The 111,433-nt window shown below is 66.2% G+C and carries 102 protein-coding genes (2 of these 102 running past the window's edge); 40 read left to right on the forward strand and 62 right to left on the reverse strand.

The window, feature by feature from the left end:
* Together ABDB87_RS14730 and ABDB87_RS14735 are read left to right on the forward strand one after the other, a co-directional pair.
* Positions 1-294, forward strand: the 3' portion of a protein-coding gene (locus ABDB87_RS14730) for a pseudouridine synthase (protein WP_345928384.1). 243 nt of this gene lie to the left of the window's left edge; only the last 294 of its 537 coding nucleotides appear in the window; the start codon falls outside the window, past its left edge; its stop codon occupies positions 292-294.
* Positions 295-351: 57 nt separating this feature from the next.
* Positions 352-786: a DUF192 domain-containing protein gene (locus ABDB87_RS14735; RefSeq protein WP_345928386.1), complete on the forward strand. Its 435-nt coding sequence runs from the start codon at positions 352-354 to the stop codon at positions 784-786.
* A gap of 20 nt (positions 787-806) precedes the next feature.
* Here the strand turns inward: ABDB87_RS14735 and ABDB87_RS14740 are convergent, their stop codons facing one another.
* The 3 genes from ABDB87_RS14740 to ABDB87_RS14750 all read right to left on the reverse strand — a co-directional run bounded on the left by ABDB87_RS14740 (position 807) and on the right by ABDB87_RS14750 (position 3,798).
* Entirely contained in the window at positions 807-2,153 is a 1,347-nt protein-coding gene (locus tag ABDB87_RS14740) for a DEAD/DEAH box helicase (RefSeq protein WP_345928388.1), read from the reverse strand.
* Positions 2,154-2,232: 79 nt separating this feature from the next.
* The gene (gene rlmM, locus ABDB87_RS14745; RefSeq protein ID WP_345928390.1) at positions 2,233-3,345 is read right to left on the reverse strand and encodes a 23S rRNA (cytidine(2498)-2'-O)-methyltransferase RlmM; all 1,113 of its coding nucleotides are present in this window, start codon (positions 3,343-3,345) and stop codon (positions 2,233-2,235) included.
* 57 nt (positions 3,346-3,402) lie between these two features.
* Entirely contained in the window at positions 3,403-3,798 is a 396-nt protein-coding gene (locus ABDB87_RS14750) for a hypothetical protein (RefSeq protein ID WP_345928392.1), read from the reverse strand.
* A 136-nt stretch (positions 3,799-3,934) separates the two neighbouring features.
* Between ABDB87_RS14750 and ABDB87_RS14755 the strand changes: the two genes are divergently transcribed.
* The 4 genes from ABDB87_RS14755 to ABDB87_RS14770 all read left to right on the forward strand — a co-directional run bounded on the left by ABDB87_RS14755 (position 3,935) and on the right by ABDB87_RS14770 (position 9,478).
* Entirely contained in the window at positions 3,935-5,284 is a 1,350-nt protein-coding gene (locus ABDB87_RS14755; protein WP_345928394.1) for an extracellular solute-binding protein, read from the forward strand.
* A 322-nt stretch (positions 5,285-5,606) separates the two neighbouring features.
* Positions 5,607-7,838, forward strand: a complete 2,232-nt coding sequence (locus ABDB87_RS14760; RefSeq protein WP_345928396.1) for a TonB-dependent receptor — start codon at positions 5,607-5,609, stop codon at positions 7,836-7,838.
* A 57-nt stretch (positions 7,839-7,895) separates the two neighbouring features.
* Positions 7,896-9,038, forward strand: coding sequence for a DUF1513 domain-containing protein (locus tag ABDB87_RS14765; protein WP_345928398.1), 1,143 nt, complete (start codon positions 7,896-7,898; stop codon positions 9,036-9,038).
* A gap of 86 nt (positions 9,039-9,124) precedes the next feature.
* On the forward strand, positions 9,125-9,478 hold the full coding sequence (locus ABDB87_RS14770) for an energy transducer TonB (protein WP_345928400.1): 354 nt from the start codon (positions 9,125-9,127) through the stop codon (positions 9,476-9,478).
* An 80-nt stretch (positions 9,479-9,558) separates the two neighbouring features.
* Here ABDB87_RS14770 and ABDB87_RS14775 read toward each other — a convergent pair whose 3' ends face one another.
* The 3 genes from ABDB87_RS14775 to ABDB87_RS14785 are packed head-to-tail and all read right to left on the reverse strand — an operon-like array spanning position 9,559 to position 11,433.
* Entirely contained in the window at positions 9,559-9,984 is a 426-nt protein-coding gene (locus ABDB87_RS14775) for an ExbD/TolR family protein (RefSeq protein WP_345928402.1), read from the reverse strand.
* Positions 9,984-10,715, reverse strand: a complete 732-nt coding sequence (locus ABDB87_RS14780; RefSeq protein ID WP_345928404.1) for a MotA/TolQ/ExbB proton channel family protein — start codon at positions 10,713-10,715, stop codon at positions 9,984-9,986. The genes ABDB87_RS14775 and ABDB87_RS14780 overlap by 1 nt, the downstream gene beginning before the upstream one ends.
* A 34-nt stretch (positions 10,716-10,749) precedes the next feature.
* Positions 10,750-11,433, reverse strand: coding sequence for an energy transducer TonB (locus ABDB87_RS14785; RefSeq protein ID WP_345928406.1), 684 nt, complete (start codon positions 11,431-11,433; stop codon positions 10,750-10,752).
* A 223-nt stretch (positions 11,434-11,656) separates the two neighbouring features.
* On the opposite strand from ABDB87_RS14785, the gene alaS reads away from it, so the two are divergent.
* The 3 genes from alaS to ABDB87_RS14800 are packed head-to-tail and all read left to right on the forward strand — an operon-like array spanning position 11,657 to position 15,363.
* Positions 11,657-14,302, forward strand: coding sequence for an alanine--tRNA ligase (gene alaS / locus ABDB87_RS14790; protein ID WP_345928408.1), 2,646 nt, complete (start codon positions 11,657-11,659; stop codon positions 14,300-14,302).
* Between the two features lie 20 nt (positions 14,303-14,322).
* Positions 14,323-14,622, forward strand: a complete 300-nt coding sequence (locus tag ABDB87_RS14795) for a hypothetical protein (protein WP_345928411.1) — start codon at positions 14,323-14,325, stop codon at positions 14,620-14,622.
* Positions 14,623-14,625: 3 nt separating this feature from the next.
* Positions 14,626-15,363 carry an SDR family NAD(P)-dependent oxidoreductase gene (locus ABDB87_RS14800; protein WP_345928413.1) on the forward strand — a complete coding sequence of 246 codons (738 nt, stop codon included), beginning with the start codon at positions 14,626-14,628 and terminating at the stop codon, positions 15,361-15,363.
* Between the two features lie 14 nt (positions 15,364-15,377).
* Here the strand turns inward: ABDB87_RS14800 and ABDB87_RS14805 are convergent, their stop codons facing one another.
* The 6 genes from ABDB87_RS14805 to ABDB87_RS14830 all read right to left on the reverse strand — a co-directional run bounded on the left by ABDB87_RS14805 (position 15,378) and on the right by ABDB87_RS14830 (position 20,467).
* On the reverse strand, positions 15,378-15,557 hold the full coding sequence (locus ABDB87_RS14805; RefSeq protein WP_345928415.1) for a hypothetical protein: 180 nt from the start codon (positions 15,555-15,557) through the stop codon (positions 15,378-15,380).
* A 40-nt stretch (positions 15,558-15,597) separates the two neighbouring features.
* Complete coding sequence (locus ABDB87_RS14810; RefSeq protein ID WP_345928417.1) at positions 15,598-16,128, reverse strand: hypothetical protein; 531 nt, start codon at positions 16,126-16,128, stop codon at positions 15,598-15,600.
* A gap of 114 nt (positions 16,129-16,242) precedes the next feature.
* Positions 16,243-17,457: an FtsX-like permease family protein gene (locus tag ABDB87_RS14815; RefSeq protein ID WP_345928418.1), complete on the reverse strand. Its 1,215-nt coding sequence runs from the start codon at positions 17,455-17,457 to the stop codon at positions 16,243-16,245.
* A gap of 24 nt (positions 17,458-17,481) precedes the next feature.
* The gene (locus ABDB87_RS14820) at positions 17,482-18,246 is read right to left on the reverse strand and encodes an ABC transporter ATP-binding protein (protein WP_345928420.1); all 765 of its coding nucleotides are present in this window, start codon (positions 18,244-18,246) and stop codon (positions 17,482-17,484) included.
* A gap of 2 nt (positions 18,247-18,248) precedes the next feature.
* Positions 18,249-18,707 (reverse strand): hypothetical protein, encoded by a 459-nt coding sequence (locus ABDB87_RS14825; RefSeq protein ID WP_345928422.1) that lies wholly within the window; start codon positions 18,705-18,707, stop codon positions 18,249-18,251.
* Between the two features lie 2 nt (positions 18,708-18,709).
* The gene (locus ABDB87_RS14830; protein ID WP_345928424.1) at positions 18,710-20,467 is read right to left on the reverse strand and encodes an alkaline phosphatase; all 1,758 of its coding nucleotides are present in this window, start codon (positions 20,465-20,467) and stop codon (positions 18,710-18,712) included.
* Between the two features lie 229 nt (positions 20,468-20,696).
* Between ABDB87_RS14830 and ABDB87_RS14835 the strand changes: the two genes are divergently transcribed.
* Positions 20,697-21,317 carry an OmpW/AlkL family protein gene (locus ABDB87_RS14835; RefSeq protein WP_345928426.1) on the forward strand — a complete coding sequence of 207 codons (621 nt, stop codon included), beginning with the start codon at positions 20,697-20,699 and terminating at the stop codon, positions 21,315-21,317.
* Between the two features lie 77 nt (positions 21,318-21,394).
* On the forward strand, positions 21,395-22,429 hold the full coding sequence (locus ABDB87_RS14840; RefSeq protein WP_345928428.1) for a threonine aldolase family protein: 1,035 nt from the start codon (positions 21,395-21,397) through the stop codon (positions 22,427-22,429).
* Positions 22,430-22,930: 501 nt separating this feature from the next.
* Here the strand turns inward: ABDB87_RS14840 and ABDB87_RS14845 are convergent.
* Complete coding sequence (locus tag ABDB87_RS14845) at positions 22,931-24,310, reverse strand: phosphomannomutase/phosphoglucomutase (protein ID WP_345928430.1); 1,380 nt, start codon at positions 24,308-24,310, stop codon at positions 22,931-22,933.
* Positions 24,311-24,576: 266 nt separating this feature from the next.
* On the opposite strand from ABDB87_RS14845, the gene ABDB87_RS14850 reads away from it, so the two are divergent.
* Together ABDB87_RS14850 and ABDB87_RS14855 are read left to right on the forward strand one after the other, a co-directional pair.
* A complete protein-coding gene (locus tag ABDB87_RS14850) occupies positions 24,577-26,592 on the forward strand; it encodes a putative bifunctional diguanylate cyclase/phosphodiesterase (RefSeq protein ID WP_345928432.1) in 2,016 nt (671 codons plus the stop codon).
* Positions 26,593-26,682: 90 nt separating this feature from the next.
* The gene (locus ABDB87_RS14855; protein WP_345928434.1) at positions 26,683-28,470 is read left to right on the forward strand and encodes an ABC transporter ATP-binding protein/permease; all 1,788 of its coding nucleotides are present in this window, start codon (positions 26,683-26,685) and stop codon (positions 28,468-28,470) included.
* A gap of 9 nt (positions 28,471-28,479) precedes the next feature.
* On the opposite strand, the gene mdoH is transcribed toward ABDB87_RS14855, so the two are convergent.
* The 8 genes from mdoH to ABDB87_RS14895 form a co-directional block, all read right to left on the reverse strand.
* Positions 28,480-30,459: a glucans biosynthesis glucosyltransferase MdoH gene (gene mdoH / locus ABDB87_RS14860; RefSeq protein WP_345928436.1), complete on the reverse strand. Its 1,980-nt coding sequence runs from the start codon at positions 30,457-30,459 to the stop codon at positions 28,480-28,482.
* On the reverse strand, positions 30,429-31,976 hold the full coding sequence (locus ABDB87_RS14865) for an OpgD/OpgG family glucan biosynthesis protein (RefSeq protein WP_345928438.1): 1,548 nt from the start codon (positions 31,974-31,976) through the stop codon (positions 30,429-30,431). The genes mdoH and ABDB87_RS14865 overlap by 31 nt, the downstream gene beginning before the upstream one ends.
* Positions 31,977-32,305: 329 nt before the next feature.
* A complete protein-coding gene (cynS, locus tag ABDB87_RS14870; RefSeq protein ID WP_345928440.1) occupies positions 32,306-32,749 on the reverse strand; it encodes a cyanase in 444 nt (147 codons plus the stop codon).
* Between the two features lie 12 nt (positions 32,750-32,761).
* Positions 32,762-33,619, reverse strand: a complete 858-nt coding sequence (locus ABDB87_RS14875) for an ABC transporter ATP-binding protein (protein WP_345928442.1) — start codon at positions 33,617-33,619, stop codon at positions 32,762-32,764.
* Between the two features lie 4 nt (positions 33,620-33,623).
* Positions 33,624-34,466: a nitrate ABC transporter permease gene (gene ntrB / locus ABDB87_RS14880; RefSeq protein ID WP_345928444.1), complete on the reverse strand. Its 843-nt coding sequence runs from the start codon at positions 34,464-34,466 to the stop codon at positions 33,624-33,626.
* Positions 34,467-34,578: 112 nt separating this feature from the next.
* Positions 34,579-35,928, reverse strand: coding sequence for a CmpA/NrtA family ABC transporter substrate-binding protein (locus tag ABDB87_RS14885; RefSeq protein ID WP_345928446.1), 1,350 nt, complete (start codon positions 35,926-35,928; stop codon positions 34,579-34,581).
* Between the two features lie 18 nt (positions 35,929-35,946).
* Positions 35,947-36,630 (reverse strand): DJ-1/PfpI family protein, encoded by a 684-nt coding sequence (locus ABDB87_RS14890; RefSeq protein WP_345928448.1) that lies wholly within the window; start codon positions 36,628-36,630, stop codon positions 35,947-35,949.
* A 441-nt stretch (positions 36,631-37,071) separates the two neighbouring features.
* Positions 37,072-37,602, reverse strand: a complete 531-nt coding sequence (locus ABDB87_RS14895) for a GNAT family N-acetyltransferase (RefSeq protein ID WP_345928451.1) — start codon at positions 37,600-37,602, stop codon at positions 37,072-37,074.
* Between the two features lie 177 nt (positions 37,603-37,779).
* Here ABDB87_RS14895 and ABDB87_RS14900 point away from each other — a divergent pair, with 177 nt between their 5' ends.
* Positions 37,780-39,462: an ATP-binding cassette domain-containing protein gene (locus ABDB87_RS14900; protein WP_345928453.1), complete on the forward strand. Its 1,683-nt coding sequence runs from the start codon at positions 37,780-37,782 to the stop codon at positions 39,460-39,462.
* A gap of 28 nt (positions 39,463-39,490) precedes the next feature.
* On the opposite strand, the gene ABDB87_RS14905 is transcribed toward ABDB87_RS14900, so the two are convergent.
* From ABDB87_RS14905 to xdhA, 6 genes are all read right to left on the reverse strand, one after another.
* On the reverse strand, positions 39,491-40,108 hold the full coding sequence (locus tag ABDB87_RS14905; RefSeq protein ID WP_345928455.1) for a DJ-1/PfpI family protein: 618 nt from the start codon (positions 40,106-40,108) through the stop codon (positions 39,491-39,493).
* Between the two features lie 29 nt (positions 40,109-40,137).
* On the reverse strand, positions 40,138-40,773 hold the full coding sequence (locus ABDB87_RS14910; protein ID WP_345928457.1) for a response regulator: 636 nt from the start codon (positions 40,771-40,773) through the stop codon (positions 40,138-40,140).
* The gene (locus ABDB87_RS14915) at positions 40,770-41,939 is read right to left on the reverse strand and encodes a PAS domain-containing sensor histidine kinase (RefSeq protein ID WP_345928459.1); all 1,170 of its coding nucleotides are present in this window, start codon (positions 41,937-41,939) and stop codon (positions 40,770-40,772) included. The genes ABDB87_RS14910 and ABDB87_RS14915 overlap by 4 nt, the downstream gene beginning before the upstream one ends.
* 49 nt (positions 41,940-41,988) lie before the next feature.
* Complete coding sequence (gene xdhC, locus ABDB87_RS14920; protein WP_345928461.1) at positions 41,989-42,972, reverse strand: xanthine dehydrogenase accessory protein XdhC; 984 nt, start codon at positions 42,970-42,972, stop codon at positions 41,989-41,991.
* Positions 42,973-43,269: 297 nt separating this feature from the next.
* A complete protein-coding gene (gene xdhB / locus ABDB87_RS14925; RefSeq protein ID WP_345928464.1) occupies positions 43,270-45,558 on the reverse strand; it encodes a xanthine dehydrogenase molybdopterin binding subunit in 2,289 nt (762 codons plus the stop codon).
* Positions 45,555-47,009, reverse strand: a complete 1,455-nt coding sequence (xdhA, locus tag ABDB87_RS14930) for a xanthine dehydrogenase small subunit (protein ID WP_345928466.1) — start codon at positions 47,007-47,009, stop codon at positions 45,555-45,557. The genes xdhB and xdhA overlap by 4 nt, the downstream gene beginning before the upstream one ends.
* A gap of 289 nt (positions 47,010-47,298) precedes the next feature.
* On the opposite strand from xdhA, the gene ABDB87_RS14935 reads away from it, so the two are divergent.
* The 9 genes from ABDB87_RS14935 to ABDB87_RS14975 all read left to right on the forward strand — a co-directional run bounded on the left by ABDB87_RS14935 (position 47,299) and on the right by ABDB87_RS14975 (position 53,655).
* On the forward strand, positions 47,299-48,381 hold the full coding sequence (locus ABDB87_RS14935) for a BMP family ABC transporter substrate-binding protein (protein ID WP_345928467.1): 1,083 nt from the start codon (positions 47,299-47,301) through the stop codon (positions 48,379-48,381).
* Positions 48,382-48,450: 69 nt separating this feature from the next.
* A complete protein-coding gene (locus ABDB87_RS14940) occupies positions 48,451-49,455 on the forward strand; it encodes an adenosine deaminase (RefSeq protein WP_345928469.1) in 1,005 nt (334 codons plus the stop codon).
* A gap of 148 nt (positions 49,456-49,603) precedes the next feature.
* Entirely contained in the window at positions 49,604-49,888 is a 285-nt protein-coding gene (locus ABDB87_RS14945) for a DUF1272 domain-containing protein (RefSeq protein WP_345928471.1), read from the forward strand.
* A gap of 12 nt (positions 49,889-49,900) precedes the next feature.
* Entirely contained in the window at positions 49,901-50,371 is a 471-nt protein-coding gene (locus tag ABDB87_RS14950; protein ID WP_345928473.1) for an OsmC family protein, read from the forward strand.
* A 41-nt stretch (positions 50,372-50,412) separates the two neighbouring features.
* On the forward strand, positions 50,413-50,997 hold the full coding sequence (locus tag ABDB87_RS14955; RefSeq protein ID WP_345928475.1) for a TMEM175 family protein: 585 nt from the start codon (positions 50,413-50,415) through the stop codon (positions 50,995-50,997).
* A gap of 284 nt (positions 50,998-51,281) precedes the next feature.
* Positions 51,282-51,653, forward strand: a complete 372-nt coding sequence (locus ABDB87_RS14960) for a VOC family protein (RefSeq protein WP_345928477.1) — start codon at positions 51,282-51,284, stop codon at positions 51,651-51,653.
* Positions 51,654-51,776: 123 nt separating this feature from the next.
* A complete protein-coding gene (locus ABDB87_RS14965) occupies positions 51,777-52,091 on the forward strand; it encodes a YdhR family protein (protein ID WP_345928479.1) in 315 nt (104 codons plus the stop codon).
* A gap of 10 nt (positions 52,092-52,101) precedes the next feature.
* The gene (locus ABDB87_RS14970; RefSeq protein WP_345928481.1) at positions 52,102-52,596 is read left to right on the forward strand and encodes a GNAT family N-acetyltransferase; all 495 of its coding nucleotides are present in this window, start codon (positions 52,102-52,104) and stop codon (positions 52,594-52,596) included.
* Between the two features lie 474 nt (positions 52,597-53,070).
* Entirely contained in the window at positions 53,071-53,655 is a 585-nt protein-coding gene (locus ABDB87_RS14975) for a cytochrome b (protein WP_345928483.1), read from the forward strand.
* A 15-nt stretch (positions 53,656-53,670) separates the two neighbouring features.
* Here ABDB87_RS14975 and ABDB87_RS14980 read toward each other — a convergent pair whose 3' ends face one another.
* The 3 genes from ABDB87_RS14980 to bamE form a co-directional block, all read right to left on the reverse strand.
* Complete coding sequence (locus tag ABDB87_RS14980; protein WP_345928485.1) at positions 53,671-54,198, reverse strand: hypothetical protein; 528 nt, start codon at positions 54,196-54,198, stop codon at positions 53,671-53,673.
* 353 nt (positions 54,199-54,551) lie between these two features.
* The gene (locus tag ABDB87_RS14985; RefSeq protein ID WP_345928487.1) at positions 54,552-54,740 is read right to left on the reverse strand and encodes a DUF3079 domain-containing protein; all 189 of its coding nucleotides are present in this window, start codon (positions 54,738-54,740) and stop codon (positions 54,552-54,554) included.
* A 157-nt stretch (positions 54,741-54,897) separates the two neighbouring features.
* Positions 54,898-55,179 (reverse strand): outer membrane protein assembly factor BamE domain-containing protein, encoded by a 282-nt coding sequence (bamE, locus tag ABDB87_RS14990; RefSeq protein WP_345928489.1) that lies wholly within the window; start codon positions 55,177-55,179, stop codon positions 54,898-54,900.
* 145 nt (positions 55,180-55,324) lie between these two features.
* Between bamE and ABDB87_RS14995 the strand changes: the two genes are divergently transcribed.
* Complete coding sequence (locus ABDB87_RS14995; RefSeq protein ID WP_345928491.1) at positions 55,325-56,248, forward strand: LysR family transcriptional regulator; 924 nt, start codon at positions 55,325-55,327, stop codon at positions 56,246-56,248.
* 123 nt (positions 56,249-56,371) lie between these two features.
* Here the strand turns inward: ABDB87_RS14995 and ABDB87_RS15000 are convergent, their stop codons facing one another.
* The 9 genes from ABDB87_RS15000 to ABDB87_RS15040 all read right to left on the reverse strand — a co-directional run bounded on the left by ABDB87_RS15000 (position 56,372) and on the right by ABDB87_RS15040 (position 66,023).
* On the reverse strand, positions 56,372-57,196 hold the full coding sequence (locus tag ABDB87_RS15000) for a hypothetical protein (protein WP_345928493.1): 825 nt from the start codon (positions 57,194-57,196) through the stop codon (positions 56,372-56,374).
* Positions 57,197-57,592: 396 nt separating this feature from the next.
* Positions 57,593-58,543 carry a PDR/VanB family oxidoreductase gene (locus ABDB87_RS15005; RefSeq protein WP_345928495.1) on the reverse strand — a complete coding sequence of 317 codons (951 nt, stop codon included), beginning with the start codon at positions 58,541-58,543 and terminating at the stop codon, positions 57,593-57,595.
* On the reverse strand, positions 58,540-59,967 hold the full coding sequence (locus tag ABDB87_RS15010; RefSeq protein ID WP_345928497.1) for an amidohydrolase family protein: 1,428 nt from the start codon (positions 59,965-59,967) through the stop codon (positions 58,540-58,542). The genes ABDB87_RS15005 and ABDB87_RS15010 overlap by 4 nt, the downstream gene beginning before the upstream one ends.
* A gap of 82 nt (positions 59,968-60,049) precedes the next feature.
* Entirely contained in the window at positions 60,050-60,847 is a 798-nt protein-coding gene (locus tag ABDB87_RS15015; RefSeq protein ID WP_345928499.1) for an ABC transporter permease, read from the reverse strand.
* A 10-nt stretch (positions 60,848-60,857) separates the two neighbouring features.
* The gene (locus ABDB87_RS15020) at positions 60,858-61,685 is read right to left on the reverse strand and encodes an ABC transporter ATP-binding protein (protein ID WP_345928500.1); all 828 of its coding nucleotides are present in this window, start codon (positions 61,683-61,685) and stop codon (positions 60,858-60,860) included.
* Positions 61,686-61,747: 62 nt separating this feature from the next.
* Positions 61,748-62,767, reverse strand: a complete 1,020-nt coding sequence (locus ABDB87_RS15025) for an aromatic ring-hydroxylating dioxygenase subunit alpha (protein WP_345928501.1) — start codon at positions 62,765-62,767, stop codon at positions 61,748-61,750.
* 151 nt (positions 62,768-62,918) lie between these two features.
* Positions 62,919-63,947, reverse strand: coding sequence for an aromatic ring-hydroxylating dioxygenase subunit alpha (locus tag ABDB87_RS15030; protein WP_345928503.1), 1,029 nt, complete (start codon positions 63,945-63,947; stop codon positions 62,919-62,921).
* Between the two features lie 92 nt (positions 63,948-64,039).
* On the reverse strand, positions 64,040-65,017 hold the full coding sequence (locus tag ABDB87_RS15035; RefSeq protein WP_345928505.1) for an isopenicillin N synthase family dioxygenase: 978 nt from the start codon (positions 65,015-65,017) through the stop codon (positions 64,040-64,042).
* Positions 65,018-65,036: 19 nt separating this feature from the next.
* The gene (locus ABDB87_RS15040; protein WP_345928507.1) at positions 65,037-66,023 is read right to left on the reverse strand and encodes an ABC transporter substrate-binding protein; all 987 of its coding nucleotides are present in this window, start codon (positions 66,021-66,023) and stop codon (positions 65,037-65,039) included.
* Positions 66,024-66,592: 569 nt separating this feature from the next.
* Between ABDB87_RS15040 and ABDB87_RS15045 the strand changes: the two genes are divergently transcribed.
* From ABDB87_RS15045 to pgm, 6 genes are all read left to right on the forward strand, one after another.
* Positions 66,593-68,104, forward strand: coding sequence for a TPM domain-containing protein (locus ABDB87_RS15045; protein ID WP_345928509.1), 1,512 nt, complete (start codon positions 66,593-66,595; stop codon positions 68,102-68,104).
* A gap of 236 nt (positions 68,105-68,340) precedes the next feature.
* Complete coding sequence (locus ABDB87_RS15050) at positions 68,341-70,482, forward strand: TonB-dependent siderophore receptor (RefSeq protein ID WP_345928511.1); 2,142 nt, start codon at positions 68,341-68,343, stop codon at positions 70,480-70,482.
* Between the two features lies 1 nt (position 70,483).
* Positions 70,484-72,907, forward strand: coding sequence for a PepSY domain-containing protein (locus ABDB87_RS15055; protein WP_345928512.1), 2,424 nt, complete (start codon positions 70,484-70,486; stop codon positions 72,905-72,907).
* A gap of 90 nt (positions 72,908-72,997) precedes the next feature.
* A complete protein-coding gene (locus tag ABDB87_RS15060) occupies positions 72,998-74,083 on the forward strand; it encodes a lactate/malate family dehydrogenase (protein WP_345928514.1) in 1,086 nt (361 codons plus the stop codon).
* Positions 74,073-74,513, forward strand: a complete 441-nt coding sequence (locus ABDB87_RS15065) for a hypothetical protein (RefSeq protein ID WP_345928516.1) — start codon at positions 74,073-74,075, stop codon at positions 74,511-74,513. The genes ABDB87_RS15060 and ABDB87_RS15065 overlap by 11 nt, the downstream gene beginning before the upstream one ends.
* A gap of 109 nt (positions 74,514-74,622) precedes the next feature.
* Positions 74,623-76,257: a phosphoglucomutase (alpha-D-glucose-1,6-bisphosphate-dependent) gene (gene pgm / locus ABDB87_RS15070; RefSeq protein ID WP_345928518.1), complete on the forward strand. Its 1,635-nt coding sequence runs from the start codon at positions 74,623-74,625 to the stop codon at positions 76,255-76,257.
* 61 nt (positions 76,258-76,318) lie between these two features.
* Here pgm and ABDB87_RS15075 read toward each other — a convergent pair whose 3' ends face one another.
* Both ABDB87_RS15075 and ABDB87_RS15080 read right to left on the reverse strand, forming a co-directional pair.
* Positions 76,319-77,935: a methyl-accepting chemotaxis protein gene (locus tag ABDB87_RS15075; protein WP_345928520.1), complete on the reverse strand. Its 1,617-nt coding sequence runs from the start codon at positions 77,933-77,935 to the stop codon at positions 76,319-76,321.
* Between the two features lie 159 nt (positions 77,936-78,094).
* Positions 78,095-78,820, reverse strand: coding sequence for a DUF4124 domain-containing protein (locus tag ABDB87_RS15080; RefSeq protein ID WP_345928522.1), 726 nt, complete (start codon positions 78,818-78,820; stop codon positions 78,095-78,097).
* A 301-nt stretch (positions 78,821-79,121) separates the two neighbouring features.
* Here ABDB87_RS15080 and dctP point away from each other — a divergent pair, with 301 nt between their 5' ends.
* Positions 79,122-80,087 carry a TRAP transporter substrate-binding protein DctP gene (gene dctP / locus ABDB87_RS15085; protein ID WP_345928524.1) on the forward strand — a complete coding sequence of 322 codons (966 nt, stop codon included), beginning with the start codon at positions 79,122-79,124 and terminating at the stop codon, positions 80,085-80,087.
* 357 nt (positions 80,088-80,444) lie between these two features.
* Here the strand turns inward: dctP and ABDB87_RS15090 are convergent, their stop codons facing one another.
* Both ABDB87_RS15090 and ABDB87_RS15095 read right to left on the reverse strand, forming a co-directional pair.
* The gene (locus ABDB87_RS15090) at positions 80,445-80,597 is read right to left on the reverse strand and encodes a hypothetical protein (protein ID WP_345928526.1); all 153 of its coding nucleotides are present in this window, start codon (positions 80,595-80,597) and stop codon (positions 80,445-80,447) included.
* Between the two features lie 150 nt (positions 80,598-80,747).
* A complete protein-coding gene (locus ABDB87_RS15095) occupies positions 80,748-81,377 on the reverse strand; it encodes a glutathione S-transferase (RefSeq protein ID WP_345928528.1) in 630 nt (209 codons plus the stop codon).
* 1,713 nt (positions 81,378-83,090) lie between these two features.
* Between ABDB87_RS15095 and ABDB87_RS15100 the strand changes: the two genes are divergently transcribed.
* Entirely contained in the window at positions 83,091-83,630 is a 540-nt protein-coding gene (locus ABDB87_RS15100) for a glutathione peroxidase (protein WP_345928532.1), read from the forward strand.
* Between the two features lie 19 nt (positions 83,631-83,649).
* On the opposite strand, the gene ABDB87_RS15105 is transcribed toward ABDB87_RS15100, so the two are convergent.
* The 3 genes from ABDB87_RS15105 to ABDB87_RS15115 form a co-directional block, all read right to left on the reverse strand.
* The gene (locus tag ABDB87_RS15105) at positions 83,650-84,609 is read right to left on the reverse strand and encodes a DMT family transporter (RefSeq protein WP_345928535.1); all 960 of its coding nucleotides are present in this window, start codon (positions 84,607-84,609) and stop codon (positions 83,650-83,652) included.
* Between the two features lie 69 nt (positions 84,610-84,678).
* Positions 84,679-85,821, reverse strand: coding sequence for a mechanosensitive ion channel family protein (locus ABDB87_RS15110; protein ID WP_345928537.1), 1,143 nt, complete (start codon positions 85,819-85,821; stop codon positions 84,679-84,681).
* 28 nt (positions 85,822-85,849) lie between these two features.
* Entirely contained in the window at positions 85,850-87,127 is a 1,278-nt protein-coding gene (locus ABDB87_RS15115; RefSeq protein WP_345928541.1) for an amidohydrolase family protein, read from the reverse strand.
* A 193-nt stretch (positions 87,128-87,320) separates the two neighbouring features.
* Between ABDB87_RS15115 and ABDB87_RS15120 the strand changes: the two genes are divergently transcribed.
* Entirely contained in the window at positions 87,321-88,643 is a 1,323-nt protein-coding gene (locus ABDB87_RS15120; RefSeq protein ID WP_345928543.1) for an NAD(P)/FAD-dependent oxidoreductase, read from the forward strand.
* A 24-nt stretch (positions 88,644-88,667) separates the two neighbouring features.
* Here ABDB87_RS15120 and ABDB87_RS15125 read toward each other — a convergent pair whose 3' ends face one another.
* Together ABDB87_RS15125 and ABDB87_RS15130 are read right to left on the reverse strand one after the other, a co-directional pair.
* Positions 88,668-89,318 (reverse strand): esterase/lipase family protein, encoded by a 651-nt coding sequence (locus ABDB87_RS15125; RefSeq protein ID WP_345928545.1) that lies wholly within the window; start codon positions 89,316-89,318, stop codon positions 88,668-88,670.
* 405 nt (positions 89,319-89,723) lie between these two features.
* Positions 89,724-89,897, reverse strand: a complete 174-nt coding sequence (locus ABDB87_RS15130) for a hypothetical protein (RefSeq protein ID WP_345928547.1) — start codon at positions 89,895-89,897, stop codon at positions 89,724-89,726.
* Positions 89,898-90,092: 195 nt separating this feature from the next.
* On the opposite strand from ABDB87_RS15130, the gene ABDB87_RS15135 reads away from it, so the two are divergent.
* Together ABDB87_RS15135 and ABDB87_RS15140 are read left to right on the forward strand one after the other, a co-directional pair.
* Positions 90,093-92,126 (forward strand): PhoX family protein, encoded by a 2,034-nt coding sequence (locus tag ABDB87_RS15135; protein WP_345928549.1) that lies wholly within the window; start codon positions 90,093-90,095, stop codon positions 92,124-92,126.
* 422 nt (positions 92,127-92,548) lie between these two features.
* Positions 92,549-93,943, forward strand: a complete 1,395-nt coding sequence (locus ABDB87_RS15140; protein ID WP_345928551.1) for a diguanylate cyclase — start codon at positions 92,549-92,551, stop codon at positions 93,941-93,943.
* Here ABDB87_RS15140 and ABDB87_RS15145 read toward each other — a convergent pair.
* The 8 genes from ABDB87_RS15145 to ABDB87_RS15180 form a co-directional block, all read right to left on the reverse strand.
* Positions 93,903-94,412: an ureidoglycolate lyase gene (locus tag ABDB87_RS15145; protein WP_345928553.1), complete on the reverse strand. Its 510-nt coding sequence runs from the start codon at positions 94,410-94,412 to the stop codon at positions 93,903-93,905. The genes ABDB87_RS15140 and ABDB87_RS15145 overlap by 41 nt on opposite strands.
* On the reverse strand, positions 94,409-95,413 hold the full coding sequence (gene alc / locus ABDB87_RS15150; protein ID WP_345928555.1) for an allantoicase: 1,005 nt from the start codon (positions 95,411-95,413) through the stop codon (positions 94,409-94,411). Before alc ends, ABDB87_RS15145 begins: the two co-directional genes overlap by 4 nt.
* A gap of 160 nt (positions 95,414-95,573) precedes the next feature.
* Entirely contained in the window at positions 95,574-96,302 is a 729-nt protein-coding gene (locus ABDB87_RS15155; RefSeq protein ID WP_345928557.1) for an amino acid ABC transporter ATP-binding protein, read from the reverse strand.
* Complete coding sequence (locus ABDB87_RS15160) at positions 96,283-96,939, reverse strand: amino acid ABC transporter permease (protein ID WP_345928559.1); 657 nt, start codon at positions 96,937-96,939, stop codon at positions 96,283-96,285. The genes ABDB87_RS15155 and ABDB87_RS15160 overlap by 20 nt, the downstream gene beginning before the upstream one ends.
* Positions 96,936-97,607, reverse strand: a complete 672-nt coding sequence (locus tag ABDB87_RS15165) for an amino acid ABC transporter permease (RefSeq protein WP_345928561.1) — start codon at positions 97,605-97,607, stop codon at positions 96,936-96,938. The genes ABDB87_RS15160 and ABDB87_RS15165 overlap by 4 nt, the downstream gene beginning before the upstream one ends.
* 80 nt (positions 97,608-97,687) lie before the next feature.
* Positions 97,688-98,479, reverse strand: a complete 792-nt coding sequence (locus tag ABDB87_RS15170; RefSeq protein ID WP_345928563.1) for a transporter substrate-binding domain-containing protein — start codon at positions 98,477-98,479, stop codon at positions 97,688-97,690.
* A 52-nt stretch (positions 98,480-98,531) separates the two neighbouring features.
* Positions 98,532-99,209, reverse strand: a complete 678-nt coding sequence (locus ABDB87_RS15175; protein ID WP_345928565.1) for a FadR/GntR family transcriptional regulator — start codon at positions 99,207-99,209, stop codon at positions 98,532-98,534.
* Between the two features lie 245 nt (positions 99,210-99,454).
* Entirely contained in the window at positions 99,455-99,805 is a 351-nt protein-coding gene (locus tag ABDB87_RS15180) for a hypothetical protein (RefSeq protein ID WP_345928567.1), read from the reverse strand.
* Positions 99,806-99,989: 184 nt separating this feature from the next.
* Here ABDB87_RS15180 and ABDB87_RS15185 point away from each other — a divergent pair, with 184 nt between their 5' ends.
* Entirely contained in the window at positions 99,990-101,444 is a 1,455-nt protein-coding gene (locus tag ABDB87_RS15185) for an aminotransferase-like domain-containing protein (RefSeq protein WP_345928569.1), read from the forward strand.
* Between the two features lie 98 nt (positions 101,445-101,542).
* A complete protein-coding gene (locus ABDB87_RS15190; protein WP_345928570.1) occupies positions 101,543-102,982 on the forward strand; it encodes a hypothetical protein in 1,440 nt (479 codons plus the stop codon).
* A 15-nt stretch (positions 102,983-102,997) separates the two neighbouring features.
* On the opposite strand, the gene ABDB87_RS15195 is transcribed toward ABDB87_RS15190, so the two are convergent.
* From ABDB87_RS15195 to uraH, 5 genes are all read right to left on the reverse strand, one after another.
* Entirely contained in the window at positions 102,998-103,963 is a 966-nt protein-coding gene (locus ABDB87_RS15195; RefSeq protein ID WP_345928572.1) for an alpha/beta hydrolase, read from the reverse strand.
* 166 nt (positions 103,964-104,129) lie between these two features.
* On the reverse strand, positions 104,130-104,891 hold the full coding sequence (gene tam / locus ABDB87_RS15200; protein ID WP_345928574.1) for a trans-aconitate 2-methyltransferase: 762 nt from the start codon (positions 104,889-104,891) through the stop codon (positions 104,130-104,132).
* A gap of 59 nt (positions 104,892-104,950) precedes the next feature.
* On the reverse strand, positions 104,951-105,871 hold the full coding sequence (gene puuE, locus ABDB87_RS15205; RefSeq protein ID WP_345928576.1) for an allantoinase PuuE: 921 nt from the start codon (positions 105,869-105,871) through the stop codon (positions 104,951-104,953).
* Position 105,872: 1 nt separating this feature from the next.
* Positions 105,873-107,090 (reverse strand): urate hydroxylase PuuD, encoded by a 1,218-nt coding sequence (locus ABDB87_RS15210; RefSeq protein ID WP_345928578.1) that lies wholly within the window; start codon positions 107,088-107,090, stop codon positions 105,873-105,875.
* Between the two features lie 450 nt (positions 107,091-107,540).
* Positions 107,541-107,885 carry a hydroxyisourate hydrolase gene (gene uraH, locus ABDB87_RS15215; RefSeq protein ID WP_345928580.1) on the reverse strand — a complete coding sequence of 115 codons (345 nt, stop codon included), beginning with the start codon at positions 107,883-107,885 and terminating at the stop codon, positions 107,541-107,543.
* 145 nt (positions 107,886-108,030) lie between these two features.
* Here uraH and uraD point away from each other — a divergent pair, with 145 nt between their 5' ends.
* A complete protein-coding gene (gene uraD, locus ABDB87_RS15220; protein WP_345928581.1) occupies positions 108,031-108,549 on the forward strand; it encodes a 2-oxo-4-hydroxy-4-carboxy-5-ureidoimidazoline decarboxylase in 519 nt (172 codons plus the stop codon).
* A 49-nt stretch (positions 108,550-108,598) separates the two neighbouring features.
* On the opposite strand, the gene ABDB87_RS15225 is transcribed toward uraD, so the two are convergent.
* Positions 108,599-109,597: a LysR substrate-binding domain-containing protein gene (locus tag ABDB87_RS15225; protein ID WP_345928582.1), complete on the reverse strand. Its 999-nt coding sequence runs from the start codon at positions 109,595-109,597 to the stop codon at positions 108,599-108,601.
* A gap of 334 nt (positions 109,598-109,931) precedes the next feature.
* Between ABDB87_RS15225 and ABDB87_RS15230 the strand changes: the two genes are divergently transcribed.
* Positions 109,932-110,963 (forward strand): ABC transporter substrate-binding protein, encoded by a 1,032-nt coding sequence (locus ABDB87_RS15230; RefSeq protein WP_345928585.1) that lies wholly within the window; start codon positions 109,932-109,934, stop codon positions 110,961-110,963.
* A gap of 64 nt (positions 110,964-111,027) precedes the next feature.
* Positions 111,028-111,433 carry the 5' portion of an ABC transporter ATP-binding protein gene (locus ABDB87_RS15235; protein ID WP_345928588.1) on the forward strand. The gene runs 374 nt beyond the window's last position, so 406 of the gene's 780 nt are visible here — the first part of the coding sequence; the start codon lies at positions 111,028-111,030; its stop codon lies beyond the right edge, outside the window.

Consider the following 111,433-nt stretch of genomic DNA (forward strand, 5'->3'; position numbering starts at 1 on the left):
CCCGAGGCGCTGTCGAAACTCCAGGCGCCGCTCGACCTCGGGGATTTCGTGACCCGCCCGTGTCGCGTGCGGGAAGTGGGCGAGCCCGCCTGGCTGTGGCCGAGGAATCCGCCGATCCGCGAGCGCAAGGCGATCCCCACGAGCTGGCTCAGGCTGGAGTTGCGGGAGGGCAAGAACCGGCAGGTGCGACGTATGACCGCCCGGGTCGGGCTGCCGACCTTGCGGCTGCTGCGGATCTCCATCGGTGACTGGCAGCTGGGCGACCTGCAGCCCGGACAATGGCGGCTGGCCTGATCTGAGGCAAAATCCCGACGCTCTGCTTTCAATCAGTTTTCACCTGGGGGATTTGTCATGTTTCGATCTTTTGTCGCGTTTGCGCTCTGCGCAGCGTCTTTTCTGGCCCAGGCGCAGCAGCCGCCCTTGCGGACAGTCGAGCTGCGAGCGGGCATGTTCCGCATCGAAGCCGAGGTCGCGGCCACTGAAGCCGCGCGCGAAACCGGCCTGATGAACCGCAAGACCATGGCCCAGCATCAGGGCATGCTCTTCGTGTTCGAGACTTCGCAGGAATACTGCTTCTGGATGAAGAACACGCCGCTGCCACTCTCCATCGCGTTCATGGACGAGACCGGCAGGATCGTGAATACCGCCGAGATGCAGCCGATGAGCGAAGCCAACCACTGCGCGGCCAAGCCGGTGCGCTACGCGCTGGAAATGAATCAGGGCTGGTTTTCGGCCAAGGGCATCAAGCCCGGCTCAGTGATTGGCGGTGTGGCGGGCGTACGCTGAGCTCGCCCGCCAAGCGGGGCTCAGCGCAGTTTGCCTGAGCCACCCAGCAGGACGGCTACGGCAGGGTTGCGACGTTGCGGCGCCTGCTTCCCCTTGCTGCTCGACGAGGAGTCGCTGTTCGCGGCATAGGGGCGGTTGAAGTCGAAACCGTCCGGGGCGACCGCGGCTTTCGGACGCGAGTGGGTATTGCGGAAGCGGCGCAGGTCTTCGGAAGATGTCTCGGGGCCGTAGCCCGGCACGATCTGCTGCGGGATCTTGAGCTTGATGAGCTTTTCGATCGCAGCCAGTTTCTGGTTTTCTTCCGGCGCCACCAGCGACACCGCAGCGCCCTGCTTGCCTGCGCGGCCGGTGCGCCCGATGCGGTGCACATAGTCTTCCGGCGTCGAAGGCAGTTCGAAGTTGACTACATAGGGCAGATCGTCGATGTCGAGGCCGCGGGCGGCCACGTCAGTGGCCACCAGCACGCGGGTCGTGCCGTTGCGGAATTTTTCCAGTGCCTCGGTACGCTCGAGTTGGCTCTTGTCGCCGTGAATGGCGTCCGCCGAAATGCCTTCCTTGACGAGGTGGCGCGCCAGGCGTGAGCAGCCGAATTTCGTGGCGACGAACACGAGTGTCTGACCGAGCCCGTCCGCTCCGGCGTTGAGCAGGTCAGCCAGCAGGTCGCGCTTCACATGGCTGGAAACCGGATGCACCAGGTGGCTGATGGTTTCCGACACGGTATTGCGGCGGGCCACTTCGATCAGCTGAGGCGCGCGCAGCATGGTGTCGGCGAGCTTCTTGATCTCTTCCGAGAACGTGGCCGAGAACAGCAGGCTCTGGCGCTTGGCGGGCAGCAGCCCGAGGATGCGCCGGATGTCCGGGATGAAGCCCATGTCGAGCATGCGGTCGGCTTCGTCCAGCACCAGGAACTCGACCTGGCCGAGGTTGATCGTTTTCTGCTGCACATGATCCAGCAGGCGGCCCGGGGTGGCGACCACGATCTCGATGCCGCGGCGCAGCTCGGCGATCTGGGCGTTCATGTCGACGCCGCCGTAGATGCAGGTGGAGCGCAGCGGCAGGTGGCGGCTGTAGGTGACGACCGATTCCTGCACCTGCATCGCCAGTTCGCGAGTGGGTGCCAGGATCAGTGCGCGCACCGGATGCTTGGCAGGCGAGGTGCTGGTGCTCGCATAGGGTGCCATGCGATGCAGCAGGGGCAGGGTGAAACTGGCGGTCTTGCCGGTACCGGTCTGCGCGCCTCCCATGACGTCGCCGCCTGCGAGCACGACCGGAATGGCCTGGCGCTGGATCGGGGTGGGTTCGGTATAGCCGGCGTCAGCAACGGCTTGCAGCAGTTCGGGAATCAATCCCAGTTCGGCAAAACTCATGAATGTTCAGCATCGCCGCGCTCAGGGCGGCGGTTTCCCTGTCGATTAAAAATCGCACAAGTATAACCGCCCGACACCTCTAACGCCTTGACATTTTTGGGGTTTCGACTGGCGGAGCCGGGAGCTTGGCAAGATAGGCGGTCACTTCTTCGCGGTCATGGTAGAGGTGCTTGATGCGCAGCACGTAGCTGTCGCCGTGAAGCTTGAAGCGTGCATCGATCACCTGCCGGCAGCGTTTGAGTTCCTCGAAACGCTTTTTCATCGGCAGCTTGAGGTTGAAGATGCAGCGCTTGGCCTTGCCGGACGCGACCCAGTCCGAGACCAGCTGGGCGATCCGGGCGGGCTGCTCGACCATGTCGCAGACGAGCCATTCGACCTGCTTGCGTGGCGAACGCCACGAGAAGCCGTCGGCGCGAACGTGTTCGACCATGCCTGCGGCGACGAGACTGTCGGCCAGCGGGCCGTTATCCACGGCATAGACGTGCATGCCGCGCTCGGAAAACTGATAGCTCCAGCCGCCGGGGGCTGCGCCGAGATCAACGGCGTAGAGGCCGGGCTTGAGACTCTGCGCGCGCTCTTCTTCGGTCATCAGGGCGTCAAAGGCTTCGGCCAGTTTGAGCGTGGAGCGGCTGGGCGCATTGCGTGGCATGCGCAGCCGCGCGATGCCCATGTTCCAGGGGGACGCATCGCCCGGGCGAGAGAGTCCGAGATCGGCCTGGCTGGAGTCCTTGAAGAAGAGGTGGAGCGTCGGCAGATCGGGCTTGTCGCGCAGGATGCGGCGAGAGACGAGCGCGCGCTCGATGTGCGGGATGAAGCGCTTGAGAAAACCGGAGAGGGTCTTCGCCTCGTTGGTGTCGGCGGTTTCGACCTCGACCCGGCCGATCTGGACTTCCAGCGCGGCGATCGCTTCGACCAGTGGGGTGGCGCGATCTTCCTGCGGCATGTCGGCGACACGGTCTACCCACACGCTGCGCTGGCGGGCGAAGACAAACGCCGAGAAGGGCGTGGCTTCGAGCACGAGTTTCCAGTCGAAGAGCTCGTCGCACACGAAATGAACGCTGCCGGCGTTCGGCGCGGTGCGGGCACGGCCCTGCAGGCCCGCATGGCGGGCGATGGCTTCGGCTTCGGCCGCACATTCGGCTTCAAAGCCGGGACGGCAGAGCAGGATCAGGCCCTTGGCGGTAGGTGACATCTTTCGGCTACGGTGGTGTTTTGCAGCCCGGATGGTATCGCACTGAGGAGGGGCGGGTCATTCGTGACCGCTGTTTGCACTCGCCCGGCTCTTGCGCCGGCTGCTGCTGGCGGTTGAGCTGGCGGATTCCTCGCTGCTCTCCGGCGCGCTGGCCGCTGCAGGTTTGCCCGAGATTTCCGGCTTCACGACCTCGATCTTGTTTTCGGCCATGTAGTCGTTCATCTCCTTCCAGCCGGCAAATACGGCGGCTTTCTCGGCAGACGGATTCATGGCGTAGCAGTCTTCCAGTGCGCGTCCGGCATGGCGGCAGGCTCCGCCGATCGCTTTGCCATCGGCTTCACGTGCGGCCGCCTCTCTGGCAGGATCGGGCAGGCCGAGTCGGTCACAGGCGGTCAGGGCGAGCAGCAGCATGCAGGGAAGCCAGCTTGCGGCAAAAGGGCGTCGTGTCTTCATGGAAGGCATTACGTCACCCGGCGGGCGGACTTGAACCGGTTGTCGCCCGGGGTGGCGGGCCGGCGCCCTGCAGGCATTGCATTGCGCGCGAGGCTCCTATAATCGCCGCTCATTCTTGTCCGTACCCGGAGTATCCATGTCTTCCATTCCCCTCAAGTCCGGCCTGCGCCTCCTGGCGCTGCTCACGACGGCCGCACTGACCGTTCCCGCGAATGCTGCTGCGCCGGCGCAGAAAAAAGCAGCACCGGCCGCCGCCGCGCCCGTCGAAGTCGAGATTTCGCATGCGCTGGATCCTGACAAGGGCGTGGAGTTGCAGGCGCTGGCCGAGCGTTTCAACGCGGCCAATCCTGGCATGAAGGTGATCGTGACCGATCGCAGCTGGAGCCTGGGGGCGCAGCCTGTGATGAGCATCGTGGCCGAGAAGGAGGAGGAAAGCTTCCTCAGCGGCGGCAAGCGTTTCAAGCCGGTCTGGGAGGTCATGAAGGACGCGCGCCAGCCGATGGCCACGATCAAGGCTTCTGCTGCTCGCATGATGGTGCCGTCGGTGCTGGATTCCGCAGGGCGCTTGCAGGCGCTGCCGGTGGCGCTCTCGACTCCGGTCATGTTCTACAACCGCAAGGCGCTGGCTGCGGCCGGCGTATCGGCTGACAGCATGCCTGCCAGCTGGAATGGCTGGCAGGATGTGCTGGGCAAGCTCTACGCCGCCGGGCAGGCCTGTCCGATGACGGTGTCGCAGCCGGTCAACACCTTGCTGGAAAACGCCAGCGCCTGGAACAACCAGGCTTTCGTGACGGGTGGCAAGCAGGAGCAGATCGCGGTGAATGGCCTGGTGCAGGTCAAGCACATGGCGAAAATGAACTCCTGGGTGAAGGCGCGTTACCTGCACTATTTCGGTCGTGACAGCGATGCCGAGATGCATTTCACCAAGGGCGAGTGCGCGGTGCTGCTGGCACCGTCCGGCGCGTGGCCCTCGCTGCGCAGCGCTGCAGGATTCGATGTGGGCGTGAGCGCCTATCCCTATCACGACGACGCGTATGGCGCGCCGCAGAACACCTGGGCCGATGGTCCGGCGCTGTGGGTAGCGGCTGGCAAGTCTGCCAACGAATACAAGGTTGCAGCAGCCTTCATCCGCTTCTGGCTGACGCCGGAGAACCAGGTCGAGTGGCAGGTCAAGTCCGGCTTCCTGCCGCTGAGCCCGGCGGGGCTTCTGGTGACCCAGTCGAGCCGCCTGCTGAGCGAGGATCTGGCTGCGCAGCGTCTGGCTGTCGCGCAACTGACCCACAAGGAAGTGACGGCCAACTCCTACGCTACAGCCTTCAGTCACCGGCGCGGGGTGCGCCGTGTTCTGGCTGAAGAGATGGAAGCGATTTTTGCGGACAAGAAGCCGCCCAAGCAGGGCCTGGATGACGCCGTGCAGCGCATCCGTGCTGGCGAGCAGGGGTGTTGCAGCCCGCTCGCCGCCATGCCGGCAGGTCGCCTGAACTAAGTCTGCCTTCCACCTGAAAGCCCGCTTGCCGGTATCCGGCAGGCGGGCTTTTTTCATTTCCAGCCCGGCTTTCCGCATGCGGCCGATTGCTCCTGAGCTGCTTTCGCGTCTGCGCCGAAGCAGCGCTGGCCGACGCCCCTTGCCCGCATTGCTGTGGACCGGAAGCCACGCGCCGTCCGCCTGCGATCGCCTTGTCTGCAGAAGGCCGTTGTCATGAAATGATAAAGAATGTAAAAATGCGAACTGTTCGCATTCGCGATCCTGTTGTTTTGAAAACAAGCGTCGTCTCCCGGACGTTCGCCATTCCCTACGGAGCTTACCCATGTCTGCACGTCATCTGCGTGTATCCCGTCTTGCGCAGGCCACACACCTTGCGCTGATCTCCCTTGCGCTGTCTCAGCCCGCTTTGGCCCAGACTACGCAGACCCCCGCCAACAAGGACGCGAAAACCCTCGGAGAGGTCCGGGTGACCGCAGACCGTCCGGTAGAAACCGAGGCGAAGGAGAGCTATCAGGCGGTGACGTCGACCATCGGCAAGGGCAAGCAGGCCCTGCGCGACATTCCGCAGTCGGTGACCGTCGTGACCGAGAAGCTCATCGACGACCGCAACCTCGACACCTTGAAGGACGTGCTGCACCAGACCGCCGGCGTGACGTTCCTTGCGGCCGAAGGCGGCGAGGAAGACATCCGCCTGCGCGGCTTTTCCATGCAGCAGACCGGTGACATCCTCGTCGACGGCATGCGTGACCCGGCCATCTACGAACGCGACACCTTCAATTACGACCGTCTCGAGGTGCTGCGTGGTTCGGCCTCGATGCTGTTCGGTCGCGGCTCGACCGGGGGCGTGGTGAACCAGGTGAGCAAGCAGGCCTTCCTGCTCGATCAGCATGAGCTGAATCTGACCTACGGCTCGCACAACTATGCGCGTGTTGAAACCGACCTCAACTTCACCACCGGGCAGAGCTCCGCGTTCCGCCTCACCGCGATGAAGAACCAGGCGGACAACAATGGTGCGGGTGCTTCCATCGACAAGGAAGGTGCCGCGGGCAACTTCCGCTGGGGCATCGGCGAGCGGGACGAATTCAGCGCCAGCCTGTTCTATCTGAAGAACCGCAACGGCATCAACTACGGCCTGCCCTGGCTCACGCGCGGCGGTGGCAACTCCGGCAGCAATACGCTGATCGACAAGGATCCGAAGACCTATTACGGCCTCGACAGTGACCAGGCCAACAGCGACGTGGTCAGCAGCACCTTCAGCCATCTTCACCGCTTCATGGACGGCGGCGAACTGAAGACCGCGGTGCGCGCCGCGAAGGTGGCGCGTGACCAGCGCGCCAGCACGGTGCGCTTCGTCACGGCCACGACCGAGGACACGATCAACGACAACACGGCGCTGAGCCGCGGGACGCAGATCAAGATCCAGGATCTCGACAACCAGGTCGTGCAGAGCGACTACACGAACAAGTTCAACTGGTTCGGGCTGCGCCACGACGTGACGACCGGTGTGGATTTCAACAACGAAACGCGCAGGGTTTTCGCTGCCGTGTCGCCCGCGACCCTGACCAAGTCCAATACCACGGTCGGTGACACCGACGGGACGGCGGCGATCAATGAGGATCTGCGCAGCATCCGCAAATCCAACGAGTTTGACGCGACGTCGGCCGGCGCCTACTTCCAGGATCTGGCCCAGATCGCCGAGCACTGGAAGCTGCTGGGAGGCTTGCGGTTCGACTATTTCAACGGTAACTACCGCACCTTCAGCACCGCTGACACCTCGCTGGGGGCCCAGACCTCGCAACGCGGCCGCAGCGACAAGCTCTGGAGCAAGCGATTCGGCGTGCTCTACCAGCCGACGAACATGGCTTCCTTCCACTTCTCCTACGGCACCTCGTTCAACACTTCGGGCGATACCTACCAGTACGACCTGCAGACGGCCAACACCGATCCCGAGAAGAGCCGCAACATCGAACTGGGTTCCAAGCTGGATCTGGCCAGCGGCAATGCAACGCTGCGTCTGGCCCTCTTCCACAGCACGAAGTACAACGAGCGCAACACCGACACCGAGACCGTCGCCCAGGATCCGACGACCTACATGCTCTCGGCCGAGCGTTACGCCAAGGGCTTCGAGACCGACATCACCGGCCGCATCACGCCGAACTGGGAAAGCTACTTCTCCTACACCTGGATTCCGGTGGCGAAGATCGCCAAGGGCGCACGTCAGTCCAATGCAACCGAGCCCGAAGGCCAGCGTCCCGGCCTGATTCCGAAGCATCAGGCGACCTGGTGGAACACCTACAAGATCGGTCAGAGCTGGCGCGTGGGTCTGGGCCTGAATGGCCGGACCAAGATGTCGCCGCAGCTCGTGACCGCCTACAAGGTGGATGGCTATGTGACGGCAGACGCGATGGCCGAGTACGAAGTCACGCGTGACCTGACCTTCAAGTTCAACATCACGAACCTCACCAACAAGCTGTATGCCGACAGCCTCTACCGCGGCCACTACGTGCCCGGCAAGGGACGCGTGCTGCAGCTGACCGGGTCCTACCGTTTCTGATTCAACCCTGTCGGGCCGGCCGCAAGCCGGCCCTTTTTCCGTTTCATGGAGTTCAAGATGGATCGTCGCAGTTTCCTGCAAACCCTCGGCTTGCTCGGCGCATCAGCGCTGCTGCCGCGCCCCGCGCTGGCGGCTGCCGCCCCGGCCACTACCGTGATTGCTGCCGCCTGGTATGCCAGCGGCGAGCTGCCTCCGCCATTCTCGAAAGGCGTGGGGCATTACGTCGGCGTGCTGCAGATTGACTGGGCCGCGAGCGACATCCGTCTCCTCGGTGCGGTCAAGGTTCCGCATCGGCCGCACGGCATCGTAGCCACGCCTGATGGCTCGGGCTTCCATGCAGTGGCATTCCGTCATGGCGGCTGGATGCTGCACGCAGACCGCGAAGGCAAGGTGATCCGTCGGATCGACACGGCCGTGCCGGACGGCAAGCGGACTTTCGATGGCCATCTCGAACTCTCGCCCGATGGAAAATGGCTCTTCACCACCGAGACCGATGTCGGCACCGGGCAGGGCTGGGTCAGCGTCCGGCGCGCAGCGACACTCGAGCGCGTGGCCGAATTTCCGACCCGCGGCATTGATCCGCACCAGCTTCTGCTCGATGACGAAGGCATGGTGGTGGTGGCCAACGGTGGCATTCGCTGGACGCTGGACAACCAGAAGCTCGACCTCGACCGCATGGAATCCTCGCTGGTCCGCATCAATGCCGAAAACGGCGAGCTGCTCGGCCAATGGACACTGCGCGACAAGCAGCTCTCGATGCGCCACATCGCCTGGAACACCACGCCCGCTGGCAAGCGTGTGTTGGGCATCGCGATGCAGGGCCAGCATGAAGGCGCGGACGAGCGACGCAACTCGCCTGTACTCGCGCTCTGGGATGGCAAGTCGCTGGATATCCCCAGCCGCTCGCCGCTCGGTCTGGGCTACCTTGGCGACATCCAGCCGGGCCCTGGTGGCGGTTTCCTGATGAGCGCCGAGATTCACGACCGCGCGGTGTTCTGGCATCCGGGTGACGCGGCAAAGCTCTTCCTGATCGCCGAAATGTCCCGCGCGGCAGCGATTGCGCCCTCGGGCGAGAACAACAGTCTGTTCATCGGTGGCGAGAAAGGCATCGCGCGCTGGGAGCTCAACCAGCAGGCACAGCTGCTGCCCTGGCCTCTGCCCATTGCGCCGGATCACCACTGGGCCGTGCTGCAGGGCTGATTTTTTCCTTCCGTTTTCCTCGTTGCCCGCTTCATCGCGGGCCACACTTTTCACAGGCCGCAAGGCCTGTTTTTTCAGGAGTTTTCATGCGCCTTCATGCTGCCGCGTCCTGTCTTGTTCTGCTCGCTGCCTGTGCCACCCAGCCGGCGCAGGAGTGGCCAGCCGATGTTGTCAGCTTTGACCGGATGACGCTGGCAGGCCCGGTGGGGCTCACGATCAGCCGGAAGCTCGGCCAGGATCTGCCGCGTGGCGTGGTCGGTCTGAAGCTCTGGGTGGATGAGCAGGGCAGGGTTCGCAAGGTCGTTCAGCTCGAATCGAGCGGTCATGAAAACCTCGATGCCGCGGCCGCCCAGAGCGCACTGGGTCTGCGTTTCAAGCCCTGGCTCCGGGACGGGCAGCCGGCTCCGGTCACCGTGCTGATGCCCTACCGGATGATCTGAACGCGGGCATGAAAAAGCCGCCGGGCTTGCGCCGGGCGGCCGATGGAAGAGAGGGCAGCGCTGCAAGTCCTGCGGGGCCTTTATTCCGGCTGGCTCACGAAGGCGATCTTGGTGAGCTTGGCCCGGGCCGCTGCCGCCATGACCTTCGCGATGGCTTCATAAGGCGTGGTCTTGTCCGCGCGCAGCTGGATCTCCGGTGCGGCGGCAGGGTCGGTCACAGCCGCACCGGCGCCCTCGAAGCGGCTTGCCACGTCGGCTTCTTCGAGCTTCTCTCCGTTCCAGAAGACGGCAGAGTCCGGCGTGATCGCGATTTCGATGCGCTCGGGCTTGACCTTGTTTTCGTCGCTGGTCGTGCGCGGCAGGTCCACCTTCACCGCATTCGTGAGCAGCGGCGCGGTGAGGATGAAGATCACCAGCAGCACCAGCATCACGTCGATCAGCGGCACCATGTTGATCTCGGCCATGGGGGCCGAGCTGCCCTGCTTGTTGAATCCGCCGAACGCCATCACGCAGCTTCCTGCTGACCCAGCGACACCACGCGGCCGCTCTGGCTGTTGTTGTGGGTGCCGGTGGTGAGGTAGGCGAAGAGGTCGTGCGCGAAAGCGTCCAGCGCAGCCAGGGTCAGGCGGTTGTGGCGATTGAAGCTGTTGTAGGCGACCACCGCAGGCAGGGCCACGGCCAGCCCCAGGCCGGTCATGATCAGGGCCTCGCCCACCGGGCCGGCGACCTTGTCCAGCGTGCCGGCACCGCTCATGCCGATCGACACCAGTGCGCCATACACGCCCCACACCGTGCCGAGCAGACCCACGAAAGGCGCGGTCGAGCCGACCGTGGCCAGTACGGTGAGGCCGTTTTCGAGACGCGCGGTTTCCTCGTCGATGACTTTGCGCATGCCACGGGTCAGAAACTCGCCCAGGCCACCTGCCTCACCCAGCTTGCCGCCGCCGGTACGCTGATGGTGCTCGCGGGCGAAGAGCGCGTGGCTGGTCAGGTGCGAAAAGGGCTCGGTTGCGCCATGGGTGCTGATTTCGTTGCGAACCTCTTCCAGCGAGCTGGCATTCCAGAACAGCTCGACGAACTTGTGCGAGCTGCGGCGCAGGCGCAGGTTGCTGATGGTCTTGGTGATGATGAAGAACCATGATGCCAGCGACATCAGGATCAGGATCACGAAGAGCGTCTTGCCCAGGCCGTCAGCCTGGGAAATGAAGTGGGCGAAGCCGAGTGTCTGGGTCTGCATGGTCTTTACTCTGTGGAACGAAGGGGGATTCTGATCAGCGGTTCAGGCTGAATGTCACCGGCACGATGACCCAGGCAGCCACTGCCTGCTGGCCCTTGCGAGCGGGCGTGAAGCGCCAGCTGCTGGCCACGGTTTCCTGGGCGGCGCGGTCCAGCCGCGGGAAGCCCGAGGTTTTCTCGATCAGGACCTGCAGCGGCTTGCCTTCGGCGCTGACCTCGATGCGCAGGCGCACCGTGCCTTCCTCGCCCAGCGAACGCGAGGCGCGGGGGTAGGCGGGATTCGGATTGCGCAGGTAGTCCGCATCATGGCGGGGCTCCTGATAGGCCTCCTGGGCGGGCTGCGCCGCGCTGGGCGCCGGGGCGGCGGGTGGCATGTCCTTTGGTGCCGGCGGTGCGGTCATGACAGGCGCATCGGGCGCGGCCGGTGCGTCGGCCTGGATGACCGGAGCCGGTGCGGGTTTGGGCTGAACCTGGCGGGGCTGAACGACCTGCTGCTTGACCGGCAGCGGCTTGGGCGGCTCGGGCTGCGGCGGCGCGATCGTTTCCAGCTTGGGCTGCTCGGTCAGGAAGCGGACCTGGAAGGTCGGCGGGAGCATCTGTTGCAGCACCGGCTGGGCGAGCATCAGCAGGCCGGCACCCGCCAGAACGTGCAGACCGATGACGATGACCATGCCGAGGGTCTGGTCGGACCGGGACTGAGCGAAAGACGGGGCTTGCATGATGGCTGCCTTGGAAAAGACCTGCGGTCGTGCGGGGATAGGTGCTTTCATCATACTGCAAATGCGAACTGTTCGCGTTAAAATTTTTAACAAATCGCCCCATCGCAGCGGCCTGGTGGCATGGAAGCGGCGGCTGCAGCGGGTTTGCCGTGTTCGCGCTCGTCAAGGCATCCGGGTTAGAATTCCGCCTCCTGTTTCCCGCATATTCCGGTACGGCACGCCCATGAAAGCCGCAGACATCCGCTCGACCTTCCTCAACTATTTCGCCTCCAAGGGGCATCAGATCGTGGCGTCCAGCCCGGTGGTGCCCGGCGACGATCCGACCCTGCTGTTTACCAACGCCGGGATGAACCAGTTCAAGGACGTTTTCCTCGGTTTCGACAAGCGTCCCTACACGCGCGCCACCACGGCGCAGAAGTGCATCCGCGCCGGCGGCAAGCACAACGATCTGGAAAACGTCGGCTACACCGCGCGTCACCACACCTTCTTTGAAATGCTGGGCAACTTCAGCTTCGGCGACTATTTCAAGCAGGACGCGATCCGCTACGCCTGGGAGCTGCTGACCGAGGTGTTCAAGCTTCCGGCCGACAAGCTGTGGGCCACCGTGTATGCCGAGGATGACGAGGCCTACGAGATCTGGACCCGTGAAATCGGGCTGCCCGCCGAGCGCGTGGTGCGCATCGGCGACAACAAGGGCGCGCGCTACGCTTCCGACAACTTCTGGATGATGGGCGACACCGGCCCCTGCGGCCCCTGCTCGGAAATCTTCTACGACTTCGGACCGGGCGTGGCGGGCGGCCCCCCCGGAAGCCCGGATGAAGACGGCGACCGTTTCACCGAGGTGTGGAACAACGTGTTCATGCAGTTCAACCGCCGCGTGGACGAGAACGGCAACTACGTGATGGACCTGCTGCCGCGCCCCAGCGTGGATACCGGCATGGGCCTGGAGCGTCTGGCGCGCGTGTTGCAGGGCGTGGAGACGAACTACGACATCGACCTGTTCGTGAACCTGATGGCTGCCGCCAAGCGCGAAGTCGAGCTGGCGGGCGGTGTCGAAGTCGATGCGAAGTCTCCTTCGCTGAAGGCCATTGCCGACCACATCCGTGCCTGTGCCTTCACCGTGGCCGATGGCGTGGTGCCCTCGAACGAAGGTCGCGGCTATGTGCTGCGCCGCATCGCCCGTCGTGCGATCCGTCACGGCTACAAGCTGGGTGCGCGCGCGCCCTTCTTCTACAAGCTGGTCGAGGCGCTGACCGCGGAAATGGGCTCGGCCTATCCCGAGCTGGTCGCCAAGCAGCGTCGCGTGACCGAAGTACTCAAGCAGGAAGAAGAGCGCTTTTTCCTCACGATTGCCAATGGCATGGAGATCCTCGAGTCGGCGCTGGCTGCGCTCGGCGAAGGCAAGGTGCTGGATGGCGACATCGCCTTCAAGCTCCACGATACCTATGGCTTCCCGCTGGACCTGACCGCCGATGTGCTGCGCGAGCGCAATCTCTCGGTGGATGAGGCCGGCTTCAACGCCGCCATGGCGCGCCAGCGCGAGCAGGCCCGCGCGGCCGGCAAGTTCAAGATGGCCCAGGGTCTGGAATACAAGGGCGAGCCCACGCACTTCCACGGTTATGAAAAGCTGATGGTGGAAGACGCGAAGGTCACCGCGATCTACATCGACGGCAGCCCGGCCGAAGTGGCGCGCGCCGGCGATGATGCCGTCATCGTGCTCGACAACACGCCGTTCTACGCCGAGTCCGGCGGTCAGTGCGGTGATGCCGGTTTCCTGCAGAACGGCACCGCCCGCTTTGCGGTGGACGACACGCTCAAGATCCAGGCCGACGTATTCGGTCATCATGGCCGCGTCATGGAAGGCGAGATCCGCGCGGGAGACACCATCGATGCCCGCGTCAATGGCAACACGCGTGCGGCCACGACCCGCAATCACTCCGCCACTCACCTGATGCACAAGGCCTTGCGCGAAGTGCTGGGCAACCATGTGCAGCAGAAGGGCTCGCAGGTCGACGCCGGCAAGACCCGCTTCGACTTTGCGCACAACGCACCCTTGACCGACGCCGAGATCCTCCGGGTCGAGCAGATCGTCAATCGCGAGATCATGCTCAATGCGGCCTCGCAGGCGCGGGTGATGAGCATCGAGGACGCCCAGAAGACCGGCGCCATGATGCTGTTCGGCGAGAAGTACGGCGACTCGGTGAGAGTGCTCGACATCGGCAGTTCGCGTGAGCTCTGCGGCGGTACGCATGTGCTGCGCACCGGTGACATCGGCTTCTTCAAGATCGTCATGGAAGGTGGCGTGGCAGCGGGTGTGCGCCGCATCGAGGCCATCACCGGCGAGAACGCCATGAGCTATGTGCTCGAGCGCGATGCGCTGCTGGGCGAAGTCGCCGGCGCACTCAAGGCTCAGGCCGCGGAAGTGCCTGCCAAGCTCGCGCAGACGCTGGACCATGTGAAGGCGCTGGAGAAGGAAATTGCCGCGCTCAAGGGCAAGCTCGCCAGCAATCAGGGCGACGCGCTGATCGGGCAGGCGCTCGACGTGAATGGCGTCAGCGTGCTGGCCGCCACGCTCGAAGGGGCCGATGTACCGGCGTTGCGCGAAGCGGTAGACAAGCTGCGCGACAAGCTCGGAACGGCCGCCGTGGTGCTGGCCGCCGTGAATGAGGGCAAGGTCGCGCTGATTGCCGGTGTGACCGCCAACCTGACCGCGAAGGTCAAGGCTGGCGAACTGGTGAACTTCGTGGCTCAGCAGGTCGGTGGCAAGGGCGGTGGCCGTCCTGACATGGCCCAGGCTGGCGGTACCGATGCCACGGCCCTGCCGGCGGCGCTCGCCGGCGTGCGGGACTGGGTGGCCGGCAAGCTGTGAGGCGCGGGCTCTGGCTGGCGATGGCGTTCGCTTCCTGCGCGGTGTCCGCGCAGGAAGGCGGTGCCGTGCCGGCCGCCAGCGCTTCGGCACCCATCGAAGCAACCACTGCCGCGGGCGACCGGGTGCTGCTGCATCCGGATGGCCGCTGGGCCTTTGTCGACGCGAAGAAGGCGGAGGCCGCGCGCCGCGTTGCCGAGCAGTTCCCCGAGAACCGCACGCGCCCGGTCGAAGCCCAGGGCGGTCTGTTCGGAATCGGCCGCACGCTCATGCCCGGTGACAAGGATTACAACCGTGGCAGCCTGAACCCCAAGCTGCGCTGAACCATGCATCTGGTGATCCTCACCGGCGGCTCGCGCGGAATCGGTCTGGCGCTCGTGCGTCAGTTCGAGGCCTCGGGTCACCGGCTCATCGAGTTTTCCCGCAGCGCCCCGCATCCGTTTTCCCGTCGTGTTGACCTTGCCGACCCGCTGGCGGCCCGCGAGGCCATCCATGCCGGACTGGCTGATCTTGATGACAAGAGCATCGAGTCGCTGACCGTTATCGGCAATGCCGGCGTGCTCGAGCCGATCGGCCCGGCCGCGTTCAAGGATCCGGCCGCTGTGCTGGCCAACCTGAATGCCGGCTTCGTTTCCGGCATCGTTTTCTATGCCGAAGTCGTGGCCCGCTTCCAGCATCTTGCGGTGCCCAAGCGGCTGGCGAACATTTCCTCAGGCGCCGCCGACAAGGGCTACGCGGGCTGGTCGCTGTATTGCGCCGCCAAGGCGGGGCTGGAGAACTACATCCGCGCGCTCGCGCTCGAGCAGGCGGCCATGCCGCATCCCTTCCTGCCGCTCAACATCCTGCCCGGCGTGGTGGACACCGGCATGCAGGCGCTGATCCGTGGCAGCGGCGAGGAGGATTTTCCCGCGCGCGAACGCTTCGCGACGCTGCATCGCGACGGCCTGCTGGCGAGCCCCGACGAGGTCGCCCGGCGCATCCGTATCCTGCTCGCGCGGTCCGACCTGCAGCCCGGCTCGCGCCTGGATGTGCGCGACCTCTCTGCCGACGAGGCGGAGGGCTGAGCCAGGCCCGGGTTTCAGCGTCTGCGGCGGGCCACGCCCGCCTTGCGCAGCGCGATGGCGACCGCCTGTTTCACCGCCTTGCTGCGACTGGCCGGATGGCTCGTGCCGATGTGCCCGCCCGCTTCCCATTCGTGAACGAGGCGTTTGATGTTGGCGCTGATGGTCTGACGGCTGCGGCCGGATCGGAGTGGCATGGCGTGCTTCCGGGCAAGAGGCTTGCGTTGATCTGGTGCGCTACAGCGAGCGCAGGACCCGGCCGCCGCTCGAATCGAGGGCAGCCAGCGCCGCCCGTTTCTGCAGCGCGTTGGCCGGACGGGCGATGACCGCCCACTGACCGCTTTCAAGCGCCTGATGCAGCCTGGCGAGCACATAGCCGTGATCCGGGCGCAAACTGATCAAACCGGCGAGCATCAGGCCCGCCATGGCGGCGAAAGCCGACAGGGTCGCGAGCACCGTGCCGGGTGTGCCGCCGGCGCCGAACCAGTCCATGCGCACCATCACCCCGCCGCCCAGCAGGCCGATGGCAAAGCCCGCCAGGCCCAGCCAGCCGTGACTGCGCAGCACGGTATGCCAGATGCCGCGCCGCTCGGGCTCCGCCTTGTTGATGACAAATGGATCTCCGGGGTGGATCACCGAGAGCTGCCAGTCCGCGAGCGAGACCTGGCTTGCAAGCAGCTGCGCGGCACGGGTCGCTGCCATGCAGTCGGGATACAGGGCGGCAATCAACGTGGCGGACGCTTCGCCGCTGAGGGCATGAGAGCTCATGATGCGCTCCTTGGCAGACAGGATGTGCGGGCAGCGCCCACGCTTCATGCTGGCTGCGCCGCCGCGCGCGATCTGTAGGTCCGTGCTGCCCCGGCGTGTAGGTCTTGTCCGGGCTCAGGCGCGCAGGCCGTCGGCGATCGGGCGGCGCAGGCAGAGCCAGCCCGGCAGCGTGGCAATGGCCAGACCCGCAATGGCGAGCGCTGCCGCGAGCCGCAGCTCTTCGGTGCCCAGTGTGACCGGCATCGCGAAACCCATGCGTGGCGCGAGCCAGGCGGAGAGCAGCCAGGATGCGCCGTAACCCAGCACCAGGCCGGCCGCCGCGCCCCCTGCGATCAGCAGGCCGGCTTCGAGCCAGATCACGCAGAACACATAGCGACTGCCTGCACCGATCGCGCGCAGTACCGCAAACTGCCGGGCACGCGCGAGAAAGCCCACCAGCAGGGCCATCAGCACGGCCACCACCACCAGCACCTGGCTCGCGACCGCCAGCACCGACATCACGTCGCGCACATTGCCCAGCGTGCTGTAGAGCTCGTTGAGCACTTCGGCGGGAAAGAGGGCCATGGATTCGTTCGTGCGTAGCGCGCCGCGCAGACCGTAGGCTGCGGCGACCGAGTCGGGCTTGACCGCGATGGCGGGCATGCCGGGCAGCCGGGTGGCGTCCCAGGGCGGGCCGATATGCGTGTCGCCCGCGGCATGACCGGCGGGCAGTTCATGCACGGCCCAGACATCCTCCACCGGCACGAGGATGGCGCTGTCCCACACGTTGTGGCGCTCGGGCAGGCGGCCGACCACGGTGTAGGTGAGGGCGTGTTCGTGATGCTCATCCTCGTCGTCGATCCGGTGCATGCCGTGCTCGGGATGAATCTGCGCGCCCAGCGCCAGCGGCACCCGGGCACCGATCACGGCTTCGCCACGCCGGGCGAACAGTCGGCCCTGCGCAGGCGGGAGCTGTCCGCCGCGGCTGGCAAAGCCGGCGATCGTGCCGACCACCGGATAGCCCTGCCAGCTATCGCCAAAGGCGATCGGCGCGGCATAGCGGACCCCGCGCGCGGTGCTGGCCCGGGCGAGCACCTCGCCACTGACGAGCGGGATCGACTGCAGCTTCAGATACACGCTGGTCAGCACCAGTTGCGTCGGGCTGCCGGGCGCGCCGACCAGCAGATCGAAGTCGTCCGCGGCCCGTGCGCTGCCCTGACGGAGTGCGCGCTCCTGGGCGATCACCGCAACGCCGATGGCGACCGCGAGGGCAATGAGTGCGAGCGTGACGCAGACCAGCAGACGGTTGCGGCGGTAATCGGCGAGCACGACAGGGAAGGGATTGAACATGCGGAGACGGGTGAAGAGGGCGGCTCAGCGTGCCTGTGGCGCGTCGGGGCGGCTGGCTTCGAGCGTGCCGGTGTGGAGTTCGAGCACCTGGTCCATGCGGGCCAGCAGGTGCTCCTCATGGGAGACGACGATCAGCGTCGCGCCCTGCTCGCGCGCCAGGTCGCAGAGCAGCTGACCGATGCGTTCGCGGTTGTCGGGATCGAGGCTGGCGGTCGGCTCATCCGCAAGCAGCACGGGGGGCGAGAAGAGCAGGGCGCGGGCGACCGCCACGCGCTGCCGCTCGCCGCGAGAGAGCAGGCCGGCGCGGCGAGTGGGTGTCCGGATGCCGACGCGATCGAGCAGTGCTGCGGCATGCTGGCGCTGCGGCGTGCTGGCCTGCCAGGCGCTGAAGCTGGCGGGCAGCAGGACGTTGTCCAGCGCCGACAGGCCGTCGATGAGATGGAAGTCCTGGAAGACCAGCCCGAGGGCGCGCTGCCGCCAGCGGGTCAGCTGCGCCGGAGTCAGCGCGCACAGGTCGACCTCGCCCCAGCAGATGCTGCCTGCGCTGGCCGGGGCGATGCCGCCCAGGCAATGCAGCAGAGTGGTCTTTCCGGCGCCCGAGGCTCCGCGGATGCCCAGGCGCATGCCTGCGGCGAGCTGCAGGTGCTCGATCCGGAACAGATCCGTCGTCTGGCCCGCAAAGCGGAAAGCCAGCCCGCGGGCGAGCAGCATGCCGGCGGCGGATCCGGCCGGCGCGATGGCCGCTGCTGGCGGCGCGCTGAAGACGGCTTGCGTGAGGCTGTTGCTCATGCTCAGTTGATCTTGTGAAACACCGCATCGCGGATGCGGAGCTGGCTGACGAAGCCGGTGACCGGATCGGTGAAGCTGCCTACTTCGAGCACGCCCTCCACTTCCAGACGCTCCGAGAAGTTGGCCGGGATCACGGTCTTGCTGGCATAGATCACCACGATGTCGACCGGCCACTCGGCGTCCGAGGAACAGAACGGGCAGATCGCCACCGGCTCGCGGGTGAGCACGAAGAACTTGCTTTCGGGCTTGAGCGGGGGCGCCATGTAGCCACGCAGGCGCACGGTCTGCCCCTTGAGCGCCAGCGTGCGATCAGCGAACTTCAGGCCCAGCACGGTGTTGGATTTGTACAGGCCGTCGAAACCGAGCAGCTCGCTGGCAAGGGCCAGCGGGCTGGCGAGCAGCGCGGCGAGGGAAAGAAAAAACCGGCGACGCGAGCCGCCGGTTCCTGATGCTGCCGGCATGCTTACTTGCCGGCCTTGCCCAGCGCGAGCGCATCGGCGATCACGCGGAAGAGGTCGGTGTTTTCCATCTGGCCACGCACCTTGTCGGAGCCCGGACCGGTGGCAGTCAGGATTACGTCATCGCCGGTATGCACGCCCTGGTTCGCGCCACGCGGGCCACTGTTGGGCAGATTGCCCTGGCGGAACACCGCGCCCGGAAGATCCTTGTATTTCTCGTTGGCGACCATGATGCCATCGGCATTCTTGATGGCCGGCACGTTCTCGCCGTCCAGGTAGGGGCGGAAGGTTTCGTAATAATCCGGCGTGTTGGCGAAGACCAGACGCAGGCGGCGCGAGACATCGACCTTGTCCGGATAGCCGTCGGCGTCCGGTGCGGGGTAGTTCGGGAAGCCGGCGTCTTCATAGGTGCCGATCCTGTTGCGCATGTCGGGGCCGGGGGCTTCGTCATTGACCGTGCCGACGACGCTGACGCCGTGGGTGTGGTCTGCCGTCACGAGGATCAGCGTGTCGTTGCCGTTGGCCTTCGACCAGTCCTTGGCTGCTTTTACCGCGTTGTCGAGCATGATCGTGTCATAGATGGCGCGCTCGGCGTCCATCGAGTGGGAGTACTTGTCGATGCGGGCAGACTCGACCATCAGCACGAAGCCCTTCTTGTTGCGCGACAGGATCTTGATCGCGGACTTCATCTGCTCCACCACATCGGGCTGATCCGGGAACTTGCTGACCGAGCCCTTCTTGAGGAACTTCAGGTCCAGCGCGCCATCGACGTTGCCGGTGTTGTAGAGGCCAAGCAGCTTCGTGGTTTTCGCGCTGTCGGCGGCCGCGTTCATCTCGGCTTTCGTGGTCGCGAAGGCATAGCCGGCGGACTTGAACTTCTCGATGTAGTCGACTTCGTCAGTGCGCTTGGAGCCCGGCGTCGTCTTCGGCAGGAAGTTGGGCGAACCGCCACCCATCATCACGTCGATCTTCGAGTCGTAGAACATCTGCACGATGTCGTTGTAATCGGAGCGGCGGCGGGTGTGCGCCACCATGGCGGCGGGCGTGGCGTCCTCGATTTCCGAGTTGGTGACCGCACCCACGGCGAGGCCGGCGCGCCTGGCCGCTTCCGCCAGGGTTTCGACCTTCGGATGTTCGAGCGAGCCCTTGGCGCGCGAGCAGTACACGCCCAGCGCGTTCACGCAGGTCTTGTGGCCGGTGGTGTAGGCGCTGGCGGCGTTGGCCGAGTCGGTGATGATCGAGTCAGTGCCTTGGGTGGTCAGCAGCGCCATGGCCGGCATGTCGTCCATGGCCAGCTTGCCGTTGATCTTGCCGTCGCTGATGCCCTTGCTGAGGATGCGGGCCGCGGTGCGGTGGCCGATCGAGAAACCGTCACCGATGAAAAGGATCACGTTCTTCGCGCGGGCTTTTGCCGGCGTGGCATAGACATTCCAGCTCACCTGCCGGGTGTTCGTGCCGTCCGACACTTCGACCATGTAGCGACCGGGGCGGGCGAGGGAGACATCCTTCACCATCAGGCTGGATTCACCCTTGCCGGTTTCGTCCGGAACCAGGGTGGCCTGCTTGCCGAGCACTTTCGTGTAGTCCTGGCCGTTGAGCGTGAGCTTCAGCTTCGAGGCGTCCACCAGGCCGGGGAACTCGACCTTCAGGTCGAAGCGCGAGCCGGCGAGGATTTCGGCACGGTTGAGCGGGTAGATGGTCTGGGCAGCGGCAGGCAGGGCGATGGCCGCGCAGAGCGCAGTCGCGAGCGACGTGAGGCGCATGGAAAGTGTCCTTGGGTAGTAGAAAGGCAACGCCCGGGAGGGTAGGCGCCGCAGGTTTCATTTCCATGACAGACATGTTTCAGGTCACACGGGCCGCACCGCCCGGGTGCAGAAAGCTGCTTCCCGCGTCACTAGGTGAAATCCCATGTTGCCGACAATGTTTTGTTGATTAACATCAAGCGGATTAGCCATTTCATATGTGTGGGTTTCAACAACGGAGGGGCAACTCATGTACACCAAGAAGACGTTCTCGTTTGCACTCGCCCTGGCCGCCCTGCTTTCCAGCGGCGCCATCCATGCCCAGGAAAGCCCGTTCATGGTGCGGGCGCGGGCGGTTTACGTGGATTTCGAGAATGACCAGCGCAGCGGTCTGCCGCTGGGCGGCGCCACGGCGGTCGAGGCGAAGAGCCGCTGGATTCCGGAAGTGGACTTCAGCTACTTCTTCACCAAGAACATCGCGACCGAGCTGGTGCTGACCTACCCGCAACGCGTCGACATCAAGGTTGGTGGCAGCAAGCAGGGCTCGATCAAGGCGCTGCCGCCCTCGCTGATGCTGCAGTATCACGTGACCGAGCTGGGCGCCTTCAAGCCCTATGCCGGTGTGGGCCTGAACTACACGATCTTCTCGAAGCGCAACAACATTCTCGATGGTGCGGCCTCGGTCGAGAAATCCAGCTTCGGCCCAGCCTATCAGCTGGGCTTCGATTACGCGCTCACAAAGAACTGGTCGCTCAACTTCGACGTGAAGTACATCCGCATGGAGACGGATGTGAAGGTCGGTGGCAACAAGGTGGGCAGCGTCGGGCTCAACCCCACCACCTGGGGGATCGGCGTCGGCTATCGCTTCTGAACACGAGGCAGTATGCTGAACGGGGCGCCGGGAGGTGCCCCGTTTTTTTGTGCCGTTCCGTTTCAGTGAGTCTTCCGATGAGCCAGCATTTCGCCAGTGACAACTACGCGGGCATCTGCCCAGAAGCCCTTTCCGCCCTGCTTGAAGCCAATGCCGGTCACGCCCCGGCCTATGGGGACGACGACTGGACGCGCCGGGTGGCAGACCGGATGCGCAGCGTTTTCGAGACGGACTGCGATGTGTACTTCGTGTTCAACGGCACGGCCGCCAATTCGCTCGCGCTGGCCTCGATGTGTCAGAGCTATCACAGCGTGATCTGTCACGAGCTCGCCCATGTGGCGACCGATGAATGCGGCGCGCCGGAATTCTTCTCGAACGGCGCGAAGCTGCTGCCGACATCCAGCGAAGCCTCCCGCCTGAAGCCGGAGGACGTGACGCGACTCGTCGAAAAGCGCAATGACATCCACTACCCCAAGCCCAAGGTCGTCACGCTCACCCAGGCCACCGAACTGGGCACGCTGTACCGGCCCGAAGCCATCGCGGCAGTGAGCCAGCGCGCGCGTCATCACGGTCTCAAGGTGCACATGGACGGGGCGCGCTTTGCCAATGCGGTGGCCGCGCTCGGGGTCGCCCCGGCAGACATCACCTGGCGTGCCGGCGTTGACGTCCTCTGCTTCGGCGGGACCAAGATGGGCCTGCCGGTGGGGGAGGCTGTCGTGTTCTTCGACCGCGAACTCTCGGAAGACTTCGCCTGGCGCTGCAAGCAGGCCGGTCAGCTCGCCTCCAAGATGCGCTATCTCGCCGCGCCCTGGCTCGGCATGCTGCAGGACGACGTCTGGCTGCGTCATGCCGCTCATGCCAACGCCATGGCACAGCGACTCTCGCGCGGACTGGTTGCGCTGGGCCTCAGACTCATTGCTCCGACCGAAGCCAATGGCGTGTTCGTTGACATGCCGCTGGCGCTTGAAGAGGCGCTGCGCGGCCGTGGCTGGCGCTTCTACAACTTCATCGGCGGTGCCGCACGCCTGATGTGCGCCTGGGACATGCAGCCCGAAACCGTCGACCGCTTCCTTGTCGATGTGAAGGAGCTGGCGGCCAGCATGGGGATCTGACGGGGCGCTGTCGGCCGACAGGGGATTGGTGGCCGAAGCCGCTTCGGGCGGCCCGTTCATGCTTCGATACCTCAGCACGAGCGGAATTACAGTTCGAGCTAGATCGGCAGAGCAAAGCCCTGTGTCTTCCGGCTGCGCGGCTCCACTCCTCCACCGGATCCAGGTTGTCGCTATACCTGCATTGAAACCGTTCGCCCTGAGGTATCGAAGGGGGGCGGTTTCGGGGCCGAATGCGCTCCGGGCGGTCCGTTCATGCTTCGATACCTCAGCACGAACGGGATTACTGCTTGAGTCAGATCGGCAGGGCAAAGCCCTTGGTCTTCCGGCTGCGCGGCACCACTCCTCTGCCGGATCCGGATTGTCGTCCTGCCTGCATTGAAACCGTTCGCCCTGAGGTATCGAAGGATGGCAGTTTCAGGGGCGAACGCGTTTCGGGCGGCCTGTTCATGCCTCGATACATCAGCACAAACGGACTGCCGCTTCGCTATCCGCCCCAGTTACTCAGAATGGCAGCTCGATTCCCGGCCAGGCGGTGCTGATCAGGCTGCGGAATTCAGCCTGGATCCGTTCGAGGGCTTCGGCGTCGTCCGCCTCGAAGCGCAGCACCACGACCGGGGTGGTGTTGGAGGAGCGGGCCAGTCCGAAGCCGTCGGCAAACTCCACGCGCAGGCCGTCGATGGTGATGCGCTCGACTTCGCCGCTGAAGCTGAGCTGGCTCAGTCGCTCAACGAGCTGCACCGGTTCGCCTTCCTTCATCTTGATGTTGAGTTCCGGCGTGCTGGTGGCGTTCGGCAGTGCCTTCAGCACGGCGTTGGCGTCCGGACTCTTCGAGAGGATCTCGAGCAGGCGCACGCCGGTGTAGAGGCCGTCGTCGAAGCCATACCAGCGTTCCTTGAAGAACATGTGGCCGCTCATCTCGCCGGCGAGCGGGGCGCCGGTTTCCTTGAGCTTGGCCTTCACCAGCGCGTGGCCGGTGTTCCACATCACCGGCTCGCCACCGTGCTTGCGGATCCAGGGGGCGAGGTTGCGGGTGCATTTCACGTCATAGATGATCTGGCCGCCGGGCACCCGGCTCAGCACGTCGGCCGCGAAGAGCATCAGCTGGCGGTCCGGATAGATGATCTCGCCATCCTTGGTGACCACGCCCAGGCGGTCGCCGTCGCCGTCAAACGCCAGACCGATCTCGGCATCGCCTGCCTTCAGCGCGGCGATCACGTCTTCCAGGTTTTCGGGCTTGGAGGGGTCCGGGTGGTGGTTGGGGAAGTTGCCGTCCACGTCCGAGAACAGCTCGGTGAGCTCGCAGCCCAAGCGCTTGTAGAGCTCGGGCGCGGTGTTGCCGGCCACGCCGTTGCCGGAGTCGAGCACGATCTTCATCGGGCGGGCGAGCTTTACGTCACTCAGGATGCGCTTGATGTAGGCCGGGCGGACGTCGGTACGGGTGACCGTGCCCGGGGCCACGGCGACTGCCAGCTTGCCCTCGACGATGTTGCGGCGGAGCGACTGGATCATGTCGCCGTAGAGCGTCTGGCCGCCGAGCACCATCTTCAGGCCGTTGTAGTCGGGCGGGTTGTGGCTGCCGGTGATCGACACGCAGGAATGGGTGCCGAGGTGGTAGGCGGCGAAATAGGTGATCGGTGTGGCCACGCAGCCGATGTCGATCACATCGATGCCGGTGGCGATGATGCCGGCCGCCAGGGCTTCGGCGAACACCGGGCCGGAGAGACGACCGTCGCGGCCGATCACGATGGCCTTCTGGCCACGTGCGAGGGCTTCGGTGCCCAGTGCCTGTCCGATGGCGCGAACGGTGTCCACGGTGAGGGATTTGTCCACGATGCCGCGGATGTCGTAGGCCTTGAAGATCTCGGGTGCAGGAGTGTGCATGGGCGGTGCTTTCCGATGTCAGGTGAAAGGTGCGATCACTCGATTATAAGGGTTGCCCCCGGCACCGGCGGCAAGACCTTCCATCGTGCAGGGGCGGAGCGTGCCCTGGATCACGCCGCCGGGCTCGAATCCCGGCACCCGTGCCGCGAATGTGTCGGTCCGGCACCGCAATGCCCGGCCAGAGGGGCGCTTCAGGGCAGACAGGGATTGCAGGAATCGGCGTGAGGGGGGATCCTGCCTCCCGGAGCAATGATGGATCGTGATGCATGAAAACAGGGCTGGAAGGGGCGCCGATCACCTACACCGTGCAGAAGGAGCTGCTGCGGCAGGCCTATCGGCATCAGCCGGGCAGTATCATGGTGGCGATCGCGGCGGCAACCGGTGTGAGCCTGCTGGCCCACCATGCCGGGCTCCCCAGCATCTGGATCTGGTTTGCCTTCATGGCCATCATGAGCCTCATCCGCATGTTCGCCCACCTGCGCTTCGTGCGCCTGGGGCTGATGCGCTGCGAGGATCCGGTTCCCGATGCCTGGCGGATCTGGATTGCCGTCACCCAGGTGGCCAGTGGCGTGCTGTGGGGGCTGCTGGCGGTGGTCTGGAGCACGCAGATGCATGGCGAGGTGCGCTATGCCACCCTGATCGTGCTCTCCGCCCTGGCCGGTGGCGCGACCGGTGTGCTCGCACCCTTGCGTACGCCGGCGCGCCTTTTCATCGGTCTCGTGCTGCTGCCGCCAGCGGTCATCTTCTTCCTGCAACCGCCCACCGACCCGGTGCTGGGTTTCCTGGCCGTGGTCTTTTTCTGCGTGATGATCTTTGCCCATCACAACAATCATCTGGCGATGCGCGAAGCCTTGCTGCTGAGGGCGGAGAACAGCGGCCTCATCGACCGTCTGGTGCGCCGCACGCGGGAGTCCGAGGCGCTCAACCACAATCTCGAGGAAATCGTGCTGGCACGCACCAGTGCGCTCGAGCAGATGTCCCAGACCGATACCCTGACCGGGCTGCCCAACCGGCGCTGGCTGCTGCGCGAGCTGGAGGCCCGGCGCGGCGGCGAGGAGCCGCTGGTGGTGATGCTGCTGGATCTGGTCCGATTCAAGCAGATCAACAACCGGCTGGGTCATGAAGCCGGGGACATCGTGCTGAGCGCGGTGGCCGAGCGCATCCGCGTGGTGCTGGCGCCGGGGCAGGCGGTGGCCCGCTGGGGCGGGGATGAATTCGTGCTGCTGACCTTCGGTGCCGACATGGGCGCGAAGCAGCTGCTGCAGAGCATCCGCAAATCGCTGGCGGTGCCGATCGAGGTCTGTGGCGAGCTTCAGCAGATCGACATTCGCGCCGGCGTGGCGGTCGAGGGGCTGCACGGGGATTCCGGCAGCGAGCTGCTCGGTGCGGCCGATCTGGCGCTGACCGAACTCAAGCGCCTGGGCCGCGGCTACTTCCTGTTCTACCGCAAGGAGCTCGCCTCCCGGCAGCGTCGTCGCATGGATCTCGCTTTCGACGTGCTGAGCGCGGGAGACAACAATGAGTTGCGGCTGGCCTATCAGCCCGTCGTTTCGGTCAAGGATGGGCGGGTCGAATCGCTCGAAGCGCTGCTGCGCTGGAGCCACCCGCGCTTTGGCAATGTGCCGCCGGAAGAGTTCATCCCGCTGGTGGAAGAGTCCGCCGCGATCAACACCCTGGGCGCCTGGGTGCTGAACCGGGCCTGCTCGGATGCCATGCGCTGGCAGGCCGGGGAGGGACGTCTGCCTGGTGTGGCGGTGAATGTGTCGGTGATCCAGCTGCGCGACCCGCTCTTCGTGCAAAGGGTGGCCGACATCCTCAGCCAGACCGGTCTGCCGCCCTCGCGCCTCGATCTCGAAGTGACCGAAACCGTATTCGAGCCCGATAACGCCGAGCGCATCTCGCTGAGCCTGGCCGCATTGAGCGCGATGGGGATCCACATTCACGTCGATGACTTCGGCACTGGCTATTCCTCGCTTTCACGGCTGCATGCGCTGCCGATCGACGCCATCAAGATCGACCGCAGCTTTGTGGCCGGGCTCGATACCGGCGCCACCGCGATCATTGAGGGCGCGATCCTGATCGCCCGCCGTTTCGGCCTCACCACCATCGCCGAAGGCGTCGAGACCCTCAGCCAGGCGGCCGCCCTGCACCGGCTGGGCGTGGATCGCCTGCAGGGCTATTTCATCTGCCATCCCCAGGCTGCCGCGCGCCTCATGCCGGTGGCGCCGGACTGGCTGGAGCTGCCCGGAAGCTTGCTGGTCGGCGCGCCGCAGGAGAACTGAGTCGCGGGGCTTGCGCCGGCTGCGGCCAATCATGGCAACATCCGCCTTCGTGGTGCGCCGGGCGCACCGGGACGCTGAAGAGGGAAACGGATGGACTGGAACAATCAGTTGCTCGAGAGCCTCCTCTGGCTCGGCAAGGCCTTTGCAATCAGTCTGGTGACGATGACGGCGATCATCGTCTGGCTCAGTCGCGCGACCGAGTGGGGGCGGCAGGTCCGGCGCCTCGCCTGGCCCACGCTGGACCCGCGCCGCAACTGGCGACCGCTCGCTTCCATCGTGCTCATCGTGCTGCTCACCCTGCTCGCGGTGCGCATGAACGTGCTGTTCTCGTTCTGGTACAACGGCACCTACACGGCCATGCAGACGCTGGATGCCTCCGCGTTCTGGGCGATGATGGGCGTCTTCGGCGTCCTCGCTACCCTGCATGTCGCGCGTGCGCTGGTGAATGCCTATGTGCGCCAGGCTTTCCTGATCCGCTGGCGCCAGGCACTGACCGAGCACTTCATGCAGCGCTGGCTCGATCACCAGACCTACTTCCGCAGCCAGTACCTCGCGCAGCAGATCGACAACCCGGACCAGCGCATCCAGCAGGACATCGACCAGTTCGTGCAGAGCACGCTGACCCTCTCGATGGGCACGCTCAACGCGGTGGTCTCGCTGATCACCTTCACCCTGATGCTGTGGACGCTCTCCGGCGTGCTGCCGGTGTTCGGCATCGAGATTCCGCGCGCGATGGTCTTCCTCGCCTATGTGTATGTGGCCATCGCCACCGTGTTCGCGGTCTGGATCGGTCGCCCGCTGATCCGGCTCAACTTCCTCAACGAACGCTACAACGCCGACTTCCGCTACGCGCTGATCCGCCTGCGCGAGTATGGCGAGAACATCGCCTTCTACCGTGGCGAGAAGGTGGAGCAGGCCACGCTCATCGGCCGCTTTGCCAGTGTCATACAGAACATGTGGGCGATGCTGTTCCGCTCGCTCAAGCTGCAGGGCTTCAACCTCGGCGTGAGTCAGCTCGCGGTGGTGTTTCCGATGATCATCCAGGCGCCGCGACTGTTTGCGAAGGAGATCCAGCTGGGTGACCTGATGCAGACCATGGAAGCCTTCGGCCAGGTGCAGGACGCTTTGTCTTTCTTCCGCAGCTCCTACGATGAATTCGCAACCTACCGCGCGGTGCTGGTGCGGCTGTCGGGCTTCACCGATGCCATCGAGCAGACGGCCGCCTTGCCCGAGATCCGCAGCAGCAGCGACGGTGCGCGTCTTGCGGTGGCGGGCCTCACCATCCGTTCGCCGCAGCAGGCCCTGCTGCTCGAAGGGCTCGATTTCTCGCTGCCCGGCGGCGAATCACTGCTGATCCGTGGCCCGTCCGGCGTCGGCAAGACGACGCTGCTGCGCACCCTGGCCGGCCTGTGGCCGTTTGCCGAAGGTGAAGTGATCCGGCCGCAGGGCAGCGAGGCCCTGTTCCTCTCGCAGCGCCCCTATCTGCCGCTGGGCAGCCTGCGCGAAGCGCTCTGCTATCCGCTGCCGGCCATGCAGGGCGAGGCGGTGGCGGATGCGCTGCGCCGCTGCCAGCTCGCGCATCTGGCGGACCGGCTGGACGAGGTGGCCGACTGGTCGCGTATCCTGTCGCTGGGTGAGCAGCAGCGCCTGGCCATCGGCCGGGCCTTGTTGACGCGCCCGGCGGTGATCTTCCTGGATGAATCCAGCTCGGCCATGGACGAGGGGCTCGAGCATGCGATGTATTCCCTGCTGCGCGAGGCGCTGCCGCAGACCACGCTGGTCAGCGTGGGCCACCGCAGCAGCCTGCGCGCATTCCATCAGCATGCCCTGAGCCTGGAAGGCGCGGGGCGCTGGCAGCTGGAGCGGCTCAGCGCCTGAGCGCGGCGCTCAGCGGGCTTCCGCCGCCATCCCGCGCGGCAGGCGGAGGCCGCGTTGCGGCACCGTGCGGTGGCTCAGCCACTGGCGGGCCGCACGCAGCACGGCGGGTGAAGCCGACTCCTCGGGCACCAGCAGCAGTTGCGCCGCCCGCATCCGCTTGCCCAGCTGCAGATGGCCGCTCATGACCGCGAAGGGAATCGAGCACAGCAGCGGGCCATACACCGGTGCCAGCCAGAGCGCCGCGGCCGGATGACTCAGCTCGGCGCACATGCACCAGAGCGCCGCGAGCACGCTGTAATCCATGAAGCCGTGGGCGGACTCGCGCCAGCTCAGCGCGCTCGCTTCGCGCGGTGGCGATTTCCACTCGCGCTTGAGGCCGGTGAGCGCAGAAAACACGAAGGTGGTGTGGGCGAACATGCGGATCGGCGCCTGCATGACCGAGAGCAGGGTCTCGATCAGCGCGCTCGCCACGAGCCGGGGCAGGCCACCGAAAGCCGCCTGCTGGCCACGCAAGCCGATCGCCAGCACGCCCAGCACGCGGGGCAACAGCAGCATCGCCGCGGTGATGAGCCACAGCCAGTGCAGGCTGCTGGTGCTGGCGGCGTTCTCCGGTGCCACATTGCTCCAGGCCACCGTGCCGGCCAGCAGATAGCACAGCCACAGTGGTGCCGAGGCGTAGGCCATCGCGCCGGTGGCGAGCATCGCGCGATGCGCGGCAGTGAGGCCGGGTTCGGCAATCAGGCGCAGGTTCAGGATGTTGCCCAGACACCAGCGCTGGTCCCGCTGCAGCTCGGCCAGCAGGTTGTGCGGCGTCTGCTCGAAGCTGCCCTCCAGATCGGGCACGACCCAGCATGAGTAGCCGGCGCGGCGCATCAGGGCCGCTTCCACGAAGTCGTGCGACAGGATCTCGCCCGACAGCGGCCCGCTGCCGGGCAGGCGGGCCAGCCCGCAGTGGCGCATGAAGGGCTCGGTGCGGATGATCGCGTTGTGCCCCCAGTAGTGCGAATCGCCCAGCTGCCAGTACTGCATGCCAGCGGTAAACAGGCTGCCGGTGACGCGGGCGGAGAACTGCTGGGCGCGCGCATGCAGCGTGCTCTGGCCGCAGGGGCGCGGTACGGTCTGGATGATGCCGGCGCGCGGATGAGCTTCCATCAGCCGGACCAGGCCGGTCAGGCAATCTCCGCTCATGATGCTGTCGGCATCGAGCACGATCATGTAGCGATAGAGGCGACCCCAGCGGCGGCAGAAGTCCGCCACATTGCCGGCCTTCTTCTTGCCAGGGCGCTTGCGCACCCGGTAGAACACGCGCGGCCCGCCATTCGCAGCAAGGTTTGCGCGCAGCTCCAGCCAGGCGCGGCGCTCTTCTGCCTGCGCGAGCGGGTCGCGCGTATCCGAGAGGATGAAGAAATCGAACTGGTTGCCCTTGCCGGTCGCCGAGAGCGACTCGGCGGTCGCGCGCAGGCCGGCGATCACCGTCTGCACATGTTCATTGCATATCGGCATCACCACGGCCGAGCGTGTGTCGGTCGCCAGCGCGGTGTGCGCCACGCTGCGGGCCGAGAGCACATGAGCGTCGCCCCGCAGCATCACGCGGAAGCCGGCCAGCGCCGACCAGAAGCCGGCCGAGATCCAGCTCACCAGCGGCACGAAGAGCACGAACTGCAGCGCCGAGAAGAAGGGCATGCCGGACCAGTCGAGCATCCAGAGCATGGCCAGACCGGTGACCAGCGTGGTGGCGAACATCAGCCTCAGCAGCAGCGTGCGGCGCTCGGTGGCGGCGATCTGCCAGGGCTCCGGCATGCTGTCGGCATCCGGCTCGCGGAGGAAGTCGCGCAGGCGAAGCCGCCCGGCGCGCCAGGCCTGCCACACGGGCGTCACGCCCTGCCAGGGCGAGGCCGGCATGCTGCCGCGGGTGAGAGGAGGCGTATCGCCGGGGTCGGCGAGTGCCGCGGTCTGTTTCAGTGTTGCGGGGGAAGGATGGCGTTCCATGTTTCGGTGACCGTGTCCTGTTGATGTTGCAGATAGGCGCGAATTTCAACTGCTTCCTTGTCCAGGCGTGCCAGCCGCAAGGCCAGCCGCCATCCCCCGCTGACCTCGTTGCGGAACACGTTCTGTTCTTCGATGCGTGCATTGGCAGAGGTCTCGATCCGGGCGCCGACATCGGCCCCCTCCTTCAGTGACTTCAACGCCGGGCCGGCAAAATCGATGACAAGGTTCTCCTCGCTGGCGCCCAGCGGCGTGAATCCGGCACCGCTGCGCGACTGCAGCGTGTAGCCATGCGGGGGCAGCGCCTGCTGCGCGCCCTGCATCGAGAGCCGCCAGGCAAGCTCAAGTGGCTGCCCCGGCAGGGGCGGGCGCTCGGCGACCCAGTAAGCGACGACGTTGTCATGCGTTTCATCGGGTGCCGGCAGGAGCACCAGCTCGACACGGCCCTTGCCCCAGTCGCCCACCGGCTCGATCCAGGCACTCGGGCGTCTGTCATATCTCGCCTCGAGATCCTCGTAGCTGCGGAAGTCGCGGTCGCGCTGCATGAGGCCGAAACCACGCGGATTCTCAAGGCTGAAAGAGGTCGTCAGTACGCCTTCGGGCCGCACCAGCGGGCGCCAGATCCATTCACCGCTCGCGCTCTGGATCGAGAGCCCGTCGGAGTCATGCACCTCGGGCCGGAATCCGCCCGGCAGCGGCTGGTTCTCGCCGGAGAGAAACATGCTCGTCAGCGGCGCGATGCCCAGCGTGGCCACCGGCTTGCGCAGGAAAAGCCGGGTACGCACATCGACCACTGTCGTGCTGCCGGGCCGTATGACGAAGCGGTAAGCGCCGCTGACACTGGGCGAGTCGAGCAGCGCAAAGAGCGTGACCGACGTGGCGCCCGCCTCGGGGCGCTGCAGCCAGAAATCGGTGAAACGCGGAAACTCCTCGCCCTGGCCGCCCACCGTGTCGATCGCCAGCCCGCGCGCCGAGAGCCCGTAGAGCTGGCCCGCACCGAGAGCGCGGAAATAGCTCGCGCCCTGGAAGACGACCAGCTCGTCCTTGTATTGCGGGGCGTTGAGCGGGTAGTGCAGGCGGAAGCCGGCGTAGCCGATGTCACCCCACTTGCGGGTGTCGAAGCGGTTCTTGCCGTAATCGAAGTCCGCGGTCGAGAAGGGCAGCTCGCGGACCTGGCCATCCACCACTTCATGAATCCGCACCGGCTGCAGGAAGTACTTGCCGAGGTGGAAGAACATCGCCTCGAAAGGCAGGCCCTCCTTGCGCCAGAGCGCCTGATCCGGCCGGAAGCGGATATCCCGCATCTGGTCGTAGCTCATCGTGCGCAGGGCCTCCGGCAAGGGGGGCGGCTCGTCGCGCCAGGGCTTCGCCGCCAGGGCCTCGGCCTGTGCCGCGACGCGCTCGAAGAGCGGGTCGGTCCCGGCCTGCGCGGGCAGGCTGAGGGCCAGCGCGGCGAAGCCGGTGGCCAGCAGGCAGGCAGACAGCAGACGGTGGCGAAGCAGGCGTTTCGAACATGTCATGGGCATTTTCCTTGTGCGGGGCCACTGCGGGCCGCTTTCTCCGAGAGAGATAAAGCAGCAAGGATGCCAGTTGTATGAGATTTCGTGCGCAGGCCTTGTGCCGCCGGCGACCCGAGGCATTCCGGCGGCGCGGGCGAGCGCTTGCGGAGGGCGTGGGCTGTCGCCGGAAGGCGACGCATGCCGGCGCGAATCCGGCTGTCTGAGCTGCCCGGGCACCTCGCCCGCGAGGCGGCCGGAAGCCCCGTCAGCCGGGCCCGTCAAGGCGCGCGACACGCTGTCGCAGGCGGACTGCATCTGCCCGGCAGCGTGTCGCCGTTAAGCGACGCGGTTCAGTACATCTTGTAGGGCAGGAACTTGCCGCTCATGGTGATGCTGACGCGGTCGCCCATCGGATTGGCCTCGCGCTTGAGATCCATTTTGAAGTCAATGGCACTCATGATGCCGTCTCCGAATTCTTCATGGATGAGCTCCTTGAAGGTCGTGCCATATACGCTCACCAGTTCGTAGAAACGGTAGATCAGCGGATCGGTCGGCACGGCGGTGGGCAGGCTGCCCTTGTAAGGCACTACCTGCAGCAGCGCGACGGCTTCCGGCGGCAATTCGAAAAGCGCGCCCACCCTGGCGGCCTGCTCGGCGGTGAGCGTCATCTGGCCCAGCAGCGCGGCGGTGGTCCATTCCTTGGACTGCCCGACCTCGGCAGCGATGTCGCTCCATTTGAGCTGTCTGGCGATCTTCTTCTCGACGATCATTTCGGTCACGTCATGGCGTTTCATGCGGGGACTCCTTCAGTCTGTGGCAAGGGGTTCAGGGAGGATTGCGCCCGGCCGTACCCGGGGCGGATGACGCGGATCGTGATCCGGTGTGTCGCGGGCGAAGTCCTTCGCGCGATTGACCAGAAAATCGACCAGGTGATTGCGGATGCGGTAGTACTGCGGGTCGTGGTGGATGCCGGCACGCGTGCGCTCTCGCGGCAGCGTGATCTCGACCATCTCGGCGATCTTCGCGCAGGGGCCGTTGCTCATCAGCAGGATGCGGTCAGAGAGCAGGATGGCTTCATCCACATCATGGGTGATCATGAAAACAGTCTGCTGCGTGGCCTGCACGATCTTCAGCAACTCGTCCTGGATGGTGCCGCGGGTCAGTGCGTCGAGCGCACCGAAGGGTTCGTCGAGCAGCAGCATCTTGGGCTCCACCGCAAAGGCCCGCGCAATGCCCACCCGCTGTTTCATGCCGCCGGAGAGTTCCGCCGGCTTCTTGTGCAGGGCCTGACCGAGCCCCACCATCTCCAGATACCTGGTGCTGCGCGCCTCCACCTCGGCACGCGACCATTCCGGGTGACGCGAACGCACGCCGAAGGCCACATTGCCCAGCGCACTCATCCAGGGCAGCAGGGCATGACTCTGGAATACCACGCCACGATCCAGCGCCGGGCCACGCACCTCGCGGCCATCCATGAACACATGGCCGCTGCTGGCCTCATCCAGCCCGGCCAGCACGTTCAGGATGGTGGTCTTGCCGCAGCCCGAGTGGCCCAGGATGCAGACAAACTCGCCGCGCTCGATGCCGAAATGGATGTTCTCGAACACCGGCGGGCCTTCGGGCGCATAGCGCCGGGCGAGGGATTCGATTCTCAAGAATGACATCGGCTTACTCCCGGTAGCTCACCAGCCGTGCCAGCCGGGCCAGCGCCGCATCGAGCAGCATGCCGACCAGGCCGATCACGAGGATGGCGGTGAAGATGTTGGTGATCGAGAGGTTGTTCCACTCGTTCCACACGAAGTAGCCGATGCCGGTGCCGCCCACCAGCATCTCCGCCGCCACGATCACCAGCCAGGCGATGCCGATGGAGATCCGCATGCCGGTCATGATGGTGGGGGCGGCGGCCGGCAGGATCACGCAGAAGGCGGTGCGCAGCCGGCTCACTTCCAGCGTGCGCGCCACGTTGAGCCAGTCCCGCCGCACGCTTGCCACGCCAAAGGCGGTATTGATCAGCATCGGCCAGATCGAGCAGATGAAGATCACGAAGATTGCCGAGATGCCCGAATCCTTGATTGTGTAGAGCGCAAGCGGCATCCAGGCCAGCGGCGAGACCGGCTTCAGGATCTGGATGTAGGGGTCCAGCGCGCGATGAATCAGTGGCGACATGCCGATCACGAAGCCCAGCGGGATCGCGACCAGTGCTGCGAGCAGATAGCCGCCCAGCACGCGCGCAATCGAATGGCCGATCTGGATGCCAATGCCTTTGTCATTGGTGCCGCGATCGTAGAAGGGGTCACGCAGGTGTTCCCAGAGTTTCGCGCCGACTTCGGCCGGGCCGGGAAAAGCGCTTTTCGCACCGGTGGCGGCAGCGCCGCCCACCAGTGCCGCATACTCCGGATCAACGATTACTGCGGCCTCCTTCTGCCGCGTGGCGAGATGCCAGGCGGAGAGCGCAAGCAGCAGGATCAGCAGGGAGAGGAAGGGCGCATGCCAGGGTTTATGTTTGGTCATGGTGCGTAGCGTTGTGTAGCCCGGATGCAGCGAAGCGGAATCCGGGGGCGGTGCATGACAGGGGCCCCGGATGCCGGCCGCAGGCCTTCATCCGGGCTACGGGTTTGCGGTGTCAGCTCCGCTTGATGGAAAAACTCTTCAGGTAGGCCTCCGGCTGCGCCGGGTTGAATTCCTTGCCCATCACCGAGAATTTCTTCGTGCCGCTGGCGGGCGGCGTGAAGCCGGCCTCCTTCATCAGGCGCGTGGCATCGGTGGCGAGATAGACCTCGCGGGCAATCTTCGCGTAGTCGATGTCACCCTTGACCTGCCCCCAGCGCTTCATCTGGGTCAGGATCCAGATCGCGAACGAGTCATAGGGGAAGGGGTCGAAGTCGATGCGGTCCGGATCCTTGCGCACGCCACCCAGGCCATCGGCAAAGGTGCCGGTGAGCACCTGCTCGATCACGGTGACCGGCTGGTTCAGATAGTTCGCCGGCGCAATGGCGGCGGCGATTTCCTTGCGGTGTTCGTCCTTGCTGGCATAGGCCGTGGCTTCGATGATGGCTTTCAGCAGTGCCTGATAGGTGTTGGGCATGCTGGTCACGAATTCCTTGCTGGCCGTGAATGCACAGCACGGATGCTGGTTCCAGATTTCCTTGGTCAGAATGTGGATGAAGCCGACGCCGTCATACACCGCGCGCTGGTTCATCGGGTCGGGGGCCAGGAAACCGTCGATGTTGTCGGCGCGCAGGTTGGCCACCATTTCCGGCGGCGGCACGGCGCGGATCTGCACATCGGTATCCGGGTCGAGGCCATGCTCGGCGAGGTAGTAGCGCAAGAGGTAGTTGTGCATCGAGTAGTCGAAAGGCACGGCCAGCCGGAAGCCCTTCCACTGCTTCGGATCGCGTTTGTCCTTGTGCTTCATGGCCAGCGTGATGGCCTGGCCGTTGATGTTCTCGATGGCAGGCACGGTCCAGGGCACCGGGCTTGCGCCCACGCCCATCGAGATCGCCAGCGGCATCGGCGTGAGCATGTGGGCGGCGTCGTATTCCTTGTTCAGCGCCTTGTCACGGATCACGGCCCAGCCGGCGGTTTTCACTACCTCCACATCCAGCCCCTGTTTCGCATAGAAGCCCATGGGAGCCGCCATGATGATGGGCGTGGCGCAGGTGATGGGAATGAAACCCACCTTGAGTTTCTGCTTTTCCAGCTTGCCGTTGCCCTGTGCGAAAGCTTCCTTTGCTGCACCCAGCGGGAAGAAGGTCGAGATCGCGGCGAGCGCCGTGCCGGCGCCTACCGCGCGCAGGAAATGGCGCCGCTCGCGGTCGTCCGGAAAAATCGCGCGCATCACGGCGGACTCGACAGCACGATGCTGCGCCGCTTCCAGCGCGCTGTCGTGCTCGACCTGGCTGCCATGGCGACCACAGCTGCAGCCGCGATGCAGCGGCTGCTCCGGGTCGAAGGGATTGCGGAAAATCGGCATGACGATGTCCTTTCTCGATCAGGCGGGTTCGGCGCTGGCGGCCGGGGGAGTGGCGAATTCGATGTCGTCGCGGTAGAGGTGGCGGGCGCGGTGGTATTCCATGATCCGGGCCACTTCGCTGATGAAGCCCTCGTCATACCCGGCGCGGGCGAGCAGATGGAAACCCAGCTCCATGCCGGAGCTGATCCCGCCGGCGGTCACGATGCGGCCGGCATCCACCACCCGTGCGCGACTCACCCGGCAGGCCGGCGCGATCTCGGCGAGGCGGTCGATCGGGGTCTTGCCCAGATGCGAGGCTTCGAGCCGGTCCGGCTCCTTGCGATTGGTGGCCGGCAAGCCGTCAAGCAGTCCCATGCGGGCGTAGATCCAAGAGCCGGTGCACACGCTGGTCAGCAGGCAGCTCTCGGGCAGTTCGCGGATGTACTGGTGCAGGCGCAGATTGCGCATTTCCTGGCGTGTGCCGAAGCCACCGGGAATCAGGAAGGCGTCCAGCGCGGGCTGATCGTTGAAGCCGTAGTTCGGCAGCAGCGTGAAGCCGGCCTGCGTCTGCACCGGCCGCAGCGTTTCGCCGATCAGCGAAACATCGATCTCCGGATCAAGCCGCCGCGCCACCGACAGCACACCCGCCGGCGCCGCGTAATCCAGGATCTCGGCATCCTTGAATACGTAAATCCCAAGCCGGAACCCCGGAATATGTGTCATCTGTCACCCCCTGTCTGGAGGCTCCAGATTAGGGAGCTCGCGCCACGGCCGGTATCACCGGAATCGTGATCGGGGTGTAGTGAGAGCACTACAGGCGCAGAGACGGAAACCTGCGCGAGCGAGCCGCCCTGCAAGGAGTGAATTGAACGCAGTGGGCCGCGCGACTTCGCTCAGCTTGTTCGACGCGCTTCGCTTCGCTTCGCTCAATCTTAAGTACGGCCATGGATGCGGCATTTCGTAGGGCGCTCTGAGCAAGGCGAAGCGCGCCGCAGCAGCGTGCGGCAAGGCTGGGCTTGCTATCGCTGACTCATAACTCATGCTCGGCACTCTCATGCCCTTCCGCAGGGCGCTCTGAGCACGGCGAAGCGTGCCGCAGCAGCGTGCGGGAAGGCCTCGCCATGCGGAGCGTACGGTGGCGACGAGAACCGGAGGCGGCGCGGTCTAGCGGATGAGCTCGACCCAGTAACGCTGGACGACCACGCCGCGCTGGGCGCTGACGACTTCATCTTCCAGCACGCCGCCGTTGCGCAGGATGACCCGGGCCGAGGCGCGGTTGTTGCGGTCGCAGGTGACCAGCGCACGCGTAATGCCAAGCTGCGCTGTCGCCGCAAGCGAGTGCTGCAGCAGGGCGGTGCCGTAGCCCTTGCCGCGCGCAGAAGGCCGCACGCCATAGCCGATGTGCCCGCCTTCGCGCAGCAGCGATGCGGTGAGCCGGTGCCGGATGTTGGAGACGGCCAGCACTTCGCCCGACTCATCCACCAGCCAGAAACTCGAGTGCGGCACGAAGCCCTCCGGCAGGCCGAGGCCTTGCGCGTTGTCGTCGAGGCGGGCCAGAAATGCCGGGAAATCCGAGTGATCGAAACCCAGCACGAAGGGCACGAGCTGCCCGCCCGAGTCCTTGAACTCGGCCACCAGTGCCCTGTAGGAATCCGCCAGTGCGGCCTGGGGAGAGACGAGTGTCAGTGTGCTCATGGAAATCGAAGTCGGCCGGGTTCGAGTTGGTTGCGAGCCTCGCGCATGCGGTCAATCATGCGTCGGGGCTTCAATGATCCTGGCAAACGCCCACCACGACAAGCCGGCACTGGCTATCATTTCATGACATGAGAATTGAAGGCTCGACACGGGCAACTTCATGATGAGGGATACGGCGTGAGACGGGATCTGGAAGTCGTGATGTTCGCGCGGAGCCTGGTCGCACGCGTGCGGGCCCGCTACCCCGGTTTTCTGGCGCACTTCGCACTGGCTTCACTGGTGTTTGCGGTAGCCTCGGCTGCGTCGGTGAGCACGCCTTATCTCTTGCGCCAGGCGATCAATGGCCTGTCGGAGGCTTCCGGGCCCGCCGCTGACGTGCTGGCGGCGGTGCTTGCCTACGGTGTGTGCTGGACGTTTGCGTCCATGCTGCAAAACCTGAAAGGCATCTGCTCTGCCTATGTGCTGGCCCATTCCGATGCGGCACTCGCGGCGGCCTGCTATGAGTCGGTGCTCAATGAGCGCCATGTTGTCCAACGGGAGATCAAGCCGGGTGAGCTTGCACAGGACATCCATCGCGCCACGCTGGCCTTCTCTGCGGTGCTCATTGCTGTGTGCTGGACGATCCTGCCCCTGATATTCGAGCTCCTCTTCACGGTTGCGCTGCTGCAGCTTTCGGTGGGAACTGCGGTGTCAGTTCTCTTTGCGATCGGCTTCGTGCTGCTCTCGCTGGTTTCGGTATGCGTTGCCGGCAGAACGCAGGGACTCCATGGTGCGATGTTCGAAGCCGACAACAGGGTTCAGGCCTTTGTCATCGAGCGGCTCTCTGCCCTGCTGGAGATCAGGGCGGCCCAGGCGGAGCAGAAGGATGTGAAGCAGCTGGAAGCACTGCTGGGCAGGAAGGCGAGAACGGTGTGGCAGGGCAACCGGACAATGGGCCTCTATCTTGGCGGGCAGGCACTGGCGATCGGCTTGTTCCTGATTCTCTGCACGCTGGTGGTGTTCAGCCTGAAAACGCGCGGACTGCTCTCCATCGGGGATATCGCGATGGTTGCAGGCTATGTTGGCGGCATCTCTTCCCAACTGCATCTGTTTGCCGGCGCGGTCATTGAGGTCAAGCGCAATCATCTGGCCCTGCAGCGCGTCTCTTCGCTGTTGGCGGTGGTTGAGCCCGCCCGCCGCCCCACTGAGGGCGGCTTGCCTGGGCACACGTTGGGCGATCCGGTGTTCGAGCTGGATCAGGTTCGATGCCAGGCGCATGCAGATGGCATGTTGCTGCCGCGCGTGACAGTACGCATCGCGCGCCAGGCCATGACGGTCATCACCGGGCCGTCTGGTGTTGGCAAGACAACGCTGCTGCTCTCGATGCTGGGCTTTCTGCCGCTGGCTGAAGGGCGTATCCGCTACGCCGGTGTGGATCTGGAAAGCCTGGCGGAAGGGCGGGTGCTGGAGCAGGTGGCCTTTGTGCCCCAGGAGCCGGTGATGTTCTCCGGCGCGCTCAGGGATTACCTGTTCTACGGTGCCAGCAGCGGTGCATCCGATGCCGAGGCCTGTGCCATGCTGCGCGAGCTTGATCTGTTAGACGCTTTGGGCGAGGCGCGCGAAGCCGCCGTGCTCGACGCTCTGCTGGGCGCCGGAGGCCGGCAATTGAGCGGTGGCGAGGTCAAGCGTCTGGCGATTGCCCGTGCGGTGCTGAGCGGCAAGCCGGTGCTGATGCTGGACGAGCCCAGTGCAGGGCTGGATGCCGCCCGCGCTGCGATCATGCTGGAATGCATCCGCTCTCGTGGTCTGACCCTTATTGTGGTCAGCCATGATGATGTAATCATCCGCGCGGCCGACACCGTGATCCGCTTGATGCCATAAGATCAGGCATCCGGGAGGGAAACGCCGCTCAGCCGAGGCGTGCCGGCTCGCCGAGATAAGGCTGGACATTGTGCTGCATCCGGGCGAGGTAGTCCTCTTTCTCGCCGACCGGGGCCACATAGTGCAGGGCGCTGCAGGCGGCGTCCCAGCCTTCGAGGCGGGCGATCAGCCAGCAGGCGAGGTATTGCGAGGCGAGGCAGCCGCCGGCGGTAGCGATGTTGTCGCGGGCGAAGAAGGGCTGGTTGAGCGTGCGGATGCCGGCTTCCTCGACCCAGGGGCGGGTCGTCAGATCGGTGCAGGCCGGAATGCGCTCGAGCAGGCCCAGCTTCGCAAGCACCAGGGTGCCGGAGCACTGCGCGCCGAGCAGCTGGCGGTGCGGGTCCAGGCGCAGGCGTGCCATCAGGGCGGGGTCGGCGACCACGTCGCGTGTCTGCATGCCGCTGCCGATGATGACGGCATCGGCCGCCGCGGCCTCTTCGAGTGAGGCCTGCGCTTCGAGCACGACGCCATTCATGCTGCGCACCGTCTGCGTCGGGCAGGCCAGCGACACGCGCCAGTCGGGCCGCTTGATGCGCTTGAGGATGCCCAGCGCGATCAGGGAGTCGAGTTCGTTGAAGCCCTCGAAGGTGAGGATGGCAATGTGCATGGCGGCTTCCGGTGCGCGGCGGCGCGGGTTCAGGTGTTCAGCAGTTGATGGCGTGCGGCGTAGTGCGCGATTTCGAGGCTGTTGCGCAGCCCCAGTTTTTCACAGATGCGGGCGCGATAGGTGCTGATGGTGTTGGCCGAGAGCGAGAGCTGGCTGGCGATGTCGCCCACCGTTTGCCCGCTGGCGAGCAGTTGCAGCACCTGGTATTCGCGGTTGGAGAGCGATTCATGCGGTGCGCGGCTGTGGTCACGCCGGATGTCCTGCGTCATCAGCTCGGCGATTTCGGGCGTGACATAGGTGCCACCGCTGGCGGCACGGCTGATGGCGTCCAGCAGGGTGGCGGGCGTGCAGCCCTTGTTGAGGTAGCCGGCCGCGCCCGAGCGGATCGCGCGCAGCGCGAACTGGGATTCGGGGTAGACCGAGAGCATCAGCACCGCCAGGCGCGGGAATTCATTGCGCAGGCTGCCCAGCAGATCGAGGCCGTCGCGCTCGCCCAGGGCGATGTCGAGCAGGGCGACGTCCACCGGCTCGCTGCGCAGGCAGCGCAGGGCGGCGGGGCCGTCGGCCGCTTCATGGATCGTGCCGATGCGAGCGTCCTCGGCGAGGATCTGGCGCAGACCGCGGCGGATGATCATGTGGTCGTCGACCAGCAGGATGCGGATCATGCGAGCGCGCCCGGCAAGGTGACGCACAGCGTGGTGCCGGCGCCGGGCAGGCTTTCGATCGCGAAGCGACCGCCGAGGGCGCGGGCCCGCTCATGCATGCCGAGCAGGCCGAAGCTCACTGGATGCGCCGGCACCTGCATGCCGCAGCCATCGTCCTGCAGCGTGATGGCCAGATCCCGTCCGGTGGCTCGCACGGTGAGCGTGACGAGCTGTGCGCGCGCATGCCGGCTCACATTGGTGAGTGCTTCCTGCACGATGCGGTAGAGCGCGATTTCGGTGTCGCGGCCCAAGCGGGCGTGCTCGATGCCGGGCGGGCAGTCGAACACGCAGCGTGCTCCGTTGCGGCGCTGGAAATCCTTCAGCAGCGCTTCGACTGCTGCCCACAGGCCGAGGTGGTCCAGCACCCCCGGACGCAGGTCATTGAGGATGCGGCGCACCGCATTCATGGCGGTGCCGGCTACCGCCAGCATCTCGTCGATGTGCTCGCGCTGGCCGGGGTCGGGCAGATGCGCACCGAGCCAGTTCATGCCCAGCTGCAGGGCGGTGAGGGAGGAGCCCAGCTCGTCGTGGATGTCGCGTGCGATGCTGCGGCGCTCTTCCTCGCGAATGCGATCGGCATGGGCCGAGAGGCGCTGCAGGGCGACGTTGGAGTGCCGCAGCGCTTCACTGGCGGCTTCGAGTTCGGCGGTTCGGGTGGCAACCCGCAGTTCGAGTTCGTCATGGGCGGCCTGCAGCGCGGCCTCAGTGCGCTTGCGTGCGGAGATGTCTCGAAAGGTGACGACGGCGCCGACCACGCTGTCTCCCTGGCCGTCATCGCGGATCGGGTAGGACGCGTACTCGGCGGCGAAGGCGCTGCCGTCGCGCCGCCACAGCACTTCGTTGTCCACCCGCACGCCACGGCCTTCGCGGAAGGCCTGGAAGATGCGGCAATCCTGCACCGGCATCAGCGCACCGTTGCCGTGCGAGTGATGCATCAGATAGTGCATGTTGCGGCCCAGCACCTCGTCGGGCGAATAGCCCAGCAGCGCTGCACCCGCCTGGTTGATGAAGATGCAGCGGCCGCGCAGGTCGATGCCGTAGATGCCTTCGCCGGCCGACTCGAGCAGCATTTCGAGCTGGTGGCGCCAGGCGTGATGGTGAGACAGCTGATGCAGGTTGGCGAACATGGCGTGCGGAAGTCCTTCCCGTCTGCCAGCACGTTTCGTGCCGTGTGCCTCAGCCGCTGTGGCGGGGGCAGGTGGCCGTGTCGCGCAGGGCGGCAAGGGCCCGCTCGCGCTGCTGCAGGATCTGCGCCGCCACCGCGATGGCAATCGCCTGCGGGGCCTTGTCGCGGATGCCTTCAATGCCGATGGGCGTCTGCATCCGCGCGATCTGCCCGGGCGTGAAGCCGCGCCGGGCGAGTTCCTGGCGGAAGCGGGTGCGCTTCGATTGCGAGCCGATCAGGCCGAACCAGTGGAAGTCGCCGCGGGTGAGGATGGCTTCGCTCAGCGCGAGGTCCAGCGCATGATCGTGCGTGAGCACCACATGACTGCTGCCCGCGGGAGCGCCCATCACCGCTTCGAGCGGATCGGATTCGCCCACGCATTCGACACCGGCCGGCGCATCGGCCAGCAGCTCGGCGCGCGCATCGCACCAGCGCAGCCGGATGGCCAGCGGCGCGAGGATCTGTACCAGTGCGCGACCGACATGCCCGGCGCCATGCACGCTGAGGCAGAAGGTCGGCGGCCGCACGGGTTGCAGCATCTGCCAATCGTGTTCGCTGCCGGCAGCGGGCAGTTGCAGGCGCCCGGGCTGTTCCTCGCCAGACCATTCACAGCACCGCGCGGTTCCGGACAGTCTGCGGGTCGACGGAATGCCATCGGCATTGCTGGCGGCGCGTTGCTGCCAGACGGTGAGATCCTCCGGAAGCAGGGTTTCAAAGGCCAGCCAGACGACTCCGCCGCAGCATTGGCCGAGGCTCGCGGCGAGCGGGAAGTGGCGCAGTGCCGGGGTGAGATGGGCGGTAAGCAGGCGCGCGCGGGCTTCGGCAATCGCCTCCCATTCCAGATGGCCACCGCCGATGGTGTCCTCAACGAAGTCCGGCCCCACCAGCATCGACGCGCCGGCTTCGCGCGGAGCCGAGCCGCGCACGCCGGCCACGGTGACCAGCACCAGCGGCCCCTGCGCGAGGCGCAGCGGAATGGCGGCGAGCCAGTTCATCGCGCCGCTCCGGGGCGGGGCGCGTCAGCTGCTTCAAAGCGCTTCATCGATTCGCATCCCTTCATTCAGTCTGTCCCTGCTACGGCGGTTGAATCCGCCGGCCTGCTTCTGTTGTAGGGCGCTCTGAGCAACGCGAAGCGCGCCGTATCCTGGGCGTGTGGCTGGAGCATTTGCTGCGCGCCTTGCTCAGGGTTTCTACAGAGTGCTTCGCTTCGCTCAGGGCTGCTACGGCGCGCTTCGCTTCGCTCAGGGCTGCTACGGCGCGCTTCGCTTCGCTCAGGGCGCCCTACGGATTTCTCAGAGACCTCCGATCGCCTTCAGCACCGCTTCCGGCGTGGCCGGCGCCTGCAGCGGGGCCGGCGCGCCGAGGGCGGCGGAGCAGGCGTCGCGCAGCGCGAGGAAGACTGCCACGCCATGCACCAGCGGTGGCTCGCCGACGGCCTTGCTGCGGTGGATGCTGTCCTCCGGATTGTCACCCTGCCAGAGCTTCACGTTCATCACCGGCGGGCAATCCGAGGCTGCCGGAATCTTGTAGGTGGAAGGTGCGTGCGTGGTGAGGCGGCCATCCTTGTGGAAGACCAGTTCCTCGCGGGTGAGCCAGCCCATGCCCTGGATGAAGCCGCCCTCCACCTGGCCGATGTCCAGCGCGGGGTTCAGCGAGCGGCCGGCGTCATGCAGGATGTCGGCGCGCAGCACGCGGTATTCGCCGGTCAGCGTGTCGATGGCGACTTCGGCGCAGCAGGCGCCATACGCAAAGTAGAAGAAGGGCCGTCCCTGCAGCGTGCCAGCGTCATAGTGGATTTTCGGCGTGGCGTAGAAGCCGGAATCCCACAGCTGGATGCGTGCCTTGTAGGCCGCCGGCACGATGTCGGCGAAGGCCTCGCGAAAGTCGCCGGCGCTGAGCTGGCCGTCGGCAAAGCTCACCGGCGCGTCGTCTGCCAGACCATGCCGGCTGCGGAAGAAGGCGGCGAGTCGTGTGCAGACCTTGCGGGCGGCGTCCTGCGCGGCCTTGCCGTTGAGGTCGGCGCCGCTGGAGGCTGCGGTGGCCGAGGTGTTGGGGACGCGGCTGGTGTCGGTGGCGAGCAGGCGAACCTTGTCCAGCGGCAGGCCGAACTCGTGCGCCACGATCTGCGCGATCTTGGTGTAGAGGCCCTGACCCATCTCGGTGCCGCCATGGGTCACCAGCACCGTGCCATCGGCATACAGATTGACCTGCGCGCCGGCCTGGTTGAAGAAGGTGGCTGTGAAGGAGATGCCGAACTTCACCGGCGTGAGCGCGAGGCCGCGCTTGATCACCGGGCTCTGCGCATTGAAGGCGGCGATGGCTTCGCGGCGGGCGGCGTAGTCGCAGTCTGCCGCGAGCGCGTCGACCAGTTGCGGCGCGATGTTGTCTTCCACCGGCATGCCGTAGTGGGTGGTGGTGCGTGCCGCTTCACCGGGCAGGCCGTAGAAGTTGGCGCGGCGCACATCCAGCGGATCACGGCCGAGCTGGCGGGCGATGTCGTCGATCACATACTCGATTGCGAAGATGCCCTGCGGGCCACCGAAGCCGCGGAAGGCGGTGTTCGACACGGTGTTGGTGCGGCAACGCAGGCTCCGGATGCTGATGGCATCGAGGAAGTAGGCGTTGTCGAGGTGAAAGATCGCGCGGTCATTGACCGGGCCGGACAGATCCGCCGAGAAGCCGCAGCGCGAAGCCATGCTGATCGCCAGGCCGCAGAGGCGGCCCTCGTCGTCGAAGCCGGCGTCCCACTCGAAGGCGAAATCGTGCCGCTTGCCGGTGATCATCATGTCGTCATCGCGATCGAGCCGCATCTTCACCGCGCGGCCGGTCTTCCACGCGCCGAGTGCGGCCGCGCAGGCGACCTGGGCCGATTGCGATTCCTTGCCGCCGAAGCCCCCGCCCATGCGGCGGCATTCCACGCTGACCTGATGCGAGGCCCAGCCCAGGGTGTGCGCCACCGCATGCTGCATTTCGGTGGGGTGCTGGGTGGAGCAGTGCACATGCAGGCTGCGGTCTTCGCGCGGCACGGCCAGCGAGACCTGGCTTTCGAGATAGAAGTGCTCCTGCCCGCCCAGCTCCGCCCGGCCCTGCAGGCGGTGCGGCGCGGCGGCGAGTGCGGCGGCGGCGTCTCCGCGCGACACGCTGACCGGCGGCAGCACCCATGAGCTGGCGGCCACCGCGGCGGGGATGTCGAGAATGGCGGGCAGCGCTTCGTATTCGATCTTCGCGCGGCGGGCGGCGCGGCGGGCGGCGTCATGACTCGTCGCGATGACCAGGAACACCGGCTGACCGCGGAAATGCACCAGGCCGCTGGCGAGGATCGGGTCGTCGTGCAGCGGCGAGGGGCCGCAATCATTGAGGCCGGGAATGTCTTCGGCGGTGAGGACTTCGACCACGCCGGGCGAGGCAGCGACCTCGGTGAGATCGATCGAGAGGATGCGGCCGTGGGTGCAGGTCGAGAGACCGAAGGCGGCATGCAGGCAGCCGCTCGGCTCGATCATGTCATCGACATAGGTGGCGCGGCCGCTCACATGAAGCGGCGCGCTTTCATGGCGGTGGGATTTGCCGACGGTCGCACTCATGCCGTCACCTCCTCGAGGCGCAGCAGGCCGGGCTGGCTGAGTTCCAGCCAGAGCCGGCGCAGCAGGTTGCGCGCGATCTGGCGACGATAGGCGGCCGAGGCGCGCATGTCGTCGATGGGCTGGAAGTCTTCATCCAGCGCGGCCATGGCGGCTTCCACCGTGCGCAGATCGAAGCTGTGGCCGAGCAGGGCGGCTTCGGCCCGATGCGCGCGCGCCGGCGTGGCGGCCATGCCGCCGAAGGCAATGCGCACCCGGCGCACGCTGCCGGCTTCGAGCTCCAGCGAAAACGCGGCGCAGACGGCCGAGATGTCCTGGTCGACGCGCTTGCTGACTTTCCAGGTGCGGAAGCGGCGCGCCGGCGTGGCGCGCGGCACGCGAAGCGCACGGACGAATTCGCCGGCCTCGAGGGCGTTTTTCTGATAGCCGAGATAGAAATCCTCGAGTGCCAGGTCGCGCACGCGCTCGCCTTTCTGCAGGACGATGCGGGTGCCCAGCGCGATGAGCCCCGGCATCGAGTCGCCGATCGGCGAGCCGTTGGCCACGTTGCCGCCCAGGGTGCCGGCGTTGCGCACCGGGGTGGAGGCGAAGGCGCGGGCGAGCTCGCGCCACTGCGGCTCGTCCTGTTCGAGGCGGGCAAAGGCGTCATTGAGATTCACCGCCGCACCGATCACGAGCCCGTCCGCGTCCACTTCGGTGCGGGCAAGTTCGCTCACCGCGCCGATGTAGAGGATGTCGCCCAGCTCGCGCAGCTGCTTGGTGACCCACAGGCCGATGTCGGTGCCGCCGGCAAGGATGCGTGCCTGCGGGAATTGCTCGCGCAGACGGGCGAATTCGGCGAGGCTGCGCGGCGCGAAGAAGCGGCCGCCGGGCGCGCTGTAATCCAGCGAGGGAGACGCGGCGAGTTCCTGCAGCGCGGCGCGCACCGGCGCGCGGTCGATGCGCTGCAGCGGGTAGTCACGACAACGTTTGGCTGCGTCGAGAATGGGGCGATAGCCAGTACAGCGACACAGATTGCCCGAGAGCACCTGCTGCGCCTCGGTGGCGGTGGGCACGCGATCACGCTCTTCATAGTCGGCCCACAGGCTCATCGCGAAGCCGGGGGTGCAGAAGCCGCACTGCGAGCCATGCAGCTCGACCAGGGCCTGCTGCACCGGATGCAGCACTTCGCCGCGGGCGAGGTCTTCCACCGTGAACAGGGCCTTGCCGTCCAGCGTGGGCAGCAGGGCGATGCAGCTGTTGATGGCGGCCAGGCGCAGCCCGCCGCTGCCGGCTTCGTCCAGCGTGGCGACCACGACGGTGCAGGCGCCGCAGTCACCTTCGCCGCAGCCTTCCTTGGTGCCGGTTGCGCCGCGCGTCTCGCGCAGCCATTGCAGCACCGTGCGGGTGGCGGGTTCGCCGGTCAGGCTCACCAGCTGTCCCTGGTACCAGAAGCGGATGTCTGTTCTTGTCATGAAACTCTCCAGGCGGGGACTCAAAGCTAGCACGCCACATGCCCGTGCCCATCCCTGCCGGCTGATGATGTTCATCGTATGCAAGAACTGGACAAGCTGCCGGAAAGCTGCACAAGGCCCGATCGCCCCCGGCATGCCCGATAACGGTGCCGGACTGCGCTTATATGACTCATAAGGAGCGGCCGATGGGCACCGCAGGGCTTCGGGGCTAGAGTCCTGACCAGCTGCACTCCTGCCCCGATCCTCACGGGGCGGCCCTCACGCATCCCATCTCTCCAGGAGAATCGCAATGACAGGTATGTCCCGGATCTTCCGCTCACTCGGCATGGCCGCCGTTCTGGCCGCCTGCTTCGGTGCCACCCAGGCCGCCGAGCCGCTGAAGGCCGCTTTCGTCTATATCGGCCCGACCGGTGACCATGGCTGGACCTACTCCCATGACGAAGCCCGCAAGGCCGTTGAAGCCGAATCCAAGGGCGGCGTGAAGACGACCTTCGTCGAGAACGTGCCGGAAACCGCCGACGCCGAGCGCGTGATCCGCGACCTCGCCACCAAGGGCAACAAGGTGATCTTCGCGACGTCCTTCGGCTACATGAACTCGATGGAGAAGGTCGCCCGCCAGTTCCCGAAGACCGTGTTCATGCACGCGACCGGCTACAAGACCGCCAAGAACCTGGGCGTGTACGACGTGCGCACCTATGAAGGGGCCTACATGCTGGGCGTGGTGGCCGGCAAGATGAGCAAGACCGGCAAGCTGGGCGTGGTCGGCTCGATCGCGATTCCGGAGGTGATCCGCAACATCGACGCCTTCACCATCGGCGCCCGCAGCGTGAATCCCAAGGCCACCACCAGCGTGATCTGGGTGAATGGCTGGTTCGATCCGGGCAAGGAGCGCGAGGCCGCGCTGGCCCTGATCTCGCAAGGGGCGGATGTGCTGATGCAGAACACCGACTCGCCCGCCGTGGTGCAGACCGCCCAGGAAAAAGGCGTGTTCGCTTTCGGCTGGGATTCCGACATGTCCAAGTTCGGCGCCAAGGCCCAGCTGGCCGCGTCCGTGCTGAACTGGAAGGTGATCTACAACGAGGAAATCGCCAAGGTTCAGAAAGGCACCTGGAAGAGCGGCGACATCTGGTATGGCGTGAAGGAAGGCGCGATCAACATCGACGCATTCGGCGCCTCGCTGCCGGCTGATGTGAAGAAGCTCGCCGAAGAGCGTCGTGACGCGATCAAGGCCGGCACCCTGCACCCCTTCACCGGCCCGATCAAGGACAACACCGGCAAGGAAATCGTGGCTGCCGGCAAGACCATGAGTGATGCCGACCTGAAGAAGATGAGCGTGTACGTCGAAGGCGTGGAAGGCACCGTGCCGAAATAAGCGGCGGCCCCGGCTCATGTGGTAAAAGATTCGGGGCGCCAGGCGCCCCGAATTCATCTGGAGAACACCATGACCCCCCTGCAAAGAGCCCTCTCCGCACCGAAGGCCGAGCTCCACATCCACATCGAAGGCAGCCTCGAGCCCGAGCTGGCCTTCGCGCTGGCCGCCCGCAACGGCATCCAGCTGCCTTACGACAGCGTCGACGCGCTGCGTGCTGCCTACGATTTCTCCGATCTCCAGAGCTTCCTCGACCTCTACTACGCCTGCGCTGACGTGCTGCGCAGCGAGGCCGACTTCGCCGACCTGATGTACGCCTACCTGCTGCGGGCGCGTGAAGACAATGTCATTCACGCAGAGATCTTCTTCGATCCGCAGACCCATACCGCCCGCGGCATCGCCTTCGAGACCGTGCTGCGCGGGCTGGAAGCCGGCGCCGAACGGGCGCGGGCCGAATGGGGCATGAGCACGAGGCTGATCCTGTGCTTCCTGCGCCACCTCTCCGAAGCCGAGGCCGAGGCCACGCTGGAGGAAGCACTCCCCTTCATCGACCGCATCCACGGTTTCGGGCTCGACTCCTCCGAAAAAGGCCATCCGCCCTCGAAGTTCGAGCGCGTGTTCGCGCGCTGTCGTGCGCTGGGCAAGCCGGTGGTGGCCCATGCCGGCGAGGAAGGCCCGCCCGCCTATGTGTATGAAGCGCTCGATCTGCTCAAGGTCGATCGCATCGACCATGGCGTGCGTGCGTCCGAAGATCCGGCACTGATGGCGCGGCTCGCGCGCGAGCAGGTGCCGCTGACCGTGTGCCCGCTCTCCAATGTGCGCCTGTGCGTGTTCCCGGAAATGCGCCAGCACACCCTGCCGGCGCTGCTCGGCCAAGGCCTGGCGGCGATGATCAACAGCGATGATCCGGCCTACTTCGGTGGTTACCTCGGCAACAACATCCGCGCGCTGCAGACGGCCTTCGATTTCGATGACGCGACCTGGAAGACCCTGTTTGCCAACAGCCTGAAGGCGAGCTTCGTGGACGACGCGACGCGCACGGCTTGGCTCGCGCAGCTCGACGCGCATTACGCCTGAGCGCGCGGTGCGCCGCGCCGCGTTCCCCCCGCCGGCAAGGACATGTGCCTCCGTCCGGCGCGGCGGGCGGTGCCGGCAGCGGCGGCCGGCTATGCTGCAGGAAGCCAGACCGCTTTCCCGCCGGCCGTTCCGCCGGTGCCGCATCTTCATGAAAGGCCTTGCCATGCTCGAACTCCGGCCCTCCTGTGAATGCTGTGATGCCGATCTGCCGGGCGACTCGCCCGATGCACGCATCTGCTCCTTCGAGTGCACCTTCTGCGCGCGCTGTGCCGAAACCCGGCTCCAGAGCGTGTGCCCGAACTGCGGGGGCGAGCTCTTGCCGCGCCCGCGCCGTCCTGCCGCAAAGCTTGCCGCAAATCCGGCGTCCACAGAACGCATCTACCGGCCAGCGGGCTGTGCCGGGCAGGCGGCAGACGCCTGGCCGGTGAGCTGAGGAGCGACCTTCATGCATGAGTACTGCGCCGAAATCAGCTGGGCCCGCGGCGAGGCCGACTTTCTCGACAACGGCTACAGCCGCCGTCACCGCATCCGTTTCGATGGCGGCGTCGAGATCGACGGATCGTCTTCGCCTTCCATCGTGCCCCTGCCGCTCTCGGCCGAGGATGCAGTCGATCCGGAGGAAGCCTTCGTGGCCTCGCTGGCGAGCTGCCACATGCTCTGGTTCCTCTCGATCGCCGCGGCGCGCGGCTTCCGGGTGGAGGACTACCGTGACGCGGCGGTCGGGCTGCTGGGGCGCAATGCGCGCGGCAGGCTCGCGATGACCGAAGTGACGCTGAGACCCCGGGTGCGTTTCTCGGGCGAACGTCTGCCTGACCGCGAGGCCGTGCTGAGCATGCATCACGCCGCGCATGAAGAATGCTTCATTGCCAGCTCGGTGCTGACCGAGGTGCGCTGCGAACCGGTCTTCGCGGACTGAGTGTGCCGCATCCGGCAGACGGGAACAGGGGGGAGGCAGGCATGGGCAAGACCCGGCTGGAGGCGTTTTTCGACGGTGTGGCCGCCATCATCATCACCATCATGGTGCTCGAGATGAAGGTGCCGCACGGTGTGGCCTTCAGCGCGCTGCAGCCGCTGCTGCCGGTGCTGCTGAGCTATCTGCTGAGCTTCATCTACGTCGGCATCTACTGGAACAACCATCACCACATGCTGCATACCTGCAAGGAGGTGAATGGCGTCATCCTGTGGGCGAACCTGCATCTGCTCTTCTGGCTCTCGCTGATCCCCTTCACCACCGGCTGGATGGGCGAGAACCAGTTCGCGGCCGCACCGGCTGCGGCCTATGGTTTCGTGCTGCTGATGGCCGCACTGGCCTACGCCATCCTCCAGCGCAGCATCATTGCATCGCAGGGTGAGGACTCCGTTCTCAAGCGCGCGGTGGGGGCGGACTGGAAAGGCCGCGCCTCGCCGCTGCTCTATCTCACCGGCATCGTGCTGTCCTTCTATTCGCAGTGGCTGGCGATGGCCGTGTATATCCTCGTGGCCCTGATGTGGCTGCTGCCTGACCGCCGCATCGAGCGGATGTTCGAGCGCCGGAAAGGCTGAGTGCTCCGGAGCGCCGAACCTGTGCAGGATGCCGCTTCCGCCGGAATGCTTTTGGCATGCATGGACGGATCCGTCCGGCAGACTTTGCCCGCGGTCGGCAGCGACAGGGCGGGATGTCGGGCAGCGTCGTCGCGCACGGGTATGCTTCCTGCCGGGCGGCGAGGCGCCGGGTTTTACAGGCAGGACGTTTCCGACAGGTCACGACGTTCGTCAGTGGCCGGACGCGTGCCGCGTTCAGCGACGCGTCGCGGGTGAATGACGACATCAGGGGGAGGGCAGGACGCATGTTCGATCATGTCGTGTTCGGCGTCAGCGACTACGCCGCGGCGCGGGACTTCTTCATCGCGGCGCTAGCGCCGCTCGGGGTGGCGGTCGTCTCGGAGGGCGCGCTGGGCGTGGAATTGTGCCGGCCGGGCGCGGTGTCTTCGCTGTGCCTGCGCAAGGGCGGTGAGCGCACGCCGCCGCTGCATCTGGCCTTCACCGCCGCGAGCCGCGCCGAGGTCGATGCCTTCCATCGCGCCGCGCTGGCTGCAGGCGGCACCAATCACGGCGCGCCGGGGCTGCGACCGCAATACCATGCGCACTACTATGCGGCCTTCGTCATCGGGCCGGACGGTCACAACATCGAGGCGGTCTGCCATACGCCCGGTGCCTGAGTGCCGCGCAGGAAGGCATGCGGGCCGCGAGGGCCTGTGTCAGCATGAGCGCTTGCCGGACGCGTTCCGTACACCGACCCGGATACCTGTCCGGATTTCCATCCGCCCGCGGGAGCCCAGATCATGATCACGACCATCACCCGTTTTGCCCTGCCTCACCGTTTCACGCATGAAGAAGCGAAGCAGGCCTTTCTCGCCTCGGCGCCGAAGTTCCGCGAAACGCCCGGACTGCTGCGCAAGTTCTACCTGCTCTCCGAAGACGGGCTCTACGGCGGCGGCGTGTATCTGTGGCAGACCCGCGACGCCGCGGAGCGTGTCTTCACCCCGGCCTGGCATGCCTTCATCCGCGAGAAGTACGGCTCCGAGGCCACGGTGAGCTGGTTCGATACGCCGGTGGTGCTGGACAACCTGGTGGGTGAAACGCTGAGCTATGAATGAGGGCGTGCCGATGATCCGCATCGCATCCTTTGAGCCTCGGCATGCCGCGGCGGTGGTCGCGCTGATCCTGCCCATCCAGCAGCAGGAATTCGGCCTGCCGATCACGCTGCAGGATCAGCCGGACCTGCTCTCGATCCCGGACTTCTACCAGCGCGGCAGCGGTGGTTTCTGGGTCGCGCTGGAGGCGGAGCAGGTGGTGGGCAGCATCGCGCTGATCGACATCGGTGCGCGGCGGGGCGTGATCCGCAAGATGTTCGTGGCGGCGTCTCACCGGGGGCGTGCGCGCGGCGTGGCGCAAGGGCTGCTCGGGGCACTGCTCGGGCATGCGCGCGAGGCCGGGCTTGCCGAGCTGATGCTGGGCACCACCGAGCGCTATCTGGCGGCTCACCGTTTCTATGAGCGCAACGGCTTCGAGCGGATCGATGAGGCCGCCTTGCCGGCCGACTTTCCGCGCATGCAGGTCGATTCGCGCTTCTACCGGCTGACGCTGACGGGCCGGCGCTGAGCTCATGTCCATTCATGAAGAATGGTTATTGGCCACAGGGCATGCCTGCCGGCATGACGAATGCTTGTTCTCGGGCAGTGCTGTTTTGTCTGCATGTGCATGACCGGCCTGCCGGCCGTCCGTGTTCCCTTCCGGAGAAGGGTCGGGCCGGCGTGAGCTGAATCGGGCTGCCTTCCTCGCGGAGCGTGGCCTGCACCGGACGACACGCCACCGGCGCCCTCCCCAGCCGTTGTACCAATCAGGTGTGTTCTGCGCCTGAAGGGATGTGCGCCGCCCATCCCGTGTTTCCCTTCGACTCGTTCCGGGTGTCGCTCATCGAGGCTTTGCGCCGGCGAGCATGCCCGTTCCGGGGTCATTCCCGTGCTGAAACGCACCAGTCCCGTGCGGCCCGGGCCGCACGGGCCCGGACTGTCTGCATGGGGGCGCCGCCGGCGTCGATGGAGACCGTCCGTGCCTTGCGCATGGAGTGGAAACATGAAGTCAAATCGTCATCATCCGGTGATCCGGGTTCTGCACTGGGCCGTCGCGCTCATGGTCATTGCCGCGCTGGCAATGAGTACCTTCGTCATGGCGAAGATTCCGGATCAGGATCCGGAAAAGCTCGCGGCCTCGCTGCGCCACATGAGTGTCGGTCTGCTGATCTGCCTCGGCACCCTGGCGCGTCTCGTCTGGCGCCGCCGCACCCGGCGTCTGCCGGCACTGTCTTCCGGCATGGTCTGGGCCGACCGGCTCGCCGCTGTAGTGCACCGCTCGCTGGATGTGCTGGTGCTGAGCATGGTGGTGAGCGGGGGGCTGATGGCCGCCCTGAGCGGCCTGCCGCGCATTGCACTGGAAGGCGGCGCCTTTCCCGCAGCACTGGGCAGCATGACGGCTCACACCGTGCATGTCGTCGTGGCTGCCGTGCTGGCCGCCGTCCTGATGCTGCACATCGGCGGCGCCCTGTTTCACCAGTTCATCCTGCGTGACGGCCTGCTCTCGCGCATGCTTTTCGATCCGCGGGTCGTGCTGAGGCGTCTGGTGGCCTTCGCCTCGCCCGGCGTGCAGGAGCGTGACGCCTGATTGAGCCGCCGCCGCTCAGAAGCTCACCCGCAACTGGGCGGCCAGCGTGGCCGGCGTTTTCGATTCGCTCGGAATGAACATCATCGCCAGCTCGGCATGCGGCACCGCCACGATCAGCTCGGGCAGCGCCATCAGATGGATGCCGTGTGTGACATTGGCATGCAGGTGCAGTCCGCCGCGGTAGCCCGAAATGCCGCCGAGGATGGTGCCGATGCGCAGCTGCAGCGAGTCGCCGCCGGCCATGCGCCACTGGTATTCCCGGCCCGCATAGGTCGAGTAGCGGCGGTAGCTGTTGTAGTAGGCACCGGCGGTCCAGCCCTCGGGGCTGCGCAGGCCAAGCCCCTCGTTGCGCTCGTTCAGATGCGCCTGCCTGTCGAGGTGGTGCGAGCGGAAGCCGCTGGCGACTGTCCAGCCTTCATGCACGCGGCGTGCGGCGAGCCTGTCCGAAAGACCGGAGAAGAAGCCTTCGTCGGCGTGGGCGCTGGAGGTGATCGAAAGGCCGGCGAGGGCCAGCGTGGCAAACAGCAGAGCGGTGCGGATCATGACGGATTTTTTCCCTGAGGATGCCGGCAGGCATCGTGACCACCCCACGGCTGCGGGTCATGACAGGAGGCGTAGCCGGAGGCCCGTCATGACGTCCGGCAGGAGGAGGGTGGAGCTTCCGCCGGCGCTTCATTCCGTCCGGCGATTCATGCCGTCGGAATGTGCAGGGGAAGTCTGGCTTTCAGGCAGGTTTGCCGAATCCGGGGAATGGTGTCGAAACGCAACGCAGCCGCCGCAATAGCATGAGGCGGCGCCGGGTAATGCCCGTGGCATGTGCCGGGCCGGGCGGTGAGGTGTTTCGGAGGTGGGCTGTGTCAGTCTGTGTCGAGGCCTTGTCAGGGCGCGGTGGCCGCTCACTGCGGCGGGTTCTCCGGGCGGGCGCCCAGTTCCCATTCAAACCAGTCTTCGCCAAAAAGCTCGACCGGGTGCGGCGTGCGCTCCGAGCCGTTGCCGCAGCTCATGGCCTTGGCGGAGCAGTAGTTCTGGCAGCCCCAGCAGATGCGTTCCGGATGGGCGGGGTGCAGCGGAATCTTCTTGGCCATGGTGTGTTCTCCGGGTCTTCGATCAAGCCATTGTCATCGGGGGGCGGTGCGCGCCTGCGTGCAATGCATGTTCCTGTGGCCGGCAGCCCCTTCCGCGTTCTTGCCGGGAAGGGGCTGCGGCGTCTCGGGTCATGGTTCTGTCAGGCGACATGCAGACTCAATCGTTGCGGAGGATGCTGCGGCTCACCAGCTTGCCGCTGGCATCGTTGATATCCACATAGGCCTTGGCTTGCGAGTCGTTCTTCAGGTCATAGACCAGCGAGTGCGTGCCGTTGGCCCAGCGCGGGGAGGCGCTCGGCTTGCCCAGCAGGGCGATGACCTGTTGCTCGCTCATGCCTGCGCTGGCGGCGTTGAGCTGTTCGCTGGAGACGGCAGCCTGGGCGCCGGAGGCGAGCAGGGCGGCTGCGGAAATGGCGGCGATGTGTGCGAAGTTTTTCATGATGCTTTCCTTGTTCATTCAGGGGGAGGTCCCGTCAGTCACTGTCTTTGCTGCCTTGTTGCCGTGTCTGATCGGGATGAGTTCATGGTACGGAGCCTGATAGAATCGATCCAACGGATGTTTTGTATGTCTAATCATTCATGTCATGAATTTAAGGTCGGTCGATCTCAACCTGCTGACGGTGCTGGAAGCCCTGCTCGACGAAGCGCATGTCACCCGCGCGGCAGAGCGACTGGGCATGTCGCAGCCCGCGGTGTCGAACGCGCTGGAGCGCTGTCGCAGGCTCTTTGATGACCCCCTGCTGGTCCGCGGGCCCGGCCGCATGCGGCTGACGGCGCGCGCCGAGCAGTTGCGGGGGCCTTTGCGCAAGGTGCTGGCCGAGGTGGCCGGGATGGTCTCGCTGAGCCCGCCCGCCTTGGCCGAGCTGCAGCAGACGGTGCGTATCGTGATGCCGGATTTTCCGGCCAACCTGATCGTCAGCGATCTCTATCAGGCCCTGCAGCGGACGGCGCCCGGCCTGCGCCTGGTGATCTATCCCTGGACCGGCACGCAGGATGCGCTCGATACGCTGGCACGCGGGCAGGTGGAAGTCGTGGTGGCGGTCGTGCCGGCGCTGGGCGCCTCGCTGCGCAAGCAGGCCTTGCGGGAGACGCGTCATGCGGTGGTGATGCGCCGCGACCATCCTGCGGCCCGGCATTTCGATCTGGAAAGCTTTCTCGCCCATCCGCATGTGCAGGTGTCCGGAAACGGTGATTCGGACGGCGCGGTCGATCAGGCACTGGCGAGGCAGGGGCGCAGTCGGCGCGTCGGCGTCGTCGTGCCGACCTTCCAGATGGTGCCTTCGCTGGTCGCGAAGTCAGACCTGATTGCGGTGCTGCCGGAGCGCTGCGTGCCGGAGGGCGACCCGGACCTCGTCGTCTTCGAGCCGCCCCTGCCGGTGGAGACCGACCCGATCTCGCTGGTCTGGCACAGTCGTCACGACAAGGATGCAGGCGTGCAGCATGTCATCGGGATACTGGGCGACGCCATCATTCTGCGGCCGACCCCGAAGTTCGTGCCCCGGTGGTGATCGAGGCACCGGCACGGCAGCAAGCGGCAGGTGCCCGATGCTTTCGCTGCGCGTCCGTGTGTGGTGGACAAAAAAAGGCCGCGCAGCGCGCGGCCCAATCCATCGTTGCCTTGCAGAAGACGATTACAGATGCCACTCGGCTTTCAGCATCGGGGTATGGGTGTTGGAGCCATCCGCGCCGAACTTGTTCTTGACGTATTCGTAGCCCACGCCAGCCAGGAAGGTGTCGCCCTTGCCGGTGGCCAGCTTGCCCACGTCCACCATCAGGAAAGCGTTGATCCAGGTTTCGGCCTTGGTTTCGGCGCCGAAGCCATCCTTGCCCTTGGAGCCGGTGTAGGTGCCCCAGCCGTTGAACTTGAGCGGCACGGGGCCGGCATCGAAGCCGACACCCCAGGAGCCGCCGACACGCCAGGTCAGGTCGAAATCAACCGCCTTGCCGACGATGCCGTTGTGGTTCTTTTCCTTGTAGCTCTGGAAGTCCAGATCCGCCCAGCCCCAGGAGCCGCCGAACTTGACGGTCGGGCCGAGGATCAGCTTCTGCACGCGGGAAGCGAAGGCGTCGTCCTTGGAGTTCAGGTCGACACGGGTGGTCCAGGCGAAATCGCTGATCGGGCCCAGCGCGATCTTGTTGCCGGTGAGCTTGCTGTAGTGCAGCTGGTTGGCGAAGATGCCATACAGTTCCTGAGCGCCGCCGCCGCCATTGTTGGCCGGGTCGTTCTTGTCGGACTTGAGCATGTCGACGGTGAAGAAGTTGCTGCCGTACTTGAAGCCGCTGACATGGGTGAAGGTCAGGATGTTCTTCTTCACGTCCTTGTCATTGCCCGGCTCATGGAAGCCCGTGCCATAGCGATAGCTGACGGAGTTGTCGCTCCAGTCGGCCGCCGAAGCGCTGGCGGCGGAAAAGGCAAGCATGACGGCACAGGTCATGAGGGACAGCGGGGCTTTCATCAAGGGTTCTCCTGGTCGATTGAAGAGTCTGCCTGCAAGCAGCGCCCGGGAATGGCGCGGCAGGCGATGGGTTCATCCTAGGGGATGCGCGCAGCCTTGCGACGCATGGGGGTCATACGGAAATCCGCATGAGCGAGCAGGGTGCGAAGCCCTGTTCGCACTGCCCCAAAGCGGTGTCCGGGCCGGATTTTCATCACCTTGATTTGAAAGGACAAAACCGGCTCGGGATGCTGTATGACTACAGCATGGATCCTGAAAGGGGCAGGCGGGGCGCGATTGTATACGGATTCAGACAGCCTGCTTATATTCGCAATACGCTGAGGCCTGTGCTGGCGCGCTTGACCGGCGGGCCCGGACGCGCTGGACGCGCAGCCGGGCCGGAGGGCGTCACAGGGCTCAGCGATCGATCACCAGCAGACCGGTGCGGCAGCGCGACACGCAGGGCAGGATGCTGTCGCCCGCAGCGCGTTCGGCCGCCGAGAGGTACTGATCCAGATGCTCCGGCTCGCCGGCCAGCACCCGGCTCTGGCAGGCGCCGCAGACGCCGACTTCGCAGGAGGTGGGGATCTCCACGCCGTGAGCGCGCGCCACGCTCAGGATGCTGCTGCCAGCGGGCAGGGCAGCTTCCACGCCGCTGCGCGCGAAGCGCACCCGCGCCCCCTCGGCGGCGGCCGGCGTGATGGTGGCGGCGGGAGCGGCGCCGAAACGCTCGGAGCGGATGCGGCTGGCGGGAACGCCCCGGGCGGCCAACGCGGCCGCCGCGGCGTCCATGAAACCGGCCGGGCCGCAGAGGTAGAAGCAGGCATGCGGATCGGCGGTGTGCGGCGCGATGAGTGCATCGAGCCTGGTGCGGGTGGCGGCGGCATCGAGCCCGGCATGCACGACCGCACCCTCGCACAGGCGTGACTGGAAGCAGGCGTGCGCATCGCTGCGCACGAAGGCATGCAGGCTGACTTCAGCGCCGCGTGCGCGCAGTGCATTGCGCATCGCGTAGAGCGGCGTGATGCCGATGCCGCCGGCCAGGAGCAGATGCGTGCGGGCCTCCGGATCGATGCCGAACAGATTGGCCGGCTCCGAGATGCGCAGGCAGTCGCCCACCTGCAGCCGGTGCATCGAGGCCGATCCGCCGCGCGAAGTCGATTCGCGCTTGACCGCGATGCGGTAGCAGTCGGCTTCCTCAGGATGATTGCAGAGCGAATAGGCGCGCAGCAGCCCCGGGGCCGCGGCGACCATCACATGCGCGCCGGCTTGCCAGGGCGGCAGGCTGCCTTCGAGTGGCGCAAGCTCGAAGCTGCGCACGTCTTCCGCCTCGATGCGGATGCCGCGAACGAACACATCGATCATCATGCCGCCTCCGCCCGGGCGATCATGCCCTTGACTGCCGTGCGGGCGCGGACGGCGAGCTCGGCCATGTCCAGGCCTGCGATCGCACCCTCACGCACCACCTCACGGCCAGAGACATAGAGCCGTTTCAGATGCGCGGCACCACCGCAGGCTACCGGGGAAATGGCAATGTCATGCATGCCGAAGTAGCGCGGTGAGCGGTCCAGTGCGTAGATCGCGATGTCGGCCGCCATGCCCGGTACCAGTGCCCCGGTGGCCGGCAGGCCCAGCACCGCCGCGCCGCCGCTGCTGCCCCAGCGGATCACGTCTTCAACCGTGGCTTCGTCGGCCCCCGCCTCACCGGCGCCGCCGAGATGGCAGGGCACGGCGGCATGGCCGGCGCGGGCGCGCTGCATCAGCCAGGCGGCGTGGGTTTCGGAAATCATGTCGGCGGCTTCGTTGGAGGCAGCGCCATCCACGCCGATCGACACCGGTACGCCGGCCGCTTCGAGTGCGCGGACCGGCGCAATGCCGCTGCCCAGCCGGCCATTGCTCTGCGGGCAGTGGGCGATGCCGGTACGGGTGGCGCCGAGCAGGGCGATCTCGTCCGGGTCGAGCTTCACAAGATGCGCGAACCACACATCCTCGCCGAGCCAGTCGACCGATTCGCAGAAGCGCACCGGCGTCATCCCGTGCTGGGCCTGCACGCTGTCCTGATAGCCGACGGTTTCCGAGAGGTGGGAATGCAGGCGCAGGCCGCGCGCGCGGGCGAAGGCGGCGGTCTCGCGCAACTCCTCCGGGCGCATCGAATAGGGCGGCGTGGTGGGCGCGACCACCACGCGGCGCATGCTGTCCGGCGCGGGGTCGTGAAAGCGTTGTGCGGTGGCCTCCACGCTGGCCAGAAAACCCTCCAGCGACTCGGGTCGCAGCGCCTGCAGCAACTCGGCTTCGAGCTGGCGGGTGATGGTAGCGCCACCGCGGCACAGCACGAAGCGCAGGCCCAGGGCATCCGCTTCCTCGAAGAGCACCGCCGAGCTGTCGAAATCCTGGCCGGGCCAGTAGAGGTAGTTGTGGTCCGCGACGGTTGCGCAGCCCGACAGCGCCAGTTCGATCAGGCCGATGCGCGCAGCCAGGCGGAAGCTGGCCTCATCGAAAGCTGCGCGGAAGCGATAGGGCGTGGCGGCCAGCCAGGGCGTGAGCGTGGCATTGATGCCCAGCGGTTCGCCCTTGAGCAAGGCCTGAAAGAGATGGTGATGGGTGTTCACCCAGGCGGGGTAGATGACGCAGTCGCTGGCGTCGACCAGCGTTTCGCCGGGCAATGGATCGAGCCGGCCGATGGCGGCAATGCGACTGTCATGAATGCGCAGGTCGGGCCCGGCATGGCGTGCGGCGGCACCGGCGAGGCCGGTCATGATCGCGGCCGCATTGCGGATGAGAAGGGAAGGCATGAGGGGTTCCTGAAGGGATTTCCGGTGGCGCGCGCGGGCGGCAGGGCCGCGCCGGCGCGCCGTGTCGATCAGTGCGTGCGGCTCAGTTGCCCATCTGGCTTTCATGCCAGTGACCGAGCCCGAAGCGGCTCAGCCAGGCCATGGCGAGGAAGAGGGCGACGCCGGTGGCGGCGATCAGCAGGAGTGCCGCGAACATCAGCGGAATGTCGAGCTGAAAGCCCGCCTGCAGGATCTGATAGGCCAGACCGGCGCCGCTGCCGCCGGTGCCGGCGACGAATTCCGCCACCACTGCGCCGATCAGGGCGAGCCCGCTGGAGATGCGCAGCCCGCCGAAGAAGTAGGGCAGCGCGCTCGGGATGCGCAGGCGCAGCAGGGTCTGCCAGCGGGTGGCCCGGTTGATGCGGAAGAGATTGGCCAGGCCCGGATTCACGCTGCGCAGGCCCAGCACCGTGTTCGAAACGATGGGAAACAGCGCAACCAGCGTGGCGCAGATCACAAGCGCCGGCGTCTGCAGTTTTACCCAGATGATGATCAGCGGCGCGATGGCCACGATCGGGGTCACCTGCAGCAGGATCGCATAGGGAAACAGGCTCGCCTCGACGATGCGGCTCTGCACCAGCAGGAAGGCGATGCAGACGCCCAGCAGGGTGGCGAAGAGGAAGGCCAGCAGCGTGATCTTGAGCGTGACCAGCAGCGCGCCCGAGAGTGAGGGCCAGTTGCCGATGAGCGTGCGCACGATCTCGGACGGGGCCGGGATCAGGAAGCTCGGAATCTTCCAGTGCACGCAGGCGAACTGCCAGAAGCCGAGCAGAAAGATGCCGAGCAGGACGGGCGAGACGATGCGGATGGCATCGGGATGATGGAGCAGGGGCGTTTTCATGTCGGGCTCCTCAGTGTTCGCCGCCGTTGGCGAGCGTCAGCAGTTCCGAGAGTTGCTGGCAGTAGCCGATGAATTGCGGCGAGACGCGGAAAGACTCATCCCGCTCGCGCGGGCCGTGAATGTCGACCTCGGCGAGGATGCGGCCAGGGCGCGCACCCATCACCACCACCTTGCTGGAGAGGAAGACTGCCTCGTAGATGCTGTGGGTGACGAAGACCACCGTGAGGTCGTGCCCGGCCCAGAGCCGGCGCAGGTCCGCATCGAGCCTGTTGCGGGTGAACTCGTCCAGCGCGCCGAAGGGCTCGTCCATCAGCAGCAGGTTGGGATCGGTGGCCAGTGCGCGCGCAATCGAGGCGCGCATCTGCATGCCGCCGGAGAGCTCGCGCGGCCAGGACTTGTGGAATTTTCCGAGCCCCACCAGATCGAGCGCACGCGCTACGCGCGGCTCGCTGTCGCGCCGCGGCACATGGCGCAGGTCCAGCGGCAGCCGGGCATTGGTGGCCACATCGGCCCAGGGCATCAGGGTCGCCTCCTGGAACACCATGGCCATGCTGCGGCCGGGTTTGTCCTCGGGAATGCTGGCTTCATTCCACCAGCGCACCTGGCCGGCGGAAGGTGTTTCCAGCCCGGCAAACATCCGCAGCAGCGTGCTCTTGCCGCAGCCGGAGGGGCCCAGCAGCGAGACGAACTCGCCACGCTGGATGCGCAGGCGCACGTCATCCAGCGCATGGGTACCGTTGGGATAGGTCTTGTCGATGCGCCCCGCGAAGAGCACGGTGTCGGCGTCCGGCGTGATCGGTGCCGTGTCTTTCTCGACTTCGCTGTATTGCATGAGCATGTCAGCCTCTCTGTGTTCGGGTCTGCCCGGCGGCGGGGCCTGCCGGGCGATGCGTGCGGGTCTCAGCTGCGGAAGACTTCGGCTTCGCCGTGGTCGGTGAGCAGCTTCATCAGCTGCTGGCGGATCATCAGGCCGGGCTTGTCGCTCGCCATGTGGAACTCCGCCCGGCGACGCACATCGATGCAGGCATCCGGATCGCAGGCTTCGAGGATGTCGCGGTCTTCCACGGTGATGGCCGCGTCCCAGTCGATCAGCTCCTGCGTGGAGCAGGCTTCCTCGCTGTCATTGCGATAGAGCCACTGCACCAGCACCATGTTTTCGTCATCGATCGGCGTGGCGCAGTTGTAGATGATGTGATCGACGCCGCTGGCCGGATAGGTGCAGCCGAAGCGCCGTGCAAAGGGCAGGTAGTAGCGATTGACCAGATGGCGGTGGGTGATCGGCTCGGTGGTGCCGGTGACGCGGTGGCTGGCCTCCGGATTGCGGATCGGCACCAGGGTTTCGGCCTCGAAGCCGTAGTCGGTTTCGCGGAACTCGTAAGGGGCCGGCTGCGGCTGATCCTGGAGGCCGAAGTTCGCCTTGTGCACGAAGGAGAAGTGCGAATTGTCGAAGGAGTTCTCCATCATCCGCACCGGGCTGGTCTTCCATGTCTGGTGGAACTGGAAGATGCGGCGGTAGCCCGGCGCGCCGTCTTCCGGGAAATGGGGAATGTCGCGCAGCGGCGCTTCGAGCGCGACCCACACATAGCCGTATTTTTCCTGACAGTGAAAGGGGGTGATCTTCGCGCCGGGCGGAATCGCGCCCTCCGGATTCTGCGGAATCTTCACGCAGGCGCCGCTGCAGTCGTATTGCCAGCCGTGATAGCCGCAGACGATGTTGCCGTTCTCGACGAAGCCTTTTGAGAGCTGCGCGGTGCGGTGGCAGCAGCGGTCCTGCGCGGCGGCGGGGCGGCCGTCGGCCTGCTTCCAGAGGACGATTTTTTCACCCAGCAGGGTGAAGGCCTGCGGGCCCTTGTCCAGCTCGGTGAGCGGAAGCGTGGCGTACCAGAAGCGGCGCAGGACGGGTTGTCGGGTCACGAGCATGCTGAAACTCCTTGTTGCCTGGGCGCCCGTTCTCTGTCGGGGCGCACCGGCCGGCGTGCCAGGGTGGTCGCCTTCGCCGGTTGCCGCGCGGCGGAGCGCGCGGCGTGTAGGGATGAAGTCAGGCCGGTCCGTGCCGGCATGACAAATGGATTCATTGCGCGGCCTGCGGGCGATGCACTTCACGCTCGCCATGGGTTTCGAGCAGTTCGAGCAGGCGGCGGCGCATGATGAGGCCGGGCTGATCCGCCGCCATGTTCTGCTCGGCCCGCCGGGTGAGGTCCACCGGCGCGTCGGCGTCCACCGTTTCGAGGATCTCCTGGTCCTCGTCGATCACGCGCAGATCCCATTCATTGAGCTCGGCGGCCGGGCAGTCTTCCTCGCGGTCATTGCGGTAGAGCCACTGCAGGATCTGGATGTTGTCGTCATCGATCGGGGTGGCGCAGGTCACGATCAGGTGTTCGAGGCCGTTCGGATACACCAGGCCCAGGCGCCGGTTGAAGGGCAGGTGCCACTGGTTGCGGAAGTGGCGCCGGGTGGTGGGCTCGGTCGTGCCGGTGATGCGGTGGGACGCCGGCGGGTTGTTGATCGTGAGCCGCGTTTCGGCTTCGAAACCGTAGTCGGTTTCACGGATCTCGAAGAACTCCGGCTTCTGCTGCGAGAACTGGCCGAAGGTGCCGCGATGCACGAAGGCAAAGTGCGCGGCATCGAAGGAATTCTCCATCAGTCGCAGGGCGCCGGTTTTCCAGGCCACGTCGAACTGCTGAATGCAGCGGAAGCGCGGGTCGTCATGCTCGGGAATGTCGAACACCGGCTTGAGCGGGTCTTCCAGCGCCACCCACACATAGCCGTGCTTCTCCTGACAGTGGTAGGCCTTGATGCCGGCGCCCTGCGGGATGTGACCATCGGTGCTCTGCGGAATCTTGACGCAGGCGCCACGGCAGTCGTAGTGCCAGCCGTGATAGCCGCACACGATGTGGTCGCCTTCGACCCAGCCCTTCGAGAGCTTCGCGGTGCGGTGGCAGCAGCGGTCCTGCGCGGCGGCGGGGGTGCCATCGGATGTCTGCCACAGCACGATCTTCTCACCGAGCAGGGTGAAAGGCTGCGGGCCGTCTGCCAGTCTTGCCATCGGCATGATGGCGTACCAGAAGCGGCGCAGCACGGCTTGTTGCGTGACCAGCATGGTGAAACCCTCCATGACCCGTCCGCGGGGGCGGACGGGGCTGCAGCCGGCGCGCCGGGTTTGGTCGCCTTCGCTGCGGAGTCGGAGCGCGCTCAGGCGAGCGCGGCCTCCCGTGTCTTGCGGAACATCAGCTCGAAATGCTCGCCCGCCGTCCGCGGCGCAAAGCGGGGCGGTCCGTCCGGTGTGCGGAAGGCGGGCAGGCATTCGATGCGGCTGTAATAGTTGAGATCCTGAAAGAAGGGCACCGAGTAGCGATGACGCTCGGGTGAGCGGTTGCGCACCCGGTGCGCGTTCGAGTGATAGGCGCCATTGGTCCAGACCGGCATCATGTCGCCCAGATTCACCACGAAGGCGCCCGGCAGCGGCTCGGCGAGCAGCCATTCGCCATGGGCCGTCTGCACTTCGAGCCCGCCGGTTTCATCCTGCAGCAGCAGGGTGAAGCAGCCCCAGTCGGTATGCGCGCCGCAGCCGATCTGGTTGGCGATCACGCGCCCCGGCTGCGGCGGGTAATGCAGCAGGCGCAGCGTGGCCATCGGCTCGTGGAAGAGCGGCGCAAAGTGGTCCTCGGCCGCATCTGCCGCAATCGCGAAGATCGACATCAGCGTTTCGGACAAGGCATGCACCTGTGCCCGGTAGCGCTCGCAGGCCGCGCGAAAGCCCGGCAGCAGGGCTTCCTCCGGCCAGCGATTCGGACCATGGTTGGGCAATGCCGCCATGACATAGGGATGCGAGGCGGCGAGCTCGGTGCCGCAGAGCCAGGACTCCTTCAGGTCGGGCGGAGAGTCCGGGTCCAGTGCCTGCGCCGCCAGCGGCTCGTAGCCACGACCGGAGGCGTTGATCGCAAGGCTGCGCTTGACCTCGTCGGGCAGCGCAAAGAAGCGCTGAGCCTCGTGCAGGATGCCCCGCATGTCGGCGGTGTCGATGCCGTGGCCGACCAGATAGAAGAAGCCGATCTCGCGGCAGATGCGATCGAACTCGCGCGCCACGCCTTGCCGGTTCGTGCCATCGAGCCAGGGCGCGATGTCCAGCACGGGCTGCAGGCTGCGGACAGGGGGCTGATACTGGACCATGGAGTGCTCCGCCGCGCTGTCAGGGCATGACCTTGAGGTCTTTGACGAACTTCGTCGTATAGGCCTTCTTCCACTCGGTTTCAGGCTTCAGCAAGCCGGCGGCAACCATGAACTTGTAGGTCTGCTCCCAGCGCGCATCGGTGATCACGCCTGCTCCCATCGTGGCCGCGTCACCGCCGTCGAAGACATGCAGTTCCTTCATGCGCTTGACGCCGAAAGCGATCTGCTCGTCTTCCATCTTCGGGTTGTCTTTCTTGATCAGCGCGTTGCCCGGGGCGGGGTCGGCGAGATAGCTCTTCCAGCCTTCGATCGAGGCCTTCACGAAGCGCGCGACCACATCCGGCTTCTCGCTGATCATCTTCTGCGTGGTGACGATGGTGGTGCCATAGGGCGGGTAGCCGTCATCGGCAAACAGGAAGAAGTTCACCTTCTTGCCGTTCTTCATCGCCTGGAAGGGCTCGGAGGAGGGGTAGGCCTGCTGGGCGACCTTGTCGTCAGCGAAGAAGGGCTGCAGGTTGAAGGTGTAGGGTTTGATCTGGCTGTCGGCGATGCCGTACTTCGATTTCAGCCAGGGCAGCCAGGTGGTGTGCGCGGTGGTGGCGGCGAGAATGCTGCGGTCCTTCAGCGCGGCGAGGCTCTTCACATCCTCATGCGTCATCATGCCCTGCAGGTCTTTCTGGAAGGAGGCCGCCACGGTCGTGACCGGCAGGCCCTTCTCGACCGAGTTCAGCACCTGGAAGTCATAGCCCATGATGAAGTCGGCCTGGCCCGCGGTGAGCAGCTGCATGCCATTGATCTGCGGACCGCCCATCTTCACCGTGACATCCAGACCGTATTTCTTGTAGAGACCGGTGGCGAGCGCCTGATAGAAGCCGCCGTGCTCGGCCTGGGCATACCAGGACGTCAGGAAGGTGATCTTGTCGTCGGCCTGGGCAAGACCGGCACACAGCGAGAGGAGCGTTGCACCGAGGAGGCGGCCGGCGCGGGCCTTGAAGCTGGCTTGCATGTGTTATCTCCGTTGAGGCTGGGTTCCGTTGTGAAGCGGCGTGGAACACGGGGAGACGACAAGCCGGAGCCGTGGCGAGATGGTGATGCTGCTGTCATCAGGTCGGGCGATGTACATGAACGCTCTCCGTCGTGTCCCGGGTGGTGCACGATCGTCAGTACTGACGAGCAGGGAGGGTTCTCCCTGCCGGAGCAATGACCCACGAAGTGCCGGGGGCGGCGACTTCGCTGACAGCTTCTACTCCACTGCTCATTTAGCAACGGCTGTGCCAGCACCGGAACCGGATTTTCGTGTTTGATCGAAATCAAGCCGTGCTCAGGATTCCGTGTTCCGCATCATGCGGATGGCATTGGGTGCCCGGAGGGCAGGGCATGCGCCAACACGAAGCAGGACGCATCCGGACGCAAGCCGTGCTGGTGCAAAACCATTTTCAATGTGTGGTTGATGGTCGCTCCGGCGGATCGGTCGCTGCGCAGGGCACGGGCGGCAGCCTGCCGGGGACGAGGCGGCGCAGGCGCGCACGGGGCGCGGCGCATAATGCCGGCCTGTCATTCGCCGGTCCCCCGCTCATGCTGTCCGTCTGCCGCAGTGTTCTGTGTTGCGTGTTGCTCATGTTCTGCCTGCCGGCTTTCACGGCGACGAGCGTCGAGAGCCTGGCAGATCCGCGCGCAAACGGCGGCAGCCGCGTCGCCAATCCCGACAGCTTGCTGTCGCCCGCGACCGTGGCGCAGATCGATGCCGAACTCGCGGAGATCGAGCGTGCGACTGGCGTCCAGGTCGCGGTGGTGGCCCTCGGTTCGGTGGCCGGTGACGATGTGTTCGGCTTTGCGCAGAGCGTATTCGAGCGCTGGGGGATCGGCCGCAAGGGGCATGACGATGGCGCACTGATCCTGCTGGCACTGGCGCAGCGCACGGTGCGCATCCATACCGGTTACGGCCTGGAAGGCGTGCTGCCCGATGTGGTGTGCCAGCGCATCACCCGCGAACTCATGCTGCCGGCGCTGCGTGAAGGGCGCTACGACGACGGCATGCTGGCCGGGGTGCAGGCGCTCAGGCGCCTGCTGTTGTCTGGCGTGGAGGCCGGACAGTCTGTCGCGGCGGGCGCGCGTCCCGCCTTGCGGGTCGTGGAACTCATGCCGCGGACCGAACCGGAGGCCTGGCTCACCTTGCGCTGGTTCCTGGCTGCGGGTCTGGTGATCGCCGGCATCATCTGGCAACTGCGCTACCGGCCCGGCGAGCCTGCAGGTGGTCCGGGGCTGATGCGCCTCCAGGATTTGCCGAAACCGCTGCATGCCGCGGTGTTTACCGGCTTGCCGCTGCTGATGATCGTGGCGCTGGACCGCTTGCATCCGCCGGGCCTGCCCTGGCTGGCGCTGTCGGGTGTCTATCTCTTCTACCTGGGCGCGGCGCTGTTGCGGGCCCGCGCCTTGCGCCAGCGCCTCGATGCGATGTTCGAGCGCAGCGAGCATGCGAACATCGCCCGGGTGCTCAACGATGAACGCGGCTTCTGGGGGCTCATGGCCGCGATCTTTCCGCTGCCGCTGGGGCAGAACCGTTTTGCGCCCGAGGTACTGGCCCGTGGCTACCGCTTTGCGCCGCGTGCCTGCCCGCACTGCGCGCAGCCGGGCATGAAGCGTTTGAGCGAGGCCGAAGAAGACGCCTTCCTCAGCCGCATCGAGCAGATCGAGGAAAGTCTGGGGGCTGTCGAATATGACGTCTGGCTTTGCGGGACCTGCGGCGGACACAGCGGCGTGGCCTTTGCCCAGCCCGATGCCTTCCATTCCCGCTGCCCCGACTGCCAGGGCATGACCCGTGAGCTGGTCAATGACGAAGTCCGCTATGCGGCGACCGCCACCTCGGGCGGCTCCGGCGTGCGCCACTATCGCTGCAGGGCCTGCAACAAGCGCACCAGGGAAACCTACAGTCTGGCGCGTCTCGCATCGGACAGCACCTCTTCGTCTTTCTCGTCCTCTTCGTCTTCTTCGTCCTTCTCTTCGGACAGCGCCTCGTCGTCCTCCTCCTCGGACAGTGGCTGGGGTGGCGGCAGCTCGGGCGGTGGCGGGAGCAGCAGCAGCTGGTAGCGGGCGGGCAAGGGGCCGACCAGCCCGGGGGCTTGCTCTGCACCGGTGACGCGGGCGCGGCTCGCTGCAGACCGGGCTTGGGGAAAGGCACACGGCAGGAGGCGGCCGACTAAGCCTAAAGTCATAAGTCAGAAAACTTGACTTATTGTTGGATGAGTATCATTCTCATTGGCAAAAATGCAGCGTCAGCCGCTGCCCGCACCCCCGCCTTCATCCCGAGCAGAAGTCTCCCCATCATGAATCCTTTGTCTGTCTTGCCCGTGCGCCGGAAGCTGCACGCGGCCGTCCTGCTTGCGCTCCTTCCCCTTGCGGCCCGTGCGGCCGGCTCGGAGGCTCCTGCGGCCAGCGCATCCGCGCCGGTCAGCGAACTGGGCGTGATCACCGTCACCGGCCAGAGCGCGCGCGGACTGCGCGCCGATACCGTGGCTGCCGGCAGCTTCCGTGGCTCGGACGTGATGGATGTGCCCTCCACCGTGAACGTGGTGACCCGCGAGGCGCTGGACCAGCAGGCCGCAGGTGGCCTGTACGACGCGGTGCGCAACACTGCGGGTGTCACGCGGCAGCAGAACGGCGGCGAGACCTGGGACCAGCTGGTGATCCGCGGCATCGCGGTGGAAAACCGTACAAATTACCGCCTCAACGGCGCACTGCCGATCATGAACTTCGGTCAGGCGATGCTGGAAGACAAGGAACGTGTCGAGGTGCTCAAGGGCGCCTCCGCGCTCTATTACGGTTTCGCAGCACCCGCAGGCATCGTGAATTACGTGACCAAGCGGCCGACCGCGAAGCCGCTCACCAGCGTGTCGATGAGCCTCGATCAGTACGGCACGGCGATCCTTGCTACCGACATGAGCCGCCGCTATGGCGAGCAGGATCAGTACGGCCTGCGCCTGAATGCCGGCGGCGGCGCGCTGGGCAGCTATCTCGATGGCGTGGACTCGGGCAATCGCCGCTTCGCTTCGGCGGCCTTCGACTGGAAGGTGTCGAACCGGCTGCGCCTCAGCACCGATCTGGAGTATGACCACCGCAAGACCACCGAGCAGGTCGGCGTGACGCTGCCGACCGCGGTCAACGGCGTGATCACGCTGCCGCATCCGGTCGACCCCACGAAGAGTGTCGGCCCCACGGATTCGAAGTTCGAGACCGATGCGGTCAATGCCCTCGTGCGCGCCGACTATGCGGTGGATGACAACTGGACGCTGACTTTCGAGGGCGGCCATGCGCAGACCTCGCGCGACCGCAACCTGGCGACCTTCCGCTTCACCAGCGCGGCGACCATCGCGACCGGTGCCGGGCGCATCCAGGGCACCAGCCAGCACTCGCTGGTGAAGTCCGACCTGGTCAAGGGCGAGCTCTTCGGTACGGTCGAGGCGCTCGGCCGTCGCCACGAGCTGACTTTCGGCCTCTCGCAGACCGACAAGTCGCAGGACGCGATCTACAACACCGCCTACACGGTGGCCGCGCAGAATCTCTACACGCCGACCACGATCAGCTCGGTGGTCTGGGGCGCGACGCCTGCCAGCCCGACGACTGCCGAGCTCAACACCACCGACACCGGCTTTTACGCGATGGACCGCCTGATGCTGTCCGAACGCTGGCAGCTCATCGGTGGCCTGCGGCATTCGATGTACCGCAGCGACCAGGCCGACAATCATTATGACGTCAGCAAGACCACGCCGATGCTGGCTGCGGTCTATCGCCCGGTTCAGGCGCTGTCGGTCTACGCCTCCTACGCGCGTGGTCTGGAGGAGGGCGATACCGCGCCGACCGGTTCGCTCAACGCCGGCGAGCGCATGGCGCCGGGCGTGAGCAAGCAGGTCGAGCTGGGCACGCGCTGGCAGGTGATCGGCGATACGCTGCTCTCCGCTGCGCTCTTCCAGATCGACCGGCCTGGCGCCTACACCGGCACCGATGGCTACTATGTGGCCGATGGCGAGCAGCGCTATCGCGGGCTGGAGCTTTCCACCCAGGGCAAGATCACGCGCGATCTCGGCTGGCTCACTTCTGCGCAGTGGCTGGACCCCCGCTTTCGCAAGAGCGCCGCGGCCTATGTCGGCAAGCTGCCCGAAAACGCCGCGCGCCGCACCGCCAGTGCCTTCCTGACGCTGGATGTGGCCTGGGTGCCGGGACTCACGCTCAATGGCGGCAGCTATTACACCGGGCGTCGTCCGGTAGACGACCTGAACCAGGCCTGGCTGCCCTCGGTCACGCTCTACGCGGCCGGTGCGCGTTATGTCACCCGCATTGCGTCGAAGGCGGTGAGCTGGCAGCTCAATATCGAGAACCTGACCGACAAGCAGTATTGGGCCGGTGCCGGCACCCGTCTCGCAGCGGGTGCGCCGCGCACGATCAAGCTCGGCATGAAGATCGATCTCTGAAATGGGCAGGCCGGCTGGCGGCGGGGCCGCACTCCTGCGCTGGAGCTTGTTCCAGCTGCACTGGCTGATCGGCATCACAGCCGGCAGCCTGCTGATGCTGATCGGGCTCTCCGGCGGGATGATGTCCTTCGAGGACGAGATCCTCGACGCGCTCAACCCCGCAGTGCGCAGCGTGCCGGTTCAGGCGTCAGCGATGCTCACGCCACCGCAACTCCTTGCCGCGCTGGGCCCGCTGCCGGGCGGCGAACGCATCGCGACGGCGATCTTCTCGGCCGAGCCGGGCCGCAGCGTGCAGTTGCTGCTGCAGGCGCCGCCCGGTGCCAGCAAACTGCTGCCGCTTTATGCGGACCCCTATACCGGGCGACTGCTGGGTGAGGCACGTGGCCAGGCCTTCTTCGAGTGGGTGGAGCGGCTGCATCGCTTCCTGCTGCTGCCGCGTGAGCCGGGGCGGGTGGTGGCCGGCCTCCTCTCGACCTGCTTGCTGCTGCTCATCGCCTCGGGGATCTATCTGCGCTGGCCGCGTCGCGCGGGAGACTGGCGGAGCTGGCTCGGCTTCAATCCGCGCCTCAAGGGACGCCCCTTCCTGTGGAGCCTGCATGCGGTGCTCGCGACCTGGGCGCTGCCTGCCTGGCTGCTGCTGACCGGCACCGGCATCTACTGGTCATTCGATGCAGTGCGCAGCACGGTCGATGGCTGGGCCGGCGTCGAGCGGGCGCCGCGCATGAAGAAGGACAAGCCGCCGCGCACCGAAGCGTCGGACGCTTTACCGGATATGTCTATGGCATGGCAGCGCTTTGTCGACATCGCGCCGGCATGGCGTGAGCTGCGCGTTCGCCCGCCCGAGACGGCCGGCGCGGGGCTGGAAATCCTCTGGCTCTTGCCGGATGCCGCGCATGAGCGGCAGCGCAACCGCATGCTGATCGCGCTGGACGGCAAGCTCAAGAAAGACGAACGCTTTGCCGCCCAGAGCAGCGGAAAGCGAGCGCTGGCCGCGATCTATCCGCTGCACATGGGCCGCTATTCCGGCTGGCCGGTGCGTGTCTTCATGATGCTGGCGGCATTGGCCCTGCCGGTGCTGGGCGTGACAGGCTGGCTGCTCTATCTCTCGCGCCGGCGCAGTGCGCGTGAAGCGGCGCGCCAGCGCGCGCTGCTGAATCCGGCGGTCGGGCCGGACGCGGCAGAGTCCATCCTGGTGGCCTGGGCGAGCCAGACCGGTCGTGCCGAGTCGCTCGCACTGCGCACGGCGGCCGCCCTGCAGGCCGCAGGCCGCGCGGTGGTGCTGCGACCGCTGGCCGGGCTGCAGCCGGCCGAGCTGGCGGGCTATCCGCAAGCCTTGTTCGTGGTCAGCACCTTCGGCGAGGGCGAGGCGCCGGATGCCGCCCGCGGTTTTGCGCGAGCACTGGGTGTGGCAGAACTGGAACTCGACCGTCTGCGCTTTGCGGTGCTGGCCCTGGGCAACCGGCAGTACCGCCAGTTCTGCGGCTTCGGCCACAGCCTGCAGAGCACCCTGCAGCGTTTCGGTGCCCAGGCCTGGCAGCCGCTCACGCCGGCCTGTGATACGGAGCCCGCTGCCGTCGAGCACTGGTTCTCCGGGCTCGGTCGCTTCGGCGTGCGCGCGGAATCACTTGCGAGCGGAGTCTCTGCCGACACCGCACCGGCGTGGGCCCGCTGGCGTCTGGTGCAGCGCACCCTGCTCAATCCGGGCAGCAGCGGCTCACCCTTGTTCGAGCTGAGCCTGGTGCCCGCGCAGGGCTCGCTGCCGCGCTGGACGCCCGGCGCGCTGGTGGAGGTGCTGCCCTGCCCATCCTCCTGCATCGGGGCGCCGGACCTGCCTGCCGCCCGCAGCTATTCGATTGCCTCGATTCCCGAGGATGGCCGCCTGCAACTGATCGTGCGCCGTCACCAGCATGCGGCAGGCATTGGTCTGGCCTCCGGCTTCCTGACCCTGGCCTGCCCGCTCGACGGCGAGGTCGCGCTGCGGCTCAAGCCGAATCCGGGCTTCAGTCCGTGCGACGACGAGCGCCCCTGCCTCTTCATCGGCAATGGCTCCGGTCTCGCCGGCCTGCGCGGCCTGCTGCGGGAGCGTGTGCGGCGCGGTCTCGGCCGCAACTGGCTGGTCTTCGGCGAGCGTCATCGCGCCAGCGATTCGCTCTGTGAAGCCGAGTTCGGTGCCTGGACGCAGGCCGGGCTGCTTGAAATCGATCGCGTGTTCTCGCGCGAGCCGGGCGGCGCGCATGTGCAGGATTTCCTGCGCGGCGAATCCGCACGCCTGATGTGCTGGCTGGATGCCGGCGCAGTCATCCATGTCTGTGGCAGCCTGCAGGGCATGGCCGGCGGTGTGGAGGCGCTGCTCGAATCCCTGCTGGGCCGCGAGGGACTGGAGGCGCTGAGTGCCCAGGGGCGTTACCGCCGCGACGTGTATTGAGGCGCGCGGCGGTCTGGCCGCTGCACGCCGGATTGACCCTGCAGCAGGGCGGGTCGATACTCGGAGCCCTTCTCGCTCAGGGTTTCATTCATGGATATTTCGGTCATCGGTGCCAGCGGAGGCTGCGGGCGCGAGGTGGTGACGCGGCTGGTGGCGGACGGCGTGCTCGGCCGCCGCGAACTGCTGCAACTGGTGGGGGGCAATCCTGCTTCCAGCCGCCCCTGTTACCTGCACGGCCTGCGTGCCGATCTGCAGGACGCCTGCGCGGAAAACATCCCCGAGCTGGATGTGACCGACAACCCGGACGACATCATCGGCGACGTGGTGGTGATGGCGGCCGGCGCCACCTTTCCCACCGATGCGCGCCAGGTCGGCTCGCTGAAGAGCCGTGACGATCTGGCGCGGGCCAACGTTGCCCTCTTCGAGCAGTTCGCGGCGGCCGTGGCGCGCAACCGGCGGGGGCACCCGCCGCTGGTGATCGTGCTCTCCAACCCGGTCGAGCTGGGCGTGGAGATCTTCTCGCGTCACCTTGGCCGCGAGAATGTCATCGGCATGGGCGCGTTTTCCGATTCGCAGCGCTTCCGCTGGGAGATCGCGAGCCAGCTGGGGCTCTCGCGCCAGCGCGTGCATGCCTCGATGGCGGGCGAACATGGCCTGGGCATGGTGCCGCTGTGGTCGACCGTGCGCATTCACGGCCTGCGTGGCGAGGAGCTCGCCGCAACCGTTGCCCGCCTGCGCGGCGGCCTCGCGCTGGCCGGTTTCCACAGCCGGCTGCGCAGCGAGCATGCCGCGCTGATTGCCGGCATGATGGCCGACCCGGTGAATGGGCCGGTTCGCGCGCTGGATCACATCGCCACGCTGCCGCCCGATCTGCGCGTGGCCCTGAAGCCTTTTGCCGTGCATTACTCGCAGGCCAAGACCATCTCGGCCACCGCCAACGCCACGGTCGATCTGGTCAAGGCGCTGTGCGAGGGCCGGGCGGTGGAGGTCTGCGTGCAGTATCGCCATGAAGGCGAATCGGGGCTCGTCGGGCCGGTCGGCAATCGCGTGATTCTGGAGGGCAATGTGCGCCGCGTGGTGCCGGCTGACGACCTCACGGATGAAGAACTCGCGCTGCTGCGTGCCTGCGGCGAGCAATGCCAGCGCAAGATCGGGGAGTGGATCCATGGCGCCTGAATTCAGCCTGCATGTGTTGGTCATCGGTCTGCGTGACCGGCCGGGTGCGGTACACAGCGTGGCCGAGGTGTTTTCGGGGCGCGGTCTGCAGATGGAAGCGTTTTTCGGCACCGCGGGCAGCCAGTCGCCGGACGACAGCGCGCAGGCGCTGATCCTGTTCCGCGCGGCGGCCGAGCGTGCCGATTTCGTCGCCCGCGTGCTGCGCCGTCTGCCGGCGGTGCTGAGCGTAGAACTGCTGGCGCCGGACGACGCGAGTCTGGTGCATTCGGTGCTCGTTGCCACGCCGGTTTCCGCGGGCGAGGGCGTGTCGCTCGCCACCCTTTCGCCCGGCGTGGCCCTGGCCGCCGGCACGCCGGCGGCGATGCAGGCCTGGCTTGCCGGCACGGCGCCGCGCAGGCTGGGCGCCCTGCGGCTGGAGCGGGCGGGCTGAACCGTCGTCTTCCGGCGGGTGTGGCGTGTGCCACGGCAGGCGGGCAGCCCCGGCGAGCGTGACGGGGCACACTGGGTATCATGGCGTTTTGACTTTGCGGAGCAGCGCCATGACCCATCCTCTTGCCGGCCTGCCGGTACCTGCCGACCTGCTGATGGACGTGCCCGCGCTGCTGGCGGCCTATCGCGACACGCCCGACCCCGCGGTGCCCACGCAGCGCGTCGCCTTCGGCACCAGCGGCCACCGCGGCAGCGCCTTCGCGCGCAGCTTCAACGAAGCGCACATCCTCGCCATCACCCAGGCGGTGTGCGAATACCGTGCGGCGCAGGGCATCACCGGCCCGCTCTTCATGGGCATGGACAGCCACGCGCTCTCTGCCCCGGCGCAGGCCAGCGCGCTCGAGGTGCTGGCCGCCAATGGCGTGGAAACGCGCATCCAGGCACAGGGCGGCTACACGCCGACGCCGGTGATCTCGCACGCGATCCTGTGCCACAACCGCGGCGGCGTGGCGGCGCAGGCCGATGGCCTGATCATCACGCCTTCGCACAATCCGCCGCAGGACGGTGGCATCAAGTACAACCCGCCGCATGGCGGCCCGGCCGACACCGATGCCACCGGCTGGATCGAGCGCCGTGCCAATGCGCTGCTCGAAGCTGGCAATGCCGGCGTGAAGCGCCTGCCGCCTGAAGAGGCGCTGCGCTCGGCCTGCGTCAGCGCGCATGATTTTGCCGCAGCCTATATTGCCGATCTGGGTGCCGTGATCGACATGGACGCGATCCGCGCGGCCGGTCTGCGCATCGGCGTCGACCCGCTTGGTGGCGCCGCGGTGGCCTACTGGTCGCGCATCGCGGCGCAATACGGCCTGAACATCGAGGTGGTGAATCCCGCGGTCGATCCGGCTTTCGGTTTCATGACCCTGGACCATGACGGCAAGATCCGCATGGACTGCTCCAGCCCCTATGCGATGGCCGGTCTGGTCAAGCTCAAGGATCGCTTCGACATTGCCTGGGGCAATGATGCGGACGTCGACCGTCACGGCATCGTCACGCCTTCGGCGGGGCTGCTCAATCCGAACCACTACCTCGCAGTGGCGATCCGCTACCTGCTCGGCCATCGCCCGGCCTGGGCGCGTGCGGCCGTCGGCAAGACGCTGGTGTCGTCCGCGATGATCGACCGCGTGGTAGCGGATCTCGGCCGCCGGCTCTACGAGGTGCCGGTGGGCTTCAAATGGTTCTCGCCCGGCCTGCTCGACGGCAGCCTGTGCTTCGGCGGAGAGGAGAGCGCCGGTGCGTCCTTCCTGCGCCGCGATGGCAGCGTGTGGAGCACCGACAAGGACGGCATCATCCTCGGCCTGCTTGCCGCCGAAATCACCGCCGTGACCGGCAAGGATCCGGGGCAGCACTATGCCGAGCTGACGGCACAGTACGGCGCGCCGTGCTACCGGCGCATCGACGCACCGGCCACGCCTGCACAGAAAGCCGCGTTCAAGACGCTCACTGCCGAGCGGGTGAGCGCCACCACGCTCGCCGGCGATCCGATCACCGCGACGCTCACCCGTGCGCCGGGCAATGACGCCGGCATTGGCGGGCTGAAGGTCACCAGCACCCGGGGCTGGTTCGCCGCCCGCCCCTCCGGCACCGAAGACATCTGCAAGCTCTACGCCGAGAGCTTCGTCAGCGAGGCGCACCTCGAAACGCTGATCGCCGACGCGCAACGCATCCTGGACGCGGCACTGGGCAGCTGAGGCCCCGCGGGCGAGTTAAGGGGCCGCCTGCTCGCGCCCGGTGCGGCCAGCCGGAGGCCGCTCAGAGTTCGAAACGGGACACCGATTTGCGCAGGGCGCTGGCGAGTTCGTCCAGCGCGCGCACGTTTTCATGGGCGGCATCGACCGAGGCGACGGACTCGTCGACCATCGCTGCAATCTTTTCCACGTTCCGCGCCACCAGACTGCCGGCCTGGCTCTGCTCGGTCGTGGCGTCCGCGATCTGGCTGATCTTTTCCAGCGAGCTGCCGGTGGCGCGGTTGATCTCGCGCAGCGCGCTCACCGCGCGGTTGGCGTTGTCCAGTCCGGCAGAGACGCGGGGCGTGATGGCCTGCATGCCCGCCACGGCGGAGCCGGTGTCGGCCTGGATGGCGGCGATGGTCTGCGTGATCTGGGTGGTGGCCTGGCTGGTCCGCTCGGCCAGCTTGCGCACTTCATCGGCTACCACCGCAAAGCCGCGGCCCTGCTCGCCGGCGCGTGCCGCTTCGATGGCTGCGTTGAGTGCGAGCAGGTTGGTCTGGTCCGCAATTTCGCGGATGACATTGGCCACGCTGCCGATTTCCTGCGAGCGGCTGTTCAGGCCTTCGATGCGCGTCTGTGCCGTCTTCACGTCATTGAAGATCTCGTTCATCGAGCTGCTGACGTCGGTCACCAGCTGCTCACCCTCGTTCGAGAGGGCCTGCGTCTGCGAGGAGTTCGCGGCGGTGTCGCGCACACTGCCGGCGATGTGATCGATGCTGACCGAGAGTTCCTCGATGGCGGCCGCGGTGGAGGAGGTGGCGGACGAGGAGCTCTCGGCCGACTGGCGGATCTGCCCCATCTGATGGCTCAGGCTGACCGTGGCGCCGTGCAGCTGGATCGCGCCCTGCTGGATCTGTTCGATCATCTGGCGCAGATCGTTCTGCATGCGGGCGACCGTTGCGAGCAGGCTGTTGTCGCCCGCTTTCGCCTCCAGACGCTGGTTGAGCCGGCCGTTGGCGACCGACTGCGCGATGGCTGCGGCATGGTCCGGCTCGCCGCCGATGCAGCGATGGATGCTGCGCGACATCGTGACGGCCAGTGCCACCACCACCAGGATCACCAGCAGGCCCACCATCAGCAGCCGGGTGGCCAGCGCCTGGTAGCGGGCGTTGATGTCGTCCAGGAAGATGCCGTAGCCGACGACCCAGTTCCAGCCCTTGATGAGCGTGACGCCGTTGATCTTCGGCACCGGCTTGTCGGCGCCACCGGGGCGGACGGCCATGTCATCGAAGAGCGCGTAGTCGGTCGTCTGCAGGGTGTCGAGATAGTTCTGGAAATTGGTTTTGCCATTGGCCAGCCGGGCCCCGAAGTCGACCTTGCCGATGACTTCCTTTTTCGGATGGACGAGCCCCAGCGCATCGGTCGTGCGTGCCCAGATGTAGGTCGAGGGGCCATTGCGCATCGCCGAGAGGATGGCCACACCCTGGGCCTGCGCCGCTTCACGGCTGAGCTTGCCGTTCTGCTCCTGGGTCTTGAGTTCCTCGAGCTGGCTGGACGCCAGCTTCAGGACGTTCAGGATTTCCGCGCGGCGGTCTTCCATCATGTTGCTGCGTTGGGCACTCAGCGCGAAGAGCGCGAGGATGACGAGGCCGAGTACCGCTGATGCAACGATCAGGGCCAGACGATGAGAGAGTTTCATGATGGGCGCATTCCGGGAAGATGGCCTGCTATCGGCAGGCTCGCCTCCGTTCTTGAGCCGGTTTTCTACGCGGAATTGATGGCGAGCAGGGCCTGCCCGCTTGTTTCCGGTCTCAGCCTTTCATCAGCGGACCGCTGCAGACGTGGTCCGCCGCATGCCTCAGTTGCAGTGCATCTGCATGCCCTGGAGCTGGCAGCTCGCGCCTGAGGGGGAGACATAGGTCTGGCCCCGCCCCTGGCTGTAGCGGTTGCCGGCGGTGTCCCAGCAACCCGCCGTGTCACAGGACTGGATCGTGAAAACGCCCGCCGTGCGGGCGATGTGGGCGGGACGTACCGGCTCGGGGCGGGGCTCCGCCTGACCGCAGGCCACGAACATGGCTGAGCGCTTGGCCGCGATGGCATCCGGATCCTTGCGGATCGAACCGGACTCGATTTCATACGACCGGCGGGCCTGGGTGCATTCCCGCGAGCTGCCCTGGTCGGCAGCCGCATTGGGCAGGTCAGCGTTCTGGCCACAGGCCACGGTCATGGAGGTGCGGGCGGCGCTGATGGCCTGCGCGTCCTTGCGCGAGGAACCCGCCTCGATTTCGTAGGCGCGGAGGGCATCCGTGCATTCTTTCGAGCGGGACTTGTTGCCCGCCGCGGCTTGGGCGCTGCCGGCGGGGTCCTGCGTGACGCCGGCCGCCCCGGCGCTCTCGGTGACGGCGCGGCTGCCGCTGCTGTCCATCACGTTGGGCTGCACGCGGACTTCGCCGCCGGTGCTGTTCATATCGCAGGGCGTACCCGAAAACTCGATCTTGCCGCTGGCCGCGTTGCGGCATTTGTAGACCTGCGCTTGGGCCCCTGTGCACAGGATGCTCAGTGCGCTGAATGCAAGTGTGGACATCAGGTGGCGTCTGAATGCCGGCATGTGTGCTCCCTCAAGTCTGGTGTTTGCGTTGTATGGGTGCGGTGTCTGGCCTGCCTCCACCGCTATCCGGACGTCATGCTACGCCTGCGCGGGGCACTCGTCTCGCCTGCAGGGGCTGCTGCGTGCGGGCGCCTCACCTGCTGCGTGGGCGGCCTCAGGGGAAACCCGTTTTTAACCTTTGTTTTCATTGTCCTTCCCCGCATGCACTAGATTCCAGCGGCCAGTCTGCCGGCGCGGTGCCGGCGGCGTGAATGAAAGGTGTTCGATGAATCGCGTGATGCGTTTACTGTTGTCGCTGGCCCTGCTTGCCGGCTCCGGACTGGCGGCTGCCGCCATCAACCTGGTGTCCTCCGATCAGCAGTCGGCAGATCATCCGCTTGTGCGCGCCGTCGAATACATGGGGCAGCAGCTTGCACAGCGCAGCAAGGGCGAGCTCCAGCTGAGCGTGAAGGCCAACGGGGCGCTCGGCAGCGAGCAGGAAGTGCTCAAGGCACTCATGGAGGGGCGCCATGCGATGGCGCGGGTGAACCTGGGCATTCTGGGCGATCGCAGCCCGGCCGCCACGCTGGCGAGCCTGCCCTATCTTTTCCGTTCGCCGGACCACATGTGGAAGGTGCTTGATGGCGAATTCGGCCAGCGCCTGGATCGCGAGATGGAGCAGCTGGGCCTGGTTCGCCTGAGCTATCTCGACAGTGCTCCGCGCAACTTCTACTGCCTCAAGCCGATCCGCGCCCAGGCCGATTTCAAGGGTCGCAAGATCCGCGTGCTGCAGTCGCAGGTCTTCGAGGACATGATCGGCAACCTGGGAGCAAGCCCGGTGCCGATGCCCTTCAACAAGGTCGCGGAGGCGATGCGCAGTGGCGAGGTCGACTGTGCCGAAGGCAATGTGGTGAACTTCGTGGCGGCGGAGCATTACAAGGTGGCGCCCTGGCTGATCCAGGATGAGCATCTGCTGATTCCGGAAGTGCTGCTGATCTCGAAGAAAGTCTGGCTCACGCTGAATGACGCCCAGAAAGAGGCCTTGCGCCAGAGTTCGGCGGACGCCCGCAGCTTCCTCGCGAAGCAATGGGCCGAGCAGGAAAGCAGCGCGCTCGCGGTGGCCCGCAAGGCCGGCGTGACGATCATCACCCGCAACCAGATTTCGATGGGAGGCATCGAGGCGCAGGCGATGAAGACCTATAACAAGTACCTCAAGGCCGGCGCGGATCTCGAAACCGTGATGCGGATCATGACAACCAAATAGATCCGGCTGTCGCGGACGACGGGCGAAGCCGGCCGTCCGCCCGTGCGCTCAGTCGATGCGCACGATGCTTTTGTCATGCGGCGCGGAAGGCAGACGGGGCTTCAGTGATACGAGTGTTTCCGGGGCAGGAGTCGGGTTGAGTCATTGGCTCCGGGACGTGCCATGATTGCCTTCAGGAGCAGACGGGATAACTCGGCCGTGGCGGGGTTATAGCTGTGCGCTGGTCAGCTTTGGTTGCATGGTGTGCATCCTCCAGCTTGCCGGCCCATGTCATCCGTAGCGCGACCCAGGTAGCAAACCAGACCACGATCAACGGGCCACCAATCATCAGGAACCAAACCGCGACGATTCCCATGGTCAAGCTCCGAAAATGCCGCGGCTGGCAAGGGAGAGGGCGTCCAGCATTTCCTCGGGACTGAAGCTGTAAAGCAGGCACAGTTGTGCGAATGTGACCCCGACGGATTGAAGGTCACGTGCTGTGCGATATTGCAGGTTGTTGAGTAGCTTCACGGTCTTGCTCCCTTGCATGGATGGTTGAATGATCCACGCGAAAGGCGCTGCCGGCATCGGGGCTACGATAGCAAAGTGTTACGACAGGCCAGGCTGCAAACGGGCAGCGTCCCCGGCGTGCATGCCCCGGGGGCTTACCTGTTTGTCGGCTTACAGCGGGTGTACGATGCCGTCTCCATGCGGCGCAGCCCGGAATGCCGGCAGGGCTTCGGCGGCGGCCGAGAAGGCGGCGAGGCGTGGGTAGTCTTCCGCCCGCACCTGTGCCGGCAATTCGGTCGCGGCAAAGTGCCAGGCGACGGCCAGGCTGATGCCGGCCTGATCGATGTCCCCGTTCGGCAGCGCAGGCAGGGAGTGCCCGATCTGTGCTTCGAGTGCAGCCAGTGCCGCCTGCAGCTGGCCGCTGACGCGATCCAGCCAGGGCGTGTGCTGCTTCTCAGTCGGGCGCAGATTGCGTTCGTAAATGATCTGTACGCTCTTCTCGCACACCGCGAGTGCCAATCCGATCGCCTGAAGTGCGGCCTGTGTGCCGGCCAGGGTCGCGGGCATCAGGCTGCGTCCGGCACAGGCCTCCGCGTACTGGATGATCAGCGTCGAATCCATCAGCACCGCACCGTCATCACAGACCAGGCTGGGCGCCTTCACCACCGGATTGATGGCCTGGAATTGCGGGAACTGGCGGAAGACCGAGATCGACTGGTGTTCGAAGCGGAGCCCGAGCCGCAGCATGCTGATCGCGCTGCGGCGGACGTAGGGGGAGTCGAGCATGCCGATGAGCTGCATGGAATACCTCGCGGGATGTCCGGTTGCCTGGGCGCGAGCGAGATGCTCGCGCGGGAAGCATGATCATAGCGCCAGTGCCGGATCTGTGAAGCAAGGCATGCAGCCAGTGTGCCGCGTGCCCCTGGCTAAGATGCATGCTCATCGCGTAGGGCGCCATGAGCGAAGCGAATCGCGCCGAAGAGCTGGTTCAGGGCTTGCGGTTGTTGATGTCTTCAAAGCCTGCGGCGCAGTTCGCTGCGCTCAGTGCACCCTACAAAGGCGCATTGGCTTCCGCGCCGGGATCGGACCGATCTGGCGGAGGGCGTCATGAGCGAAGCGAATCGCGTTGAAGAGTGGCCTGCTTTCGGCAAAGCCTGCACCTGCCTCTGGGCTCGCGGTTATTGATGTCTTCAAGGTCTGGGTTGCGCGTTGTAGTGCGTTGAGGAAATGCGTCGGTAGTGTTTCGGTTCAAGGCTTGACTGGTCAGATGAGCCATCATCCTAAGATTTTGTTGGGCAAGTGCTTCGAAAGCTGAAATGCCCTCCATGCATTTCGGCTTGCATGAAGGGGGCTGCGCGGGTGCGGCCTGATCAAATCGTCAGAGCGATTTAAAGAGGGAGCACTGCTACGTTTGCTTTGGACAACCCATCGCTTATCGTGGGTCGAAATTCATATCTACATTGCGGATGTAGTAAGAAATGACATCAGCCGACCTGTGACTGAGGTTTTCTTCGCTGCAGTTTGTGTTCATCTCGGAATATGCTGCACTAACCGCATCTGTGCTTGCCTTATCCCGGACCATCTTCCATGTCGAGGAAACGTAGTTATACCGACAGGCGCTGGCGGCAGCGGCTACTTGAGCAGACCAATCGGAGGGGTTGTTTTGCGCAAACTCCAATGTAGTTTTCAGACTTTCAACAGAGTTGGTCAGTTGCTCTAGAACTTTGAAGTTTTCTCCAGTATGTGTAGCGCGATAATCATTGATGGTGCTTACAAGATGGGGGGCCGCGGATATTGCCGCGGAATAGTCGTTTGTTGCCTGGGGCGAGTCGGTCCCGGGCTTCGCTTGGGCATCTTGGTTAGTGTTGGGCTGTGATGCCTGGCCCTGCGGTTCCGATCCCGGATTCGACTGCTCCGTAGATGGTTGTGTAGCTTCCGCGGATGTGGCTGCTGAGTCTGGGGCAGAGGCTGTCTCGGTTGGGATTGATTGTTCCGCCGCTGGCGTGTTCAGTACTGGACTTGTTGTGTTGCTCGAGCCACCGCCGCCACCCCCGCATGCCGAAAGCATGAGGGAAAGCAGAAGGGCGGGCAGGGCGACTGAAGCGACTTTCACGATGGACCTCTCAATTTGGCCGGAAGCCTGGATGGCCCGGCGCGCAATGTTCGTGTCGTGAATGGTGGCGACAGGGCGCGGGGGCGGTAAGGTCCACACTGTTGCAGTCCGTGTCCTTGCCGCGGGCCGTTGAGAGCCTTGCGCAAGCGGGCGCCCGGGTGACCCCTGCTGCGCGGTCGATGTCGGGAAATGCGGTGGGGCGAACATTGCTCCGCGCGTCACAGACTGAAACCTTTTGCGGCGGGCCTGTTGTGCTTTTACGTGCGATGTGCCGGCGGGCGAGCTTCCGGCGGGTCGCCGGATCGTGCAAGGTGTGACGATGCGCCGCATGGGGGGCTGTTCTATCATCTGCGTGCCGCCCGCAGCAGGCGGTACGCCCCAACCATAAAAGGAGTCTCCCCATGCCTTCACTGCTTTATGAACTGCCCCTGCAACGCATCAACGGCGAGCGCGGCACGCTGTATCCCTTCCAGAACCAGGTGCTGCTGATCGTGAACGTGGCGTCGAAATGCGGGCTCACGCCGCAGTACGAAGGGCTCGAGAAGCTCTACCGGAGCTATCGCGATCGCGGTTTCAGCATTCTCGGTTTTCCGGCCAATGATTTCGGTGCGCAGGAGCCGGGCACGGAGGAAGAGATCCAGGCCTTCTGCAGTACGACTTATGACGTCAGCTTTCCGATGTTCAGCAAGATCGTGGTCACCGGTGAAGAGCGTCATCCGCTCTACAGCTGGCTGATTCATGCCCAGCCGGTGACCGAGGGGCGCAATGTGATGGAGGAGCGCTTGCGCAGCTTCAAGCGCGAGCCGACGCCGGCGCCGGAGGTGGTGTGGAACTTCGAGAAATTCCTGATCGGCCGTGGTGGTCAGGTGCTGCGCCGCTTTGCACCGAGCACCGCGCCGGATGCGCCGGAGCTGGTCGCCGCGATCGAAGCCGCGCTCTGAGGCCGCCCGCGTCGCCGTCTCAGTGTGCGGATTCCACCGGCTCGGCGCGCACCCGCGTGCCGAGCAGCACGCCGGCGAGCAGCAGGCCGATGCCCAGTGCGGTCAGCGGCGCAGGCCACTGGCCGCGCAGCATGAAGGCATAGGCGAGGGCGGAGATCGTTTCGAACACGATCAGCTGGCCGGCCAGGCTGGTTGGCAGACGCTGGCTGGCGGCGTTCCAGCACAGGGTGCCGAGCCAGGAGGCGAAGAAACCCACCGCCAGCATCAGGCCGATGTATCCGGCAGGTTCCGGGCCCAGCGGCAGGGGAAGCGAGGTGATGCCAATGGCATTGGTTGCGGCGAAGACCGCAAAGCCGCACAGCGCCAGCGGCAGGGTGGCGAGCCCCTGGGCGGTGGACCAGGCGCGCGGATTGCGGTCCGGGTGGGCGCGCATCCAGTTCGAGTTGCGGATCGGATACCAGGTCCAGCACAGCATCGCGCCCACCGCGAGCAGCGCACCGATGGCATAGCGGATGCCGTCTCCGCCCGCGTCCGCGGCGAGGCGGCCAAGCTCCACCTGATTCACGCAGGCAATGCCGGCGGCGATCAGCAGCAGCGAGGGGGCGAGCGCTGACCAGCGCAGGCGGCCGTCGCGCTGGTGATTGAAGAGATTGGCGCAGATCGGGATCATCACCGGCAGCGTGCCGATGATCATCGTCGGCAGCGGTGCGCCGGCGCGCTGGATCGCACTGGCGAGCAGCAGGTAGTAAATCAGGTTGCCCACCGCGGCGAGCTTCAGCGCCTCGAGCCAGTCGGCACGGCTGAGGCGGGCGAGCTCGGCGCGGTCGAACCAGCCCAGCGGCAGCGCGATCAGGCCGAAGGCGAGATAGCGGCCGAGCGAGAGCATCAGCGCGGGATAGTCGGGCAGCAGCAGTGGGCTGACGAAAACGAGGCCCCACATGAGTCCGGCTGCCAGCGCAAATCCCAGTCCTGCCCACATCCTGCCTGCTCCCCGCGAAAAGCCGCGAGTGTGCGCGCTTTGCGGTGTTTCGTGTTGCGCGGGACGGGCTCAGGCGAACATCGTTGGCGACTCGGGCGGCGCCGGCTCCGTACGCGGCGGCAGGTCACGGCCCGGCGGCGTGTCCGGCCGCAGCACTTCGGCGCGCAGACGCGGCAGGCATTCGGGATACTCGCGCTGGATGAAGCGGATCACGCCGGCGCGCACATGGCAGCGCAGATCCCAGCAGTTGGGCGAATTGCGGGCGGTGACCAGCGCGCGCAACTGCATGCCGTCCGCGGTGCTGTCGGTGACCTGCAGCAGGGCCAGATCGCCATCCCACCAGTGCGGCACTTCCTCGCACAGGCGCCGGATCTCGGCCTGCACCGGCTCCAGCGGCAGGCGGTAATCCACCCACCAGAACACGCTGCCGATGATGTCCGCGCTGCGCCGGGTCCAGTTCTGGAAGGGGTGCGAGATGAACCATTCGAGCGGCACGACCAGGCGGCGCCGATCCCACAGGCGCATCACCACATAGGTGCCGGTGATTTCCTCGACCCAGCCCCATTCGTTCTCGACGATCAGCACATCGTCGATGCGGATCGGCTGGGTCAGCGCGATCTGGATGCCGGCGATCAGGTTGCCCAGCACCGGGCGTGCGGCCATGCCGATGGCAAGCCCGGCCACGCCGGCCGAGGCGAGCAGGCTGGCTCCCACGGTGCGCACCGAGGGAAAGGTCATCAGGATCGCGGCCATGCCCAGCACGAAGATCACCACGCACACGGTGCGGACGAGTACATGCGTCTGGGTGTGGATGGCGCGCGCGCTGAGGTTGTCCGTCACATTCACCGGATGCCGGGCGATGATCGCATCCCCCACGCCGCGCACTGCGGCGATCATCAGCCAGATCAGGGCCGCGATCAGTGCGATCGAGAGCGCATGCCGCATCGGTTCGATGCCATGCAGGGCATCCGGCGCGGCGCGGACCACCACCTGCACCAGCAGCAGCGGCAGCACCAGGCCGGCCGCGCGATCGATGCTGCCCAGCACGGTGTGCAGCATCGGCAGCGGTCGCGAGAGACGCATCACCACGACGCGACCGAAGCGGCGCACCAGCGCGCCGGCCAGCCACGCCACGGCGATCGCCAGCGCGAGCCACAGATAGGCGTGTTCGACGGTGTCGAGCAGGGTCGTCAGACTGCTGTAGATCGGCATGGCCTTCTCCTTGTGCCGGGGGCGGGCCTCAGCGGCGCAGCCTGAAATCCGTCTCCGCCGGGCGGCCCGGCAAGGTCAGGCGGGCGGTGGCGGCGGGCGTGCTGGCAATGATCTTGCCTGCGCGCAGCACCGCGAGCCGTGTCGCGCGCAGGCGGATGGCCTCTGCCGGGCTGCCGGCCTGCAGCAGCACCAGATCGGCCCGGCAGCCGGGCTCGATGCCATAGCCTTCGAGCCCGAGGATGCGCGCCGGCGTGCGGGTGATGGCCTCGAAGCATTGCTGCATGCCGGCCTGCGAGGTCATCTGCGCGACATGCAGGCCCATGTGCGCGACTTCCAGCATGTCGCCGCTGCCCAGCGCGTACCACGGGTCCATGACACAGTCATGGCCGAAGGCGACCGGGATGTCCGCCGCAAGCAGCTCGGGCACACGCGTCATGCCGCGTCGCTTCGGGTAGCTGTCGTGGCGGCCCTGCAGGGTGATGTTGATCAGCGGATTGGCAATGGCGGCCACGCCGGCTTCGCGCATCAGCGGCAGCAGCTTGGACACGTAGTAGTTGTCCATCGAATGCATGGAGGTGAGATGCGAGCCCGCCACGCGACCCTGCAGCCCGAGGCGCTGGGTGTGATACGCCAGCGTTTCGATGTGGCGCGAGAGCGGGTCGTCGGATTCGTCGCAGTGCATGTCGACTCTCAGGCCGCGCTCGGCGGCGAGTTCGCACAGGATGCGTACCGATTCGGCACCGTCGGCCATCGTGCGCTCGAAGTGCGGGATGCCGCCGACCACGTCGACGCCCATGTCGAGCGCGCGTTTGAGATTCTCCAGCGCGCCCGGGCTGCGCAGGACGCCATCCTGCGGAAAGGCCACGAGCTGCAGGTCGAGCCAGGGCTTCACGATGTCGCGCACTTCGATCAGTGCTTCGGTGGCGAGCAGGCGCGGGTCGCACACATCCACATGCGAGCGGATCGCCAGCAGTCCGCGCGCTACCGCCTGATCGCAATAGCTCAGGGCGCGCTCGACGAGGGCTTCGCGGGTGAGGGCGGGTTTGAGCTCGCCCCACAGCGCGATGCCTTCGAGCAGGGTGCCGGACTGATTCACCCGCGGCAGGCCGTAGGAGAGGGTCGAGTCCATGTGGAAATGCGCGTCGACGAAGGGCGGGCTCACCAGTTGCCCCGCCGCGTCGATCGTACTGACCGAGCTCGCGGCGAGTGCCGGCTGCACGGCGACGATGCGGCCCTCGTCGATGCCGATATCGACGCCGCAGCGTCCGTCGGGAAGGTTGGCATTACGGATGATCAGCTCAAGCATGAAGGCCTCCTGGCGGCGTCGGTGTGCGGTCTGATGATCGCACGATGCGCCGGCCTGAAACAGTCTCCGGCAGGCCGGAAGTTGTGCACTGCGGGTTTGCGCCGCGGCCGTTTCGCGTTAGGGTCGTGGTCATGTCGGCGCGCAGGGACGAAAAGCGCGCAATCACTGGATTTCCCCTTCTGGAGTCATAAGAATGACTGATAAGAAAAAACCCGTTGTCATAATCGTGGGCGCCGGTTTTGGCGGTCTCTCTGCTGCGCGTGCGCTGGCAGGCGCCGAGGTCGAGGTGGTCATCGTCGACCAGCGCAATCACCACATCTTCCAGCCGCTGCTGTATCAGGTGGCGACTGCCGGCCTCTCGCCGGCCGAGATTGCCGGGCCGATCCGCAGCATCGTGTCGGACCAGAAAAACGTGACCGTGGTGCTCGGCCGCGTGACCGGTGTTGATACGGTCGCGCGCACGGTGCGGGTCGACAACAGCGTGCGCGCGGCCAAGCTGCGCTACGACTGGCTGATCCTCGCCACCGGTGCGCGCCATGCCTATTTCGGCAACGATCACTGGGAAGCGAATGCACCCGGCCTCAAGACCATCGAGGACGCCACCGCGATCCGTCGCCGTCTGCTGTGGGCCTTCGAGCGCGCCGAGATGACCGATGACCCGGCCGAGCGCGAAGCCAATCTGACCATGGTGGTGGTGGGCGGCGGGCCGACCGGTGTGGAGCTGGCCGGCTCGATCGCCGAACTGGCGAAAGCAGCGCTGGCGAAGGACTTCCGCCGCATCGATCCGCGCAAGGCGCGGGTGCTGCTGGTCGAGGCCGGGCCGCGCCTCTTGCCGAGCTTTCCCGAGGGGCTGTCTGCTGCCGCAAAGGCGTCGCTGGAGCAGCTGGGCGTCACCGTGCGCGTCAATGCCCGTGTCATGGATTGCGGGGCCGATGCGGTGGTCGTCGGCGAGGAGCGCATTCCGGCTGCCACCATCCTGTGGGCGGCAGGGGTGCAGGCTTCGCCGGCCGCGGGCTGGCTGGGTGTTGAAGCAGACCGCGCCGGCCGGGTGAAGGTGGGGCCGGATTTCTCGGTGCCGGGCTGCGAGGGTGTCTTTGCGGTGGGCGACACCGCGGCGATCATCGATGCCGCCGGCGTGGTGGTGCCGGGCGTGGCACCGGCCGCGAAGCAGGCCGGCCGCTATGTGGGCGACCAGATCGTGCGCAAGCTCGCGGGCTATGCGCCCTTGCCGGCTTTCCGCTATCGCAACTACGGCAATCTCGCGACCATCGGCCGGCATGCCGCGGTGGCCGACTTCGGCCGCATCCGCCTCACCGGCGGGCTGGCCTGGTGGCTGTGGGGCATTGCGCACATCTTCTTCCTGATCGATTTCCGCAACCGGATCGTGGTGAGTCTGAACTGGCTGTGGTCCTACATGACCTTCGGCCGTGGCGCGCGCCTGATTACCGGCATGTCGCCCGCGCGGCCGGTGGCGGTGAGGCAGGAAGAAAGCCGCCCGGTCGATCGGGCGGCCTGATCCGGCAGGGCGGGTCTGGCTGGCTCAGGCCAGCGCCGGCAGGCGGGCGACGCTGCCGTCGGCCAGTGCGCTGATGCAGGTGAGCGGGGTGCGCAGCGGTCGGCGCAGCATGGCCAGCAGCTTGCGGACATCTTCCCGGCCGGTGCGGGCGGCCCAGCGCAGCAGCCAGCGCACGCCGAACGCGTCGCGCTGGTAATGGTCGGGGCTGCCGATCGCCACCACATGGCGCACGGCTTCCGGCATCAGCCGGGCGATTTCGCGGGCATACACGCTGCCGAGTGACCAACCCACCAGCGTGACCGGCACGCCGGTTTCGCGCGCGGTGCGTGCGACGTCATGCGAGAGGCCGGCGATGAAATCCTCGATGCTGCCTTCCGGCCCCAGATTCATGCCGCGTCCCCAGTCGCGCGCGTCGTAGCCCATGCGGCGGCAGAGGCGCATCACCGGGCGCATGGCGAGGCTGTCGCGCGCCAGACCCGGATAGACGATCAGGGGCGAGGCTTCGCTGGCGGCGCCGGAGAAGGGCACGCCGTCGCGGTTGAGGATGCGGCGCAGCGGCTCCAGCAGCGCGTCCCAGTGCATCGGCGTGCGTTCCGGGGTGTTCTGGCTCAGGGCCGCGCGAACGGCCGGAGCGTCCGGCGTCAGCAATTCGATGATCTGACCTGCTTCCTTCATGCTCGAATCCTTTCTTCTTCTTCCCGGAAGCCCTGGCCAAACGATGCGGAGGGGCGGGACCACGGTGGGGACGGACTTCGTGGTGGATGGTGCCCGGCGTCGTTGTGCTGCGCTTCCCTTCATTCTGTTGGAGCGTTTCATCGCGGACCTGCCTTGCGACAGGTCGGGGCGATTCATGCTGCGCCCGGTGCGACGGGCTCCGGTATGGGGGAAATCCCCGGTCGCGGTTCAGGCGGTGCGGCCGGTGGCACGAGGCCGGGGTCGCCAATGACATCGTTGTCTTTTTCCGGTGCCGGCTGATCCGGCTGCGGAACGGGGTCGGTGATCGGGGCGCCCGGCAGGATGCCGGCGCGATCATGGGGGTGCTGTATTGCCATCGTATGACGCTCCTTTCCTGCAAAGGTTTCATTCACCCACCGGTTTTGCATCCGGCACGGCCGGATCGCGGTGGGCATCGGTCAGGGATTTCTCGGCCGGCACCACCGGTTTGACGGGGTCGCTGTCTGCCGGGGCGGGCGCCGGCGCTTCATCCGGCTCGGGTTTGTGCCCCGGGATGGCGGGCGAGTGTCGGGTGTTCATGGCGGCCTCCTTGCGGCGGGATTCCCATGCCGCAAGGCTAGGGCCGCGCGCGGGGCGGCACGATCAGCGCGGGCCGGGCCTCCTTGCAGGAGCTGTCTGACACGCGCCATCACAGTGCTGTCATCAAGCCTCGCCATACTTCCGGCCGCACCCGGAATCTAACGCAACCGGGACCCACAAGAGAGAGTGACAAGAATGACCCAGGATACTGATCTCGCCCGCCGCCGCGCGCTGCGGATGTTCGCCGGCATGCCCCTGTTCCCGCTGGCAGGCGCCACGCTCCTGAGCGCCTGCGGAGGCGGCGGCAGCACCAGCGAAGCAGCGGTTTCGTCGAGCTCGGCGGCCTCCAGTGCCGCCTCGTCGAGCGCGGCTTCCTCGGCAGCCAGTTCGGCGGCCTCCAGCGCCAGCTCGGCGTCGAGCAGTGCGGCAAGCCTGACTTCGGTCAGCTTCGAAGGCATGGCCGCCCCCACGCTGGCGGTGCCGGCCGAAATGGCCACCACCACCGTCAAGTCGACCGCGGTGGCGACCTACAGCAATGGCGTGACCCAGCGCTACGCCCTGAGCTATCGCCCCTTCTTCATCACCGGTGACATGGTGCCCGACGGCAAGGGCGGCACGATCCTGAGCGGCGGCTACTACGACATCAACAACCAGCCGATCATCGACAAGTCGGTCGCCGGCAGCGAGCGCCAGTTCTATTCCGACAGCCCCGATGGCTCCTCCCTGCTGACCCTGGCGAAGCCGACCGTGAGCGGCGTGAAGGGCAATACCGTGTTCGCGGTGGTGCAGTTCGAATACACGACGCGCGACCTCGCCGGCACCTCGGCCTACGGCACGCTGCCCTCGCCGATCGCGGTGCTGACCCTGGATCAGGACCCGGCCACCGGCAACCTGAGCCTGGTGAAGTATCACAATGTGGATACCTCCGGCGCGCATGGCCTCTGGATCACCTGCGGCGCGAGCCTCTCGCCCTGGGGCACGCACCTCTCGAGCGAGGAATACGAGCCGGATGCGCAATTCATCGCCAGCAACACGATGTTCCAGGCCTACAGCAAGAACCTCTATGGCGACGCCAGCAAGGCCAATCCCTATCACTACGGCCACCTGCCCGAAGTCACGGTGAATCCGGACGGCACCGGCTCCATCAAGAAGCACTATTGCCTGGGCCGCATCTCGCACGAGCTGATCCAGGTGATGCCGGACAACCGCACCGTGCTGATGGGTGACGACTACACCAACGGCGGTCTCTTCATGTTCGTGGCCGACAAGGAGAAGGATCTCTCCGCCGGCACGCTGTATGTGGCGAAGGTCGGCAGCGGCTTCGTGGCCGATGTGACGGCTGCGGGGGCTGCGCTGAGCTGGATCAGGCTCGGCCATGCGACCAGCGCCGAGATCGAGGCGCTGGCGGGCAGCCTCGCACCGGCCGACATCCTGACCGCGGTGAAGACCGATCCGGCCGACACCACCTACACCAAGATGTATCTGGACGGCAGCGCGCAGTGGGTCAAGCTCAAGACCGGCATGGAGAAGGCTGCCGCCTTCCTCGAAACCCACCGTTATGCCAACCTCATGGGCGCAACGATGTCCTTCACCAAGATGGAAGGCACCACCGTCAACATCAAGGACAAGATCGCCTACTCGGCCCTGCAGAACATCCAGTCCGCGATGATCAAGGGCAATGCGGCCAACAACGCCAGCGGCGGCATCGCGCTCGACAAGGCGATCAGCGCCGGCGGCGTGCTGGCGCATACGCTGGCGGGCGGTCAGTCCGACACCACTGGCACCGCGATCAACAGCGAGTGGGTGCCCTCGCAGACCCGCTTCCTGCTGCTGGGCGAAGACATCACGGCGGACGCGCTGGGCAACACCGCCAACCCCGACAAGATCGGCAACCCGGACAACCTCAAGTTCTCCGAGAAGCTGCGCACCCTCTTCATCGGCGAGGACAGCAGCCAGCATGTGAACAACTTCCTGTGGGCCTACAACGTCGACACGAAGAAGCTCTCGCGCCTGATGTCCGTGCCCGCCGGTGGCGAATCGACCGGCCTGCATGCGGTCGACAGCATCAACGGCTGGACCTACATCATGAGCAACTTCCAGCACGCCGGTGACTGGGGCTCGATCCACAACACGGTGAAGAGCACGCTGGACCCGCTGGTGCGCGCGAACTACAAGGATCGCTACGGTGCTGCCGTCGGCTACCTCACCGGCGTGCCGCTGGCTTCCTGAATGATGCGGCTGGCATGACGGAACGGGGTCTTCGGACCCCGTTTTTCATTGGGCGGCACAGCCGTGGCGTCCGTCCGGCCTGGCGGACGTGCGTGGCTTCTGCGGCACGCTTCGCTGCGCTCAGGGTGGCCAGCATCGAGCCTTTGCGTTTCTCAGGGCGCCGCAAACAGAGCGAACCGCGCCGTAATGCCGAATCGGCGGGCAATTCCGGTCATATATCGATCGGGAGATGTTGCTTATCGAGAAAACTTCATGCAATGCGCATGAATTCTTGACGCCGGACAGCTAGGGTATTTGCAGCCCGCTGCCAAACTGCCGCCCTCCGGATGCGTGCCGCTTTGCCAGCACGCGCCGGGCCGGCTTCCTGCCGGGCGGACCCGCGCCGGGACGCTTCAACCCTCCTGCCCTGACAAAGGCCTGCCATGTTTTCCAGCGAGAATCTTTCCGCCATCCTCGCCGCCCTGCCTGACCTGGTCTTCGTGCTGACCCGCAGCGGGCTGTATGCCGAAGTTTTCGGCGGGATGGATCTTCGTTACTACCACGACGCCCGGGGCCTCGTCGGCCGCCAGATTGCCGAAGTGGTGCCACCTGAAAAGGCCGGCTGGTTCCTCGCCCAGGTGGCCCGCGCCCTGGACGAGGGCGGCATGCACATCGTGGAATACAGCCTGTCGACCGCGGATGTCCGCGGGCTGGAGGCGCAGGGGCCTGCCGAGCCGCTCTGGTTCGAGGGCCGCATCCAGCGCCTGGGCTTCCAGGTGCAGGGCGAGGACGCCGTGCTGTGGGTGGCGAGCAATGTCACCGAGCGGCATGCGCTCGAGGCGCGCCTGCGGGCGCAGAGCGAGACCGATGCCCTCACCGGCCTGTGGAACCGGCGCTGTTTCGAGAAGCGGGTGCGGCAGGAAATGCATCGTGCATTGCGCTATGCCCATCCGGTGTCCCTGCTCATTTTCGACATCGACCATTTCAAGGTCGTCAATGACACCTGCGGCCATCAGGCCGGCGACGAAGTGCTGGTCGAAGTCGCCCGCCTGGTGGAAGGCTGCATCCGCGAGTCCGATTCGCTGACCCGCTGGGGCGGCGAGGAATTCACCGTGCTGATGGCCGATACCGCACTGGAAACCGCCGGACTCGCCGCCGAAAAGCTGCGCAGCGCGGTCGCGGCGCATCGCTTCAGCCATGGCCTGCGGATCACCGTCAGCATCGGCGTGGCGGAGTGGGCGGGTGAGGATGAAAGCCTGCACGGGCTCGTGTCGCGGGCCGACGAGGCGCTCTATACCGCCAAGCACACCGGCCGCAATCGCAGCGTGCTGGCCCGCGCCGATGCCGCGCCAGGCCTGCCGCTGATGACCGATGGCCTGCCGCTGAGCCTGCACTGGCGTGCGCACTATGAATCGGGCCATGCCCAGATCGACGCCGAGCACCGCACCCTGTTCGACATGGCTGCGGCCCTGATGCGGGCGGTGGCCGAGGCCGGTGCCGAGGCCGGTGCCGGGCTGGTCAGCCGCATGGACGATCTGCTGGCCCACATCGGCGCCCATTTTTCAGCCGAGGAACGGATCCTGGCCGAGCAGGGCTGGGCGGGGCTGGATGCGCATCGCGCCGAGCACCGCGACCTGCTCGCACGTGCCGCCCAACTGCGCAGCCTGCTTCAGGCGGGCAGCGCACTGGGCACGCTGCAGGATCTCGTTCGCTTCGTGGCCATCGAAGTGGTGGCCAACCATGTGCTGCGCGTCGACCGCGAGTTCCACCCGCTGCTCTCGCCGAGGGAGGCGCCACTCAGCCCGCTGGCGGGATCAGCGCAACCGGGTCCAGCGTGACTTCGTCGCAGTTCGGGCCTTCGCCGGCGCGGTCGAGCACCAGGAAGTCGCTGACGGCGTCCAGCGCCAGCAGGGGATGGTGCCAGGTGCCGGTGGCGTAATTCACGCCCTGTTGCGGGCCGGCGAGGAAGCAGCGCAGCGTGGCCGCCGTCGGCGGCTCGCCCGGCGGGGCGACCACGACCAGATAGGGCCGGCCGGAGAGCGGGAAGAAGGCCTGCGAGGCTTTCGGATGGCGCTCCATCATGCTGACGGTGAAGGGCAGGCTGCGCGGCAGGCCGCGGAAGATGCTGACGATGAGGCGGCCGTCCGCGCCCGGCTCCAGCCGGGCGAGGTCGTGATAGCGCTCGGTGTTGCCGCCATTGATGGTGAAGTGGCGGACCGCGTCGCTGGCCTCCAGCACCTCGCCGAAAGGCCTGAAAGCTTCGATCGTGAGCGGCTCCACCTGGAGCCGGCAGGGCGCTTCGATCATGCCGTGACCTTGCCGAACAGGCGCAGGCGGCTGACGCCGCCGTCGGGGAAGATGTTGAAGCGTACATGCGTGACCGGACCCAGCGCGGCGAGGCCGTCGAAGCCGTGGACCGCGTCCATCGACAGCTTCTGCGGCGCAAGCAGCTCGGGCCAGAACATGCTCTGGGTGATCAGCGACTGCGTGGTGCCGCCTTCCATGCGGGCCGCCTGCAGCGAGCAGGCATCCGGGAAGTTGCCCTTGAAGTGGGCGGTGTCGACTTCCACCCGCTCGATGATGCCGGGTGCTGCCAGGGCGATCACGCACCAGTCATTGCCCGGTTCGCGGCGGCGACGGGTTTCCCAACCATCGCCCATGTTCACGCCACGGCCCGGCAGCAGCAGCGTGGCGGCCAGACCGAAGTGTTCGTTGTTGGTGCCGACGACCCAGGCGCCATTGATCGCGGCCGCAAGATCCAGGCTGGCGCCCGGCTGCAGCGCGTCGCCGCTCGGGCGACCATAGATCCGCAGGCGGGCGACGCCGCCGTCCGGATAGATCGAGAGGCGCACATGGGTCCAGGCGGCATCGCTGTCGATCGCGTGATAGTGGTGACTGTTGCCGGCGAGTGCCACGGCCGGCAGCAGCGGCTGCCAGGCGGTGTCGGCGGGCGGCACCTCGGCTTCGCAGACGCAGGCTTCGAGCGAGGCGCCGGGCGGGTAGTTGCCGGTGAAGTGGCTGGTGTCGATATCGACACCGGCGATGCGGCCGGCGCGCGCGAGCTTCACGACGCACCAGTCATTGCCCTGGCCGCGCTTGCGGCGGGACTCCCAGCCATCCATCCACTTGCCGTGGTCGTCATATTTGCCCGGGATGAAGACGGCGGCTTCCGGCGAGAGCATGCGGTCTTTCGGCGCGAAGAATTCATCGCTGGCGGCGACGGCTTTCGCGCCCAGACGCGGGTCGGCCAGGTTGGTGAAGCGGCGGGTGAAATCGGGGGCGTTGGGGTCGAGGGCGACGATGGCCATGAATGGTTTTCCTTGTTCCGGATGGGTGCCAGCTTAGCCCGGTGGCGCGCGCTTGCGCGCAATGAGCTTTATTCACGCCGGCATATGGGCGACATGTTCGCGGGCGAGGGGAGCGGCCGCAAGGGGCGCTCGCCCCCGGTGAAGTATTGCGCAGGCGGTTTCAGGCTACCGCGCCGATGAACTGCTGGAACTCGGGCGTCTTCGGATTCGCGAAAAGCTCCCTCGGATGCCCGGTTTCATGCACCCGGCCCTGATACATGAAGACCAGCTTGTCGCCGACTTCGCGGGCAAAGCGCATCTCGTGGGTCACCATGATCAGCGTCATGCCCTCGCTGGCGAGCTGCTTCACCACCGCGAGCACTTCGTTGACGAGTTCCGGGTCCAGCGCCGAGGTAATCTCGTCGCACAGCAGCACCTTGGGCTGCATCGCCAGCGCGCGGGCAATCGCCACACGCTGCTGCTGGCCGCCGGAGAGCTGGTCGGGATAGGCGTCGAACTTTTCGGCGAGCCCCACTTTTTCGAGCATCGCGCGGGCAATCGCTTCGCACTCTGCCTTCGGCGTCTTCTTGACCACCTGGGGGGCGAGCATCACGTTCTCGCCGGCCGTGAGGTGCGGGAAGAGGTTGAACTGCTGGAAGACCATGCCGACCTTCTGGCGCAGCGCGCGCAGATCGGTCTGGCCGGCATAGAGGCGTTCGCCATCGACCTCGATCAGCCCGTCGTCGAAGGTTTCCAGCCCGTTGATCGAGCGCAGCAGCGTGCTCTTGCCCGAGCCGCTGCGGCCGATGATGGCCACCACCTCGCCGGGCTCGACACGCAGGTCGATGCCCTTGAGCACATGGTTCTGGCCGAAATGCTTGTGCAGGGCGTCAATGCGCAGAAGAGCCATGAAATTTCCTTTCGAGGTAGGACGCGTAGAGCGACAGCGGATAACAGAGGATGAAATAGCCCAGGGCGACGAAGCCGAAGACCATGAAGGGCTGGAAGGTGGCGTTGGCGAGCATGGAGCCGGTCTTGGTGAGCTCGGCGAAGCCGATGATGGAGGTCACCGCCGTGCCCTTGACGATCTGCACCGAGAAGCCGACGGTGGGTGCGACCGCGATGCGCAGGGCCTGCGGCAGCACCACATGGCGCATCTGCTCGAACCAGCTCATGGCCAGGCTGGCCGAGGCCTCCCACTGGCCTTTCGGAATGGCGTCGACACAGCCTCGCCAGATTTCCGCCAGATAGGCGCTGGAGAACGCGGTGAGACCCAGGGCGGCGGCCAGCCAGGGCGGCACATCCACGCCCAGCAGCGCGATGCCGAAGAAGATCATGAAGAGCTGCATCAGCAGCGGTGTGCCCTGGAAGAATTCGATGTAGCCGCGCGCGCTGCGCTGCAACCAGACGCGGTGCGACATGCGCGCGGCCAGGATGGCAAGCCCCATCAGGCCGCCGAGCAGGAAGGCGGTCAGCGAGAGGCCGACGGTCCAGCGCGCGGCGAGCGCCAGGTTGCGGACGATGTCCCAGACGGAAAACTCGATCATGCCGTCCTCCTGCGCACGACGAAGCGCGAGCCGATGCGGGCCAGCACGGCACGCAGGCCGACCGACAGCGCGAGATAGAGGAGGGCCACGATGATGTAGGTCTCGAAGGCGCGGAAGTTGCGCGACTGGATGAAGTTCGCCGCGAAGGTCAGCTCCTCGGCCGCGATCTGCGAGCACACCGAGGTGCCCAGCATCACGATCACGATCTGGCTGGAGAGCGCTGGCCACACTTTCTGCAGCGCCGGGCGCAGCACCACATGGCGGAAGATCTGGCTGCGCGTCATCGCCAGCGAGCCGGCGGCTTCGATCTGGCCACGCGGAATCGCCTGGATGCCGGCGCGGATGATCTCGGTGGAATAGGCGGCCAGGTTGATGATCACGGCCAGCACGGCGGCCGTGCCTTCACCCAGGCGCAGCCCGAGGGCTGGCAGGCCGAAGAAAATGAAGAAGAGCTGGACAATGAAGGGCGTGTTGCGGATCAGCTCCACATACAGACCGAAGAGCCAGGCAAAGGGCTGGATGCGCCAGGCACGCAGCACCGCACCGAGGATGCCCAGCGCCACGCCGGCCAGCGCGCCGGTTGTGGTGAGCAGCATCGTGTAGCCGATGCCGGAGGCGAGTTGCCCGCTGTAGGGCAGGATCGCGGAGAAATCGAATTGGTAGGCCATGAGGGCTTCCTGTCAGCGGGAAGGCTGGCCTGCCGCAGCCGGGCGTGCGGCGGCAGGCGCAAGGGGGCGAAGACAGCGGATTACAGGTCGGCCGGCAGCGGGTTGTGCAGCCACTTCTGGGCGATCTGGTTCAGCGAGCCATCCTTCTTGGCCTTGGCGATCACTTCATTGACCTTGCCCAGCAGCGCGGCCTCACCCTTGTTCACGCCCACGAAGCAGGGCGAATTCTTGATCAGGAACTTGGGCGTGAGCGGGCGCAGCTTGGTGCGTTCGTTGAGTGCTGCGGCCACCACGTTGCCGGTGGCGGCGAACTGGGTCTGGCCGGAGAGATAGGCCGAGATCGTGGAGTTGTTGTCCTCGAAGCGCTTGATGGTGACGGCTGCCGGCGCGATCTTGGTCAGCTCCAGGTCTTCCACCGAGCCACGCGTCACGCCGACCGTCTTGCCGGCCAGGTCAGCCACGCTGGCCGCCTTGGCGTCCGCCGGGCCGAACACGCCGTTGTAGAAGGGCGCGTAGGCGACGCTGAAATCGATCACCTTTTCACGATCGGGATTCTTGCCGAGGCTGGAGATCACCAGGTCGGCCTTGCCGGTGGTGATGTAGGGGATGCGGTTGGTGGATGACACCGGGATCAGCTCCAGCTTCACGCCGAGATCCTTGGCGATCAGCGCGGCCATGTCGATGTCGTAGCCCTGCGGCTTCATGTCGGCGCCCACCGTGCCGAAGGGCGGGAAATCCTGCGGTACGGCCACGCGCAGGGTGCCGCTCTTCTTCACGTTGTCGAGGACATCTGCATGGGCTGGCAGGCTGGCGAACACGTCCAGCGCAAGTGCGGAGGTGGAAAGGAAGCTGAGGACGGTACGACGGTTCATGTGAGGGACTCCAGAGGGGTAGGGACTGCAGGGACGGGATGCTCCACGCCGGTCAGGGCGCGTTGAAATGGATGCCGACGCGTGCCGCGGCACGCATCAGGTGAAGACTCATGGCGGTGTGGGCGGCGTCGCCATCGCCGGCGCGGATCGCGTCGAGGACCGCACGGTGTTCATCCGCCGGCGCCCACAGGCCTTCGGGCTCGGCGAAGGGCAGGCGTACCGAGTGGCCGATCGGCTCTTCGAGCGAGCGGATCACCGAAGCGAGCAGCGGGTTGGCGGAGTGCTCGGCGAGTGCCAGGTGGAAGGCGAGGTCGGCCTCGGCGGCAGCGACCAGGTCGAGCTTGTGCAGGGCGGTTTCGAGCGCGTGCTGGCTGGCTTCGAGCAGGGCGCGGGCCGCTTCGTTGCGACGCCGTGCTACCAGCGCCGCGGCGGCGGGCTCGACGATGGCGCGGAACTGGAAGACATCCTGCGCGGGCAGGGCGAGCGGGCCGGTCGGCACCTCGGCCAGCGGGCGGCGCAGGCCGGCGGTGACGAACACGCCCTTGCCCGGCTGGCAACGCACCAGACCCAGGGCTTCAAGGGTGGAGATGGCTTCGCGCAGGGCCGCGCGGCTGATGCCGAGCGTGACCGACAGCTCGCGCTGGCCGGGCAGCATCTCGCCGCTGCGAAAGCGGCCTTCATGGATCTGGCGTTGCAGGGTCTGCGCGGCGAAGCTGGAGATGCGTGGCATGGTCTCGAATCTGGTTGTACTGGTCTGACCAGTTGAACCAGTTAAAGCGAGTGTCGTGCCAGTTCGCGTTCAGGCGTTGCCGGATCCCTGAAATCGCCGGTGCAGCCGGCGTTTGGCCGGATCGGGCGGGGCGTGGCCGGAAAAGAAAACGCCCGCACAGGAGGATCCTGTCCGGGCGTGTCCGCACGCTTGTCGGGCATCGTGCGCCGGAATGGCGCTTCCGGTTTCGAGCCTCGGCCTGAGTCTCAGGCGTTGGCGTTCAGCGGCCGCGGCCGCAGCTGTGCGCGCACCCAGGCGAGCAGCTGCGCCAGCACGCCGCTGTGCTCCGGCGCGAGTTCCACGCGCAGGCGGGCGCCTTCGATGCCGGCCTGGACGAGGATCCAGCCGCTGGACTCCACCGCGCCCATGTCGCCCTGATGCAGACCCTGGCAGATCTGGATCGGTGCGCCACCGGCCCAGCCAATCGTCTGGGTGAAGAGCGCGCTGCCGGCCTGGCAGGCCACGCGGGTCCGCGCGCCGGCGTGGATGGTGTAGCTCATGCCGGGTTCGATATCGATGCGCTGGAGGATGGGGCTGGATTCGATCCTGTAGTTCATGATGGTGCTCCGCTGTGTTCGGAATGTCTGTCGATGGATGAAGCTTAGGCTTCGCACCGGGGCTCCGGCAGGCACAGGGGCAGGGAACAGGAACCGATACAGCGGCTGCGCGCTCCATCTGTTATGGTTCCAGTGACGGACTTCTGTATCTGTTTCGATACAGCCTCAGGAAAGACGATCAGGCATGGACAACACACAGGACACCGGCCCGCTCTACATGAAGCTCGCCGGGCATTATCTCGGCGCGATCCAGTCGGGCGCGCTGACGCCGGGCGAGCGCATGCCTTCGGTGCGCGACCTCACCCGCCTGCACAAGGTCAGCCTCTCCACCGCGGTGCAGGCCTGCCATTATCTGGAGGACAAGGGCTGGCTCGAAGCGCGGCCGCGCTCGGGCTACTTCGTGCGCCGGCCGCAGCGGGCCGCCCTGCCGCCCAGCAGCGAGCCGGCCCGGGTCGCGCCGATCGACGCGACGCAATACCTCGGCATCCATGAGCGGGTGTCGGAGTTCATCGCCAGCAGCGAGCTGTATCCCACGCGCTTCAACTTCGCCAACGCCTACGCCTCCAGCGATGCCTATCCCGCCAGCGCGCTGATGCGGGCGGCCCAGCAGGCGCTGCGCGACCAGCCCGAGATGCTGGTCAATCCGGTGCCCATGCACGGCCACGCGGCCTTCCGCAGCGTGCTGGCGCGCCGGGCGCTCGAGCGCGGCATGCGGCTCACCGCCGATGACATCGTGGTCACCCATGGCTGCACCGAAGCGATGAATCTCGCGCTGCGTGCGGTGACCCGGCCGGGCGACCGGGTGGCGGTGGAGTCGCCGACCTTCTTCGGCCTGCTGCAGATCCTGCAGAGCCTGGGCCTGCAGTGCATCGAGATTCCCACCAGCCCGCAGACCGGCATATCGGTCGAGGCGCTGTCGCTCGCCTTCGATACCTATTCCGACATCCGCGCGGTGGTGGTGGTGCCGGACTTCCAGAATCCGCTCGGCTGCGTGATGCCCGACGAAAACAAGGCCGCGCTGGTGAGTCTCTGCGCGGAGCGTGAAGTGGCCCTGGTCGAGGACGACACCTATGCCGCGCTGGGCGACGACGAGGAGCCGCTGCGCGCGCTGAAGTCCTGGGACGAGACCGGCGGCGTGATCCACTGTGCTTCGCTGCACAAGACGCTCGCGCCCGGCATGCGCCTGGGCTGGATTTCCGGCGGTCGCTGGCACAAGCGGATCCGCATGTTGAAGTATGCGCAGAGCCGGCCGAATGACCCGCTCTCGCAGGTGGCGGTGGCGGAATACATGAGCAGCGGTGCCTTCGACCGCCATCTCTCGCGCTTGCGCAAGCTCCTGCGCGGCCGGCGCGAGCAGGTGGCCGAGAGCATCGCGCGGCATTTCCCGGAGGGCACCCGGCTCACCCTGCCGCGCGGCGGCATGCTGCTCTGGGTGGAGCTGCCGGCGCCGCTGCGTGGCCAGACAGTGTTCGAGACCGCCTTGCGCGAAGGCGTGCGGGTGGCGCCCGGGCATATCTTTACCAATTCCGACCGCTACAACCACTACCTGCGCATCAACAGCAGCTTGCCCTTCACGCCGGAGGCCGACCGCGCGCTGCAGCGACTGGCTGCCATCGTCCGGGAGCAGGCCGGCTTGTAGCGGTTTTACCCCGACTGGATCTTCATTGCCTCGCTGAACGGCGCTGAACGCCGGGCTTTTCCAGAATCGACGCCCTGAATCTTCATCAGGGAGTCATCTTGAAACTCAGTCGTCTCGCCGCATTCCTGATCCTTGCCGCAGGCCTCGCCGCGCAGGGACACGCCGCCACGCAGAAGCCCGCCGGCCAGGGTTGTGACCGGCCACCGCCGCCTCCGGCCGGCGCGCAATCCGCACCTGCCGGCGAGCGCCCGCCCGGCCCGCCACCCGGCGAGGGCAAGGAGCGCGCGCCGGGTTGCGGCCCTGCTGCCGGAGCGGATGGCATGCCGCCACCGCCGCCGGACGCGGCTGCGGGCAAGGCGGAGATCCGCGCCGAGCACGTGCTGGCGGGCGGCAATGCCGTCTGGGCCCAGCGCGAGTTCGCCACCCGGGCGGCAGACACCAGCGCGGTGCTGGCGACCCGGGGTGCGAAGCTCGCGCTCAACCAGATCAGCGTGCGCAAGGATGGCAATACCTCGTCCTTCGACGCGTCCAGCTTCCTCGGCATGAACGCGGCGCTGCTGGCCAACGAGGGGGCGGCCTTGAGCGTGAAGGACGGCCACGTCCTGGCGACCGGCAGCGGCGCCAACGGCGCCTTTGCGCACGGCAGCGGCGCCTCGGTGCGGCTCGAGCATGTGGAAATCCGCGCCACCGGCGACAACGCACACGGCGTGATGGTGGCAGGCGGCGGCACGATGACGCTCAATGAGGTGAGCATCTTCACCTCGGCCCAGCGCAGCGCGGCGATCGCGACGGATCGTGGCGGTGGCACGGTGCGGGTGAAGGGCGGCAGCTGGCGCACGACGGGCAGGACCTCGCCGGTGCTCTATTCCACGGGAATGCTGGACGTGAATGGCGGCGAAGGCAGCGCGGGGGATTCGGAAGCCATCGTCATCGAAGGCAGCAATTCGGTGAGTCTGACCGGCACCGAGCTGAGCGGCGCACGCAATGGCGCCATGATCTACCAGAGTTTTTCGGGCGACGCCCAGGGCCAGCACGGGCGCCTTGCCATGCTGGGCGGCGCGCTGCGGGCTGCCAGCGGGCCACTCTTTTTCGTGACCAATGCGAGTGCGGACGTGGAGGTGCGCGGCAGCACGCTGGAAGCTGTCTCCGGGGTGCTGGCCGAGGCGCGGGCGGATCGCTGGGGTCGCAAGGGTGCCAACGGAGGCCATCTGGCCTTGCGGGTGGCCGAGCAGACCGTGCAGGGCCGCCTGCTGACCGACACGCTGAGCGACATCCGCCTGAGTCTGGAGCAGGGGGCGAACTGGACCGGCAGCGCGAAGGGGAAAGTCTCTGTGCAGCTGGGCGAGAAGGCTGTCTGGACGCTGGATGGCAATACCGAGGTCCAGGCGCTCAAGGGCGCCGATTGCGAGTCCGGCACCTGCCGCAACATTCGCGGCAAGGGCCATGTGCTGCGTTACGACGTGGTGGCTAATGCCTGGGCGGCCGGCCGCAGCTTCGCGCTGGAGGGGGGCGGCGAGCTGAAGCCGGCACTGCCCTGAGGCGGCGTCCGGCGTTCAGGGCATCATCTTCATGGCCCGGATCCAGGTGAGCCCTGTTTCCGGCCACACCGCGACCGGCAGCCCCTTGGTGAATTTCACCGAGAAGCCGTGCTTGCCCTGGGCAAAGATGTGCATCTCGGCCGGCACGCCGGCGCGCTTGAGCGCCTGGTAGTAGCGGATGGCGTTCTCGGTGGGCACGTCGGCGTCATCGTCCGCCAGGATCAGCAGTGTGGGCGGCGAGGCTTTGGTGACATGGCGATCCGCCGAGTAGGCCTCTTCCTGGGCACGGGTGGGCTCCGGGCCGAGCAGGGCCTTGCGGGTGTCGGCATGGCTCACGCCGGCTTCCATCGAAACCACCGGGTAGAGCAGCATCAGGAAGTCCGGCCGCGCGCTGAGCTTGTCGCTGCCGTCTACTGCGGGATACACCGTGCTGTCGAACTTCGCGCCGAGCAGGGCGGCCATGTGGCCGGCGGCCGAGAAGCCCATGAAGCCGATCCGGGCCGGGTCCAGGCCCCAGTCCTTCGCGTTGGCGCGCACCAGGCGTACCGCGCGCTGGGCGTCCTTCAGCGTCACATCACTGCGCTGCGCATGACCTTCGCCGGGCAGGCGGTAGGTCAGCACGAAGACCGTGATGCCCTGGGCGGCATAGAGGCGGGCGATCTCCACCGCCTCCTTGTCCAGCACCTCGCGCAGATAGGCGCCGCCGGGGGCGGCGATCAGTGCCGTGCCATTCGGCTTCTCGGGCACGAAGGCGATCATGTCGGGCTTCGTGATGCCCTGGATGATGCGGTCCGGGTTGTAGGGATTCTTGCTGCGCTCGGTGATCGTGGCCTGGATGGTGAGCTTTTCCGAGCCGGGTGCGCTACCCGGCCAGAGCGGAATCTGCTGGCCGTCGCGCAGCGCGGCGGCCTGGGCGAAGCCGGTGACACACAGCCCGCCCAGCAGGGCGAGCCTCAGGATATGGCGGCACAGCGCTTTCATCTCTTGCTCCTTTGTTGTCAAACAAATCGCGGGAATCTGAGCGAATTATGCAAACAATGTCTGACAGCTTGGTAAGGGGCAAGACAGGGTATGTCCCTATCATCGGGAGTCGGGAGTCGGGAGTCGGGAGTCGGGAGTTGGGAGTCGGGAGTCGGGTGGAGGGCGCCTAGCGACGGGCGACGAGGAAGATCCGCGGAAAGGAGAACAGCCGGCGGCCATCGCTGCGCGGCGGATAGGCCGTGTCGAGGGCGGCGAGGTAGGCCGCTTCATAGGCCGCGCGCTGGCTGGCGGGCAGGGCTTCGAGGTAAGGGCGCAGACCGGTGCCCTTGACCCAGTCCACGATTGCGGCGGCGTCCGCCATGACGTGTTCGTAGCGGGTGTGCCAGAGCTCGACACTTCTGGCGTGCGGCGCCAGCAGGTCGTAGTAGTGCCCCGCCTGCAGCACGCGCGGCCCCTGTCGCACGGTCTGCAGCGCCTCTGACCACGGCCCCGGCAGATTGCGCATCCAGGCGTGGCTGGGCTCGTCGAAGTTGTCGGGCATCTGGATCGCCAGCACGCCACCGGGGGCGAGCAGGCCGAAGAGCCGGGGCAGGAGCGCGGGGTGATCGGGCAGCCACTGCAGCACGGCGTTGGCGAAGATGAGGTCCGGCGCGCGGGCCGGCGTCCAGCTTGCGATGTCGGCTTCGAGCCAGTGGATGTCCGGCCTGTCCAGCCGGGCGCGGGCAAGCATTTCGGGGGAGCTGTCGACGCCGGTGAGGCGTGCCTGCGGCCAGCGCTCATGCAAGAGCGCGGTGGAGTTGCCGGGCCCGCAGCCGAGGTCGACGACCTCGGCCGGGGCTTCCAGCGGCACCCGGGCCAGCAGTTCGCGGGCCGGCCGGGTGCGCTCATCGGCGAATTTCAGGTATTGCCTGTCGTCCCAGACCGGCATGGCGGCGTCCTCCTGGCGCAAAGCCCCGAGCTTACGCCGCCCCGGCCGTGGCCGCGCCCTCAGGCCGCCGGGAACTTCTCGCGCCAGTGGCGGGCGATGTCGACACGGCGGGTGACCCAGACCCGATCGTGTTTCTCGATGTGATCCAGAAAGTCGATCAGGGCTTTCATGCGGCCCGGCCGGCCGAGCAGGCGGCAGTGCATGCCGATGCTCATCATCTTCGGGCAGTCTTCGCCCTCGGCGTAGAGCACGTCGAAGGTGTCACGCAGGTAGGTGAAGAAGTCCGCCCCTTGCGAGAAGCCCTGGGGCAGGCCGAAGCGCATGTCATTGGTGTCCATCGTGTAGGGCACGATGAGCTGCTGCACTGTTTCGCCATCGGTTTTCTTCACCGGCATCCAGAACGGCAGGTCGTCACCGTAGTAGTCGCTGTCGTAGAGGAAGCCACCGTAGTCGGCCACCAGCCGGTGGGTGTTGGGCGAATCACGGCCGGTGTACCAGCCCAGCGCGCGTTCGCCGGTGAGCCGCTCGATGATCTCCATGCCGATCTTCATGTGCTCGCGCTCGGTCGCCTCATCGATGGTCTGGTAGTTGATCCAGCGCCAGCCATGACAAGCGATTTCATGCCCCAGCTCGCGGAAGGCGGCGGTCAGCTCGGGGTGCCGGGCGAGCGCCATCGACACGCCGAACACCGTGAGCGGCAGGCCGCGTTTCTCGAACTCGCGCAGGATGCGCCACACACCCGCCCGCGAGCCGTATTCATAGATCGACTCCATGCTCAGATGGCGATCCGGAAAGGCCGGCGGGTTGAACATTTCGGAGAGGAACTGCTCGCTGCCCGCGTCACCGTGCAGCACGCTGTTCTCGCCGCCTTCCTCGTAATTGAGCACGAACTGGACGGCGATTTTCGCCTGCCCCGGCCACTGGGCCTGGGGCAGGTGGCGGCCGTAGCCGACGAGGTCACGCGGGTAGCCGGCACTCATCTCATTTCGCTCCTGCTGCATACCAGGCGGCGATGCGCGCGCGCTCGTCGTCGGTCATCTTGGTCATGTTGGCAAGCGGCATGTTCTTGAGCTGCACTGCACGCTCATAGATGCGCTGGGCATGCTGCTTGACGCGCTCCGGCGTGTCGAGCATCACGCCCATCTGTGCCACCGGCATGATCGTGGGATGCTCGGCATGGCAGCCGGAACAGCGCTCGACCGCGATCTTCGTGATCTCGTCCAGCGTCGGTGCGGCAGGCGCCGTGCTGGCCGCCGTGCCGGAGGCAGGTGCCACCGCTTGCGGATGCGGCTTGGGCGCAATCCACACCAGCACGCCCAGGATGATCGCCATGCCGACGATGGGGAACTCCCAGCGGTACACGCCCTTGTGACGCAGGTTGAAGAAGTGGCGGATCAGCACCGCGCCCAGCATGATCAGGATCAGCACCGCCCAGGCATGCGGGTGGCTGTAGGTGCTGGCGTAGTGGTTGCTGATCATCGCGAACAGCACCGGCAGCGTGAGGTAGTTGTTGTGGTAGCTGCGCTGCTTGGCGCGCTTGCCCCAGATCGCCGGTACTTCGCCGCCCTGCTTCATGACGGCCACCTGCCGGCGCTGTGCCGGGATGATCCAGAAGAACACGTTGGCGCTCATCGTGGTGGCGATCATCGCGCCCACATGGATGTAGGCCGCGCGGCCAGCCAGCAGATGGGTCAGCGTGAAGGCCACGAGCGTCACGAAGGCCACATACAGCACGGCGAACAGCAGCTGGCTGCGCTCGATGAGCAGACGGGCGAGCTGGTCATACACGACCCAGCCGATCACCAGCGTGGCGATGCCGATGCCCACCGACTGGGCCGGCGTGATCGACGAGACGGACGGATCGACCATGAAGGTCGCGGCCTGGAAGTAGTACATCACCGAGATCAGCAGGAAGCCGGTGATCCAGGTGGTGTAGCTCGGCCAGAAGAAGAAGTGCAGGTCTTCCGGCAGATGCTTCGGGGTGTTGGCGTATTTCTGCGGATTGTAGAAACCGCCGCCGTGCATGGCCCACAGCTCGCCGCCCACACCGTCCTCGATCAGCTTCGGATCGGTTGGCGGCTTCAGGCTGTTGTCCAGCCAGACGAAGTAGAACGACGCGCCGATCCAGGCAATGCCCACGATCAGGTGAAGCCAGCGCAGCAGCATGCTGGCGGCATCGATCAGATAAGAAAGCTCCATGTGTACTGCTCCTGACAAACCGGGCGCCTTTTGACGCGGCCCCCGCACGACCCGGCTCAACCCGATTTCGTCGTGCACGTGTTCTTGCCGGGCATCCGGCTACTGCGCGCCCCGATCCTGCGACTGCGATGCTCGCCGTACTCGAGTACGGCTGCGCTTCTCGTCACAGCCTCGGGCCGCTCGCTACGCCGGCTGCCCGGCAAGCAAAGGGGCGGGAAGCTGCTGCGCGCCCGATCCTGTGACTGCGATGCTCACCGTACCCGAGTACGGCTGTGTTTCTCCTCGCAGCCTCGAGGCGCTCGCTACGCTTCCCGCTTCCTTTGCTTCATTCCTGCAAAATCATTCAACCTGTTTTCAGGCATGACCCACCATTACACTGATTGCAGCACCCAGCACCCAGCACCCAGCACCCAGCACCCAGCACCCAGCACCCAGCACCCAGCACTGAATTTACGACCCCCGATACGTCGAATACGCCCAGGGCGAGACCAGCAGCGGCACATGGTAGTGGCCGGCCGGGTCGGCGATGCCGAAGGCGAGGCTGACCTGGTCGAGGAAAGGGGGCTCCGGCAGCGTGAGGCCGCGGCTTCTGAAATAGGGGGCGACGTCGAAGACCAGCGTGTAGCGGCCGGGTTCGAGTTCGCCCGAGAGCAGCGGTGCGTCGCTGCGGCCGTCGGCATTGGTCGCGCCGGTGATGATCGCGTCGCGGCTTCCCTCGCGGAAAAGCGCGAAACGCATGCCGGCTGCGGGACAGCCGTGTGCGGTATCCAGTACGTGGGTGCTGAGGCGGCCCATGCTTGTCATGCTCCTGTCAGTCTACGAGCCCGATTATAGGGAAGCCGCCGGCGCGGACTGTCGCATAGAGGTTATTCACCGCTCCGGATTGCCGGCCCGCCGGCGCAGCACATAAGCTGGTACAAACAGACACGAGTTTTCCCCCATGCAGATTGCCGCAATCGATCAGGTTTCCGGGCTGGAACGCGCGGAATTCGTCCAAGCGCTGGAAGGCATTTTCGAACATTCGCCCTGGGTCGCCGAGCGTGCCTGGCTGCGTCGTCCGTTTGCGGACATCGAGGCCCTGCGGGAGGCGATGGTGAGCGTGATGATGCAGGCCTCGCACGAGGAGCAGCTCGCGCTGATCCGGGCCCATCCGGAGCTTGCCGGCCGGGCGGCGGTGGCGGGGGAACTCACTGAAGCGTCGACGCGCGAGCAATCCGGCGCCCGACTCGACAAATGTTCGCCGGAAGAATTTGCCCGGCTGCAGGCGCTCAACGCGCAGTACAACGCGCGCTTCGGCTTTCCCTTCATTCTGGCCGTCCGTGGTCTGGACCGTGCCGGCATCATCGAGCGCTTTGCCGAACGGCTTGAAAACTCGCCGCAGACCGAATTTGCCGAGGCGCTGAACCAGATCGCCCGGATCGCTTCGCTGCGTCTGGCGGAGCGCTTCCCTTCCGCCTGAATCCCCGAGGGGGCCGGATGCAGGTTGCAGCCTGCATCCGGCTTCAACATCAGCACAGGCCAAGTGCGGGCATGCGCTGGGAGGTCGGTGTGGAAGGCAGGGTGCGTACCGGTGCGACCGGCTGGCTGCTCTGGCGGGCGACGGCAATCACCTGTTCGCGGAACCAGCGGCATTCCTCGGCGTAGTGCGAGCGGTCGTGCCACAGCAGGTAGAAGGCCATCGGCGGGTAGTCGATCGGCGAGCGTGCGAGGGCCAGCGGCAGGCGACGTGCGAAATGTTCGGCGAAGGAGCGCGGGCAGCTGAAGATCATGTCCGACTCCAGCACCATGTAGGGCGCCATGCTGAAGTAGGGCACCCAGGCCACGATGTTGCGCTTGAGGCGTTCGCGTGCGAGGTGCATGTCGATCACGCCGCGCTGGCCGACCGAGTAGGGCGTCGGCGCAAGGTGCTCGGCATCGAGGTAGCTCTTGGTGGTCAGCGGCCGACCGGCCAGTGGATGGTCTTCCCGCATCATGCAGACGACTTCTTCCTCGAAGAGCGGCGACAGGCGCAGCTGCTCCGGCGGATGCGGCCAGTTGCCGATCACCACGTCGAGGCGGCCTTCGGCCAGCGCACCGGCGAAATCCTGCTCCGGGCTGAAGGAGTGGAAGACCACTTGCGCATGCGGCGCCAGGCTGTGAAAGCGCGCCATGATGCGGCCCAGCAGTGCCGGGTCGAGGTAATCGGGTGTTGCCACGTTGAAGGTGCGGCGGGTGGTGGCCGGATCAAAACGGGTCTGGCCGGTGGCGATGGTTTCGATGCTGGCCAGTGCCTGACGCACCGGTTCGAGCAGCGCTGCACCACGTTCGGTCGGCGTCATGCCGTTCTTGCTGCGGACAAGGAGCGGGTCACCGGTGAGGTCGCGCAGGCGGCGAAGTGCCGTGCTGACCGCGGGCTGCGACTGGTTGAGCCTGCGTGCGGCGCGCGACACGCTGCATTCCGTGAGCAGCAGGTGCAGCACCCGCAGCAGATGGACGTCGATGGAATCCCATTGTGTAGCAGCCGACATGCTTGTTCTCCTTGTTGATGGGATGCAATCAGCAAGGGGCGTGCCATGCGGTGCAGTAGGGCGGGTATTCGGCGGGCGTGCTCCGGCGGCAGGCCGTCCGGCTTATATGTGATGACTTATGCCAACCATATCCGATCTGCCTTTCTGCACTGCCGGAGACGTTCCGATGATCCGTTCCGGTGCCGGCGGACCCGGTTTCGGGCCGGTTTTGTCGTCACGGGCACCGTGCTGGTGCGTACGGACGGGGCGGAGCCGGTCAGGGCTGCGACGGGGCATGGCATGACCATTGCTGAATGGCGGGAGTCGTTTCCCATCCATGAAGGAGTCAGTACCCATGAAGAACACTGCCGCACGTACGGTCCGACGAGCTTTCCTTGCACTTGCGCTGGGCAGCCTGGCCGCCGGTTCGATGGCCGCCGAGCTCACCAAGATCAAGTTCACGCTCGACTGGCGCTTCGAAGGTCCGTCGGCCCCTTTCCTGATGGCCAAGGCCAAGGGTTACTTCGAGGCCGAAGGGCTTGATGTGACGATCGACGCGGGCGCGGGGTCGGCCGGCGCGGTGACCCGTGTGGCCACCGGCGCCTATGACATGGGCTTCGTGGACTTCAACGCGCTGGTCGAGCATGACGCCAGCAACCCCGCCTCGAAGCTGCAGGCGGTCTACATGGTCTACAACTTCACGCCGGCCGCCGTGGTCACGCTGAAGAAATCCGGCATTGCCAAGCCGGCTGACGTGGTCGGCAAGACCCTGGCCGCTCCGGTGTTCGATGCCGGCCGCAAGGCTTTCCCGGCCTTTGCCAAGTCCAACAACATCGATCCGGCCGCGGTGAAATGGCAGAGCGTGGATCCGGCGATCCGCGAGACCCTGCTGGCCCGTGGCGAAGTGGATGGCATCACCGGCTTCTCCTTCACCAGTGTGCTGAGCCTTGAAGCGCGTGGCGTAAAGGCCTCCGACCTCAACGTGATGCTCTACAACAACAACGGCGTGGATCTGTATGGCAACGCCATCATCTCGTCGCCGAAGCTGATTGCCGAGAAGCCCAAGGCTGTCGAAGGTTTTCTGCGTGCCTTCAACAAGGCGCTGAAGGAAACCATCGCCAACCCGGATGAAGCCGCGACCTTCGTGAAGAAGCAGGATTCGCTGGCCGACCTGGCGCTGGAAACCCGTCGCCTGAAGATGGCGATGTCCGAAGTGGTCGTGACACCCGAGACCAGGGCCAACGGCCTGGGCGGCGTGACCGAGGAGCGCATGAAGCGCTCGCTGGCTGAAACCATGGTGGCCTACAACCTGAAGGCCATGCCCGACGCTGCTGCGCTCTTCAACCCTGCTTTCCTGCCGCCCAAGGCGGACCGCATGATCAAGTAAGGCTGCATGAGGGGAATACGGGCAGGCATGGGCCTGCCCGCACAGGAACAACAGAGAGTGCGATATGAGTTTCGTGGAGTTCGAGCAGGTCAGCCTGCGCTATAGCGAGGATGGGCCGAAAGCGATCGAGGACGTCAGTCTGAAGATCGAGGAGGGCGAGTTCGTGGCGGTGGTCGGGCCTTCGGGTTGCGGCAAGTCCACGTTGATGAAACTGGTCTCCGGCCTCAAGGGGCCTTCGGAAGGTTATGTCTATGTCAATGGACGCCAGGTGGGTGGCCCGCTTGGCATTGTCGGCATGGCTTTCCAGGCGGCCAATCTGCTGCCCTGGCGCACCACGCTGGAAAACGTGATGCTGCCGCTGGAAATCGTGGAGCCTTACCGCAGCCAGTTCCGCAGCAAGCGCGCCGAGTTCGAGGCGCTGGCGCGCGAGCAGCTCAAGCGCGTCGGGCTGGCGGGCTTCGAAGACAAAT

The organism is Uliginosibacterium paludis, assembly GCF_039631355.1.
In the GTDB taxonomy this organism is placed as follows: Bacteria; Pseudomonadota; Gammaproteobacteria; order Burkholderiales; family Rhodocyclaceae; genus Uliginosibacterium; species Uliginosibacterium paludis.

Bases quoted from the DNA above. Each gene is read 5' to 3' on its own strand.
- ABDB87_RS15080 (WP_345928522.1), bottom strand. From the start codon at position 78,820: ATGTCCACACTTGCATTCAGCGCACTGAGCATCCTGTGCACAGGGGCC.
- ABDB87_RS14780 (WP_345928404.1), bottom strand. From the start codon at position 10,715: ATGCAGACCCAGACACTCGGCTTCGCCCACTTCATTTCCCAGGCTGAC.
- ABDB87_RS14960 (WP_345928477.1), top strand. From the start codon at position 51,282: ATGTTCGATCATGTCGTGTTCGGCGTCAGCGACTACGCCGCGGCGCGG.
- ABDB87_RS15025 (WP_345928501.1), bottom strand. From the start codon at position 62,767: ATGCTCGTGACCCGACAACCCGTCCTGCGCCGCTTCTGGTACGCCACG.
- xdhC (WP_345928461.1), bottom strand. From the start codon at position 42,972: ATGAACTGGCTCGCCGCCATTCCGCTGCGCCTCGCGCAGGGGCCGCTG.
- ABDB87_RS15160 (WP_345928559.1), bottom strand. From the start codon at position 96,939: ATGATCGAGTTTTCCGTCTGGGACATCGTCCGCAACCTGGCGCTCGCC.
- ABDB87_RS15120 (WP_345928543.1), top strand. From the start codon at position 87,321: ATGACTGATAAGAAAAAACCCGTTGTCATAATCGTGGGCGCCGGTTTT.
- ABDB87_RS14945 (WP_345928471.1), top strand. From the start codon at position 49,604: ATGAAAGGCCTTGCCATGCTCGAACTCCGGCCCTCCTGTGAATGCTGT.
- ABDB87_RS15030 (WP_345928503.1), bottom strand. From the start codon at position 63,947: ATGCTGGTCACGCAACAAGCCGTGCTGCGCCGCTTCTGGTACGCCATC.
- ABDB87_RS15065 (WP_345928516.1), top strand. From the start codon at position 74,073: ATGGCGCCTGAATTCAGCCTGCATGTGTTGGTCATCGGTCTGCGTGAC.
- ABDB87_RS15230 (WP_345928585.1), top strand. From the start codon at position 109,932: ATGAAGAACACTGCCGCACGTACGGTCCGACGAGCTTTCCTTGCACTT.
- ABDB87_RS15135 (WP_345928549.1), top strand. From the start codon at position 90,093: ATGACCCAGGATACTGATCTCGCCCGCCGCCGCGCGCTGCGGATGTTC.
- ABDB87_RS14840 (WP_345928428.1), top strand. From the start codon at position 21,395: ATGAGCCAGCATTTCGCCAGTGACAACTACGCGGGCATCTGCCCAGAA.
- ABDB87_RS14825 (WP_345928422.1), bottom strand. From the start codon at position 18,707: ATGCCGGCAGCATCAGGAACCGGCGGCTCGCGTCGCCGGTTTTTTCTT.
- ABDB87_RS15040 (WP_345928507.1), bottom strand. From the start codon at position 66,023: ATGCAAGCCAGCTTCAAGGCCCGCGCCGGCCGCCTCCTCGGTGCAACG.
- ABDB87_RS14940 (WP_345928469.1), top strand. From the start codon at position 48,451: ATGACCCCCCTGCAAAGAGCCCTCTCCGCACCGAAGGCCGAGCTCCAC.
- mdoH (WP_345928436.1), bottom strand. From the start codon at position 30,459: ATGGAACGCCATCCTTCCCCCGCAACACTGAAACAGACCGCGGCACTC.
- ABDB87_RS14740 (WP_345928388.1), bottom strand. From the start codon at position 2,153: ATGAGTTTTGCCGAACTGGGATTGATTCCCGAACTGCTGCAAGCCGTT.
- ABDB87_RS14765 (WP_345928398.1), top strand. From the start codon at position 7,896: ATGGATCGTCGCAGTTTCCTGCAAACCCTCGGCTTGCTCGGCGCATCA.
- ABDB87_RS15225 (WP_345928582.1), bottom strand. From the start codon at position 109,597: ATGTCGGCTGCTACACAATGGGATTCCATCGACGTCCATCTGCTGCGG.
- alc (WP_345928555.1), bottom strand. From the start codon at position 95,413: ATGGCCATCGTCGCCCTCGACCCCAACGCCCCCGATTTCACCCGCCGC.
- ABDB87_RS15010 (WP_345928497.1), bottom strand. From the start codon at position 59,967: ATGCCTTCCCTTCTCATCCGCAATGCGGCCGCGATCATGACCGGCCTC.
- ABDB87_RS14935 (WP_345928467.1), top strand. From the start codon at position 47,299: ATGACAGGTATGTCCCGGATCTTCCGCTCACTCGGCATGGCCGCCGTT.
- ABDB87_RS15140 (WP_345928551.1), top strand. From the start codon at position 92,549: ATGTTTTCCAGCGAGAATCTTTCCGCCATCCTCGCCGCCCTGCCTGAC.
- ABDB87_RS14770 (WP_345928400.1), top strand. From the start codon at position 9,125: ATGCGCCTTCATGCTGCCGCGTCCTGTCTTGTTCTGCTCGCTGCCTGT.
- dctP (WP_345928524.1), top strand. From the start codon at position 79,122: ATGCGTTTACTGTTGTCGCTGGCCCTGCTTGCCGGCTCCGGACTGGCG.
- ABDB87_RS15005 (WP_345928495.1), bottom strand. From the start codon at position 58,543: ATGATGATCGATGTGTTCGTTCGCGGCATCCGCATCGAGGCGGAAGAC.
- ABDB87_RS14915 (WP_345928459.1), bottom strand. From the start codon at position 41,939: ATGTTCGCCAACCTGCATCAGCTGTCTCACCATCACGCCTGGCGCCAC.
- ntrB (WP_345928444.1), bottom strand. From the start codon at position 34,466: ATGACCAAACATAAACCCTGGCATGCGCCCTTCCTCTCCCTGCTGATC.
- ABDB87_RS14965 (WP_345928479.1), top strand. From the start codon at position 51,777: ATGATCACGACCATCACCCGTTTTGCCCTGCCTCACCGTTTCACGCAT.
- ABDB87_RS14950 (WP_345928473.1), top strand. From the start codon at position 49,901: ATGCATGAGTACTGCGCCGAAATCAGCTGGGCCCGCGGCGAGGCCGAC.
- ABDB87_RS15195 (WP_345928572.1), bottom strand. From the start codon at position 103,963: ATGAAAGCGCTGTGCCGCCATATCCTGAGGCTCGCCCTGCTGGGCGGG.
- bamE (WP_345928489.1), bottom strand. From the start codon at position 55,179: ATGAAAAACTTCGCACACATCGCCGCCATTTCCGCAGCCGCCCTGCTC.
- ABDB87_RS14805 (WP_345928415.1), bottom strand. From the start codon at position 15,557: ATGCCACTCCGATCCGGCCGCAGCCGTCAGACCATCAGCGCCAACATC.
- alaS (WP_345928408.1), top strand. From the start codon at position 11,657: ATGAAAGCCGCAGACATCCGCTCGACCTTCCTCAACTATTTCGCCTCC.
- cynS (WP_345928440.1), bottom strand. From the start codon at position 32,749: ATGAAACGCCATGACGTGACCGAAATGATCGTCGAGAAGAAGATCGCC.
- ABDB87_RS14995 (WP_345928491.1), top strand. From the start codon at position 55,325: ATGAATTTAAGGTCGGTCGATCTCAACCTGCTGACGGTGCTGGAAGCC.
- ABDB87_RS14910 (WP_345928457.1), bottom strand. From the start codon at position 40,773: ATGATCCGCATCCTGCTGGTCGACGACCACATGATCATCCGCCGCGGT.
- ABDB87_RS14885 (WP_345928446.1), bottom strand. From the start codon at position 35,928: ATGCCGATTTTCCGCAATCCCTTCGACCCGGAGCAGCCGCTGCATCGC.
- ABDB87_RS15145 (WP_345928553.1), bottom strand. From the start codon at position 94,412: ATGATCGAAGCGCCCTGCCGGCTCCAGGTGGAGCCGCTCACGATCGAA.
- ABDB87_RS14865 (WP_345928438.1), bottom strand. From the start codon at position 31,976: ATGACATGTTCGAAACGCCTGCTTCGCCACCGTCTGCTGTCTGCCTGC.
- ABDB87_RS15015 (WP_345928499.1), bottom strand. From the start codon at position 60,847: ATGAAAACGCCCCTGCTCCATCATCCCGATGCCATCCGCATCGTCTCG.
- ABDB87_RS14835 (WP_345928426.1), top strand. From the start codon at position 20,697: ATGTACACCAAGAAGACGTTCTCGTTTGCACTCGCCCTGGCCGCCCTG.
- ABDB87_RS14875 (WP_345928442.1), bottom strand. From the start codon at position 33,619: ATGTCATTCTTGAGAATCGAATCCCTCGCCCGGCGCTATGCGCCCGAA.
- ABDB87_RS15110 (WP_345928537.1), bottom strand. From the start codon at position 85,821: ATGCCGATCTACAGCAGTCTGACGACCCTGCTCGACACCGTCGAACAC.
- ABDB87_RS14775 (WP_345928402.1), bottom strand. From the start codon at position 9,984: ATGGCGTTCGGCGGATTCAACAAGCAGGGCAGCTCGGCCCCCATGGCC.
- ABDB87_RS15035 (WP_345928505.1), bottom strand. From the start codon at position 65,017: ATGGTCCAGTATCAGCCCCCTGTCCGCAGCCTGCAGCCCGTGCTGGAC.
- ABDB87_RS14845 (WP_345928430.1), bottom strand. From the start codon at position 24,310: ATGCACACTCCTGCACCCGAGATCTTCAAGGCCTACGACATCCGCGGC.
- uraD (WP_345928581.1), top strand. From the start codon at position 108,031: ATGCAGATTGCCGCAATCGATCAGGTTTCCGGGCTGGAACGCGCGGAA.
- ABDB87_RS14890 (WP_345928448.1), bottom strand. From the start codon at position 36,630: ATGACACATATTCCGGGGTTCCGGCTTGGGATTTACGTATTCAAGGAT.
- ABDB87_RS14895 (WP_345928451.1), bottom strand. From the start codon at position 37,602: ATGAGCACACTGACACTCGTCTCTCCCCAGGCCGCACTGGCGGATTCC.
- puuE (WP_345928576.1), bottom strand. From the start codon at position 105,871: ATGAGTGCCGGCTACCCGCGTGACCTCGTCGGCTACGGCCGCCACCTG.
- ABDB87_RS15125 (WP_345928545.1), bottom strand. From the start codon at position 89,318: ATGAAGGAAGCAGGTCAGATCATCGAATTGCTGACGCCGGACGCTCCG.
- ABDB87_RS14755 (WP_345928394.1), top strand. From the start codon at position 3,935: ATGTCTTCCATTCCCCTCAAGTCCGGCCTGCGCCTCCTGGCGCTGCTC.
- ABDB87_RS14810 (WP_345928417.1), bottom strand. From the start codon at position 16,128: ATGAGCTCTCATGCCCTCAGCGGCGAAGCGTCCGCCACGTTGATTGCC.
- uraH (WP_345928580.1), bottom strand. From the start codon at position 107,885: ATGGGCCGCCTCAGCACCCACGTACTGGATACCGCACACGGCTGTCCC.
- ABDB87_RS15170 (WP_345928563.1), bottom strand. From the start codon at position 98,479: ATGAACCGTCGTACCGTCCTCAGCTTCCTTTCCACCTCCGCACTTGCG.
- ABDB87_RS15095 (WP_345928528.1), bottom strand. From the start codon at position 81,377: ATGCAGCTCATCGGCATGCTCGACTCCCCCTACGTCCGCCGCAGCGCG.
- tam (WP_345928574.1), bottom strand. From the start codon at position 104,891: ATGCCGGTCTGGGACGACAGGCAATACCTGAAATTCGCCGATGAGCGC.
- ABDB87_RS14975 (WP_345928483.1), top strand. From the start codon at position 53,071: ATGAAGTCAAATCGTCATCATCCGGTGATCCGGGTTCTGCACTGGGCC.
- pgm (WP_345928518.1), top strand. From the start codon at position 74,623: ATGACCCATCCTCTTGCCGGCCTGCCGGTACCTGCCGACCTGCTGATG.
- ABDB87_RS14735 (WP_345928386.1), top strand. From the start codon at position 352: ATGTTTCGATCTTTTGTCGCGTTTGCGCTCTGCGCAGCGTCTTTTCTG.
- ABDB87_RS15185 (WP_345928569.1), top strand. From the start codon at position 99,990: ATGGACAACACACAGGACACCGGCCCGCTCTACATGAAGCTCGCCGGG.
- ABDB87_RS14855 (WP_345928434.1), top strand. From the start codon at position 26,683: ATGGACTGGAACAATCAGTTGCTCGAGAGCCTCCTCTGGCTCGGCAAG.
- ABDB87_RS14980 (WP_345928485.1), bottom strand. From the start codon at position 54,198: ATGATCCGCACCGCTCTGCTGTTTGCCACGCTGGCCCTCGCCGGCCTT.
- ABDB87_RS15055 (WP_345928512.1), top strand. From the start codon at position 70,484: ATGGGCAGGCCGGCTGGCGGCGGGGCCGCACTCCTGCGCTGGAGCTTG.
- ABDB87_RS14905 (WP_345928455.1), bottom strand. From the start codon at position 40,108: ATGCACATTGCCATCCTCACCTTCGAGGGCTTCAACGAACTCGACTCC.
- xdhA (WP_345928466.1), bottom strand. From the start codon at position 47,009: ATGACAAGAACAGACATCCGCTTCTGGTACCAGGGACAGCTGGTGAGC.
- ABDB87_RS15075 (WP_345928520.1), bottom strand. From the start codon at position 77,935: ATGAAACTCTCTCATCGTCTGGCCCTGATCGTTGCATCAGCGGTACTC.
- ABDB87_RS14815 (WP_345928418.1), bottom strand. From the start codon at position 17,457: ATGTTCAATCCCTTCCCTGTCGTGCTCGCCGATTACCGCCGCAACCGT.
- ABDB87_RS15050 (WP_345928511.1), top strand. From the start codon at position 68,341: ATGAATCCTTTGTCTGTCTTGCCCGTGCGCCGGAAGCTGCACGCGGCC.
- ABDB87_RS14820 (WP_345928420.1), bottom strand. From the start codon at position 18,246: ATGAGCAACAGCCTCACGCAAGCCGTCTTCAGCGCGCCGCCAGCAGCG.
- ABDB87_RS14750 (WP_345928392.1), bottom strand. From the start codon at position 3,798: ATGAAGACACGACGCCCTTTTGCCGCAAGCTGGCTTCCCTGCATGCTG.
- ABDB87_RS14830 (WP_345928424.1), bottom strand. From the start codon at position 20,467: ATGCGCCTCACGTCGCTCGCGACTGCGCTCTGCGCGGCCATCGCCCTG.
- ABDB87_RS15165 (WP_345928561.1), bottom strand. From the start codon at position 97,607: ATGGCCTACCAATTCGATTTCTCCGCGATCCTGCCCTACAGCGGGCAA.
- ABDB87_RS15105 (WP_345928535.1), bottom strand. From the start codon at position 84,609: ATGTGGGCAGGACTGGGATTTGCGCTGGCAGCCGGACTCATGTGGGGC.
- ABDB87_RS14955 (WP_345928475.1), top strand. From the start codon at position 50,413: ATGGGCAAGACCCGGCTGGAGGCGTTTTTCGACGGTGTGGCCGCCATC.
- ABDB87_RS15000 (WP_345928493.1), bottom strand. From the start codon at position 57,196: ATGAAAGCCCCGCTGTCCCTCATGACCTGTGCCGTCATGCTTGCCTTT.
- rlmM (WP_345928390.1), bottom strand. From the start codon at position 3,345: ATGTCACCTACCGCCAAGGGCCTGATCCTGCTCTGCCGTCCCGGCTTT.
- ABDB87_RS14970 (WP_345928481.1), top strand. From the start codon at position 52,102: ATGATCCGCATCGCATCCTTTGAGCCTCGGCATGCCGCGGCGGTGGTC.
- xdhB (WP_345928464.1), bottom strand. From the start codon at position 45,558: ATGAGTGCGACCGTCGGCAAATCCCACCGCCATGAAAGCGCGCCGCTT.
- ABDB87_RS14800 (WP_345928413.1), top strand. From the start codon at position 14,626: ATGCATCTGGTGATCCTCACCGGCGGCTCGCGCGGAATCGGTCTGGCG.
- ABDB87_RS14985 (WP_345928487.1), bottom strand. From the start codon at position 54,740: ATGGCCAAGAAGATTCCGCTGCACCCCGCCCATCCGGAACGCATCTGC.
- ABDB87_RS15155 (WP_345928557.1), bottom strand. From the start codon at position 96,302: ATGGCTCTTCTGCGCATTGACGCCCTGCACAAGCATTTCGGCCAGAAC.
- ABDB87_RS15130 (WP_345928547.1), bottom strand. From the start codon at position 89,897: ATGAACACCCGACACTCGCCCGCCATCCCGGGGCACAAACCCGAGCCG.
- ABDB87_RS15100 (WP_345928532.1), top strand. From the start codon at position 83,091: ATGCCTTCACTGCTTTATGAACTGCCCCTGCAACGCATCAACGGCGAG.
- ABDB87_RS14795 (WP_345928411.1), top strand. From the start codon at position 14,323: ATGGCGTTCGCTTCCTGCGCGGTGTCCGCGCAGGAAGGCGGTGCCGTG.
- ABDB87_RS15210 (WP_345928578.1), bottom strand. From the start codon at position 107,090: ATGGAGCTTTCTTATCTGATCGATGCCGCCAGCATGCTGCTGCGCTGG.
- ABDB87_RS15115 (WP_345928541.1), bottom strand. From the start codon at position 87,127: ATGCTTGAGCTGATCATCCGTAATGCCAACCTTCCCGACGGACGCTGC.
- ABDB87_RS14785 (WP_345928406.1), bottom strand. From the start codon at position 11,433: ATGCAAGCCCCGTCTTTCGCTCAGTCCCGGTCCGACCAGACCCTCGGC.
- ABDB87_RS15020 (WP_345928500.1), bottom strand. From the start codon at position 61,685: ATGCTCATGCAATACAGCGAAGTCGAGAAAGACACGGCACCGATCACG.
- ABDB87_RS15180 (WP_345928567.1), bottom strand. From the start codon at position 99,805: ATGAACTACAGGATCGAATCCAGCCCCATCCTCCAGCGCATCGATATC.
- ABDB87_RS14850 (WP_345928432.1), top strand. From the start codon at position 24,577: ATGAAAACAGGGCTGGAAGGGGCGCCGATCACCTACACCGTGCAGAAG.
- ABDB87_RS14760 (WP_345928396.1), top strand. From the start codon at position 5,607: ATGTCTGCACGTCATCTGCGTGTATCCCGTCTTGCGCAGGCCACACAC.
- ABDB87_RS15175 (WP_345928565.1), bottom strand. From the start codon at position 99,209: ATGCCACGCATCTCCAGCTTCGCCGCGCAGACCCTGCAACGCCAGATC.
- ABDB87_RS15060 (WP_345928514.1), top strand. From the start codon at position 72,998: ATGGATATTTCGGTCATCGGTGCCAGCGGAGGCTGCGGGCGCGAGGTG.
- ABDB87_RS15045 (WP_345928509.1), top strand. From the start codon at position 66,593: ATGCTGTCCGTCTGCCGCAGTGTTCTGTGTTGCGTGTTGCTCATGTTC.